At 64.7% G+C, this 95046-nt stretch carries 76 protein-coding genes, 2 tRNA genes, 2 pseudogenes and 1 riboswitch; of the genes and pseudogenes, 32 read left to right on the top strand and 48 right to left on the bottom strand.

Going from position 1 to position 95046, the window contains the following annotated elements:
* The first annotated feature begins 245 nt into the window (after window positions 1-245).
* The 3 genes from H6844_20505 to H6844_20495 are packed head-to-tail and all read left to right on the top strand — an operon-like array spanning window position 246 to window position 3289.
* On the top strand, window positions 246-1133 hold the full coding sequence (locus tag H6844_20505) for a putative selenate ABC transporter substrate-binding protein (GenBank protein ID MCB9931783.1): 888 nt from the start codon (window positions 246-248) through the stop codon (window positions 1131-1133).
* A 10-nt stretch (window positions 1134-1143) separates the two neighbouring features.
* A complete protein-coding gene (locus H6844_20500; GenBank protein MCB9931782.1) occupies window positions 1144-1800 on the top strand; it encodes an ATP-binding cassette domain-containing protein in 657 nt (218 codons plus the stop codon).
* A 1-nt stretch (window position 1801) separates the two neighbouring features.
* A complete protein-coding gene (locus H6844_20495; GenBank protein MCB9931781.1) occupies window positions 1802-3289 on the top strand; it encodes an ABC transporter permease in 1488 nt (495 codons plus the stop codon).
* A gap of 39 nt (window positions 3290-3328) precedes the next feature.
* On the opposite strand, the gene H6844_20490 is transcribed toward H6844_20495, so the two are convergent.
* From H6844_20490 to cobU, 8 genes are all read right to left on the bottom strand, one after another.
* On the bottom strand, window positions 3329-4360 hold the full coding sequence (locus H6844_20490; protein MCB9931780.1) for an NADPH:quinone oxidoreductase family protein: 1032 nt from the start codon (window positions 4358-4360) through the stop codon (window positions 3329-3331).
* Window positions 4360-5208, bottom strand: a complete 849-nt coding sequence (locus H6844_20485) for a crotonase/enoyl-CoA hydratase family protein (protein ID MCB9931779.1) — start codon at window positions 5206-5208, stop codon at window positions 4360-4362. The genes H6844_20490 and H6844_20485 overlap by 1 nt, the downstream gene beginning before the upstream one ends.
* A gap of 157 nt (window positions 5209-5365) precedes the next feature.
* Window positions 5366-6679 carry a TRAP transporter large permease subunit gene (locus H6844_20480; GenBank protein MCB9931778.1) on the bottom strand — a complete coding sequence of 438 codons (1314 nt, stop codon included), beginning with the start codon at window positions 6677-6679 and terminating at the stop codon, window positions 5366-5368.
* Between the two features lie 5 nt (window positions 6680-6684).
* Complete coding sequence (locus H6844_20475) at window positions 6685-7236, bottom strand: TRAP transporter small permease subunit (protein ID MCB9931777.1); 552 nt, start codon at window positions 7234-7236, stop codon at window positions 6685-6687.
* Window positions 7237-7339: 103 nt separating this feature from the next.
* A complete protein-coding gene (dctP, locus tag H6844_20470; protein MCB9931776.1) occupies window positions 7340-8443 on the bottom strand; it encodes a TRAP transporter substrate-binding protein DctP in 1104 nt (367 codons plus the stop codon).
* Between the two features lie 657 nt (window positions 8444-9100).
* Complete coding sequence (locus tag H6844_20465) at window positions 9101-9868, bottom strand: adenosylcobinamide-GDP ribazoletransferase (protein MCB9931775.1); 768 nt, start codon at window positions 9866-9868, stop codon at window positions 9101-9103.
* On the bottom strand, window positions 9865-10965 hold the full coding sequence (gene cobT / locus H6844_20460) for a nicotinate-nucleotide--dimethylbenzimidazole phosphoribosyltransferase (GenBank protein ID MCB9931774.1): 1101 nt from the start codon (window positions 10963-10965) through the stop codon (window positions 9865-9867). The genes H6844_20465 and cobT overlap by 4 nt, the downstream gene beginning before the upstream one ends.
* Window positions 10884-11390, bottom strand: a complete 507-nt coding sequence (gene cobU, locus H6844_20455; GenBank protein ID MCB9931773.1) for a bifunctional adenosylcobinamide kinase/adenosylcobinamide-phosphate guanylyltransferase — start codon at window positions 11388-11390, stop codon at window positions 10884-10886. The genes cobT and cobU overlap by 82 nt, the downstream gene beginning before the upstream one ends.
* A 43-nt stretch (window positions 11391-11433) precedes the next feature.
* Between cobU and H6844_20450 the strand changes: the two genes are divergently transcribed.
* Window positions 11434-12021 carry a histidine phosphatase family protein gene (locus tag H6844_20450; GenBank protein ID MCB9931772.1) on the top strand — a complete coding sequence of 196 codons (588 nt, stop codon included), beginning with the start codon at window positions 11434-11436 and terminating at the stop codon, window positions 12019-12021.
* On the opposite strand, the gene cobD is transcribed toward H6844_20450, so the two are convergent.
* From cobD to cbiE, 8 genes are all read right to left on the bottom strand, one after another.
* Window positions 12018-12995 (bottom strand): cobalamin biosynthesis protein CobD, encoded by a 978-nt coding sequence (cobD, locus tag H6844_20445; protein ID MCB9931771.1) that lies wholly within the window; start codon window positions 12993-12995, stop codon window positions 12018-12020. The two genes, H6844_20450 and cobD, sit on opposite strands and share 4 nt — an antisense overlap.
* Window positions 12986-13951 (bottom strand): phosphotransferase, encoded by a 966-nt coding sequence (locus H6844_20440; protein ID MCB9931770.1) that lies wholly within the window; start codon window positions 13949-13951, stop codon window positions 12986-12988. Before H6844_20440 ends, cobD begins: the two co-directional genes overlap by 10 nt.
* A complete protein-coding gene (locus tag H6844_20435) occupies window positions 13948-14706 on the bottom strand; it encodes a precorrin-6A synthase (deacetylating) (GenBank protein ID MCB9931769.1) in 759 nt (252 codons plus the stop codon). The genes H6844_20440 and H6844_20435 overlap by 4 nt, the downstream gene beginning before the upstream one ends.
* 187 nt (window positions 14707-14893) lie before the next feature.
* Window positions 14894-15640: a uroporphyrinogen-III C-methyltransferase gene (cobA, locus tag H6844_20430; GenBank protein MCB9931768.1), complete on the bottom strand. Its 747-nt coding sequence runs from the start codon at window positions 15638-15640 to the stop codon at window positions 14894-14896.
* Between the two features lie 8 nt (window positions 15641-15648).
* The gene (locus tag H6844_20425; GenBank protein ID MCB9931767.1) at window positions 15649-16965 is read right to left on the bottom strand and encodes a cobyrinate a,c-diamide synthase; all 1317 of its coding nucleotides are present in this window, start codon (window positions 16963-16965) and stop codon (window positions 15649-15651) included.
* A complete protein-coding gene (cobM, locus tag H6844_20420; GenBank protein MCB9931766.1) occupies window positions 16962-17747 on the bottom strand; it encodes a precorrin-4 C(11)-methyltransferase in 786 nt (261 codons plus the stop codon). Before cobM ends, H6844_20425 begins: the two co-directional genes overlap by 4 nt.
* Window positions 17744-18106: a cobalamin biosynthesis protein gene (locus H6844_20415; protein ID MCB9931765.1), complete on the bottom strand. Its 363-nt coding sequence runs from the start codon at window positions 18104-18106 to the stop codon at window positions 17744-17746. The genes cobM and H6844_20415 overlap by 4 nt, the downstream gene beginning before the upstream one ends.
* Window positions 18103-19302, bottom strand: coding sequence for a precorrin-6y C5,15-methyltransferase (decarboxylating) subunit CbiE (gene cbiE, locus H6844_20410; protein ID MCB9931764.1), 1200 nt, complete (start codon window positions 19300-19302; stop codon window positions 18103-18105). The genes H6844_20415 and cbiE overlap by 4 nt, the downstream gene beginning before the upstream one ends.
* Here cbiE and H6844_20405 point away from each other — a divergent pair.
* Window positions 19301-20035: a cobalt-precorrin-6A reductase gene (locus H6844_20405; GenBank protein ID MCB9931763.1), complete on the top strand. Its 735-nt coding sequence runs from the start codon at window positions 19301-19303 to the stop codon at window positions 20033-20035. The genes cbiE and H6844_20405 overlap by 2 nt on opposite strands.
* An 11-nt stretch (window positions 20036-20046) precedes the next feature.
* Here H6844_20405 and cobJ read toward each other — a convergent pair whose 3' ends face one another.
* The 8 genes from cobJ to H6844_20365 all read right to left on the bottom strand — a co-directional run bounded on the left by cobJ (window position 20047) and on the right by H6844_20365 (window position 28646).
* Window positions 20047-20796, bottom strand: coding sequence for a precorrin-3B C(17)-methyltransferase (gene cobJ / locus H6844_20400; protein MCB9931762.1), 750 nt, complete (start codon window positions 20794-20796; stop codon window positions 20047-20049).
* Entirely contained in the window at window positions 20793-21518 is a 726-nt protein-coding gene (locus H6844_20395) for a precorrin-2 C(20)-methyltransferase (protein ID MCB9931761.1), read from the bottom strand. The genes cobJ and H6844_20395 overlap by 4 nt, the downstream gene beginning before the upstream one ends.
* Complete coding sequence (locus H6844_20390) at window positions 21515-22144, bottom strand: precorrin-8X methylmutase (protein ID MCB9931760.1); 630 nt, start codon at window positions 22142-22144, stop codon at window positions 21515-21517. Before H6844_20390 ends, H6844_20395 begins: the two co-directional genes overlap by 4 nt.
* Entirely contained in the window at window positions 22145-23299 is a 1155-nt protein-coding gene (locus tag H6844_20385) for a cobalamin biosynthesis protein CobG (protein ID MCB9931759.1), read from the bottom strand. It lies immediately after the preceding gene.
* The gene (gene cobN, locus H6844_20380) at window positions 23280-26543 is read right to left on the bottom strand and encodes a cobaltochelatase subunit CobN (protein MCB9931758.1); all 3264 of its coding nucleotides are present in this window, start codon (window positions 26541-26543) and stop codon (window positions 23280-23282) included. Before cobN ends, H6844_20385 begins: the two co-directional genes overlap by 20 nt.
* 6 nt (window positions 26544-26549) lie before the next feature.
* On the bottom strand, window positions 26550-27587 hold the full coding sequence (cobW, locus tag H6844_20375) for a cobalamin biosynthesis protein CobW (protein ID MCB9931757.1): 1038 nt from the start codon (window positions 27585-27587) through the stop codon (window positions 26550-26552).
* Window positions 27580-27954 carry a DUF1636 domain-containing protein gene (locus tag H6844_20370; GenBank protein ID MCB9931756.1) on the bottom strand — a complete coding sequence of 125 codons (375 nt, stop codon included), beginning with the start codon at window positions 27952-27954 and terminating at the stop codon, window positions 27580-27582. The genes cobW and H6844_20370 overlap by 8 nt, the downstream gene beginning before the upstream one ends.
* A 77-nt stretch (window positions 27955-28031) precedes the next feature.
* A complete protein-coding gene (locus H6844_20365; protein MCB9931755.1) occupies window positions 28032-28646 on the bottom strand; it encodes a HupE/UreJ family protein in 615 nt (204 codons plus the stop codon).
* Window positions 28647-28734: 88 nt separating this feature from the next.
* Window positions 28735-28944, bottom strand: a riboswitch (cobalamin riboswitch).
* A gap of 38 nt (window positions 28945-28982) precedes the next feature.
* Here H6844_20365 and cobO point away from each other — a divergent pair.
* Window positions 28983-29591: a cob(I)yrinic acid a,c-diamide adenosyltransferase gene (cobO, locus tag H6844_20360; GenBank protein ID MCB9931754.1), complete on the top strand. Its 609-nt coding sequence runs from the start codon at window positions 28983-28985 to the stop codon at window positions 29589-29591.
* A 13-nt stretch (window positions 29592-29604) separates the two neighbouring features.
* Here the strand turns inward: cobO and H6844_20355 are convergent, their stop codons facing one another.
* From H6844_20355 to H6844_20340, 4 genes are all read right to left on the bottom strand, one after another.
* On the bottom strand, window positions 29605-31062 hold the full coding sequence (locus tag H6844_20355; protein ID MCB9931753.1) for a cobyric acid synthase: 1458 nt from the start codon (window positions 31060-31062) through the stop codon (window positions 29605-29607).
* 357 nt (window positions 31063-31419) lie between these two features.
* Window positions 31420-31496 (bottom strand) — tRNA-Arg (locus H6844_20350).
* A gap of 48 nt (window positions 31497-31544) precedes the next feature.
* The gene (locus H6844_20345; protein MCB9931752.1) at window positions 31545-31832 is read right to left on the bottom strand and encodes an ETC complex I subunit; all 288 of its coding nucleotides are present in this window, start codon (window positions 31830-31832) and stop codon (window positions 31545-31547) included.
* A 74-nt stretch (window positions 31833-31906) separates the two neighbouring features.
* A complete protein-coding gene (locus tag H6844_20340) occupies window positions 31907-33220 on the bottom strand; it encodes a hypothetical protein (protein MCB9931751.1) in 1314 nt (437 codons plus the stop codon).
* Window positions 33221-33265: 45 nt separating this feature from the next.
* Between H6844_20340 and H6844_20335 the strand changes: the two genes are divergently transcribed.
* From H6844_20335 to H6844_20325, 3 genes are read left to right on the top strand one after another with little or no spacing between them, the layout of a single operon-like run.
* Complete coding sequence (locus H6844_20335; GenBank protein ID MCB9931750.1) at window positions 33266-33889, top strand: ribonuclease HII; 624 nt, start codon at window positions 33266-33268, stop codon at window positions 33887-33889.
* Window positions 33890-33949: 60 nt separating this feature from the next.
* Window positions 33950-35038 carry a site-specific DNA-methyltransferase gene (locus tag H6844_20330; GenBank protein ID MCB9931749.1) on the top strand — a complete coding sequence of 363 codons (1089 nt, stop codon included), beginning with the start codon at window positions 33950-33952 and terminating at the stop codon, window positions 35036-35038.
* 12 nt (window positions 35039-35050) lie between these two features.
* A complete protein-coding gene (locus H6844_20325; protein MCB9931748.1) occupies window positions 35051-36031 on the top strand; it encodes an LLM class flavin-dependent oxidoreductase in 981 nt (326 codons plus the stop codon).
* An 85-nt stretch (window positions 36032-36116) separates the two neighbouring features.
* Here H6844_20325 and H6844_20320 read toward each other — a convergent pair whose 3' ends face one another.
* The 3 genes from H6844_20320 to H6844_20310 form a co-directional block, all read right to left on the bottom strand.
* On the bottom strand, window positions 36117-37085 hold the full coding sequence (locus tag H6844_20320) for a threonine dehydratase (protein ID MCB9931747.1): 969 nt from the start codon (window positions 37083-37085) through the stop codon (window positions 36117-36119).
* Window positions 37086-37128: 43 nt separating this feature from the next.
* Window positions 37129-37205: transfer RNA gene (locus H6844_20315), tRNA-Arg, on the bottom strand.
* A 42-nt stretch (window positions 37206-37247) separates the two neighbouring features.
* On the bottom strand, window positions 37248-37529 hold the full coding sequence (locus H6844_20310; protein MCB9931746.1) for a hypothetical protein: 282 nt from the start codon (window positions 37527-37529) through the stop codon (window positions 37248-37250).
* Between the two features lie 83 nt (window positions 37530-37612).
* Here H6844_20310 and H6844_20305 point away from each other — a divergent pair, with 83 nt between their 5' ends.
* The 3 genes from H6844_20305 (at window position 37613) to mfd (ending at window position 43930) form a co-directional block, all read left to right on the top strand.
* On the top strand, window positions 37613-40069 hold the full coding sequence (locus H6844_20305; protein ID MCB9931745.1) for a ligase-associated DNA damage response DEXH box helicase: 2457 nt from the start codon (window positions 37613-37615) through the stop codon (window positions 40067-40069).
* A gap of 73 nt (window positions 40070-40142) precedes the next feature.
* The gene (locus H6844_20300; GenBank protein ID MCB9931744.1) at window positions 40143-40424 is read left to right on the top strand and encodes a succinate dehydrogenase assembly factor 2; all 282 of its coding nucleotides are present in this window, start codon (window positions 40143-40145) and stop codon (window positions 40422-40424) included.
* Window positions 40421-43930, top strand: coding sequence for a transcription-repair coupling factor (mfd, locus tag H6844_20295; GenBank protein MCB9931743.1), 3510 nt, complete (start codon window positions 40421-40423; stop codon window positions 43928-43930). Before H6844_20300 ends, mfd begins: the two co-directional genes overlap by 4 nt.
* A gap of 430 nt (window positions 43931-44360) precedes the next feature.
* On the opposite strand, the gene H6844_20290 is transcribed toward mfd, so the two are convergent.
* Genes H6844_20290 through H6844_20275 form a run of 4 tightly spaced genes read right to left on the bottom strand, consistent with a single transcriptional unit; the run spans window position 44361 to window position 48331 of the window.
* A complete protein-coding gene (locus H6844_20290; GenBank protein MCB9931742.1) occupies window positions 44361-45884 on the bottom strand; it encodes an AMP-binding protein in 1524 nt (507 codons plus the stop codon).
* Entirely contained in the window at window positions 45881-46828 is a 948-nt protein-coding gene (locus H6844_20285) for a sulfotransferase (GenBank protein ID MCB9931741.1), read from the bottom strand. Before H6844_20285 ends, H6844_20290 begins: the two co-directional genes overlap by 4 nt.
* Before the next feature lies 1 nt (window position 46829).
* Complete coding sequence (locus tag H6844_20280; protein MCB9931740.1) at window positions 46830-48086, bottom strand: type III PLP-dependent enzyme; 1257 nt, start codon at window positions 48084-48086, stop codon at window positions 46830-46832.
* On the bottom strand, window positions 48086-48331 hold the full coding sequence (locus H6844_20275; GenBank protein MCB9931739.1) for an acyl carrier protein: 246 nt from the start codon (window positions 48329-48331) through the stop codon (window positions 48086-48088). Before H6844_20275 ends, H6844_20280 begins: the two co-directional genes overlap by 1 nt.
* 869 nt (window positions 48332-49200) lie before the next feature.
* On the opposite strand from H6844_20275, the gene H6844_20270 reads away from it, so the two are divergent.
* From H6844_20270 to H6844_20225, 10 genes are all read left to right on the top strand, one after another.
* A complete protein-coding gene (locus H6844_20270) occupies window positions 49201-50304 on the top strand; it encodes an SGNH/GDSL hydrolase family protein (protein MCB9931738.1) in 1104 nt (367 codons plus the stop codon).
* A 28-nt stretch (window positions 50305-50332) separates the two neighbouring features.
* Window positions 50333-52192 (top strand): AMP-binding protein, encoded by a 1860-nt coding sequence (locus H6844_20265; GenBank protein MCB9931737.1) that lies wholly within the window; start codon window positions 50333-50335, stop codon window positions 52190-52192.
* 274 nt (window positions 52193-52466) lie between these two features.
* On the top strand, window positions 52467-53627 hold the full coding sequence (locus tag H6844_20260; GenBank protein MCB9931736.1) for an MBOAT family protein: 1161 nt from the start codon (window positions 52467-52469) through the stop codon (window positions 53625-53627).
* Window positions 53627-53773 carry a hypothetical protein gene (locus H6844_20255; GenBank protein ID MCB9931735.1) on the top strand — a complete coding sequence of 49 codons (147 nt, stop codon included), beginning with the start codon at window positions 53627-53629 and terminating at the stop codon, window positions 53771-53773. Before H6844_20260 ends, H6844_20255 begins: the two co-directional genes overlap by 1 nt.
* Before the next feature lie 166 nt (window positions 53774-53939).
* Entirely contained in the window at window positions 53940-54308 is a 369-nt protein-coding gene (locus H6844_20250) for a hypothetical protein (protein ID MCB9931734.1), read from the top strand.
* Window positions 54309-54656: 348 nt separating this feature from the next.
* Window positions 54657-56693 (top strand): methyl-accepting chemotaxis protein, encoded by a 2037-nt coding sequence (locus tag H6844_20245; GenBank protein MCB9931733.1) that lies wholly within the window; start codon window positions 54657-54659, stop codon window positions 56691-56693.
* Entirely contained in the window at window positions 56693-57721 is a 1029-nt protein-coding gene (locus tag H6844_20240) for an OmpA family protein (GenBank protein ID MCB9931732.1), read from the top strand. The genes H6844_20245 and H6844_20240 overlap by 1 nt, the downstream gene beginning before the upstream one ends.
* On the top strand, window positions 57718-59757 hold the full coding sequence (locus H6844_20235) for a hypothetical protein (protein MCB9931731.1): 2040 nt from the start codon (window positions 57718-57720) through the stop codon (window positions 59755-59757). Before H6844_20240 ends, H6844_20235 begins: the two co-directional genes overlap by 4 nt.
* Window positions 59758-59763: 6 nt before the next feature.
* The gene (locus H6844_20230) at window positions 59764-62901 is read left to right on the top strand and encodes a DEAD/DEAH box helicase (protein MCB9931730.1); all 3138 of its coding nucleotides are present in this window, start codon (window positions 59764-59766) and stop codon (window positions 62899-62901) included.
* A 348-nt stretch (window positions 62902-63249) separates the two neighbouring features.
* The gene (locus H6844_20225; GenBank protein MCB9931729.1) at window positions 63250-64383 is read left to right on the top strand and encodes a YcaO-like family protein; all 1134 of its coding nucleotides are present in this window, start codon (window positions 63250-63252) and stop codon (window positions 64381-64383) included.
* A gap of 217 nt (window positions 64384-64600) precedes the next feature.
* Here H6844_20225 and H6844_20220 read toward each other — a convergent pair whose 3' ends face one another.
* From H6844_20220 to H6844_20210, 3 genes are read right to left on the bottom strand one after another with little or no spacing between them, the layout of a single operon-like run.
* Window positions 64601-66187 carry an IS66 family transposase gene (locus H6844_20220; protein ID MCB9931728.1) on the bottom strand — a complete coding sequence of 529 codons (1587 nt, stop codon included), beginning with the start codon at window positions 66185-66187 and terminating at the stop codon, window positions 64601-64603.
* A gap of 55 nt (window positions 66188-66242) precedes the next feature.
* The gene (gene tnpB / locus H6844_20215; protein MCB9931727.1) at window positions 66243-66704 is read right to left on the bottom strand and encodes an IS66 family insertion sequence element accessory protein TnpB; all 462 of its coding nucleotides are present in this window, start codon (window positions 66702-66704) and stop codon (window positions 66243-66245) included.
* Window positions 66593-67012: a transposase gene (locus H6844_20210; protein ID MCB9931726.1), complete on the bottom strand. Its 420-nt coding sequence runs from the start codon at window positions 67010-67012 to the stop codon at window positions 66593-66595. Before H6844_20210 ends, tnpB begins: the two co-directional genes overlap by 112 nt.
* A gap of 292 nt (window positions 67013-67304) precedes the next feature.
* On the opposite strand from H6844_20210, the gene H6844_20205 reads away from it, so the two are divergent.
* Complete coding sequence (locus H6844_20205; GenBank protein MCB9931725.1) at window positions 67305-69332, top strand: hypothetical protein; 2028 nt, start codon at window positions 67305-67307, stop codon at window positions 69330-69332.
* An 80-nt stretch (window positions 69333-69412) separates the two neighbouring features.
* Here the strand turns inward: H6844_20205 and H6844_20200 are convergent, their stop codons facing one another.
* The 4 genes from H6844_20200 to H6844_20185 form a co-directional block, all read right to left on the bottom strand.
* Window positions 69413-69793 (bottom strand): hypothetical protein, encoded by a 381-nt coding sequence (locus H6844_20200; GenBank protein ID MCB9931724.1) that lies wholly within the window; start codon window positions 69791-69793, stop codon window positions 69413-69415.
* On the bottom strand, window positions 69777-71543 hold the full coding sequence (locus H6844_20195; GenBank protein ID MCB9931723.1) for a hypothetical protein: 1767 nt from the start codon (window positions 71541-71543) through the stop codon (window positions 69777-69779). Before H6844_20195 ends, H6844_20200 begins: the two co-directional genes overlap by 17 nt.
* A gap of 163 nt (window positions 71544-71706) precedes the next feature.
* Window positions 71707-73716 carry a S8 family serine peptidase gene (locus H6844_20190; GenBank protein ID MCB9931722.1) on the bottom strand — a complete coding sequence of 670 codons (2010 nt, stop codon included), beginning with the start codon at window positions 73714-73716 and terminating at the stop codon, window positions 71707-71709.
* Between the two features lie 36 nt (window positions 73717-73752).
* Entirely contained in the window at window positions 73753-75813 is a 2061-nt protein-coding gene (locus H6844_20185) for a hypothetical protein (GenBank protein ID MCB9931721.1), read from the bottom strand.
* A 104-nt stretch (window positions 75814-75917) separates the two neighbouring features.
* On the opposite strand from H6844_20185, the pseudogene H6844_20180 reads away from it, so the two are divergent.
* From H6844_20180 to H6844_20165, 4 genes and pseudogenes are all read left to right on the top strand, one after another.
* A pseudogene (locus tag H6844_20180) lies at window positions 75918-76055 on the top strand (IS3 family transposase).
* Between the two features lie 387 nt (window positions 76056-76442).
* Complete coding sequence (locus tag H6844_20175) at window positions 76443-80066, top strand: FecR domain-containing protein (protein ID MCB9931720.1); 3624 nt, start codon at window positions 76443-76445, stop codon at window positions 80064-80066.
* A gap of 103 nt (window positions 80067-80169) precedes the next feature.
* Window positions 80170-80316: pseudogene (locus H6844_20170) on the top strand (IS481 family transposase).
* Window positions 80317-80656: 340 nt separating this feature from the next.
* Window positions 80657-80968, top strand: coding sequence for an Hpt domain-containing protein (locus H6844_20165; protein MCB9931719.1), 312 nt, complete (start codon window positions 80657-80659; stop codon window positions 80966-80968).
* Window position 80969: 1 nt separating this feature from the next.
* Here the strand turns inward: H6844_20165 and H6844_20160 are convergent, their stop codons facing one another.
* The 6 genes from H6844_20160 to H6844_20135 all read right to left on the bottom strand — a co-directional run bounded on the left by H6844_20160 (window position 80970) and on the right by H6844_20135 (window position 88787).
* Window positions 80970-82403 (bottom strand): glycosyltransferase family 2 protein, encoded by a 1434-nt coding sequence (locus H6844_20160; GenBank protein ID MCB9931718.1) that lies wholly within the window; start codon window positions 82401-82403, stop codon window positions 80970-80972.
* Entirely contained in the window at window positions 82400-83440 is a 1041-nt protein-coding gene (locus tag H6844_20155) for a HEAT repeat domain-containing protein (protein MCB9931717.1), read from the bottom strand. Before H6844_20155 ends, H6844_20160 begins: the two co-directional genes overlap by 4 nt.
* Before the next feature lie 2 nt (window positions 83441-83442).
* Window positions 83443-85185 carry a YaiO family outer membrane beta-barrel protein gene (gene yaiO, locus H6844_20150; protein MCB9931716.1) on the bottom strand — a complete coding sequence of 581 codons (1743 nt, stop codon included), beginning with the start codon at window positions 85183-85185 and terminating at the stop codon, window positions 83443-83445.
* Entirely contained in the window at window positions 85182-85574 is a 393-nt protein-coding gene (locus H6844_20145; GenBank protein MCB9931715.1) for a response regulator transcription factor, read from the bottom strand. The genes yaiO and H6844_20145 overlap by 4 nt, the downstream gene beginning before the upstream one ends.
* Before the next feature lie 292 nt (window positions 85575-85866).
* On the bottom strand, window positions 85867-86253 hold the full coding sequence (locus tag H6844_20140; GenBank protein ID MCB9931714.1) for a response regulator: 387 nt from the start codon (window positions 86251-86253) through the stop codon (window positions 85867-85869).
* A complete protein-coding gene (locus H6844_20135) occupies window positions 86250-88787 on the bottom strand; it encodes a response regulator (protein MCB9931713.1) in 2538 nt (845 codons plus the stop codon). Before H6844_20135 ends, H6844_20140 begins: the two co-directional genes overlap by 4 nt.
* A gap of 467 nt (window positions 88788-89254) precedes the next feature.
* Between H6844_20135 and H6844_20130 the strand changes: the two genes are divergently transcribed.
* The 5 genes from H6844_20130 (at window position 89255) to H6844_20110 (ending at window position 94699) form a co-directional block, all read left to right on the top strand.
* Window positions 89255-90769, top strand: a complete 1515-nt coding sequence (locus H6844_20130; protein ID MCB9931712.1) for an ABC transporter substrate-binding protein — start codon at window positions 89255-89257, stop codon at window positions 90767-90769.
* Window positions 90770-90849: 80 nt separating this feature from the next.
* A complete protein-coding gene (locus H6844_20125; GenBank protein ID MCB9931711.1) occupies window positions 90850-91767 on the top strand; it encodes an ABC transporter permease in 918 nt (305 codons plus the stop codon).
* A gap of 15 nt (window positions 91768-91782) precedes the next feature.
* On the top strand, window positions 91783-92694 hold the full coding sequence (locus H6844_20120) for an ABC transporter permease (GenBank protein MCB9931710.1): 912 nt from the start codon (window positions 91783-91785) through the stop codon (window positions 92692-92694).
* Between the two features lie 17 nt (window positions 92695-92711).
* A complete protein-coding gene (locus H6844_20115) occupies window positions 92712-93728 on the top strand; it encodes an ABC transporter ATP-binding protein (GenBank protein ID MCB9931709.1) in 1017 nt (338 codons plus the stop codon).
* Window positions 93725-94699 carry an ATP-binding cassette domain-containing protein gene (locus H6844_20110; protein MCB9931708.1) on the top strand — a complete coding sequence of 325 codons (975 nt, stop codon included), beginning with the start codon at window positions 93725-93727 and terminating at the stop codon, window positions 94697-94699. The genes H6844_20115 and H6844_20110 overlap by 4 nt, the downstream gene beginning before the upstream one ends.
* The last annotated feature ends 347 nt before the right edge of the window (window positions 94700-95046 follow it).

Below are 95046 nucleotides of genomic sequence, written 5' to 3'. Positions count from 1 at the left end.
AAATACCGTGCTGTGTTAGCCCATACAGCGCATAAACTTCCCGGTGGCAGGCCCCCTGCCACCGGGCTTTTGCGTTTGGGCCGGGCGGCCGACGGGGTCTTTCTTTACCGGGCCGCCCGAGCCACGGCCGGGAGGGACGGGTTTCCCCGTGCCAGGAAGCGCTTGCAATTCCCGCTGCGCGCGTTCAGGCTTCGGCTCCCCTTGCGGAAATCAAATCACAAGGTTGTCCCATGTTCGTTGGATCCATGCGCTCCGTGCCGGGCGCGTCCATCGTTCTGGCCGTGCTGCTGGTCTGCGGCGCCGTCATGAACACGGGCGCGGTCTTGGCAGCCTCCCCCACCCTCACCTTCACGGCCATTCCCGACCAGGACGAGTCGCGCCTGCGCGAGCGGTTCGGCAAGATCGCGGTCTATCTGGAAAAGGCGCTCGGCGTTCCCGTCGCATACGTGCCGGTCAAATCCTATGCCGCCGCCGTAACCGCTTTCGTCAACGACCAGGTGCAGTTGGCGTGGTTCGGCGGCCTCTCCGGCGTGCAGGCCCGGTCGCGCGTTCCGGACGCAGAGGCCATCGCCCAGGGCTATGAGGACCAGTTCTTCGTCTCCTATTTCATCGCCAATACGGCGACGGGCCTGACGGCAGGCGACCGGCTGCCGGATGCGCTGGCGGGCAAGACCTTCACCTTCGGCTCCAAGGGCTCGACCTCCGGCCGGCTGATGCCGGAATTCTATATCCGCCAGCGGTTCGGCAAGGCGCCGGCGGACGTGTTCGCCCGCGTCGGCTTCAGCGGCGACCACTCCAAGACCATCGCCCTGGTGCAGAGCGGCGCCTATCAGACCGGCGCGGTGAACTACAAGGTGTGGGAGGACGAGCTGGCGGACGGCAGGATCGACCCCGCCAAGGTTCGCGTCATCTGGAAGACGCCGGCCTACCCCGACTATCAATGGACCATCCGCGGCGACGTGGACCGGCGCTTCGGCGAGGGCTTCCGGCAAAGGGTGCGGACGGCATTGCTCGACATGCATGACCCCGACCTGCTGGCCGCCTTCCCGCGCAAGAGCTTCGTGCCGGCCAGCAATGCCGACTACGCGCCGATCGAGACGACCGGAAAGGCCATCGGCCTGATCGAAAATTGATCGCCGCACCATGGTACTGATCCGCCTAACGGACGTGACGGCCGGCTATGGCGCCGAGCCGGTATTGCGCGGGCTGTCCCTGGACGTGCGCGAAGGGGAGCATATCGCTCTGGTCGGCACGAGCGGGGCGGGAAAATCCACCCTGCTGCGCCTCCTGTACGAGAAGGCCGGGGCCGCAGCCGCCCTCGCGCCGCAGGATTTCGGCCTGGTGCCGAGCCTGAGCGTGTTTCACAACGTCTATATGGGCCGGCTGGATCGCCAGAACTGGCTCCGCAACCTGCGCACGCTGGTCCGTCCCGCCCGCCGCGACATCGAGGACGTCGCGCGCACGCTCCGGCCGCTCGGACTGGACGACCTGTTGTTCCGGCGCGCGGGCGAGCTTTCGGGCGGGCAAATGCAGCGCGCCACGGTCGGTCGCGCCCTCTACCGCGCCGCGGACGTGCTGCTGGCGGACGAACCGGTCTCCGCGGTCGATGAGCACCAGTCCCGGGATGTGCTGGCGGCACTGCTCTCGGGTTACCGCACGACCGTGCTCGCCCTGCACGACCGCACATTGGCACTGGAATTCACCGACCGCGTCATCGGCCTGAGGCATGGGCGGATCTGGCTGGACGCACCGAGCCGGAGCCTGACGCCGGCGGACCTCGACCCCGTCTATGAACGCTGAAATGCCCGCGCGGCCCGCGCCCTGGTCGCAACCGTTCGGCCGCGTCGTCCTGGGGGCCCTGGCGGCCGCGGCGGTGGCGCTCGCCTTTGCCGATATCGAGATCGCGGCCGTCGATCCCTGGGCGGAGATGGCGCGGCTCGCGGGGGGGCTGTTCCCGCCGGACTTTTTCGGGACGGAGGATCTGTTGGGGGCGGTGGCGCTCACGGCCGCGTTTGCGCTGCTGGGAGTGGCGGCCGCAAACGCGGCCGGGTTCGGGCTGGCGCTGGTCTTTCACCTGCGCGCCGTCCGGGTGTTCGCCGCGGTCATCCGCGCGGTGCACGAACTGTTTTGGGCGCTGATCTTCCTGCAACTGTTCGGGCTGTCGCCTCTGACCGGGCTGCTGGCCATCGCCATTCCCTATGCGGGCGTGTTCGCCAAGGTCTATGCCGAAATCCTGGAGGAACAGGACCCGGGGCCGATGCGTGCGGCGCCCGCGGGCGCGGGACGGGTGTCTCTGTTCCTGTTCGTGCGCCTGCCCGAGGCCTGGCCGCATTTCAAGACCTACTCGCTCTACCGCCTGGAATGCGCCCTCAGAAGCAGCGCCATTCTGGGCTTTCTCGGCCTGCCGACCCTGGGTTTCCATCTGGAGACGGCATTCGGCGAGGGCGAGTATGCCCAGGTCTGGGCACTGCTGATCGTCTTCTACCTGCTGATCGCGAGCATCCGGGTTTGGGCGCGCGGCTGGCTGATCCCCGGCTATCTTGTCGCCGCCGCGCTGATCCTGCCCTGGGACCGGACGGCGATCGGCACGAATGCCTGGCGGTTCCTCACGCACGACATCGTCCCCTATCCGCTCCGTGCCGGCGAGGGGTTGGACGCCTTCGGCGGCTGGCTCGGCATGATGGTTCGGGACCAGGTGCTGCCCGGCGCCGTGGCGAGCCTCCAACTTTCCGTCATCGCCCTGGTGCTGACCGGGCTGCTCGCGTTTCTGTGGTTTCCGCTGGTGTCGCCGTTGTTCTTCGGCAGGCTGGGCCGCGGCGTGGGCCATGTGTTCCTGGTTCTGATCCGCTCCACGCCCGAATACGTGCTGGCCTATGTCCTGTTGCAGCTTTGGGGGCCGTCCATGTTGCCGGCGATCCTGGCGCTCAGCCTGCACAACGGGGCGATCATCGGCCATTTGATGGGCCGTTTCACAACGGGGATGCGGCTGCGTCCCGATGCGCCGCACGGCATGGACCGCTATTTCTGGGAGGCCGCCCCGCGCGTCTACCGCCAGGCGATGGCCTTCCTGCTCTACCGCTGGGAGGTGATCATGCGCGAGACGGCGATCCTGGGGTTTCTTGGCGTCGGCACGTTGGGCTTCTATGTGGACAGCGCCTTTGCCGAAATCCGCTATGACCGGGCGCTGCTCCTGATCGCAGCGACGGCCGTGCTGAATATCGGCCTGGATGCCACCTCGCGCCGGTTGCGCCGGTATCTGCGACTGACGACGCGCATTGCGGTGCAGTGAAGCGCCGGGCCGGCAAGGTCCGGGTTCGCTTGACCAGAGTCACCCGGCCCGGGCCGATGCGCCATCGCCGTCCGGAAGCAGGACGATCTTCCCGATCACGCCGCGGTCCTGGACGCGTCGCAATCCCTCGGCAAACGAGGCCAGTGGCAATTCGCGGTCGACCTCGGGCCGCAGCAGGCCCTTTTCGAACAATTGGAACATGTCCCCGAACATCCCCCGCACTTTCGCCCGCAGCGCCGGCGACGCCTGCGTCTTGCCCCAAGCCATGTAGAACCCCCAGTAGAGGCCGATTGCCGAGATGTTCTTGACCAGCAGCAGATTGGCCGGGATCGAGGGTATGCGCCCCGAAGCGTAGCCGATGGTCAGAAGCCGTCCCAGCGGGGCGATGCAGCGCAACGAGGCATCGAACAAGTCCCCGCCGACGGGGTCGAAGACCACATCCGCCCCGCGCCCTCCCGTCAGATCGAGCACGGCGGCGCGCACATCGTCCCGTCGGTGGTCGATCACATGCGTCGCGCCGTGAGCGCACGCGGCCGCGCCTTTGGCCTCGCCGCCCGCCGTGGCGATCACCGTCGCGCCGAGGGCCTTGCCGATCTCCACGGCGGCCAGACCGCTGGCGCCCGCCGCGCCGTGCACGAGCAGGGTCTCGCCGGGCGCCAGTGCCGCGCGCCAGACAAGGCCACAAAAGGCCGTGGCATAGATCGTCGGAAACAGGGTGGCGGCGGGGAAGCCCAGACGATCGGGAATGGGGAAGACATTGTCGTCGGTTGCGACGACCTCCTCGGCGAAGCCGCCGGACGGCAGCCCGGCGCAGACCCTGTCGCCGAGTTTCAGGCCCCCGCCGGCGTCGGGGGCGAGTTCGGTCACCACGCCCGCGACTTCCGTTCCGGGCGTGAAAGGAGGCTCGGCGCGGTTCTGGTGACGCCCCTCGATCACCAGCAGGTTTGCGAAGCTGACACCCGCGGCGCGGACCGCAATCCGCACGCCGCCCGGGCGCAGGACGGGGGAAGGCACGGTCTCCAGCCGAAGGCCATCAATGCCGCTCAGATCGTGAGCAATGACGGCGCGCATCAGGCGTCCGCCTTGGCGCCATGGCGCCCGGCCCCGGCGGCAAATCGCGCCGCTCCCGAACGGGCCTCCACCCGGCGTGCCTCCGCCGCCAGTTCCATTTCCTGCGCGAAGGCTTCCGGCAGCGACAGGTCCCATTGCCGCAACGTTGACAGGCGATCCGAGCGCAGGGCGATTTGCGGGAAGGCCGCAATTTCCTGGGCAAGGGCCATCGCCGCCGGCAAGGCCTGTCCTTCCGGAACGAGCCGGTCGGCAAGCCCCATGGCCAGCGCCTCGGCTCCGGTCACCTTGCGGGCGGTCAACAGCATGTCCAGCGCCCGCCCCGCGCCGACCAGCCGTGGCAGGCGGACGGTGGTTCCGTCGCTCATCGGAACGCCCCACCGGCGCGAGAGAACCGCGAAGGTCGCGGTTTCTTCCGCCACGCGCAGATCGCAGCGAAGCGCAAGGCCGAGCCCGCCCGCACAGGCGAAGCCGGCCACGGCCGCGATCACCGGTTTCGACAGCACGTCATGGCAGGGGCCGTCCGGATCGCCGGCCCAGGGCCGATAGTCCTGCCCGGCGGACAGGGCCTTCAGGTCGGCGCCGGCGCAGAAGGAGCCGCCCGAGCCGGTCAGGACGCAAACCCGCAGGGCATCGTCCGCGTCGAACGTACGGAGCGCCGCGGTCAGCGCGTCCGCCGTCTCGTTATCGAGCGCGTTGCGCACCTCCGGTCGGCAGATGGCAACGACCGCGACAGGACCGTCCACTTCGAAGGACAGTTTCGGCGTGCCGGTATCATAGGTCACGGTATCTTCTCCAAGCTCCGGCAGAGGCGGTGCGGGTTGAGCCGCCTCGGATTCCCCGGAGGGCATGCAGCTCAAAGGTCCGGCAGCTTTAGCATGGGGGTTCGGGGTGGCAAAGAAACTGTCGTCCGCCGCATCGCCCGCCGCCAACGCTCGACGAGACGATGCGGGCTGCCGGATGTTCCGGCAGCCCGCAGGGCAGTCCTCCGCTTCTGCCGGTCAGCCGTTAGCGCAGCAGCTGGTTCGGCAGCCAGGTGATGAGTTCGGGAAAAATCATCATCATGCCCAGGGCCACCGCCTGCAACAGCACGAACGGTGTGATCGACTTGTAGATGTCCGTCATCGTCACCCCGGGAGGCGCGACGCTGCGAAGATAGAACAGGTTGAAACCGAACGGCGGCGTCAGGAATGCCATCTCCATGTTGACCACGAACAGCACGCCGAACCAGACGGGGTCGAAGCCCAGGCCGACGACGATCGGGAAGAACAAGGGGGCCGTGAGGATCATGATGCCGATCGGATCGAGGAAACAGCCCATGACGATCCAGATGATCTGCATGCCGATGACGACGCCCCATTTGCCGCCCGGCAAAATCGACAGCGCTTCCTTGACCAGCGCATCGGCACCGACCGCAGCGTACAGCGAGGTGAAGATGGCCGCGGCAAAGACGATCCACATCACCATGCAGCTCAGCCGGAGCGTGATCGTGCAGGACTCGTAGACCGCCTTCCAGGTCAGCTTGCCATAGACCAACGCGCAGATCATCGAACCCAGGGCACCGAGGCCCGCGGCTTCGCTCGGCGTGGCCGCTCCGCCGATAATGCTGCCCAGCACGCCGGCAATGAGCAGGATCGGCAGAATGACCGAGCGCAGAGCCCGCAGCTTTTCCCCCCAACTGGCCCGTTCCTCAACCGGAACGGCCGGCCCGAGCGCCGGGTTCAGGGCGCAGGCGATCAGAATATAGGCGACAAAGAGCGTGACGATGACCAGGCCCGCCGTAATGCCGCCGATAAACAGCATGCCGACCGAGGTATTGGTGTAAAGGCCGAGCACGATCATCAGCACGCTTGGCGGGATCAACACGCCGAGCGCCCCGCCACCGGCAATCGAGCCCAGGCTGATGCCCTTCTGATACTTGTAGTGCAGCATGGACGGCAGCGCGACGAGGGCCATGGTGACCGTGGCAGCACCGCTGACGCCGACAAGCGCGGCAAAGATGGTGCAAACGAAGATCGTGCCCACCGCCAGGCCGCCGTTCAATCCGCCCAGCCATTTTTGCATCATGGCATAGAGGTCGGCGGCGATGCCCGAACGCTCCAGGATGTTGCCCATGAAAATGAACATGGGAATGGCCAGCAGCACAAAGCTGGTCGACGAGCTGAAGGTGCGGATGCCGATCGCATACAGCGCCTGCGGCCCCCAGAGAAAATAGGTTCCGACGACGGCCGAACTGCCCAGGGCGAACACCAGCGGCACACCGGCCACCATGAGCACCAGGAACGACCCGAACAGAAGCATAGTGATCAGTTCAATGCTCATCGTCGTTATTCCCCCATGTCGGGAGCATGCGGAATGGCGGGGTCGGGTGCGATCTCCGCCCCGGTGAATGCCATGTGCAGATCGCGAATCAGCTTCGCGATGGCCTGGAGCAGGATCAGCGCCGCGCCGATGGGCAATGACACCAGCACGGGGAACAAGGGCGGGTTCCAATCCGATGCGGCACGCTGGCCGGTCTCCAGCGCTTCGATTGCCATAATCCCCGTTTGTTGCAGCAGGACCGCACAGTAGAGAATGACGAAGCCGGCCGTCAGAATGTCGATGATGGCCTGGGCGCGCGGGCGAAGCCGCGCATAGATGATGTCCATGGCCACATGATCGCGATGCAGCAGGGTATACCCGCCGCCGAGCATGATATAGGCCGCGAAAATGAACGAAATCAGTTCATTGCCCCAAGTGGTCGGCGCGCGGAAGACGTAGCGCAACGTGACTTCGTAAACCACGAGAGCGATGAGGAGGAGCAGCGAGACGGCGACGACTCGCCCGGTGACGCCGTTCAAAGCGTCAACCGCCCGGACGACGGTGCGAAGCACGGACATGACAGATTCCCATAAGGGCCGCAGCATCACTCAATCGGGCCGCATCCTCACCGGATGCGGCCCGACCAGTGGCGTTCAGCCCCGCTTGGTGCGGCTGGAGTGGTTAGATGTTATCGGGCCGGGAAGCGAGCGTATCCCGCGTGTCGAAGATGATCTTCAGCACGCGCTGCGTATCCTCGTCCTTGCCGGCCATGCGCTCCAGCGCTTCCGCCGAGATCTTGCGGGCCGCCTGCAGGTCTTCCTGCGGCAGGGCGTTGAACTTCACGCCGGCGTCCTTCATCTGCTTCACCGCCAGGGCGCTGGCATAGGTCGAGGTCGAGGCGCGCTCGAAGGCATAGACACGGGTCGCCAGGTTCATGACCGCCTGCAGGTCCGCCGGCAGGCTGTTGAAGGCCCGCATGTTCATGAACATGTCTTCCATGTCGAAGTTGATCAGCGACGGGCCGAGATAATACTTGGCAACCTCATGCAGTTTCACCGCGACGAAGCCATAGGGCGAACCCCAGTTCGACGCGTCGATGACGCCGGTCGACATGGCCGTGTACTGTTCTTCGCCGGGGATGGTGACGATGCTGGCACCGTTGGCTTTCCAGATTTCCGCGCCAAGGCCAAAGCTGCGGATCTTGACGCCCTCGAAATCGGAGAGGCGGGTGAGTTCGTTGCGGGACATGGTGGCGCCCCACTCATCCGAGTAGATGCCGCCCAGGAAGTGCACGTTGTACTTGGCAAACGCGCCGCGGACCACGTCCAGCAGTTCGGTCTCGTTCCACAGATAATCGTAGTGGTCGAGCGTCTTGAAGGCGAACGGAATGCCCCAGGTCCAGAGCGTGAACGGAATCTTGCCGCGCCAGTAGACCTGAGCGCCATAGCCGATCTCGACCACGCCCTTGCCGACGGCGTCCAGCATTTCAAACGTCGGCACCAGCGCACCCGGCGGGAAGGCCTGGATCTGAATACGGCCATTCGACATCTCGGACACGCGCTTGATGAAGCGGGGCACGAGTTGTTCCCACTCGATGGTGCCCGGCCCGAGGAAGGACTGCATGCGGAACCGGAATTCCGGCGATTGCGCCTGGGCCTGCGCCGGCAGGCCGGCCACCGCCGCCAGGGAGGCGCCGGTCACACCGGCCTTGATCAGGTCGCGCCGGTGAATGTTGACACCGCCGACACGATGGACGATGCGGTCTTTCGGATCTTTGCGGCTCATGAGCCAAACTCCATCAATCTTCGTGAATTCGCGTAACGGTGGGCGTCACAAAGAAACTGCCAAGCGAGGGTTCGCCTGGCAGGTGCATGTATTGTGCGGACTTCGCTTAAGCCCGTCCGTCGAATGGCGTATTGTCTTGCACGAAAGTCGAGGTGGGATCAATGGGGTGTGATGGATTTCTGCCGCTTTTGTCCCCCCGCGAGGTGTCAGCGCCTGCCGGAGTGTCCGAACCGTCCGGGCAGATAGACTTGCAGCGAAACCTCCCTCGGAGACGGCGCAGGCACTCGCCGCGCGAATACATCCGCTCCCGCCAACCGGCTGAGATGCCCCGGCTATAAGGGGGCAACATCAGCAGTCGATCGTGACTGTCCCAGAGCGCTTTCGGTACGGATTGAACCCCTCTCCCGCCCCATCTCCCGCGCAAGCGGGAGCCCATGCCTGAGCGCTTCTCCCAGGACACGGGACTCTGTATTGGTCTCTCAGGCATGGGTCCCCGCATTCGCGAGGACAGGGACGGTGGCATGGTGAGCCAGCGGGAAAAGAACTCGTGCCAGTGAAAGCGCCTCACGGCCGCACCATCAAATCATAGGATCAAACACCCAAACACGCTCGGAATACGCGACTGGGTGCATCAGTTCTGATTATTGGGAGACGACGCTATTGGGAAAATATGAAAACACCAATTAATGATACATTTTCCGCAACAACTTGAATTGTTCCCAAAACATCTCCGCTCAATCCGGAGATTTTTCGTTTCGCCACAATACCAATAAAACACGCCGCGCCGATAGCCGCAGATACGATCACAATTCCATTTTCAAGAACCGTTGCGCAAATCGCCGCTGTCGCCACTCCCCCAAGAACTGCCCCCCCAGCCCCATCCCCATCAACGGCCTTATAACCGAGCCCATCCGTGCGAGCCATGGGGACGCATAGCATCATGGGTGGCAAGATCGCCCGGCTTAGCGCACCGATAAGAGCCAAAATCATGACACTATCGATCCCGGCCCCCAACTCCGCCCAAAGACCGATCCGCAATCCACAGACTGTAATGAGCGCAAGCACGCCATAGCTGCCAAGTCTGCTATCGCGCATGATTTCCAACGTTCGGGCGACGCTGTCCCCTCCACCGAAGCCGTCGGCCGTATCCGCCAAGCCGTCCTCGTGCATGGCGCCTGTCAGAAGGAGCGACACTCCCAGCGCGACCGTAGCAGCGGCCAGCGGCGGCAATCCCACGGCCAACGCCCCCCACAGCACCAGCCCCGCCGCCCCGCCAATAACCGCGCCGACCAGCGGATAAGCCCAGAAACTCTGCGCCAGTGGCGGAGCGGCGGCGACCCGGCCCATTGGCAGGCGGGAAAGCAGCATAAAGGCCAGCCGCAGCTCATCGCAACGGCAGGCGAGGAACCCGCGCCGGCCTTTCATGGCCCGGAGATGCCCGCCTCGGCAAAGGTGGCCATGCCGTTGTGTGCAGCCAGGGCTGCGCGCAGAACGGACAGCGCAACCGCAGCGCCGGAGCCTTCGCCAAGCCGCATGTCCAGGGTTACCACGGGCCGCAGCCCCAGCTTCTCCAGCAGGCGGCGGTGCCCCGGCTCGGCGCTGCAATGGCCGGCGATGCAATGGTCCAGCGCATCCTCAAAATGCGAAAGCACGCAGGCTGCGGCCGTGCAGATGAAGCCGTCCAGGATGACAGGGATCCGGGCGGTCCGCGCCGCAAGAATGGCGCCGCAAATCGCCGCCTGTTCCCGCCCCCCGAACGCCGCAAGGATTGCGAGGCCATCGGTCAAATCCGCGCCATGGCGCGCCATGCCCTGCTCGATCACCCGCGCCTTGAGCGATACACCATCGCCATCCACCCCGGTGCCGGGGCCGACCCAGTCCAGCGCGTGTCCGCCGAACAGCGCGCGGGCCAAGGCGGCGGCCACGGTGGAATTGCCGATGCCCATCTCGCCGAGCAGCAGCACGTCCGCGCGCAGGTCCACCGCGGCGGCGCCCGTGCGCAGGGCGCACAGCACTTCCGCCTCCGTCATGGCGGGGCCGACGGTAAAGTCGCACGTCGGCCGGTCGAGCGCGAGCGGCACCACTGTCAGCTCCGCTCCGGCCGCGCGACACAGCTGGTTGATTGCCGCCCCGCTCGCCTGGAAGTTGGCCACCATCCCGGCGGTGACCGCCTGCGGGTAGAGGTTCACGCCCTGCGCGCAGATGCCATGATTGCCGGCAAAGATCAGTGCCTGCGCGCGGCCGATTTCGGGACGCTCCCGCCCCTGCCAGCCGGCCAAGAATACGGCCAGCTCTTCCAGTACGCCCAGACTGCCGGGCGGCTTGGTCAGACTGTCCTGCCGCCGGCGCGCAGCCGCCGCCATCGTTGGGTCCGGACCGGGCAGACCGTGCGCCAGCGTTCGCCGCAAGGCCGCAAAGGACGAGAAATCCAGCCGATCGCTCACGATTTCACCCGGACCGGAATGCCGGCGACCACAAGCTCCACACGCGCCACCGCGCCCGCCACGATTTGGTTGAGGCATCCCTGGGCATCACGGAAATTCCGGCCGAGCCTGCTCTCCGGCACGAGCCCCAGCCCCACCTCGTTCGTCACCAGGATGACGGGGCTCTGCTGTCGTGCCAAACAGGCGACCAGATCCTTTGCGGCGGCCTGCCAATCCCGCTCCGCCGCGAACAGGTTCGAGAGCCAGAGGGTCAGGCAGTCGACCAGCCGGGGGCCGCGCCCGTCCGTCTGCTGCAAGGCAGGGCAAAGATCGAGTGGAGCGGGATGCTCGTCCCACTCCGGGCCGCGCCGGGCCTGGTGTTCCGCGACGCGGGCCGCCATCTCCGCATCCCCGATTTCGGCGGTTGCAATGTAGATCGGCCGGCCGGGCAGGCTGCGAACCAGGAATTCGGCACGCCGGCTCTTGCCCGAATGCGCGCCACCTGTGATGAGACTATGGGGCATGATGATTGCTCTCAGGCTAGAAGGATTCAGGAAGGAGGCCCGGATGCCGGACCGCACGGCGCGCTGCACCGAGTTGCTGTTGATCCGCCACGCTCCGGTGGACGATGGAACCCGGCTGCATGGCCGGGACGATGTTGCGGCCGCCCTGCCCGGCGCGACGGCGATTGCAGAGGTGCTGCGCGTGATCGGGCCGGTGGACCGGGTGGTCTCCAGCCCGGCATTGCGCTGCCGACAGACCGCGGAGGCCCTGTTTCCGGATCGGCCCACAACCGTCGACCCGCGTCTGTGGGAGCAGGATTTCGGCGCCTGGGAAGGCATGCCGCTCGGCGACCTGCCGGATATCGGGCCGCTGAACCGAGAGGACCTTGCCCGCCACGTCCCGCCCGGCGGCGAGAGCTTCGCGGCGTTGTGCGCCCGCGCTGCGCCCGCGCTGACCGAACTGGGCGGTGCCGGCGGGCGCGTCGCGGTGATTGCGCACGCCGGCATCATCCGCGCCGCGTTGGCCCTGGCCATCGGGTCGGTTGCGGCCGGCCTCGCCTTCGAGATCGCTCCCCTCTCGCTGACGGAAATCCGGTGTTTTGGCGGCGAGCACCGGGCCATCCGCCAGGTGAACCGTCCGACGCACTCTTAAAGCGCCCATTGCAGCACCGCTCCCAGGGCCAGCAGGCCGATCAGCAACGCATCGGCCCGGCGATAGAGGGCCAGCGCCCGGTGGATATCCGCCGGGACCAAATTCGCACGGCCGCCCGCGTTGATCGCTGCGTCGGAGCTTGGCACACCCCCATAGACCCTGGGGCCGGATAGCCGGATGCCCAGCGCGCCCGCCACCGCCGCTTCCGGCCAGCCCGCATTGGGGGAGCGATGCTGCCGCGCGTCCCGCATCACCGTGCGGATGGCATCCCGGCATCGCGCGCCGGGCTGTACCAGAGCCGCAAGGGCGATCAACACCGCGGCAAGACGGGATGCCGGCAGGTTGATCAGGTCGTCCAGCCGCGCGGCAGCCTTGCCGAATGCCTCGTGCCGGGCGGTGCGGTGGCCGATCATGCTGTCCGCGGTATTGACGGCCTTGTAGGCAATCGCACCGGCCGGACCGGCCACGGCCAGCCAGACCACCGGCGCCACCACCCCGTCCGAAAAGTTCTCGGCCAGGCTTTCGATGGCGGCGCGCACCACGCCGGCCCCGTCCAGCGCCTGCGTATCGCGTCCCACCACCAGCGACAGCGCCTGCCGTCCGGCTTCCAGCCCCTCCGTTTCCATCGCCTCCGCCACCGCCAGCACATGGTCGTGGAGGCTGCGCTGGGCGATCAGGGTGCCCATCGCGATGGCAATGGCCAAGAACGCGACGGTGCCGGAAGCCGATAGCGCCAGAACCATCTCGAACGCCAGGCCGATGGCAACCGACCCGGCCAGCAGCAGCACCACCAGCAGGGCGCCCGCCGCAAACCGCGCTGCCGGCGTGCGGCGTTCCCGGTTCCAGTTCCGGTCCGCGGCCGCGATGCCCGCACCGATCCAGGATACGGGATGGCCGATCCGGCGGAAGATGCGTTGTGGATAGCCGGTTGCCAGTTCGGCCAGCATTGCGGCGAGGGCCAGGATCATGTCCAACCCTCCCAGAAGCGCGAGGCGCCGCACGCAAGGAACCGCTGGCCGAGCGCCACCGTGTGTTCGGTAAAGGACGCCGCTCCGACATCGGCGGCGGTATGCGAATCCGCCCGCGTGCCCAGCCATGCGGTCAGTTGGAGCCGGCGCAGCATGACCAGGGCCGGCAGCATGGCGGCATCCCCGGGGGCGAGCGGCCGTTCGCGCCGATACCCCTCCAGCCAGCGCGCGGCCAGTTCGGGCAACCGCCGGTCGGTTTCAATGAAGGAGACCGCGGCAGCGAAATCGTACATCCACCAGCCAAAGCCGCAGTCGTCGAAATCGATCACCCACAGGCCGTCGTCGCCGATCAGCAGGTTGGCGAGCCGCAGATCGCCGTGAATCAGCCCGAAACGCTCCGGCCCCGTGCCATAGGCCGCGAGCCGCTCCCGGAGCAGCGCCTCCAGCCGGCACAGGATCGACCGGCCGTCCGCCGTCAAACCCTCGGCCGCCCGCCACTGTCCCCAGTGCGCGCACGGCCCCAGAACGGCGGCCGCATCCCAGCGCTTCCGCCGGAAGCCGGGCGGGCGCGGCCACGCGCGAGCGTGGGCATGCAAGCGCGCGGTGATCGCGCCGAGGTGCGCGAACCAGGATCCGAGATCATCCCGCAGCGTTGGTTCGCGTCCGGCGACGGGAGCGAACGCGACGACATGCCGGCCGCCGACCGTCTGGATCAGGTGCTCCTGCCGATCCGCCACCGGCCGCACGCAGTTCAACCCCGGCAGGCCCTGCAAGGCCGATAGCCAGGCCAGTTCCGAGGCGATCTCGCTCCGGCTGTGATAGCCGTCGCGGTGCAGACGCAGGAACAGCGTGCCGCCGTCCACGGACCAGGTCTCGTTCTCGGACCGGTTGACCAGCGTCAACGGCATTTCGGCCGCAAGTCCGTAGCGGGGAAGGATCGGACGCAGCAGGCGCTCGCTCATGACAGCCCGGCCCGGCTGAGAAGGTAAATGTCCATCACCCAGCCGTGCGCGGCGCGCAGCCGGGCGCGCGTCTCCCCGATACGGTCTGCAACCGCCGCCAGCGGGCCGGCGATCAACGCTTGCTGCGGCAGTCCCAGAGCGGCACCCCACCAGATATGCACGCCCTGCGGGTCGAGCACCCGATAGGCGCCGCCGGCGTCCAGCATCACGGCGACCCGGTCTGCGGCTTCGGGCCAGCCATGGCGGCGCAGCCAGCGCCCGGTGGTGATGACAACCGGCTGCCCCAGCCCGTTCAGCGGCACCGCATGCGCGGCGGTCAGCAATTGCAGGCTGGTGATTCCCGGCACAACCGAGACGCGGAGCGGCAGCCCATCGGCTTGCAGCCGCCCGGCAATCCTGAGCGTGCTGTCATAGAGGGACGGATCGCCCCAGACCAAGAGCGCGGCCCGCCCGCCATCGGGCAGTCGCTGGCTCAGGACATCGGTCCAGGCCCGCGCGATTTCCGCATGCCAGCGCTCGACCGCCATCAGATAGTCGCCCGCGTCGGCACGGACCGGCATGTCGAACTCCGCCACCGGCACCGGCCGACTTAGCACCTTGGCCAGAATGCGGTGGCGCAGATCGGCCAGATCGGCCTTTTCCGGTCCTTTCCGCGGAATCAGGATCAGGTCGGCACCGTTCAGTGCCTCGACCGCGGCCAGTGTCAGGTGCTCGGGGTTGCCGGTGCCCACGCCGATCAATCGCAGGTCGATCATGCTTGCACCCCATGCGCGCCCGACCTGGGCAGATGGTCCGACAGCGCCCCTGACACGCCATCGGAAAGAAGGCTCGCATGCCCATTGCGAGCGATCACGCACGCGCGCGTCTCGCCGACGACACGCCCTTGCCGCGCCGCGCCGGCCGGCAGGAAAACGCCCTGGCCGTTTGGGCGGAATCCCGGCCTCAGCATGGCTCCATCTCCGCCAGCGGACCGTAGAGCACCAGGGCCGGACCGCCGGAAGCCGTGCCCGACAGCAGATCGCCAAGGCCCGCCACCGTGCCAGGGATCAGGGATTGCTCCGGACAACCGACGTTTTCGGCCAAGAGAGCCGGCGTATCGGGCGGAAGCCCGGCCGCGATCAGCCGCGCCGCCAGCTTCGGAAAGGTTCGCCGCGCCATGAAGACGATGGTCGTCGCCCGCGCATCCGCCAGCGCGCCAAGGTTCAGGTCTTCCGGCAGCCTGCCGGAGACGTCATGGCCGGTCACGAACTGCACGCGACGCGCCAGCAGTCGCCGGGTGAGGGGAATGCCGGCCGCCGCCGCCGCCGCGCTGGCGGCGCTGACGCCGGGCACGATCTCGAAGCCGATCCGCGCAGCGCGCACCGCCTCCACCTCCTCTTCCAGCCTGCCGAAAATGCCGGGGTCGCCGGATTTCAGCCGCACCACCCGCGCGCCGCTGCCGGCATAATCCACCAGAAGCCGGCTGACATGGTCCTGTTTCGGCGACGCCCGACCCGCGCGCTTGCCGACCGCCACCAGATCCGCTCCGGGCCGCGCATGGCCGAGAATGGCCCCGGCGGACAGGTCATCGAACAGCACGGCGTCGGCCGCCCGAAGCCGTGCCACGGCTTTTAGGGTCAGCAGTTCGGGATCTCCCGGCCCGGAGCCGACGAAGGAAACAAAGCCGCCGGAGCGTGGCGGCACGGACATGTCCGCCATCACCCCGCCTCCGCGATCAGGTGAAAAAAGCTGCCGGTCACCGGTCCCCGCCGTGAGCCCGTCTCAGCGACGATGACGCCATCGGCATCGGTGACGTGGGCAAGCGGCGCATCCGGTTGTTCCACGATGGTGGAATAGTGGAACTCGTGCCCGCGCAACCTGCGGCCCGGCGCAAACCCCGGCATCGGCGCAAGCAACTCCGCCTGGCGGTAGCCAAGGTGCATGCGTCGCTTTTCATAGCTCGTGACCAGGCCCAGCAGGCCGGCCATTTCGTGCCGTTCGCCTTGCGCGTCGACCAGGGCCGCGCCCAGCGCCATGTAGCCGCCGCATTCGCCATGCACCGGCCGGGTTTCCGCATGGCGTGCCAGCCCGGCCCGGAACCGCGTCGCCGCGGCCAGCCGACCCGCATGCAATTCCGGATAGCCACCGGGCAGCCAGACCAGATCGGCGTTCGCATCCGGCGCCTCGTCGGCCAGGGGGGAGAAGGAGAGGAGTTCGGCCCCCGCTTGCCGCCACCCCTCGATCAAATGCGGGTAGGCAAAGGAAAAGGCGGCGTCCTGCGCCAGTGCGATGCGCTGCGCCGGTGGTTGCGGCAAGCCGCCGGGGCCGGGTGCCTGCCCGGTCGATTGCGCCGCCGTCCGGATTTCGTCCAGACTGACATGCGCACGCAGGTGGGCCGCATAGCTGGCGATCACGGCCTCCAGATCCGGGCGCTCCGCCGCCTGCACCAAACCCAGATGGCGTTGCGGCAGGATCAGGTCGGTCCGCCGGGGCAAGGCCCCCAGCACCCGGATGCCTGCGGCCTCCATCCCCAGCCGCACCAGTCGCTCGTGCCGCGGGCTGGCGACGCGGTTCAGGATCACGCCGGCAAAGGGCAGATCGCGGCGGTACCGACTGAAGCCCAGCGCCACCGCCGCGGCCGATTGCGCCTGGCCGGAGACATCCAGCACCAGCACCACCGGCCAGCCCATCCGCCGCGCAATGTCGGCGCTGGCGCCGTTGCCCGATGCGCCGGGTCGGGCGACGCCGTCATACAGCCCCATCGAGCCCTCGGCGAGCGCGATGTCGGCGCCGATCGCACTCCTGGCGATGGCGTCGAGCAGGCCGGGCCGCATCGCCCAACTGTCGAGATTGAACGAGGCTCGCCCGCATGCCGCGCGGTGAAAGGCCGGGTCGATATAGTCCGGCCCCGACTTGAAGGGCTGCACGGCGAGCCCCGCGTCTGCCAGCGCCCGCAACAGCCCCAGCATGAGGGTGGTCTTGCCCGCGCCGGAGGACGGGGCGGCGATCAGCAGTCCGGGCGGCATTGGGCTCATTCGCCCTGCTCCCGATAGGTTGCGCCCGCCCATTTTGGCCGGAACCGGCGGTCGTAGTCCGGGGAATAGAGACGGCTTTCGGCGAACCCTTCGCCCGCCAGCACCGGGCCGACCAGGATCAGCGCCGTGCGTTCCATCGTGCCGGCCACCTCTGCCTCAATGGTCGCGAGCGTCGCATGCACGATCCGCTCGTCCGGCCAGCTGGCCCGCCAGACCGCCGCGGCCGGACAGTCCGCGCCATAGGCCGGCAACAGGTCCGCGACCACTCTCGCCAGATTGTGGATCGAGAGATGGATGGCCAGGGTGGCGCCGGTGCGGGCGAAGTTGGCCAACGTCTCGCCCGCGGGCATGGCGCTCGCCCGGCCCGGCGTCCGCGTCAGCACGACCGACTGCGCGAGGCCCGGCAGCGTCAGCTCCGCGCCCAGCGCCGCGGCGGCCGCGGCGAAAGCCGGAACGCCGGGGGTGACGGTGTAGGCTATTCCCATCGCCCGCAGGCGGCGCAACTGTTCACCCATGGCCGACCAGACCGACAGGTCGCCGGAATGCAGCCGCGCCACATCCTGGCCGGCAGCATCGGCCGATGCGATTTCCGCCATGATCCGATCGAGCGACAGCGGCGCCGTGTTCACGATCCGCGCGCCGGCAGGGCAATGCTCCAGCACCGCCTCCGGCACCAGCGAGCCGGCATAGAGGCAGACCGGAGAGGCTGCGATCAGATCGCGCCCGCGCAGGGTCAGAAGGTCGGGCGCGCCGGGGCCGGCGCCGATGAAATGCACGGTCATACGGGGGCTCCTTCGGCCAGGGCGCAGGTGGCCAGACGATCCCCGGATACGAGCCGCGGCAACACGAGCCGCGCCCCCGGGCCCGCCGCCGCCAGCGCCACCGCTTCGGCGACGCTGCCGGTGGCGTGGGCATCGAGGCTCGCCTGCGACCGGCTGGGCGTGGCAAGGCCGGCGATCCGTTCCGGCGGCACCATCACCAGCGGCAATCCCAGTTCTCGCGCCAGATCGCACAGTGCGAGCGTCCTGCCGGCCAGCCCGGCGAGACCGTCGACCGCAGCGGTGCCGGCGGCCTGGCGCAGCGCGGACCGAAAGCTTCCGATCTCCGCGCGGGAGGTGCAGCCGAACCCGGCCCAAATCATCGCACGACACTCCATTGCACGATGGGATAGGCGGATTTCCAGGCGCGCTTGCGGCCGAGCGCGGCCGTCTCGGCCAGTTCCAGGCGCAGCAGGCTTCCCCCGCGCACGCTCTGGCTCGTCGCCAGCAAGGCCTCGGATTCCAACGTAACCGCATGCGCCACGAGCCGCACGCCGGGCGGCAGCAGCGCCCACAGCCGGTTCAGCAGGCCCTGCGAGAGGCCCCCGCCGACGAACACCGCATCGGGCGGCTTCCGCCCTTCCAGGCATGCCGGTGCCGTCCCCACAACGACCTCCAGCCGGTCGACCCCCAACGCCGCGGCGTTGGCCGCTGCGCGTTTCGCCCTGGCAGCATCGGCCTCGAACGCCACCGCGCGGTTGGCCGGATGCGCCAGCAGCCACTCGATCCCGATGGAACCGGAGCCGGCACCGATATCCCACAGCCGTTCGCCCGGCCGCGGCGCCAGTGCCGACAGCGCCAGCGCCCGGACCGGTCGCTTGCTGATTTGGCCATCATGCGCAAAGAAGTCGTCCGCCAGCCCGCTGACGCAGGGAAGAGCCTCGCCCGCCCCTGCAACCTCCAGCGCGACGGCAACAGGATGGGCGACATCGCCCAAGCCAAAGGCTGCCGCCGGCACCTTTCGGACACGCTCGCGCGGTCCGCCCAGCGCCTCCAGCACGTGCAGCACGGTCCGGCCGAAGCCGAGCCCTGCCAGATAGTTCGCCAAACCCGCCACGGCCGGACCATCACGCACCAGAACGATCAGGCGTTGGCCCGGCGCAAGATGCGGGCGAAGGCGCGACAGCGGGGCGGCGTGCAGGCCAAGGCAGACCGTCCGCTCCAGCGGCCAGCCGAGCCGAGCCGCCGCAAGCGAAAAGGTGGACGGGCCTGGCAGCGCCCGCCACTCGCCGGGCCGCAAATGCCGCGCCAGGACCGAGCCTGCGCCGAACCAGAACGGATCGCCGGAGGCAAGCATCACCACCTTTCGGCCGCGAGCCGCCAGCAACCGCTTGATCCCGGCGTCAAATGGCACCGGCCACTCCATGCGCTCGGCCCGCAGGTCGGGCAGAAGCGCAAGGTGCCGCGCAGCACCCGCCACAAGATCGGCATGCTCCAAAGCCGTGCGGCTTGCGGGCAAGAGGCCTTCCGCGCCATCTTCCCCCAACCCAATGATCGCGAGCCATGGAGCCTCAGCCATTCCCCGCCTCCTGATTCTCGGCGGCACCACCGAAGCCAGCGCCCTTGCCCGGGCCGTTGCGGAGCATGGGCTGGACGGAACGCTCAGCTATGCCGGCCGGGTGGAGCGCCCGCGCGCCCAGCCGATCCCCGTGCGCACGGGCGGCTTCGGCGGGCCGGACGGTCTGGCGCAATGGCTTCGGGCGCACGGCATCACCCACTTGATCGACGCAACGCATCCATTTGCCGCCCGGATGAGCCGCAACGCTCTCCTCGCGGCGGGGATCGCCGGCGTCAAACCGATCGCGCTCACCCGCCCGGCCTGGACGGCAGCGCCCGGGGACCGCTGGATTCACGTGCCGGACGTCGCGACTGCGGTCGCCGCCCTCGACGGCCCGCCACAGCGGATCATGCTGGCCATCGGGCGCATGCATCTGGCGGCATTCGCCGCCCGGCCGCAGCATCACTATCTGTTGCGGCTCGTGGACGAACCGCAAGAGCCACCGCCCGTGCCGGATCACACGGTGGTTGTCGACCGCGGCCCATTCACGGCGGCGGACGACCAGCGATTGATGCAGTCGCACCGGATCGGTCTGGTGGTCTCCAAGAATGCCGGCGGCAGCGGTGCGCGCTCGAAAATCACCGCCGCCCGAGCGCTCGGCCTGCCGGTGCTGATGATCGACCGCCCGGCGCTTCCGCCCCGCACCGAAGTCACCACGGTTCGGGAGGTTCTGGCCTGGATCGGTGTGGACTGAGCCGGCCGCCGTCATTGCGCCCACCTTGGCGTGTAGAGCCGGTTTTGGGCGCCGCATTCGATAACCCGCGTCCGCGAGGACCCGACGATCACCAATGTCCGCATATCCGCCATCTCCGGCCGCGCCTCGGCCAACGGCACGGTTTGCAGGTCTTCGGCCGGCGTACTCACGGCGCGCGCGAACAGCAGCCACCGTTCCGGCTCGCAGTGCTCTCGCAACAGCGCCAGGGTGCGGACGAAGCCATCCGGCCGCGCCTGGGAGCGCGGGTTGTAGAGCGCGATCGCGAAATCCGCCTCCACCGCCAGCCGCAGCCGCCGCTTGATCAGCGCCCAGGGCTTCAGGTTGTCGGAGAGGTTGATGGCGCAGAAATCATGGCCAAGCGGCGCACCGGCCTTGGCCGCCGCCGCCAGCATGGCGGTGATGCCCGGCAGCACCCGGATATCGAGTCCACGCCAGGCGGCGGGGCCGGTTTCCAGGGCCTCGAACAGCGCGGCAGCCATGGCGAACACGCCCGGATCGCCGGAAGAGAGCACGACAACCCGCCGCCCCTCCGCCGCCATCGCGAGCGCGTGAGCCGCACGGTCGAGTTCCGCGCGATTGTCGGAGGCATGCAGGCGCAATCCCTCGCGCGGCGCCAGCCGGCGCAAATACGGGCCGTAGCCGACGGCATCGCTCGCCCGCTCCAGCACGGCGCGCACCTCGGGCGTGACCAAGGCTTCGTCCCCCGGGCCCAGCCCGGCAACAGCCACCCAGCCGCTCATGGCCGCCGCCCCTGGCCATGCACCAGCACGATGGAGAAGTAGGGCGGTGTGTCCGCCGCCTCGGCCAGCGGCAGCACCCGCTCCTCCGCCATCGCAGCACATTCGACCAGCCAGGCCCGCCCCGCCTGCCCGGCCCGCCGCAGCGCCCGCCGGATCTTCGGAAGATTGCGCCCGACCTTCATGATCACGACCGCGTCGCTGTCCGCAATCCGCCGGGCGAGAACCTCCTCCGGCAGCGTGCCGGGCAGCACGGACAGCATGTCGTCGCCCCACGTGATCGGCTGGCCGCTCGCGGTCCAGGCCGCCGACATACCGGTGATGCCGGGCACGACCTTGATCGGCGTGCGCCCGGAAAGGCGTGTGTAGAGATGCATGAAGGAGCCGTAGAAGAACGGGTCGCCCTCGCACAACACGACCACATCGACACCGGTTTCCGTCAGCGCACGCAGTCGTGCGACGCAGTCTGCATAAAACACGGACAGGCAATCGTTGTAGCGCGGATCGCCAAGCGGGATTTCCGTGGTCACCGGATAGTCCATGGCGATTTCCGCCACGTCCGGCCGCAACATCCCCTCGACGATCCGGCGCGCCTGCCCGGCCCGCCCCGCCTTGCGGAAATAGGCCACATGGCCGGCGGCCCGCACCAGCCGGTCGGCCCGAACGCTGATCAAGTCCGGCGCGCCGGGGCCGAGACCGACGCCGTGGATGGTGCCAATGCTCATTCTTCCCGGCTCGCAATCGCGTTGACGGCGGCGACCGTCATCGCGCTGCCCCCCAATCGGCCCCCGACAATGCAGCATGGCGCCGGCTGCGCTTCCCAGAGCGCCGCCTTGCTTTCCGCCGCCCCGACGAAACCCACCGGGCAGCCGACAACCGCGGCGGGCCTGGGGCATGCGGGGTCTTCGAGCATGGTCAGCAAGTGGAACAACGCGGTCGGCGCATTGCCGATGGCCACCAGCGCGCCGGCCAGATGCGGCCGCCAGAGCTCCAACGCCGCCGCCGACCGGGTTGTGCCCATCCGCCGGGCGAGCTCCTGCACCCGCGGCTCGTGCAGGGTGCAGAGCACCGGGTTGTTCGCCGGCAGGCGGCGTCGGGTGATCCCTTCCGAGACCATGCGCGCATCGCAAAGGATCGGCGCACCCCGCGCCAGCGCGGAACGGGCGATTGCGATCATGCCCGGCGAAAAGCGGATATGCGCCTCCAGCCCGACCATGCCGGCGGCGTGGATCATGCGCACGGCAACCGGCTCTTCCTCGGGCTCGAACGCAGCCAGATCGGCCTCTGCCCGGATTGTGGCGAAGGACTGGCGGTAGATCGCCCGACCATCGGTTTCGTAGGTGTATGGCATTCAGGCCGCTCCGAAACGGTGAAGGATCGCGGCTGCGGTCAACCCCGACTGCTCCGGCGGATCGCCCGGCCGGCCGTCGCGGACCAGGTCGAAGCGCCCTTGCCGCCCCGTCAGCACCCAGTCGGCCAAGCCGGGTCGGGCACAGCCCTTGGCGCAGCCGGAAACATGCAGGCTTCCGGACACGCGCGGCGCCAATCGTCGGGCCAGCGTCCGGGTCTCGACGCTGGCCTGCGGACAAAATGGTGCACCGGCACACGCAGCCGCCCGCAGCACCGGGGCGTCCGGCTCGGTGACGAAATCCGGGGAAAGGCTCCGGGGCAGCGTGCGTGCGCCTTCCAGCACGATCAGCCGCCAGGGCGTGACGCGCAGGGCTTTAGCGCGGGTCTCGCGGATCAGTCGGGCCAGGCCGCGGCTATCCGCCTGCCCGAACGCCAGGCCCAGCACCGGATCACGGCCGTGCCGGCCCGGCTGCAGACGTACGCGCGGTGCGGCGGGCGGCTCGTTCCAAACGGCCCATGTCGGCAAGGCGGCGTCCAGGCGGGCCATGCGGCCAGCCGCGCCGCCGCCACTCTCCGCGAACCACCAGGCGAGCCGCACCAACGCGTCGGCCTCCCTGCCCATTTCCAGAGCGCAGCCCGTGGCGCGGCCGTCCGCTCGCAAAATCAAACCGCCGGCTGCCCCGCGTTCGATGCGGAAGTCCGCCGGGTCGCCCTGGAGGATGGGCGCAGCCCCCGCATCGATGGCGAAGCCGACCTTGCCCGGCAGCGGCGGCAGGTCTGCCAGCCGCGCCATCAGGTCCAGCGCAATGCGGACGGTATCGTCATCGGCGCGCCAATCCGGTGCGACCAGGATGTTGCGGCGCCCTTCCAACTCCGGCGTTGCGTCCAGAAGACCGAGCCCGGCCAGCGCCGCTTGCAGAGCCGGCAACCGATCCTCCCGCACGCCCCTCAGTTGCAGGTTGGCGCGGTTGGTCAACGCGATCCGTCCGTCACTATGCGCGGTTGCGATATCGCAAAGCGCCAGGGCCTTATCGGCCGCAAACCGCGCCAACCGGGGGCGCAGTCGCACCACAAGACCATCGCCCGATGGCATCGGTCGCAAGACGCCGGGGCATCGTCCCCGGACGGCATAACCCTCAACCCGCCGCATCGCCATCCACCGCGGCCGGAATGGAGTTGCGCTGCGTCAGCCACAGCCCAGCCGCGCGCAAGGCAGCGAACCGCGCCTGCATCGCGGCCAGCGCCTGCGGATTCTCCCGCGCCAGGAACTCGCGCACCTCCGACCGGCCGAGCGTCGCATCGTAATAGAGATCGAACAGCTGCGGCGGCACGGCCCCGGCGAGATGGGCAAACATCGCAAGATGGTCGAGCGTGGCCGCGATCTCCGCGCCGCCGCGAAACCCGTGTCGCATCATGCCGCCGACCCATTTCGGGTTCGCAGCCCGCGCGCGCACCGTCCGCGCAATCTCCTCGGTCAGCGCGCGGGCGCGCGGGCGCGCGGGCTCCCGGGAATCGAGGTGATACAGGGCCGCTTCTCCACCCGTCAGAGCCTGCGCCGCCGCAAAGCCGGCCTGGTGAGCGGCGTAATCGGCCGCCAGCAGCAGGTCTGTCTCCGGCAGGTCATGCACGTGCACGAACGCTTCCGCACCGGCAACACGGGCGCGGATGCCGGCCGGATCGGATACCTCGCCGGCGTCCATCGCATGGCTGGAGGCAGCCAGCCAAGCCTCCCCCGCCGCCATTCGCCCGGCTTCGGAATAGTCCTCGGCCAGCCCCTCCATGCCCAAGCCGTACCGCCCGGGTGCGGGACCATAGACGCGGGCCCCGGGCTCGCCGGAGACAAACGGGTTCCATTCCAGCGTCTCATAGCGGTTGCCCAACGCCCGCACGGCCTGCCCGAACAATTGCGACAGTTGCGGGAACACGTCCCGGAACAGTCCCGAGACGCGCAGCGTCACGTCAAGTCGCGGGCGGTCGAGTTCGGCCAGCGGCAGGATTTCCACACCCGAAACCCTCTCGGAGCCCGCATCCCAGACCGGGCGCGCACCCAGCAGGTGCAGCGCCATCGCGAATTCCTCGCCGGCGGTGCGCATGGTGGCGCTGCCCCACAGGTCGACCACCAGCGAGCGCGGCCAGTCGCCCTGGTCCTGCAAGTGGCGGCGGATCAGTTCCTCGGCCAATTTCACGCCCCGCGCATGGGCGGCCCGAGTCGGCACCGCCCGTGGGTCGGTCGTGTAGAGATTGCGGCCGGTCGGCAGCACGTCGGGCCTTCCCCGATGCGGCGAGCCGGAGGGACCCGGCGCCACGAACCGGCCGTCCAGGGCGGCGCGCAGGCCGGCCCGTTCCGCGGCACCTTGCGCACCCTCGCCATAGACATGCAGGCCCTCGCCGAACCGGCTTGCCTTCACGTCACAGACGAACCGGTCGATCCGGGTGACCGCCTCGGCCAGAGAGGTGGCACACGCCAACCCCAGTTCGGCCTCAAGGCCGACTGCTGCGGCCTCGCCACGGATATCGTCTTGCAGCCGATCCCTGCGGGCCGGATCCAGCCCGTCCGCATTGGAAAACTCGTCGAGCAGCGCTTCCAGTCGCGCCAGGCCGGCGCCACTTGTCGCGTCGGCCAACGGCGGCGGAAAATGACCGAGCGTTACCGCCCCGATCCGCCGCTTGGCTTGCGCCGCCTCGCCCGGATCGTTGACGATGAAAGGATAGACAACCGGCAGAGCGCCGATCAGCGCCTCCGGCCAACAGGCCTGAGACAGCGCGACAGCCTTGCCGGGCAGCCATTCCAGCGTGCCGTGCGCGCCGATATGGACCAGCGCATGCAGCCCCTGCGCCCGGAGCCAGAGATAGAAGGCGACATAGGCGTGCCGCGGGCAGCGCTGCAGGTCGTGGTAGTCGTCATCCCGCCGGTCGGGCACCCCGCGTTCCGGCTGCAGCGCGATCAGCATGTTGCCGGTGCGGAGGGCCGCGAAATGGAAGGCTCCGTCCCGGCAGGCGGGATCGTCCTCGGCCGCCCCCCATATGTCGGCGAGGGTGTCACGCAAATCCGCCGGAAGTGCCGCAAGCGCTGCGCAATAGTCCGCCAGCGGCCAGCACAGGGTCTCGGTTTGGAGGCGGCGAGGCAGGGCCGCTGCGGCGCCCGCGGATACCGCGTAGCCCGCCTGTGCCAGATCGGAGGCGATGGCGTCGACGGAGGCGAGCGGGTCCAGGCCGACCGCATGGGCCATGTTCCAGCCCTTGCCCGGATAGGTGGAAAGCACCAGCGCGAGTTGCCGCTCCGCCGCCGGCGTTTCGGCCAGCCGGACCCAGCCGGCCACGCGCTCGGCAATCGCCGCAATCCGCGCCGGCTCCGCCCGGTGTTCGGCGCGGGCGAATTGCAGGTCCGGGTCGCGCCTCCCGAACGCCTTGAAGCTCGCCACCCCCGCAAACAGCCGGCCATCCACCTCCGGCAACACGACGTGCATGGCGAGATCGGCGGGGCTGAGGCCGCGGTCCGAGCGCTGCCATTTTGACCGCTCGTTGGTGGCAAACGCGATCTGGAACACCGGCACGCCCGCCGCATCCAGGGGCGAACCGCCGGCCGTGTCGCGGGCCGAGAACGCCGTGGCGTTGACGATGGCGGCCGGCGCCAGCTTCGCCACCCAACGGGCGAGCCATCCGCGCGCCTGCGGTTCCTTCAGCGAAGGCGCGAACAGACCCAGCACATCGAAACCGCGCGCCTCGAACGCCGCGGCCAGCGCCTCCATCGGCTCCAGGTCCGCGGCCGTCAGATAGGACCGGTAGAAGGTCAGCAGAATGAGCGGCCGCGCCGAGGTCGCCGCAAACGCTGCCGGGCAGACAACGCCTTCGCCCGGCCGCCAGCCGCCGACCGCCGCCACCTCCCGCACACCGCAGACCGGCGGAGCATAGAGCCCGGCGGCCAGCGCCAATTGCTGCAATGCCGCCTGCGCCGCCACCGCTCCACCCAGATCGCACAAATGGGCAAGCCGGTTGAGCGTGCTCTCCGGTATGGTTGAGACCGCGTCGAGTTGCGGGTCCGCCCGCCCATCGCCCGGCAACACGGCCAGCGCAATGCCCTCGCGCACCGCGAGCATACGCACCTGCTCCAGCCCGTAGGCCCAATAGGAATGGCCGCCGATCAGCCGGATCAGAATGCCCTTGGCCCGGGCCAGGGTGTTCTCCAGATACGTATCGACCGAAAGCGGGTGCTTCAACACCGCCAGATTGGCGAGCCGAAGCGAGGGAAGCCCTCCCTTGGCCCGATGCCATCCGGCCGCGAATGCCCCCAGGTCGCTATCGGAAAACGACAATACCGCCAGATCGGCCGGGTCCTGGCCTGGATCGACCGGCGTGGCGACCTCTTCCAGCCCGTGGCTTTCGCGGAAGATGACGTGCATCGCGGCTCAGCCTTCCAGCACGGAGCGGATGGCGGCCTCGTCCACATGACCGTGCTCGCCGATCACCACGAGCCGGGTTTCGCGTGGCTCGCCCGCATGCCATGGCCGGTCGTATTGGTGGCGGACCCGCGCACCGACCCCTTGCACCAGACAGCGCATGGGCTTGCCCGCGACCGCGGCGAAACCCTTGACCCGCAGGATACGCTGGTCCCGCGCCAGCCGCGCAATCCGAGCCGCCAGATCGGCCGGATCGGCGATTTCGCCCATCCCGATCACCAGGGTGTCAAAATCGTCGTGCTCGTGGTCGTCCTGGCCGTCGTGCAATGAGGGGCGGGCGGCCAGATCGTCTTCCGCCGCGACCCCCAGCCCAAGCAGGATCTCGGGGTCCGCGACCCCTTCGACGACCGGGATCACAGAGATTGGGCGTGGCGCAGCCGCCAGAACCGTCGCCCGCGCCGCCTCCAGGCCCGCGGCCCCCGCGAGATCCGGTTTGGTCAGCAACACCAAGTCGGCGCAGGCGATCTGGTCCTGGAACACCTCCGAAAGCGGCGTTTCGTGGTCGATACTGCCGTCGGCCTCGCGCTGCGCCTCCACCGCCGCCACATCCGAGGCAAACCGGCCTGTCGCCACGGCCTCGGCATCGGCAAGCGCGATCACGCCGTCCACGATGATGCGGGAGCGGATTTCCGGCCAATCGAACGCCTTCAGCAGCGGTTTCGGCAGCGCCAGGCCCGAGGTTTCGATCAGGATATGATCCGGCCTCGGCTTCAGATTCAGCAGCGCCTCGACGGTCGGGATGAAATCGTCGGCCACGGTGCAGCAAATGCAACCATTGGCCAGTTCGACGATGTTCTCGGCGGGACAGTCCGGAATCGCGCAGGCTTTGAGGATATCGCCATCCACGCCGACGGAGCCGAACTCGTTGACCACCACGGCAAGCCGCCGGCCGCCGGCATTGCGGATCAGGTGGCTGATCAGCGTGGTTTTGCCCGCACCCAGGAATCCGGTGACCACGGTAACGGGCACTTTCGCAATGTCACTCATCGGGAACCTCGACAGGGGGAATCCGGGCGATGCAGTTTCGGCGGAAATGCTCGGGGCGCCGGCGCCAGGGCACGACGCCGTCCAGCGTGTCGCGGTACAGCGCCGCCGCCTCGGCAAGGACGCTGACATGGTCCGCCGGGTTCAGATTGCCGTACACATACGTCCAGCGCCCGGCACCGCGCAGCGCGACCGTGCAGCCGCGCGAGCAGTTGGAAAGGCACGGGACCGGCACGATCCGAATGCCCTTCGGCAGGCGGTTCGCCAACCTTGACGCCAGTGCCGCGCCGGGGCGAAGCGCCTCCGGGTCAGCCTGGGATTCGGCGCGCGCGGCAGGGTTGCGGCAGGTCGTACAGACCAGCAACTCGATTTCGGATGGCAATGGATGTCTCCAAGGTGGCGGCGCCTGGCTGCAACACGCGTGTCGCAGCAGGCCCGGAAGGTGGCTCAGCCAAACGCGAAGCGTTCGGCCTGCTCCACCAGGAAGACGAGCCCGATACCCAGGCAGACCGCGGCGGCGCCGCGGGCCCGGATCAGACCTTCGGCGGTGCCGACCGCCGCGGAGGCCAGCCGCGCCACACCGGCGGCGATGGCGAATTGGACGAGCGCGAACCCTATGAGATAGGCCACGATTGGCATTGGCGCCGATCCGATCACGGCGCCGCCATAGGCCCAGCCGTGAAACAGGCCGGCGAAAGCGAAGCCGGAGAGCGCCACAGCCCCCCGCACCTGCCGCCCATGGAACAGCAGCGCGCCGAGCACGACGACGGACGCCGCCACCACCACCTCGGCCAGCGGAAACGTCACGCCGGCCAGATGCACCAAAGTGCCGGCCAGTGTTGCGCCGATGAAAACGGCAGGGCCGACAATCCGGCGGTGCGTGCCGGCCGCGGCAAGCCCGACCAGCACGATGAAAGCCAGATGATCCAGTCCGATTACGGGATGGGCCAACCCACTCAGCAGGCCGTGAAACGCCGTCTGCGGCGCTACCCCGCCCGACACATGGTGGGCAAGCGCGGGCGATGCGGCCAGAACGGCCACCAGAATCAGCAATCGTGTCATTTGTCCCTCTTACGACAAGGGGACAAGGGCAAGGATGGCGGGGAAGCAGAAAACGCGCCGACCCGTCACCGGTACACCCCGTCCGGTTTACGTGCTCTCGCGCGCTGGCAGGTCTCCCGGCTTGCGGATGTCAGAGGCTGGCCTCTGGCGGTCGCTCCTCCTTCCCAGCTCTGCGGAGCCAGTGGCTTGGAGGACCTCTCCGGTCACGGTCGCGGGGGCGGCCTAGCTTCGGGGATTGACCCCTAGCTCGTTCCCTATTCACTTGTCATGGACAAGCACCAACGCATCGAAAAAATGCGCAGCACCTGAAGATAAGTCAAGGAGCAACCGGCCCCCATGCCCGAAGATCCCGACCGCCACCGTGAGAAAATGAGGAACATCAAGGCCGCACGCGACCGCATGATGAAAGGCAAGGTTGGCGAAAAGGGCCTGCTGATCGTCCACACCGGCGCCGGCAAGGGCAAATCATCCTCCGGATTCGGCATGATCCTCCGCGCCATCGCCCACGGCATGCCGTGCGCCGTCGTCCAGTTCATCAAGGGGGCATGGGATACCGGAGAGCGGCGGCTGCTGACAGAGCATTTCGGCGACATCTGCCAGTTTCATGCGATGGGGGAAGGCTTCACCTGGGAAACCCAGGACCGCGAGCGCGATATCGCCGCCGCCGCGGCGGGCTGGTCAAAGGCCAAGGAGCTGATTCGGGACCCGTCGATCCGGATGGTCCTGCTGGACGAGATCAACATCGCGTTGCGCTATGGCTATCTCGACATCGCCGCGGTTCTGGCCTTTCTGCAGGCGGAGAAGCCACCGATGACGCACGTGGTCCTGACCGGGCGCAACGCGAAGCCCGAATTGATCGAGGCGGCCGATCTCGTGACGGAGATGACCCTGGTTAAACACCCGTTCCGCGCCGGCATCAAAGGCCAACCGGGGGTGGAATTCTAGAGCCGCCCTCCGTCTAAACCCCCGCCCGCGCAATCTGCAACAACCCGTCGCAATCCAGATGGGCCTCCAGATGATCCGCGAGCGCATTCAGCGTCGCCTCGACGCCGGCCTCATAGCCGCCGGAACCGGCCTGAACGCCCAGCCCTTGCAGGAACGCCCCGCGGAAGGCATCCGCCGCAAACAGGCCATGCAGGTAACTGCCCATCACCCGCCCGTCCGGGCTGATCGCCCCTTCCGAAACCCCGTTGGCCGAGAACAACGGCCGGGTGCGATCCGGCCCTTCGGTGCGACCGATGTGGATTTCATAGCCCGTCGCTTCCGTGCCGCTGGCGCCATGCCGCGCCCGCACCCATGTGACGTGCTTGTCCGCTTGCATGGTCGTCTCCACGTTCAGCAGGCCCAACCCCTGTACGGAGCCGGGTGGCCCTTCGACACCTTCGGGATCGGCAATGCGCATGCCCAGCATCTGATAGCCGCCGCAAAGCCCCAGCACACGAGCGCCGCGGCGCATGGCGGCCAAAAGGTCGATCTCCCAGCCCTGCTCGCGGAAAAAGGCCAGATCGGCAATGGTGGATTTCGTGCCGGGCAGCAGAATCAGATCGGCCTCCACCGGCAGCGGACGGCCCGGCGGGATGATTTCGACACGCACCCCCGGCTCCTGCCCCAGCGGGTCGAGATCGTCGAAATTGGCGATCCGGGAGAACTGTGGCACGGCAACGAGAACGGAACCGGTCCCGGCCCTCTGCCGCAGGTCGGAGGCATCCTCTGCCGGCAGTCGGTGCGCATCGGAAAACCACGGCACCAAACCGAACCCGCGCCAGCCCGTGCGCTCCGCGATGAAACGGTAGCCGTTGTCGAACAGCCGCGGGTCGCCTCGGAACTTGTTGATCAGGAAGCCGCGGATCAGCGCCGCATCCTCTGCCGCGATTACCGCCTGCGTGCCGACGATCTGTGCGATCACGCCGCCGCGGTCAATATCGCCGGCCAGCACCACCGGCACCCGGGCGGCCTGCGCAAAGCCCATATTGGCGATGTCCCCTTCGCGCAAATTGATCTCGGCCGGGCTGCCCGCGCCTTCGACCAGCACCAAATCCGCTCCGGCCTTGATCCGTGCGAAGCTGTCGAGCACGGACGCGAGAAGGTCGGGCTTCAGACGTCCGTAGTCGGCCGCGCGCACCGCAGTCAGCCGACGCCCCTGTACGATGACCTGCGCCCCGGTTTCGGATTCCGGCTTCAGCAACACGGGGTTCATGTGCACCGAAGGGTCTACCCCGCATGCCCGCGCCTGGAGAATTTGCGCGCGCCCGATCTCACCGCCTTCGATCGTGACCCCGGCATTGTTCGACATGTTCTGCGACTTGAATGGCCGGACCCGCAACCCCCGTCGGGCAAACACCCGCGCCAGCCCCGCCACCAGCAGCGACTTGCCCACGTTGGAGCCCGCCCCCTGAAGCATCAAACAAGCGGTCATGGATCCTCTCTGAAACTCATTTGGGTTTCGTCGCGTCAACGCCTCTGGACCGAGAAGATGGCCTTGCCCTCGACCACCCAGGCCATGACGGTGTCTCGCCGAAAGTTGGTTGTGGCTTAAGGGGCGGCATAGCACGACGCTGCCGAAGCGCCTTCAATTCTCTGGCGAGAAAGGGATATGCCACAGGCCGGAACCAAACACCCGAGCAAGGCTGCCAACCTGTCCAAACGACCAGGACCATCGCTCTATGGCGAACGGTGCTCCGATTGGCCAGTTGCCGAAATGAAGGACTTCGAACCTCACAAATCGCCATGCCTTTCAAGGCTTTAGAGGCGCTTCAGAGCGAGGATTTCAAAATGGCGCGCCCTCCAGGATTCGAACCCGGGACCCACGGAGTAGAAATCCGTTGCTCTATCCAACTGAGCTAAGGGCGCTGAAGTAATAAATCTAACCGATTTTTCGACTGGCGTCAGCCGCCGGGTTTAGCGGTCCCACCGGAAGTTGTCAGCATAACTCTTCGGCCGTACGACCCGGGTTTTCTCCGGCTCGACCTCGTATTCGATGCCGTGCTTCTTGGCATAGGCTTCGGCCTCTTGCGCCGTTTCGAACTGCAGGCGCACCTGCCGGTTGGTGTCGCCGCCGCCGGCCCAGCCCATCAGCGGGTCGGGATGCAGGGCGCGGGCCGCCTCGAACTCGAGCAGCCAGCGGTGGGTCTTCGCGCGCCCCTGCTGCATGGCGGTGCGCGACGGGCAGTAGATTCGGGCTTTCAGCATCGATGGGGCCAACCTTCTCAAAGATCCTGCAGAAATCGTCGTAGTCTCTATAGGCACCGGATCACGCCGCATCAAGATACCCGCCGCCGCAGCGCCCGAAATCGGACGATCAACAATGTCGCCACCAGCAAGGCGACGACCAGGCCGCCCTGGATCAGGCCCAGAACCCCCTGCCCGCCCGGAATGGCCAGCGCCCAGGAAAGACCCGTCATAACGCCCAGATAGCAAACCAGATTGATCGCCGTGGTGACCCAGCCGTCATTCAGGCCGCGCATGGCGTGGTGCACCGTCACCTGGGCCCCGTCGAACAACACGAACAGTGCGAGCCAACCGATCAGCCCGGCGGCGGCCGCTGCGGTCGCCCGGTCGTCGGTGAACGCGCCCGCCACCGTGTCGGCGAAGATCCAGGCCAGCAGGCCCAGGCCGCCCATCAAAGCGACGCTCAGGGTCAGCGCCGCCCGCAGCGCCTGGAGCGGGCTGTCCCGGTCCGACTGCTCCTTGGCCCAGGCCACCTGGATGCTGGTAGCAACCCCCACCGCCAGCGCCACCATGAATATGGTCGAGAGCACGTTGAACAGAATGGTGTAGACCGCGAGTTCCTCCTGCCCCAGCCAGCCGGCGAACACCGTCAGCGAGGCAAAGGCCGCCGACTCACCGGCCAGGCTGGCGCCGCCGGCAAAGCCGATCGACCAGATCCGCCGCCAGACATCGCGGCCCGGCCAGCGCCAGCGCGACATGCCGTAGGCCGACGCCTGGCGGTCGCGGAGCAGCAGGACGACCAGGGTTGCGAGAATGCCGAACCGGATCGCGGCGGTTCCCAACACCGCGCCCACCGCACCGAGGCCCGCGGTCTCGTCATAGACCAGCAGCAGGTTCAGCCCGAAATTCGCCACCGCGCCCAGGGCGAAAACCAGGGCGCAGGCCCGGGCGCGCCCGGTCGCCTCCAGCACGTAGAGCGTTGCGAACAACGCGAACTGCAAGGGCAGACCGATGCCGAACAGTTGCAGCAGGTGTCCACCCCCATCGGCCACCGCCGGTTCCTGCCCCAGCGCGGTCAGCAACCAAGGCCCGGCCAGCAATGCCAGGCTGCCCACGACGCCCGCGCCCAGCCCGTACAGCAGGCCGGCCCGCCAAATGTCGCCGATCTCGCCGGGCGTGTTGCGCGCGCGCGCCGCGCTGGTCTGCACCAGGCAGCCGATCAGCAGGCCCGGCGCCAGCACGTACAGCACGCTGCCGATGGCCGTCGCCGCACCCAACCACGCCAGCTGGTCGACCGCATACCGGCCGACGGCCAGGCTGTCGCCGACCGCGAGCAGATGCAGGCCGACCCGGCTGACAAAGGTGGAGAGCGTCAGCGCGGCGAGAGCGCGGAGGTGCGCGAGCATGAATTTTCCTTGCATCGGCCGCCGGTCGGCGGCCTAAAGGCGCTTATGCCGGATTTCTCGATGGAACACACGCTGATCCTGCGCCATGGCGGCCCGGTCGCCGGGGTCGACGAGGTGGGGCGCGGCCCCTGGGCCGGGCCGGTGGTGACGGCCGCGGTGGTGCTGCACCCCGACTGCCCGCCGGACCTGCTGGCGATGATCCAGGACTCGAAAGCGCTGAAACCGGCGCGCCGCGAGGCTCTGGCCGGCCTGCTGTTGCGCCATGCGGCGGTCGGGCTCGGCGCGGCTTCGGTGCCGGAAATCGACCGGATCAACATCCTGGCGGCGACCATGCTGGCGATGCAGCGCGCCGTCGCCGCCCTGCCCGATGCGCCCACCGCCGTGTTGATCGACGGCAATCGCGCCCCGACCCTGCCCTGCCCTTCGGAGACCGTGGTCAAGGGGGATGCCCGCTGCCTGTCCATCGCCGCCGCCTCCATCGTCGCCAAGGTGGCGCGCGACCGGTTGATGGCCCGGCTGGCGGAGCGCTACCCCGCCTATGGCTGGGAGCGGAATGCGGGCTACGGCACCAAGGCCCACCGCGAGGGCCTGCAACAGGCCGGTGTGACGCCGCATCACCGCCGCTCGTTCGCCCCGATCCGGGCCATGCTGAGTCAACTTGGCCATTGACGGCGAATCGCTCACGAATCAGAGTGCGAATCCAGAGTCACCCCAAGGAACAAGCTGACTGTGGATTTTCCCCGCGACCGACTGCTGATCGGCGACAGTATAGAAACCCTGCGGCAGGTGCCGAGCAAGAGTATCGACCTGGTGTTCGCCGACCCGCCCTATAACCTGCAATTGCGGGGCGAATTGTATCGCCCCAACAACAGCAAGGTCGATGGCGTGACCGAGGACTGGGACAAGTTCGATTCCCTCGGCACCTACGATGCGTTTACCCGCACCTGGCTGGCCGAAGCCAAGCGGGTGCTGAAGCCCTCGGGCTCGATCTGGGTGATCGGCAGCTATCACAACATCTATCGCCTGGGCGCGGCGTTGCAGGATCTGGGCTTCTGGGTGCTGAACGAAGTGGTCTGGCGCAAGACGAACCCGATGCCGAATTTCCGTGGCACCCGCTTCACCAACGCGCACGAAACCCTGATCTGGTGCGCGGTCGGCGAGCAGGCGCGCTACACCTTCAACTACGACGCCATGAAGGCGCTGAACGACGACCTGCAAATGCGCAGCGACTGGCTGTTGCCGATTTGCAGCGGGCCGGAACGATTGAAGGACGAGGAGGGCCACAAGGCCCACCCGACCCAGAAGCCGGAGGCGCTGCTGCACCGGGTGATCCTGGCCTCCAGCAATCCCGGCGACGTGGTGCTGGACCCGTTCTTCGGCACCGGCACCACCGGCGTGGTGGCCAAGCGGCTGGGCCGGCACTGGATCGGTATCGAGCGCGACCACACCTACGCCAAAATGGCCATGCACCGCATCCGCCAGACCGCGGTGGCCGACGATCCGAGCGTGATCGAAACGCCGTCGAAACGCTCCGAACCGCGGGTGCCGTTCGGCGCCGTGGTGGAGCGCGGCCTGCTCAACCCCGGCTCGGTGCTGACGGATGCGCGCAAGCGCTGGCGGGCCAAGGTGCGCGCCGACGGCACGTTGATCGCGGCAGAGCATCGGGGCTCGATCCACCAGGTCGGGGCCGCGGTCCAGGGGGCGCCCGCCTGCAATGGCTGGACCTTCTGGCACTTCCAGCCGAGGGAGGGCAAAGACCTCGCCCCCATCGACCTGCTGCGCCAGAAGGTGCGCGCGGAACTGTCGGCGTCGGCATAAGGAAGCACCCCCATGGCCCTGCCCCTCGATACCGGCCTCAAGATCGGCATTCAGACCATCCATCGCGAGCCCGACAACCAGTCCGGCCCCTGGCTGCCGAGGATCGACGACCTGGTCAGCTTCGTCGAGACGGTGGACCGGGCCGGGTTCGACTCGCTCTGGGTCGGCGACCATCTTTCCATGCCCCTGCCCTTTTTCGACCCGCTGTTGCTGCTGGCCCAGGCGGCGGTGGTGAGCCGGCGCCTGACCTTCGGCACCGGCGTTTATCTGCTGCCGCTGCGCCATCCGGGGCCGGTGGCCAAGCAGGCGGCGACGCTCGACCATCTGAGCGAGGGACGTTTCATCTTCGGACTCGGCATCGGCGGCGAGTTCCCGAAGGAATACGAGGTCGCGGGCGTGCCGATCCACGAGCGCGGCCCGCGCCTCGGCGAGAGCATGCAGGCCATGCGCGCGCTCTGGTCCGGCCAGCCCGGCACGTTCAAGGGCCAGTATTACCGGTTCGAAGACGTGTTGATGACGCCGCCGCCGCGCCAGGCCGGCGGTCCGCCGCTCTGGGTCGGCGGGCGCAAGGACGCCGCGCTGCGGCGCATGGGGCGGCTCGCCGACGGCTATCTGAGCTATGTGGTGACACCGGACATGTATGCCGCAGCCCTTGCCAAGATCGACACGGCGGCCCAGGAGGCCGGGCGTACGGTCGCGAAATTCGGCACGGGTCACCTGTTGTTCGCCCGCGTCGACGACAGCTACGAGCAGGCGCTGGACGTGGCGACCGACAGCCTGTCGAAACGCTATGCCATGGATTTCCGCAAGGCGGCCGCGCGCTATGCCGGCCTCGGCAACCCGCAGCAGGTGGCGGAGGCGATCCTGAAATTCCACGCGGCGGGCGTGCGCCACATCTCGGTCGATCTGGTCGGCCCCTATGAGCGGCGCATGGAGCAGATCGAACGTTTCGCGGCCGAGGTCATGCCGCTGGTGCGGAAGGCGGTCGCCTGACGGCCTCGCCGCCGGGCAGGCCGCCCCCTTTGCCCCCCACGCATCGCCGGGAGGCCGGCTCGGGTCGGAGCGCGGCGGCGGTTCGTTACGCTGACGCCTCCGCCAGCACCTCGCGATAGAGGCGCATGTCGATATTGCCGCCGCTCAGCACCAGGCCCACGGCCTTGCCCTGCAGCCGCTCCCGCTCCTGCAAGGCGGCGGCGAGCGGCGCCGCGCCGGCGCCCTCGGCCAGTTGGTGGCAATCGGTGTAGTAGGCGCGGATGGCGGTTTTGATCTCCGCATCGCTCACCTGGACGATGCGGGCCGCGCCGCCATTGATGATGGCCACCGCATCGGCCACCGGCACGCGGCAGGCCATGCCGTCCGCCAGGGTGTCGGCGCTGTTGGTGGAGACGGGCTCGCCGGCGGCAAAGGACAGGGCATAGGCCGCGGCCTCGGTCGAGACGACGCCCACCACCTCCGCCTTGTGGCCGAGAGCGTTGCGGGCCGCGATCATGCCGCAAATGCCAGAGCCGAGGCCGATGGGCACATAGACCACGTCCAGGTCCGGCGCGGCCGACAGGAACTCGTAGGAATAGGTGGAAACGCCGGCGATCAGCGGCGGCGCGAATGCCGGCAACAGATGCAGCTTTTCGGCTTCGGCGCGGGCAAGGCAGGCCTCGTAGCAGGCCTGGAAGTCGTGCCCTTCCTCGACCAGTTCGGCGCCATAGGCACGCATAGCGGCGTTCTTTTCCACCGAATTACCGTGGGGGATGTAGATGGTGGCGCCCAGGCCGAATTTCGCGGCGGCGAGCGCGACGCTCTGGCCGTGATTGCCGCGGGTGGCGGTGATGACGCCCGCGACCTTCGGCTGGCTGCGGCGCAGATGGTCCATGTAGACGAGGCCGCCGCGCACCTTGAACGCGCCGATAGGGGTGTGGTTCTCGTGCTTGACGACGACCCGCGTTCCCAGACGCTCGGCCAGCAGCGGCCAGGCGATTTCGGGCGTCGGTCGCATGTGCGAATGGACCAGGGTGGCCGCGGCTTCGATGGCGGCGCGATCGGGCAGGCTCATGGGCGGGGGCCTCGGTCGGCGGAGGGGCCAGGGATCGAAACGATGGCGACCCCGACAGGATTCGAACCTGTGACCTACGGATTAGGAATCCGGCGCTCTATCCTGCTGAGCTACGGGGCCGTGGGCGGGACTATAGCGGCGGGCAATCGTCGCCGCCACCGTTTAGGCGAAGTCGGGGTTGGGCTGGCCCGGAAAGCGCGGGTCGAGAAAGTCTTCCGGCATGGTGAACTCGCCTTCGCGGATCCGCTCCGGCAAGTCCTCAAAGACATCGGCCGTCCAGTCCTCGCCCCGGTCGGCCACAAGGTCGGTCACGCCCATATAGATGAGAACTTCGCTGAGCAAATCGCAGTCGACCCCGGCCTCGACGGCCTTGTCCCACGCCTCCAGGAACACTTCGAGGGCGATTTTTTTCTGCCGATCCGGGTTCAGTTGACTTTCGGCCATGGATCGCCCCTTCGCGAGCGTGGAGGGATGAAAGTTGCTATATGGGGAACATTAGGCGGATTCGAAGGTGCGTCACAGGGAAAATGGCCGAATTCCTTCCCAAACCGGTCGAAAACTGGTTCCAAAACCGCGGCTGGCGCCCGCATGCGCACCAGATTTCCTTGCTGCGCGCCGCGGCTGTGGACGAAAGCGCGCTGCTGATCGCGCCCACCGGCGGCGGCAAGACATTGGCGGGATTCCTGCCCTCCATCGCCGACCTGATCCGCCGCGATCTGCCGGACGGGCTGCACACGCTCTACATTTCGCCGCTGAAGGCGCTGGCGGTGGATATCCACCGCAATCTGGAGGCCCCGCTGGCCGAAATGGGCCTCGCCATCACCGCCGAAACCCGCACCGGCGACACGCCGGCAAAAAAGCGCGCGCGCCAGAAAAGCCAGCCGCCGCACTTTCTGCTGACCACGCCGGAATCGCTGGCGCTGCTGCTGTCCTATCCGGAAGCGCCGGACCTGTTCGGCGGCTTGCGGGCGGTGATCGTCGACGAGTTGCACGCGCTGGCCGACAACAAGCGCGGCGACCTGCTGGCGCTCGGCCTGTCGCGCTTGCAGGCGCTGGCGCCGGGGCTCAGGCGGGTCGGCCTGTCGGCGACGGTGGCCGACCGGGCGGCACTGGCCCGCTGGCTGTCACCCAGCGCCGGCCGCGACGACGACGTGCGCCTGGTAATCGGGCGGGGCGGCGTGAAGCCGGACATCCGGATCATGACGCCGGAAGGGCGCATGCCCTGGTCCGGCCACATGGCGCTCTATGCCGTCGAGCCGATCTACCAGGCCCTGCGCGACCACCGCACCAGCATCGTCTTCGTCAACACCCGCGCCCAGGCGGAGTTGATCTTCCAGGCGCTCTGGCACATCAACGCGGACAATCTGCCCATCGCCCTGCACCACGGCTCGCTCTCGGCGGAGCAACGGCGCAAGGTCGAAGCCGCCATGGCGCGGGGTGCGCTGCGGGCGGTGGTGGCCACATCCTCACTGGACCTGGGCATCGACTGGGGCGATGTCGACCTGGTGTTGCAGGTGGGCGCGCCCAAGGGCGTCTCGCGGCTGTTGCAGCGGATCGGCCGGGCGAACCACCGGCTCGGCGAGCCGTCGAAGGCGATCCTGGTGCCGGCGAACCGGTTCGAACTGCTGGAGTGCCAGGCGGCGCTCGACGCCATCGAGGCCGGCCAGTTGGACGGGCCACCGCCGCAGCCGGGCGGGCTCGACGTGCTGGCGCAGCACGTGGTGGGGATGGCGTGCAGCGGGCCGTTTCACCCGGACGCGCTCTACGGAGAAGTCACACGCGCCGGCCCCTATGCCGGGCTCGACCGGCGGGATTTCGACGATGTGGTGGGCTTCGTCGCTACCGGCGGCTATGCGCTGGGCGAATACGAGCGCTACCGGCGGCTCAGGCCCGCCGGCGGCGGACGGCTGGGCATCGCCCACCAGCGCTTCGCCCGCGCCTATCGCATGAATATCGGCACCATCGTCGAGTCGCCGACCCTGAAAGTGCGGGTCGGCGGCCGCGTGGTCGGCGAGGTGGAGGAAATTTTCGTGCAGGGCCTGGTGCCCGGCGACACCTTCATGTTCGCGGGCCAGGTGCTGGAATTCCTGGGCGTGCGCGAAACGATGGTGGCGACACGGCGCGCCAGCGGCGAGGCGCCGAAAGTGCCGGCCTATGGCGGCGGCCGCCTGCCGCTCACCACGCATCTGGCCGACGGCGTGCGGGCGATCCTGGCCGATCCGCGGCGCTGGCAGGGCATGCCGGCGGACGTGCTGGAATGGCTGCGGGTGCAGCGCTGGAAAAGCGTGCTGCCGAAGCGGGACGGCCTGCTGGTCGAGACCTTCCCGCGCGGCGGCAAATACTACACCGTCGCCTATTGCTTCGAGGGCCGGAACGCGCACCAGACGCTGGGCATGCTGCTGACGCGGCGGATGCAGCGGGCCGGGCTGGGGCCGCTGGGCTTCGTCGCCACCGACTATGTGATCGCGGTCTGGTCCCTGGCCGAGCCGCGCGACCTGAAAGCCCTGTTCGCCGAGGACATGCTGGGCGACGACCTGGAAGAGTGGATGGCCGAAAGCTCGCTGTTGAAGCGCACCTTCCGCAATGTCGCCGTCATCGCCGGGCTGATCGAGCGCCGGCATCCGGGCCAGGAGAAAACCCGCAAGCAGGTGACCTTCAACGCCGACCTGATCTATGACGTGTTGCGCCGGCACGAGCCGGACCATCTGCTATTGCGCGCCACCCGGCGCGACGCCGCCCGCGGCCTGACCGATATCGGCCGGCTGGGCGAGTTGCTGGCCCGCGCCCGCGGCCGCATCGACTGGCGCCGGCTCGACCGGGTGTCGCCGCTGGCGGTGCCGGTGCTGCTGGAGGTCGGGCGGGAAAGCGTCTACGACCACGCCGCCCTCGACCAGTTGCTGCGCGAGGTGGAGGTGGAGGACGCCGACGCGCTGATTGCCGAGGCGATGGCGGGCGACGGCGACCAGGCCTTGCTGGCGCTGTGAGGCGCCGCCCCCTGCCCCACCGGTCAACAAGACGCCTTGCGTTCCCGGCCCGGGACGCGCACATGGTCACGCCATGACACAGACAGAGCCTGCGATGACCGACCTCGAAAAGACCCGCAAGCGCCTGCACTTCCGGGCGTGGCACCGGGGGACCAAGGAAAGCGACCTGATCCTGGGCCGCTTCGCCGACGCCTATCTGGCCGACATGTCGGCGGAAGAACTGGCACAGTTCGGGCAGATCCTGGACCGGATCGACCCGGAACTGATGGACTGGATCACCGGCCTGGAGCCGGTGCCGGCCAATCTGCGCTCGCCCGTGCTGGACCGGCTGCTGGCGTTCCGGCCGAGCGTATGAACGACGCGGCCGCCCTCGACCAGAAGCCGGCGCTGGACGCCCAGGCGTTTCGCCTGCCCGGCCGGCTGACGCTGGCGGGTGCGCCGGAAGGGGCCGATGCGCGCTGGCTGGCGCATGCCCTCGCCGACCCGCACATGCCGTGCGTGCTGGCGGTGGCGCTGGACGAGGAAAAGGCGCTGCGCCTGCTGGCGGGCGTGCGCTTCTTCGCGCCCAAGGCCGACACGCTGTTCCTGCCGGCGTGGGACTGCCTGCCCTACGACCGCTCCAGCCCCCAGGCCGACGTGCTGAGCGCCCGCATCGCGACGCTCGGCCGCCTGGTGGAGCGGCCGCCGCGGCTGCTGGTGACGACGGTCAACGCCCTGGTGCAGCGGGTGCCGCCGCGCGCCTTTTTCGAGAACGCCCGGTTTCAGGCGCAGAAGGGCGGACGGCTGGATCTGGAGGCGCTGACGGCCTTCCTCAACGCCAACGGCTACAACCGCACCGACACGGTGATGGAGCCGGGCGAGTACGCGGTGCGCGGCGGGCTGATCGACCTGTTCCCGCCGGCCGAGGACCAGCCGCTGCGGCTCGACCTGTTCGGCGACGAAATCGAGACCATCCGCCATTTCGATCCGCTGACGCAGCGCTCCACCGGCAATGTGAAGCGGTTCGCCATTGCGCCGGTGAACGAGTTACGCCTGACCCCGGACGCGATCGAGCGCTTCCGGGTCGGCTACCGGTCGGAATTCGGCATTCCGGGGCCGAACGACCGGCTCTATGAGAGCGTCAGCGCCGGCCGCAAGCATCCGGGCATGGAGCACTGGCTGCCGCTGTTCCACGACCGGCTCGCGACCGTGCTCGACTATCTGCCCACCGACGCCGCGCTGATCCTGGACGAACAGTTCGCCGAGGCCCAGCGCGCCCGGTTCGACACCATCGCCGACCACTTCACCGCCCGCCTGCAACTGGCCGAGACCATGGGCGCCGGCGAGGGCGGGGTCTATCGGCCCTTGCCGCCCGACCGGCTCTACATGACGCCGGAAGAATGGTTCGCGCTCGCCGACGAGCGGGCGGTGGCGACCTGGCACCGCTTCGCCGCCGACGACAGCCATGGCGGCGAGGTGTTCGACCTGGGCGCCCGCCGCGTGCGCGACTTCGCCGAGGCGCGGATCCAGGGCGATGCGGAGCTCTATGCCGCCGTCGCCGAGCGCATCCAGTTGGAGCAGAAACACGGCCGGCGCGTGCTGGTCGCGGCCTACTCCGCCGGCGCCGCCGCCCGCCTCGCCGACCTGATGCAGGACCGGGCGGGACTCGCCAGCCAGGCGGTCGAGACCGGCGTGAAACTGCCGCCGCTCGCCACCACGGTCTGGGAGTTGGAACACGGCTTCCAGGCCGACGGCCTCGTCGTGTTCAGTGAGCAGGACCTGCTGGGCGAACGCATCAGCCGCCGCCCGCGCCGGCGCCGCCGCGCCGACCAGTTCCTGACCGAGGTGAGCGAGATCGCCGAGGGCGACCTGGTCGTGCATCTCGACCATGGCATCGGCCGCTATGCCGGGCTGGAGACCGTCACCGCCGGCGGCGCGGCGCACGACTGCCTGAAGCTCCTCTATCATGACGACAACAAACTCTATGTTCCCGTTGAAAACATAGAGGTTCTGAGCCGTTACGGCAGCGATCACGGCACGGTGCAACTCGACCGGCTGGGCAGCGCCAACTGGCAGTCGCGCAAGGCGAAGCTCAAGGATCGCATCCGCGAAATGGCGGGCGAGTTGATCCAGACCGCCGCCGCCCGCGCCCTGCACCAGGCCGACGAACTGCACCCGCCGGAGGGCGCCTGGGCCGAATTCTGCGCCCGCTTCCCCCACGCCGAAACCGACGACCAGATCAAGGCCATCGACGACGTGCTGGACGACCTCGCCAGCGGCCGGCCGATGGACCGGCTGGTCTGCGGCGACGTCGGCTTCGGCAAGACCGAGGTGGCATTGCGTGCGGCCTTCCTGGCGGTGATGGAGGGCTATCAGGTCGCCGTCGTCGTGCCGACCACCCTGCTAGCCCGCCAGCATTACAAGACCTTCGCCGAGCGGTTCCAGGGCCTGCCGGTGCGGGTCGAGCAACTCTCGCGCCTCGTCACCGGCAAGCGCGCAACCGAGGTGAAGAAGGGCCTGGCCGAGGGGCAGGTGGACATCATCGTCGGCACGCACGCCCTGCTCGCCAAATCGATCCAATTCGGCCGGTTGGGCTTGTTGATCGTTGACGAAGAACAGCATTTCGGCGTCGCGCACAAGGAACGCCTGAAGAAGATGCGGGCCGACATCCACGTCCTCACCATGACGGCGACGCCGATCCCGCGCACGCTGCAACTGGCGCTCTCCGGCGTGCGGGAAATGAGCCTGATCGCAACGCCGCCGGTCGACCGGCTGGCCGTGCGCACCTTCGTGCAACCCTACGACCCGCTGGTGATCCGCGAGGCGATCCAGCGCGAACTGTTCCGCGGTGGCCAGGTGTTCTATGTCTGCCCGCGCGTGCGCCACCTGCGCCAGGTCGAGGATCAGGTGCGGGAACTTCTGCCGGAACTGAAGATCGCCGTGGCCCATGGCGGCCTGCCGGCCAAGGACCTGGAAGACGTGATGAACGGCTTCTACGACCGCCGGTTCGACATGCTGATCGCCACCAACATCATTGAAAGCGGCTTGGACATTCCCAACGCCAACACGTTGATCGTGCACCGTTCCGACATGTTCGGGCTTGGTCAGCTGTATCAGATCCGCGGGCGGATCGGCCGGGGCAAGGTGCGGGCCTATGCCTATCTGACCCTGCCCAACGACGTCACCATCACCAAGACCGCCCAGCGGCGCCTGGAGGTGATGCAGACCCTGGATCATCTGGGCGCCGGCTTCACCGTTGCCAGCCACGACCTCGACATTCGCGGCGCGGGCAATCTGCTGGGCGAGGAGCAGTCCGGCCAGATCCGCGAGGTCGGCATCGAACTGTACCAGCAGATGCTGGAGGAAGCCGTCGCCGAGGCGCGCGAAAGCGGCGATGCGAGCGACGCCGGCCCGCGCGAGGAGCGCTGGACGCCGACCATCAATATCGGCACTTCGGTCCTGATTCCGGAAAGTTATGTGCCGGAATTGAACATTCGCCTCAATCTCTACCGCCGCCTGTCGGTGCTGGACACACGCCAGGACATCGATGCGTTCGCGGCGGAGTTGGGCGACCGGTTCGGGCCGGTGCCGGACGAGGCCAAGAACCTGCTGGACGTGATCGCCATCAAGGCGCTTTGCCGCCAGGCGATGATCGAGAAGGTGGACGCCGGACCGAAGGGCGCCGTGCTCACCTTCCGCCACGACCGGTTCCCGAACCCGCAAGGGCTGGTGCAATTCCTGCAACGCCAGGACGGCAAGGCCAAGCTGCGGCCGGATCACAAGCTGGTGGTGGTGCGCGACTGGCCGAAGCCGCAAAGCCGCCTGAACGGCGTCGCGCGCCTGACCGAGACCCTGGCCAAGCTGGCGGCGCAGGCCGGCTGAATAGGTTTTTTTCCGGCTGGCTCAACAGCCCCGCTTCCCTGTCCTCGCGGAAGCGGGGACCCATGCCTGAGAGACAAATACAGAGTGTCCGTGTCCTGTGAGAAGCTCTCCGGCATGGGCTCCCGCTTGCGCGGGAGATGGGGCCGGAGTGTTGGGCAACCAGTACCGAAAGCGCGCTAGGTATTACACGGCGGGAAAGCCGGTCGCAGAGGCGGTCCTGGTCGTTTGGACAGGTTGGCAGCGTTGCCAAGGTGTATCCCGCTTGCCGATCAGGCTGCCAAAATCCCATGGAAAAATTTTGGGGTCTATCCGCTCAGCATCCGGAGAGCGCCGCTTCGAAATTGCCGGTTCATCTCCCGCAGGAAAAGGCCGAGGCGTTGCTCACCCGATATCAGGAGATCTTGCACGCCGCCGTTACCTGACCAGCCGCTTATCCGTTCTGAGCGGCCAATTGCGTGAGTGTTTGGTAGTCGACCTTGCCACTGGGCGTGCGCGGCAGGTTTTCGAGTTTGATATAGGCCATGGGCTGCATATACGGGCTCATGGTGGCCCGCGCATGGCGTTTCAATTGCGGTGTCGGATTGGCCGCCGGATCCTTCGACACGAAGACTGCCACCACTTGCTCGCCAACGAATTCGTGCGGGCGTGCGACGATGGCGACTTCCCTCACCAGGCCGCTCGCATCAAGCAGATGTTCGACCTCGTCCGGGCTGACGCGCACGCCCATCGACTTGATCTGGCGGTCGGCGCGTCCCTTGATGTACAGCCGTCCGCCGTCGTCCTTCCATCCCAGATCGCCGGTAAAGACCGCTGGCGGCGCCGGCACGCCGGGGAAACGCCAAAGTGGGTCCGGGCGGCGCGAGAGAGCGGTTTTCTCTGGGTCCCCCCAATAGCCGAGAAACACGCCGGCACCGCGGTGAACGATCTGACCGGTCTCGCCGGCGGGCAGTTCGTGGCCGCCTTCGTCCAGCACCGCAAGCCCGGCCCCTGGAATGGCAAAGCCGACGGAGTGCGGAAAGTCGCTCGCCATCGCAAGCGGCAGCGAGGCAGAGCGATAGGTCTCGGTCAGGCCATAGTTCAGGCTGAGGGCAGCGTCCGGGAACAGCGCGCGGATTTCGGGGAGCAGCGTATCCGGAATTTTGGAGCCCGTGTTGGTCAGCAGCCGAAGTGAGTCGCGGGACGTGTCAGCCAACGGCGAGACGCCGCGGATCAGGTTTGCCATAAGCGAAGGCACCATCGGAAGCACGGTCGGACGGTGCCTTGCCAGCGCCTCGCAGACATTGAACGCGCTCCGGCCGAGTGGCAGGATCTGGGTGATGCCGCGCATCAAAGTGGAGAGCAACTGCCCCCAGCCATAGTCGAACGCCCAGGGAATGGCGCAAAGGATGCGGTCATCGGCACGCAGTCCCAGCACATGGCCGACCGTATCGCATCCCCAAAGCAGGTTTGCGTGCGATTGCGTGACGCCTTTCGGCAGGCCGGTCGAGCCGGAAGTAAAAAGCACCGAGGCCGGCTCGCTCGCCAGCATCCGCGTTTGATGCCCGCTGCGGCTGCCCTTTGCCGAAGCATCGCTGGCGATCGCGGCGACCGCGAGACGCTTATCTGCAATCTCCGCCGCTTCGTAGCGTCTTTCGTCGGCCACGCAGAGGCGTGCCCCGGTCCGTGTCAGTGCAACAGTCAAATGCGAGGCCGGCGCCTCTGCATGCAGCAGCACAGGGACGCCGGCGGCGGCCAAAATGCCGAGGATAACGATGGCGACATCCGGACTGTTTTCAGCCCAAACCACACAACGCTCGCCCGGTGCGAAACCTTCGGCTGTCAGACGTGTGGCCGCAGCCGCTGCTTTGGCTTCCAGACTTGCAAACGTTTCCGTGCGCTCACCACAAAGAAAGGCAGGGCGGTTCGGCGCGTGGGCAGCGTTGGCGCAAAAACGGCTCCAAAGGTCCGCGGTCATTCGCCCTCGCTTCGCTCGGTCCTCTGCATGTTCTGCAACAGTTGTTTCGACATTGTGTAGCGGCGAATGGCAAGCGCGCCGGTGGCGCTCGCGCGCACCTTCGGAATGGGATAGCCGCAGCTCTGCATCACCGGCTCCAACGCCGGCATGATGCGTGCCACTGTGCCTTCCGGCAAGGCGCTGCGCCACCGCTCCACACGATCGGCAGCCACCCCGGACGTCTCATAGGTGCGCCAATCACCGAGCCCGACCCTGGCCATATCGCCAAAGGCCGCGCGCAACATCGTCTCCACCCCACCATCGATACCCATGAAGGCCAGCATGCGGGTCATGATGCCCTCCGGGTCGGCAACCAAATCCTCGTAGCGATAGGCGAAGCAATGGTCGGCATTGCGCTCGACAAATTCGGCCAGGGCTTGCGCGCGATCGATCCAAGCCTCGGCGAATGCATCGAACAGGCTGCCATGGCGGCGCACGAAAGGCAGCAATTCCGGCAGGAATTGGTCCATGCTGTCGCACAAATCCTTGACTGAGACGATCGTGTCCAGGGGGTGGCGTGTGACGCAGAGAAAGCGGCAATGGCCGGCCAAAAGCGGTTCGAGTTGGTCGAGGTAGAAGATGTCGGCGGCGGTCTTCTCAACCCAGACAGGCTTGTCGCCGGCGATGCGACGGTGAAAGCCGAACACCAACTCGCGGAGCTGTTGGCATACCTCGTCCGGCTCGATATCCGAAAACGCCAGGCCGGAGCGCACGCCGACAGACAGGCCCGCAACCATCGGCACTTCTTCCAGGAAGCGCCCGCAGCCGGCCAGGAGGTTCGTTTCGGGCGGACAACTGATTTGCGGATGCGCATCGAGAAGGCGCCGCAGCAACGTGGTGCCGGACCTGGGGAAACCCAGGACAACGAAACGCCGGGCTGCGGCCTTGTCTTTCAAGTCTGGCATGTCAATCCGCTTGCCTCGGCATTGGGCCAGTGCTCGGCCAGTGGTTCAGCAGGCTTTCGGTCACGTCGCGCACCTCGCTGCCTTCGAGCAGGACTTCCCGTGGTTCCGGATGGCTGATGAAGCGGGTCGGGCTTGCGGTCAGGCCATAGGCGCCGGAATAGTCGATGGCGATCACATCGCCGGTTTCGAGCCGGGGCAAGGCAATGGCGCTTGCCAGAACGTCGATCGTCGTGCAGAGCGGGCCGACAAGCGTGTAGACCTCCTCCTCTGCCTCGGGGCGAGAGATATTGGCGAAGCGCCAATTCCGGCGGATCACCGTCCCCATCATGCCGCAGGCGGCCAGATGATTGTTGAAGCCCGCATCGCAAATGCGAAAGGTCGTGCCGCGGCTGGTCTTGCCGCCAATGACGGCGGTAAGCAGCCATCCGGCCGGGCCGACAAGCCAGCGCCCCATCTCCAGCACCAACTCTGCCTCCCCCATCAAGGGCTCGGCCCTGAAGGCATCGATGGCCGGGATGACCTGGGCTGCGAGTGCCGCCACATCCAGGGTCTCGTCAGTCGGCAGATAGGGAAGCCCGAAGCCCGAGCCGAACACCAGCTTTTGCGGGGGGCGCCCCGTGAGGGTTGCGGCTTTGCGGAAAACCTCCAAGAAAATGGCAAAATTCTCTGCAATCGCCTCGTGGCTGAGGCTGTTGGTCCCGGAATAAATGTGGAAGCCGATCAGGTCGATGTTCGGCAACGCCAAGATGCGGGGAATCGCTGTCTCGATGTCTTCTTCGTCGACGCCGAATTGGCTGGGTTTACCGGCCATGTTGACGCCGAAGCGCCGCGGCACCGAAATGGGATTTATGCGCAGCAACGCGCCTTGCTTGCAGCCGAATTCGCCAGCGGCGGCGTTTGCGATTTCCGCTTCTTCGACCGATTCCAGCACCAACTCACCGAGGCCCGCACGGACCGCGCGGTGGATTTCCTCCACCCGCTTGCCGGGACCGGAAAACGTCACATCAGACGCGGGACAGCCAGAGGAGAGCGCACGCTCCATTTCGCCATAAGAACTGACGTCGAACGTGGTCACGCAATCGCGAATGGCGGAAAGCAAGCCGATATTCGGGTTGGATTTGACGGCATAACTAACACCGAACCGACCGCCGAACAGCGCATCAAGCTCTGCAAACCGGGCGCGAACGATGTCGACATCATACACATAGAGCGGCGTCCCGTAATCGGCCGCAGCTTGGCGGAGCAGGCTTGGCTTCATCAAGCGCTCGTCGCTCGCTCGACATACGTCAAAATTCGCTCGATGCTGTCCATATTCTCCAAATTCACGTCGGCCGGATCGACGCGAAATTTGCCCTCCTTTTCCAGGTAGGTCATGAGGGTTACGAGAGCGAAGCTATCGATAATGCCGGTGCTGAAAAGCAGGGTTTGCGGACCAATGTCGGTAACATCGATACCCATGTCGTCTTCGAGCACCGCTTTTAGCGATTCCTCGGTGATAGCCATACCCCGGTGAACCTTCCGAAAAATGGGAATTCACATGCACTGCCGACCGTGAAATCTGTAAAATTTGAAGTTTGTCCCGGCCGGTCGATAGGATGCATATACCTACAAACCGTTATGGCTGCATCAACGAACTCCATGCGTGGCACCATATGACGCAACAATTGCGGCGTCGCCCTCTTGTTTGAGAGCCCGGTTCAAAAATTCTTGAAGGGAAGCAATATGTTGCCGGCCCCCGCATCATAAGGTGGATGCTGGCGACGGTGATCCACGCGGTCGAACTTTCGATTGAACGTTCCCAGCCTCTGGCCAATCGGTGGCAGCGGCCGAGCCAGGCGAAGGCGGCTAGACGCCCCACTGCCGCGGGCTTTGCAGGCGCAATGAGAGGCGCCACAAAGGCCCATCCCGCCTCGGTTAAATCGCTTGGGTAGCGCAGTTGGTCCCGTCTGTGCCGCTGGCAGGTGATATCTTTCCAGGGCATCCGATTCCCCAACTTCCCGACAATAACGGTCGCATCATAATTTTTTGATATGACTTGATTACTTTCAAATCCGTCTCTGATATTCTTTCAAATCCGGCTCTGAGATTACGGCGAACGCGCGAACCGAAGCGTACTACACCGATCCAATCGCCCGATACGGCGCGCTGAGCCGGGGTAACGTTTTGCGAAATCGCGACTTCCGGTAGCGTGTTACCCGCTTGCACCCCTAGGTGGAAAACGATAAGGTTCGGCCGCCAGCTTAGACCACCTACCGGTTAATGCCGATGCTTACAGCAATCCTGCCGGCCGACTTTTTGAAGCATGCTCCAAATATAATTGTCTCATCCTGGAAAATATCTCTAACATAATTCCTTTTGAATTGGGGGAGATAATGAATTTAACGCTAAGACAAAAAGAAATTCTGACCGGTCTTGTAATTGCCGCGCTTGCGTTTGGATGGGTTCTTGCGGGAGAGGCCGCGCTATTCCTGCAACAATGGCGCCAATTCGGTGGCCAAGCCGATGTCGAAAAATCGGACTCGTTTTATATCGACCCGGAAACCGGATTGCGCATTCCACGCCCGAATGCTGCCCTAGGGAAGTTGCAATTCAACAGCCTTGGTTTCAGAGGCGATGAATTGGAGATGCCCAAGCCACCCGGACGCATCCGGCTGGCCTTTGTCGGTTCATCCAGCACGCTGGACCCAAATGTGACGGACGACCGCAAGACATGGGCCGCTCAGGCCATGAAGGTCGTCAGGGACCGGCTGCCCAACTGTGACTTCGATTACCTGAATGCCGGTGTGCCCGGCTTCGGCTTGGCGGAGACCACCACCTATTTCCAGCACAACGTAGCCAAGACGGAACCGGATTTGGTGGTTATTTGGGCGGGCGGGTTTAATGAAAAACTGAATGACTATGCCGCGGCCGCTCATCTGACCAACGGCACGCACTATTCGCCGTCGCTATTGGCGGAGATTTCACGCTTTTGGGCCAAACTGGAGAAGAATGCCGTGGTCATCCGCCGACAACGGGCGGCACATTCGAATGTCGGAAAACTGGATGTCAGCCGCTTCGACCTGATCACGGATTACAAGGCGGAATTGGCGCAAATGCGCCTTGCTGTGACCGGCACTGGCGCGTTGCCCGTGATCATGTCCATTCCGGGCTGGCTGCGGGAAGGTCTGGACCTGCGCCTATACGACGAAGCGGCCAAGACGGACGTCTTTTTCATGCCTTACATGTCCTATGACGCGCTGATTGATACCCGCCAGCGGTTCGACGCTGCGTTGACCGAGTTCGGGCAAGCCCAACATACTCCGATCATTCAGTGGTGGGGGTTGATGCAACCGAAACCATCCTACTTTGCGGACTCGAACCATTTTAGTCCGCAAGGCTCGGTGGCTTATGGCGCTGCCATTGGCGATCGCCTTGCGGATGTGATCGAGAGCAAGAGGGTGAAATTCGCCGCTGCTTGTGACCAATCCGATAAATAACCAATCCGATAAAGGCGACGCAATCATTATGGCTTCTTCCCCCTGGATTGCCGCGTATGAGCGGCTTGAGCAATCCGTACCGCGCCGCAAGCCGTTACTGGCGGGGCCGCGTCCGCTGACTTATGGCGACCTGTTCGCGGGCGTGCGGAAAACGGCAGCGCTTTGTGCCAATCTGGGCCTGAAGCCCGGCGACCGCGTCATCGTGATCACCGAGGATGATCGTTCGCTGATCATGCTTTTCCTGTCGTTCCTTCGCCTTGGCTTGACCACCATCGTGCTGGACCCGCATGCACCTTTGTCGGAAGCCGAATCGCTCATGCGTGCGTCGGATGCGCTGGGGTTGTTTGCGGATGCGTCCTATCTGTCTCAGCATGCGCTGGATCGGTCGGAAGGCGCGCCGCAGATTACGGTCCGCATCGACGGCGCCGCGACGGAAACGCAAGGCAAATCGAAAATCGGCCGTCTTTTCGGCCGGCAAAGCGCCCGTGCAGCGGAGACATATCCTGCCTGTCTCTCCGCACTGGAGGAAGGGCCGCTGCCCGGCGACCTGACCGACGAGGCGCTTGCCTATATCCTGTTTACCTCCGGCACGACTTCCCGCCCGAAAGGCGTTGAAATCACGCACAATAACCTGTTCGCGCAGGAGCAGACCTTTGTGCGCCAATACGGTTTTGACGAGAAGGTAAATCTGCTCAACCTGCTGCCGATGCACCACACCGATGGCCTGACGCACGGGGCGGTACTGGCATTTCATGCGGGCGCCACATTGCATCGGCCGCAGCCGCTGCGCGTCGACACGTTGGAGCCGATTTTGCGCAGCATCTATACGCTGCAAATCACCCATTTCATCACGGTGCCAACCATTTTGGGCCTGATGGGCAATCTGATCGACGACTGCGGCGATTGCCTGCGCACCGGCGATTTCAGGTTCATCATTTCCACTGCCGCCTTTCTCGACCCCGCCATTTGGACGCGGATCGAAAGTGGCTACAACGTGTCCGTTGTCAACGTCTACGGCCTGACCGAGACGGTGTGCGAGGCGCTGTATTGCGGGCCAACGCCGGATACCCGGAAGGTCGGCACGGTCGGAAAGCCGGTCGATTGCGAGGCCCGCATCGTCGATGACGAGGGCAAGGAGGTTGCGCCAGGCAGCGTCGGCGAATTGGTTCTGCGGGGCGACCACATCATGCGGGGCTATTTCCGCGCGCCGGCGGAAACGGCGGAGGTGTTGAAAGATGGCTGGTTCCACACCGGCGATCTGGCTGCCTTGGACGAGGATGGCTTCTACCGCATTGTCGGTCGCAAAAAGAACGTGATCATCGTTGGCGGCATCAATGTTTACCCCGAGGATGTGACTTCCGTCCTACGCACCATTCCGGGGGTACAGGATGCCGTGACCTTCGGCATGCCGGACCCGATCTGGGGCGAGCGCCTGACCTGTTGCCTCGAAGTGCCCGATGGCACTTTGCTGACTTCTGCAGATGTCGCCACCCATTGCGCGCAGAAGATGGCGCGGGAGAAGATCCCGGGGACGGTGCATTTCATGCCCGAATTGCCGCGCGGTCCGGCCGGCAAGGTGCTGATCGAGGCGGTCCGGGAGGAAATCCGGAACGCTCATGCCAGAGCTGCCGAGACAAACGATAATTCGGACATTCTGGGCGCCGTGGCGCAAGTGGCTGCCGAGTTTTTCAAGTGTCCGGTTGCCGATATAACGCCCCCATCCAACCCGGATACGCTTTCGGGCTGGACCTCGCTCGCGCATATCGAGTTCCTGACCGCCATCGAAGACCGCTTTTCGATCAAGTTGCGGCCGCGCGAGATCATGAATGTCGCCAAAATCGGAGACGTTATCGAATTGGTCGAACGCAAGATGAAGCCCGCCGGCTGATGCGATTGCTCCGGTCGGACGTAATGGGATGCCTGCAATGAGCAAGCCACCGGAAGCGCCACCCCTTGTCGTGTGGTTCCTCACCATAATCCTGATCGGCGGCGTGGGGGTGGCTGTTGTCGGCCTATGGCTCGCCGGCGTCAGCCTGCCGGGCTTGGCGATTTAGTGGTGGCTCAGCGTTTTATAGCCAGGGAACAGCGACGGATACGGCGCCTGCGCCCAATTCGAACCGTAGCCCAGTGCCAGGCCATGCGCTGGCGGACGGGGGGATAGCGTGCATTTTCTGTCCGCGGAATGGCTGGCCTGGATGTTCGGCGTGGCCTCGCTCTACTGGCTCTTCCCCCGGCAATGGCGGGACATCTTTCTCGGCGCGGTCACGCTGGCCTTTCTGGCAATCCATTCGCCTACGTCTGCCGTGGCGCTGGGGGGCTTAACCACAGCGGTCTATTTCCTGTGCAATGCCAATCCCTTGCCGGGATGGCGGGCCGTGGCGGCGGGCGGTTTGGTGATTGCCGTGTTGCTGGGATTCAAATGGGTATCGCCCAGCACGGATATGGAGCCTGGCGTCGTCCGAGACGTCGTCATGCCATTAGGCATGGCCTACTATACCATTCGCTTTCTATGTTACATCATCGACCAGTACAAGGGCGCGCTGGAGCCGCACCGCCTCGATCATTTCTTTCTTTACCAATTTTTTCTGCCGACCATTGTTGTCGGCCCGATCCATCGGTTCCCTGCCTTTTTCAATGATCTGAAATACAAGCGCTGGGACGCCAACAATATCTCCCTCGGGCTGCAACGCATGGTCTATGGCTATGCGAAAATCGTCATTCTCGGCAATTATCTGATCGAAGGGGTTCTCGCCTCCCACGTTGCCGCTTTGCACGAGACCAATGCCGCACTGGCCACATATCTCGACATGGTCATCCGCGGATTGAATCTGTATTTTCAGTTCTCGGGTTTCTCCGATGTGGCAATCGGCTTCGCATTGTTGCTTGGCTACAAGGTCATGGAGAATTTCAACTGGCCTTACCTTGCCACGAACATTTCCGAGTTCTGGCGCAACTGGCATATATCGCTCACCAGCTTTGCCCGGGAACACGTGTTCTCGCTGGTCTTCGCGCTATCTCGCAACCAGTATGCTGCGATTTTTGGCACCATGGTGTTCATCGGCGTCTGGCACGAAATATCCCTCCGATATCTGGTCTGGGGTGCGATTCACGGCGTCGCGACGATGATCTGGTCTGCCGTGAACAATTTTCAGGACCGTCGGGGCATTGCGATCCGTAGTCCTATACTCCGGCCGTTCCGAGATGCGTTCTGCATCCTTCTGACCGTGCATTTTGTCTGGCTGAGCTTCGTGATCGTTCGCGAGCCGACATTCGCGGATGCGCTCGATGTTTATGGCACGATCTTCGTGTACTGGTGGCTATAATGTACAATATTTTTGGCTTTCTTTCGCACCACCTGCCGCGCCCCATGGCCATCGGCGTTTGCGCGCTCTGGTATGCGGCATTGATTCTGGCGATTGTGGCGTTGTCGTTCGAACCGACGGCCGAGTTCCGTTACCTGAACCTTTAGTTGAGAAACGCGGTAGAATACAGCGCGGCGCCCGGATCGCGCTGAAGCGCTTCTTAACCGCTTCCAGCATCATGTCCCGGACTTCCGAGCCGCTCTGGGACGAGTTGTTTCCGGCAGAACAGGCGCGGCCGGCGCACGAGACCGGTATGGCCGAGAGCGCGGCCGCATGACGGACGCCCCTGCCCTCACCGTCAGCGTGCCGTTCCGGGTGTCGGAGCGCGGCGGCCGCAAGGTCATGGTCCCGTCCGGCGGCAGGGCCGAGCCGGCCCCTGCCCAACGCTGGAAGCGCCTGCTCAAAGACGGGCACTATGCCAGCCTCACCGAACTCGCCCGGGCCGAGGGCATCAACCGGCCCTGTCTCTGCCGGGTGTTCCGCCTCACCCTGCCGGCGCCCGACCTGGTCGCGGCCATCCTGGCAGGACGCCAGCCGGAGGGGTTGCCTCTGAAGTCCGCCATGCGGCCGATGCCGCCGGTGTGGGACGAGCCGGCCGACGCTCTCGGGGGCGCACAATTTTCGGATGAGGAATCCATTTAATATTTTCTCACATTATAATATCCAGCCCCTTATATTTCAAGTAATTTTTGGGTATATATTCATATTTGTATCTTTTTTATTTTAATGTCCAAACATAAATATGAATTCTTATTGGCTTTTTGAAAATCGGAACCCACCCCTAAGGGCTATATGCCCGGACGGTGTCGGCGGGTTGGCCGCTGAGAGTTGTTCACGCTTGCGTCGAAGCTGATCACGGGTTGCGATGACAACATTTGGTTATATAAAGGATTTTGGTTCCGACTTATCGACGGGGTTCAGCGCGGATATGCTGGCGGCGGGCAGAAAGCCGCTCGCGTCGAGGATGGGCGAGAGGGGGCGCCCCAATACATGATGTCATTTCTGATCAATTTGGGTGTCGGCGTTCGGGACGCGATTTTGGGCGTTGCGGGGCAACTCACGCAAGAATACTTTCCTGGACTTATTGCCTTCCTCCTTGTCCTCGTCTTGTTGGTTTGCACCGGCCGCTACCTTTGGCAAATTCACCATCGGATCAGGGCGTTGCGATGGCTGATCGGAATTATCGATAGCTACGCGACCCCGCAGTCGTTCACGGCAGGCGTGATCGATATCGATCCGCAAATCGACGCGCGCAAACACCAGAAACAGCACCGCACCCTTGTCGCCGCCTGGCAGGAATATCGGGAAACCCTTGTGCCCTATGGCGAGGGCGAGGCCCAACACTTAAGGAACTCGGTGCGTCCCTCCACCTTCTTCAACCAGGAAGATCTTGGATACGGCCCCGGGTTCTGGCGGATCGTGCCGGGCCTGTTTGTCACCGGCGGCCTGTTCCTGACCTTTCTCGGCCTCATCGCCGCCCTGAGCGTGATGGATGTCGGCAGCGGCGACCCGGACGACCTGCGGCGCAGCCTGGACAACCTGCTGACGACCGCATCCGCCAAATTCATCATGTCTCTGACCGGGTTGTTCTGTTCCATCGTCTTCACCATCGTGCTGCGGATCGGCCTCGGCTGGGTCGAACAGCAGATACACACGCTCTGTTCGCGGGTCGAGTTCCTGCTGCAATTCATCTCCGCCGAGGACATTGCCGTCGATCAGTTGAGGGCAACCCAAGAGCAGAAAGAGCATTTCCGCTCGATCGGCATGGAACTGGTCGCCGAATTGGGCCGGCCGCTGCGCGAGGAACTGCCCAAGACCATTGCCACCTCGGTCGCGAATGCCTTGCAGCCGATGGTCGAAAGGGTCACCAACGCCGGCACCGAAGGCGTCAGTACGATGGCGAGCGATCTCGCCAACAAATTCTCCACCGACGTTGCCACCGCCCTGGCGAATGCCAGCACCAGCATCGAGGGAGCGGGAATAAAGATCGGGGAACTGGCAGCGCGCATGGATCAAAGTTCGGACAGCATGAACCAGCAACTGCTGGCTTCGATAGCGTCGCTGGCGACAACCCTGGACAACATCCGCACGAACACCGAGACCAGCGCCGCCAGAACCGGCGAAGTGTTCCAGCAGGGCGCCGACAAGCTGATCGCCTCCATGACCTCCACCCTGGAGGACATCCGGGACAACACAGCCCGGGGGGCGGATGCCGTTAAAGAGGCGGCCACCGAAATGCGCGGCGCCGCGGAGGCGTTCCGCAGCGAGGTCGCCAACGCGGCCGAGGCGGGCGCTCGTCACGTCGAAGACCAGATGAAAACATCCGGCGATGCCGCCAGCGGTGCGGTTGCGGCGGCCGGCGAGCAGGTGCTTGGAACCTTCGGCGCGACCGCCGAGCGGATCACGGCTGCGTCGAACGACATGGCGGAAAGGCTCGCGAAGGACCTGCTGACGCCGCTGGACGGCATCGGGGCGAAATTCGAGACGCTCAACCGGGAATTGTCGGGCGGTGTCACGGAATTCCGCCGCCTGGCCGACGGCATCAAGACGGGAGCCGATTCCACGGTTGTCGCGGCCAACACCTTCCGCAATGCCAGCCAGGACATGGCCTCTGCCGCGGCGCCCATTCGCACGTCGGTCGAGGGGCTCGGCGGCGCGGTGCAAAGGCTTGAGACCAGCACCCGTCAAACGGCGGAGAGCATGGCAAGCACCATGCGGTCAGCGCATGACGCGCTTGAAAGCGCGAGCGCCATCCTCTCCGACAAGCGGCAGGCGATCCAGCATGCCCTTGCCGGCGTTCAGCAGTTGACGGAGGGGTTGCGGGGCCAGGGCGAACGCCTGGACGACCTCGATGAAAAGCTGGGCAAGGCCTTTGAACAGTATGAACGGCAGGTGAGCGGATCGCTGCACGCGCTGCGCGACCATGTTGGCAAATTGCAGGATACGCTGACACCGGCACTCGACAAACTGCGCGAAATCGTCGAGCAGGCCGAAACCTTTGTACCGCAATCCCGGGCCCGTCGCTGATGCGCCATCTGCGTCGCACCAGTCGAGACCAGGAAGAGGAAGAGTCCGTCTTCGTCCCGATGACGGACATGACGGTGTCCTTCCTCTTCATTTTGATGATCCTGCTGGCGTTTTTCGCCGTGCGTTTCACCGACACCGATACGGTGCCACGTCCCGAGCACGAAGCTTTGCGCCAGCGATACAAAACACTGGAGGCCGAGCGAGATGGGCTGGTAGCCGAACTCACGCGCTTGCGGCAGGAGGTCCTATCGCTGCACTCGCACATCGCCGCCCTGAACGAGCGCAATGTCAGACTGCAAGACCAAATCCGCGAGAAGGATGTCCGCATCGCCGCTTTGCTCGCCGAAATCCGGGAATTGCGGCGGCAACTGGAGGAACAGAACCCGCTGGAGCAATACATTATCACGGCCCAGGCGCGGCGGGCTGAAATCCTGCAACAGATCGAGAAGGCGCTGAAGATCGAATTCCGCGACAACATTCTGGTCGAGATCAGCCCGGAAAACGATGCCCTTCGCTTCACCGGCGAGGGCCTGTTCGCCAGCGGCTCGCGCACCCTGTTGCCGGAGAAGAAGGCGGTCATCCACCGGCTGGGCGAATTGATTACGGAGGCCATCGCCTGCTTCACGGTCAACCAGCGGCAGGTGAACTACGCGGCCTGCAACCCTCATGGTATCGTCATCGAGGCGGTGCAGATCGAGGGCCATACCGATTCGATCGGCACGAACGAGTTCAATATCGGGCTGTCGACGGACCGCGCCAACAATGCCTTCTTGACCATGTTGGCGGGCCAACCGGACCTGCTGTCGTTCCACAACATGCGAGGCCAACCGGTGATCTCGGTGGCAGGCTATGGCGAGATGCGGCCGATCGCATCCAACATTTTGGCGGCGGGACGCGCCGAGAACCGGCGCATCGACCTGCGTCTGATCATGTACACTCCCCGTGACCGCGAGCAGGTGGAGCAAATTCAGCAGCAGATCCGGGATGGGCTGCGGCTCGTCGTGGAGAAAGTGCGGGCCGGCCCGTGAGCCTTGACGATGCCCTCAAGGCGGTTCGCCATTTGCCATCGGCGCCCCCACCCGACCTCACGCGGCTCGCAGCCGCCGCGAACCGCGTGCACACCCGCTGGCCCGATGTGGTGCCCGACCCGCCGGAACGCGATCATGAGCGGATCATTGCGGAAATGCGGGAATTGTTGGAGCGCGATGACTGGCGCGACGTGAAACTGTCCTTCGTCCTCCGGGCACTCAGGGTAGCGTTCAACCCCAATTTCCGGGGCCGGCCAGATGTGACCGATATCCTGTATTTCGCTTATAACGAGTTGGCCGTCACCACCCATGCCAGCTTTTTCAATGCGATGGTCTCAATCTACATCGCAAGCTATCAACCCGGCGCGCGCCATAGCCTGGCGCTTGGACAAAGGATTGGCGCCCAGTTGCATCTGCTCAATGCCAGATGGCAGGCAATGGTACGGCACTATCCCTCGCTGTTCGACGGCCGGACCGCCCACGCCGCCATCGCCGAGGCAATGCTGGGCATGGAGAGCCCATGGCAACAATTGCGGGACCAGGGCTTTGCCGACCCGCACGCAACGGGCCTGATGGATCATGTCCACGAGACCTTTGTCGGGCGCTTGCGCCCCCACCTGAACACGGAGCAAGGGCTGAACCATCTGTTCGCCTGGCTTCATCCGAAGCCGGGCACACGCAAACAGTCGGGCTCGACCCAGGTCATCGAGGCCGTGCTCGGCCACTGGCTGAAGCGGCAACCGACCGATGCGTTCCGCGGGTCGATCACCGAGCGGATGATCGGCCAGTTCAGCGATCCGCGCACCAACCGCTCCCTGTGGCTTGGGGTGCGGGAGGATCACATGGCCGTGATCTTCCGCTGGCTGACCCGCGAGGACCTGCGATTTTTCCTGTCGGTGGTGGATGCGACTCAAAAAAATCACCAATTTCCGCCCCGCAGGGATTTTTGGCTCCTCTTGTATGACGAAGGGTTGATCGAGCAGGCCTGGGTCGCCTTCTGCCCCAGCGCCGAGCGACACGCTCGCAACCAGTTAATCCGCAATGGCGCGATGATGTATTCTGGGCGGTTTGCGCGGCAGACCGCGGGTGGCGCGCGCTCCGACACCTCGATCCTGCTCATGAAGATCGGCAGCAAAATCGTCGTCGATGGCTGCCACAACTACCGGACCCACATCTTCAACAGCGACGATCCCGCCGCGCCGCAATTGTTTCAGCCGTCCTATGACTGCGACGCCGATGTCAGGCTCCTGTCGCCCTGGTCGAGACCCCACAACTCGATCCGGGTGTGGTCCGAATGGGTCCGGGAATCCATCAACTCCAGGACGCCGATGTCCGGCAGGCCACCGCGCCGGCGTGTGCCGCAAAATGCCCGGGCCAGGGGCGCTAGCGCCCCTTCCCCCCAACCATCCCTTCCGGGAACCCTATCCCGACAGAATGAACCCCGGGGAGACATCCTCTCGCGCACGCGCGCGCCCAGTACCGGCGATCACAACCGTCCGCCCCGACCGCCGGAGCAACGGGGAACCAACACGCCACCCGCACCCGGCGCGCAGCCCAGGCAGGCGGCGGACTGGACTGCGCCGCCGCCGTTTTCGGCCCGAGCCATCAACGAAGAAGCCAAAGACCTTTGGCGGCGCATGATCCTCAACGGTGACAGGGCTGGCGCGGTTCGCGACGCACTGGAAAAGGTCCGGGCCCAAGCGTGGGTCAACCCGTCCGAACGGGCGAATATTGCCCGGGCCATTGATCGCAATCGAAACCGCGATGATGAATTCGTCAGCCTCAAGGCCTTTGTCGGGCCGATATTCAATCGCGACCTCTCCGAGGCCGAGTTGGCCTTGTGGCACCGAAAGGCTCAAGAACTCGAGCATCTGGCAAAGCAATATCGCCTGATCTCTCCGAAAGTGTCGTCCGCGCTCGACGCCCTTGGCCACCGACGCATGCTGACCTCCAGCGAAAAAAACGCCGTGGAACACTTGGGGCAAAGGCTCCGGAGCCAAGGCATCGAACTTCTCGAACTCATCCACGGGAACTAGGCCCCGATGTCATTCGATTTCGCCTATGACGACCGGGGGGTAACCCTCTCGGTGCATCAGCACTCCGGCGGTTTCCTGAAACGGCTCCTGGCCCGGCCCGTGACGCTGGATATCGACCGTCTGTCGGCGCAAGACCGAAATCTGCTATTTGCGCTCGCCGACCTGAGGTCGGCAGCAGAGAGCCATGCCGACGGACTTGAGATCGACGCCCAGCGCATCCGAATGAGCCACGATGTCGTCGCCGACCTGGACAGCCAGACGGCCGCGACCCTGGGCCTGCCACCTCTGGTGGACCTGATTTTTCAGACCGATGTCGAGGGCGTTCCGGGGCAGGCGCAGTTTCGATTGCGCCACCAGTGGCTGAGGCTCGGCGAAAAGCAGGTGGTGCGCCGCATCGGCTCGATCCTGAAGACGTCCGCCGGCGAACGCCGGCTGCCCCGCTGGCTCCTGGACGCGGTGCGGCTGGCGGAAGGCTTCGAGCCCGGCTCCGACCTGCACGCCCATTGGGAAGCCCTGGCGCGGTTCCGTCAGGCGCTGGAGCCGGGCTTCCACCAGGGCACGGCCACTGCCAGTGCGCACCTGGAGATGACCGACTTCCTGCGCGGACTCCACGTCCAACTGGCCGACAGCTTTTCACTCCAACCGACCGGCAGCGATGACGATCCCAATTTCGACGTCATCCCGTTCTCGCGCAAGACGCTGGAAGACGAAGACGTTGGGGAGGACAGCGGCGCGGTCGTGGCTGCGATGGCGGAACTGGCAGGCCAACCCTTGCAGGCATTTCAGGCCCGCGTGCGCGACCGCGGCGCGCTTTCGGCCTATCGGGTCGGAGGCGGGCGTTATCTCGTCATCGATCGGGCCGCAGCCCCCGCCCTTCGGGTTATGGCGGAAATGCAGCACGCACCGCCACAGGAACGCCGGGCCTTTATCCAGAACCCCCGCCAGAAAATCACGGCGGCGATCGAACAGGATCTGCGCGAGCGCGGGCTGTTGGAGAACCTGACCGCGGCCCAGCAGGAAGAGCTGGTTGAACAGGCCGCCGTTCCGGCCTTCGTCGAGACCAAGGAGTATTCCGCGCGGGTTACCGGCAAGACGATCTACACGGGCTCCCCCATCGTCATCGAGGAAGGCAGCGGCACCACCTGGCTGCCCGAGGTGTTCGGGGAAACGATAGCGCAGATGATCCGAGCGCTGCCGGTCGCAGAGCTGGAGCACATCGAGGAGAAGATCCAGCAGGCGATCAGCCGAAACGAGCAGAGCGTCGAGTACGACGGCGAGCATATCGCGGCCACCCCCACCACCGAACGCGCCATTCGCCGCCAGATCCAGACCCTCGTGGCGGAAACCGGCACCGGACCGGATGACCCGCCCGAGCCCCCGGAACCTCCCGAAGAGCCAGCCCCGAAGGGTCGCGTGATCCTCGACCCCAAGAACAACCTGGAGCAGGTGCAGTGGCAGGCAAAGGTGAAGCCACGCCAGGCGCTGGTTCCCGTCGTCGTTCCGGTGAATGTCGAGACGCCGCTGAAAGACCATCAGGTCGAGAGCTTCCACTGGCAGGTCGAGGCCTGGGCGGCCGGCCTTCCCGGCGTCCTGAACGCCGACGAACAAGGGCTGGGCAAGACCCTGCAAACCATCGCCTTCCTCGCATGGCTGAAGGCCCAAATGGCCGCCGAGGGAGCGCAGGAAAAAGGGCCGATCCTGGTCGTTGCCCCCACCTCGCTGCTGGAGAACTGGGAGCAGGAGGTGGACCGCCATCTGGCTTCGGGCGGGCTCGGCCACCTGGTGCGCCTCTATGGCAGCGGCATTGCAACATACCGACGGCGGGGCGCCAACGGCCCCGACACGCTGGACGGAGAGGAGCATCTCGACCTCGGCTTTCTGCGCGAGGCGGTGGCGAAGGGCCGTGGACACCAATATTGGGTGCTGACCACCTACACCACCCTGACCAACTATCAGCACTCGCTGGGGTCCATTCGGTTTTCGGCGCTGGTCTTTGACGAAATCCAGGCCCTCAAGAACCCCGGCTCCCTCAGGGCGCTCGCGGGGATGGCGATGCATGCGGACTTTCGGATCGGCCTGACCGGAACCCCGATCGAGAACTCAACCACCGACCTCTGGGCGATCCTGGAGCAACTGGAGCCCGGACGGATTCTTCCGCTGTCCGAATTTCGCCAGCGCTTCAACACGCCCAATGAAGAGGACCTGCAATCGCTTTACCGGGTCGTCTTCGAGCCAAACGAGGCGCTGCCGCCCATGGCCATGCGTCGGCTCAAGGAAGACGTCGCCCGGGACCTGCCCGCCAAGGACCGCGTGCTGTATCCGCGCCTCATGCCGGACCGGCAGGCGGCAGCCTACGAAATGGCGCGGGAGAAGTTGGCGTCGGGGACCAGGGGAGCGGCGCTGAAAATGCTGCATCACATCCGCTCCGTCTCTGTGCATCCGGCCGTGACCGCCAACGACGAGCCCGAGGCGTTCATCAGTCTGTCCGGCCGGCTCACGGCCTGCTTCGAGATCCTGGACGCCATCCGTGTCCGCGACGAGCGCGTGCTCGTCTTTATCGAGCACATTCAGATGCAATACCGGTTCATCGAACTGCTGAAAGCCCGCTATGGCTTGCGGCATGTCGATCTGATCAACGGCTCCACACCGATCCACAAGCGCCAGGACATCGTCAACCGCTTCCAGCAGCATCTGGAGCACGATCAGGGCTTCGATGTCCTGGTATTGGGACCGAAGGCTGCGGGCACGGGGCTGACGCTGACGGCCGCCACCCATGTCGTCCATCTCTCGCGTTGGTGGAACCCGGCCGTGGAGGAGCAGTGCAATGACCGTGTCCATCGCATTGGCCAGATACATCCGGTGACAATCCACATCCCGATGGCCATCCATGGAGAATTCCGGGAGCATTCCTTCGACTGCCTGCTGCATAGCCTGATGACCCGCAAGCGGAAGCTGGCCTCGTCGGCGCTCTGGCCGATGGGCGATACCGGCGACGATGCAGAACAGTTGCAGAAGATGCTGGAGGAGGAAGCGGGCTCCTCCGCAACCGGTGATCCGGTCGAAAGCGCCATTCTCAATACATTCGAGCGAGATGGATCGCCGCTGCCGGAGCCCAGTCCCAACGGTGGCTTCCGCTACGCGTAGGGCAATAGCCGGGCGGCAGGGGGCCATGGTGCGACACCGGCTATGTCCGGGAGCGCCATGGGAACGAGATACAATCACCTCAGCCTTGAGGAAGGCTGCCGCCTGCGCGGTCTGATGGAGATGGGATTGCCGAAAGCGGAGATCGCACGCCGCCTTGGCCGCCATCGTCGCCGAGCTGAGCGGGCTGGCGCCAAGGGCGCGCCGCACCATTATGCGGATGGACCAAGTGTCGGCTATATTCTAACCAATCACCTGGAGTTCTCGGATGGGGCGCCTCAACTCCAGTAACAGCATCCAAGAATAGGTGGATGAGGCGACAACCAATACAAGCGCGAAGGGCAAGCGCTAATGTTCAAGTTCATCTTGGAGGCCGACGAGATCAGGCAGCAGCTAAAAACTGTCCTTGAGGATTGCGCTAAAGACGAACATCACACCGATATGGTGTCGTCGACAGTCGATGCGCTTGTCCGACACAGTGCCCGCTTGGACCTGTTAATCGCGATCGTGCCGCCAGAAGCCCCGGGACTGCATTTTATTGGCGGCGTCGCCACGGTCGACGGACGCAAGATAAGCCTCACAGGAACGGGCGAAACCTTCTCAGGAGCGCTGACCCGCTTGAATGGAGAGTTGGCTGAGGCGATCGCTCGTGCCCTGGCGAGCCGGCATTCACGGCCTCCGCTAGTGCTGGGCGGCTGTGCTGTCGCTGCAGATACAGACGGACGAACAGTAGATTTTGGGGATTCCAATGGTTGCGCCGCGCACATTGATCTGGAAGACGCCAGCTTCTCCGCGCTATTGGAACTCATTGAGAGGGATGCCGCCATGCTTTGGTGGCGCGGTGGGCGGCCCGCAGATGTCTTGCAACTGCAGGGTCCGAGTCGTGCTCGGTTCCGCGACTTCCGCAACAGGCTTCGGGCCGATGGCGAGGCGCGAGAAGATCTGTTGTTGCTGCTTTCGGAGGATTTCGGTGTCGCGACAGTCGCAGCAGTGTCTTTTGCGCCCAATGGTTTGCGCTTTGCGTCTGGAATCGCGGCGCGACCTGACGCGTTCTCTGCGGCGTGCGCTGCCTTCCGCGAAATGTGTCAGATGGAAGTCGGCCTAAGACTGGCAGCGCTGAAGCGTGAACACAGTGGCGAACAGGGACTGTCAGACGGTGATCGGCGCCAACTCCGGCGGGCTCGGCTCATCACCCGCGCGATGTTGCCGATTTCGGATGCGGCCGCCCGGCGCGGGGATGGCGAGCCGGCGAGCACGAGGGCGGCCGGCGACCAAGTTCGGGCCCTGGCGTCTCGGCTCGCCCAAGACGGTCTGGAACCGGCATTGTTCGATCTGAGCGTTGCCGATTCACCATTCGTTGTTGCAAAGGCGATCTGTCCCAAGTTGCAGTCTCCATCCTATCAGCATGTTTCGGCGCGATTGCGTAACGTCCAACAATCCGCACATTTCGACGCAATCGTCGGGCACAATGTGCCGCTCTATTGATTGTCGTTGTGCCTGGAGACGGATTGCGGTGACCTAGATATTTAGTCCCGGAGTGTGATGGTCTGTTGTTGTGCCCGCACATGAAGGACGAGTGATGGGCCAGGTCCTCCATGGAAGCGCCGCGACGACGCACGCTCTCCGAGCGGCAATACAGCGATCGCGAGCTTCGATCACGGAACTGAGCCGACCGTAAGCGATGCGTGCGCCCACGTAGCAATCAGCTTGACGTAGGTGTCCAATTCCAGGGCAAGAGCTCGTCGAGGCGGTCGTTGGGGTGGCCGCCCGCGATGGCTTCGAGTGTCCCTTTCAGATAGGCGAACGGTTCGACACCGTTGATCTTTGCCGTTTCGATCAGGGAGGCAATCCGGCCCCAGGCCTTGGCGCCCTCGTCGTGGCCGGCGAAGAGTGCGTTCTTTCTGTTGAGGGCAATCGGGCGCACAAGGTTCTCGACGGCATTGGAGTCGATCTCGACGCGGCCGTCGGTCAGGAAGGTCTGCAGCCCGTCCCAATGGCGGTGGATGTAGCCGAGCTTTTCACCCAGGCGCGATTTTGCAGACACCCGCGCGCGGGCAGCGTTCAGCCATTCCCGGAAGTTGGCGACCAGGTGCGCCGTTCGTGCTTGACGGACGGCCAGGCGGTGGCCGGCATCGGTGCCGCGGATCTCGTCTTCGATCTCGTAGAACCCGGCGATGCGCTCGAGCCCTTCGCGGGCGATGGCCGAGCCGTCGCGTTCGAAGACCTCGCGGAGCTTGCGCCGCGCATGCGCCCAGCAGTGGGCGACAGTGAGCGGAGTGCCGCCCTTGCGCGACAGTCGAGTGAGCCGGTTGTAGCCGGCATAGCCGTCGATCTGGAGAATGCCGTCGAAGCCGTCCAGGAAGGTCTCGGCATGTCCGCCGCCGCGGCCGGGTGCGTAGAAGTAGACGACGCCCGGTGGGTCCGGGCCGCCCCAGCGGCGATCGTCGCGGGCCAGCGTCCAAAAATATCCGGTCTTGGTTCTGCCCTTGCCTGGGTCCAAGACCGGCGCCGTGGTCTCGTCCATAAAGAGTTTGGTCGACCGTTTCAGGTGCTCGGCCAGACGATCGACGACAGGGCCGAGGTGGAAGGCTGCCTTGCCGACCCATCCTGCCAGCGTTGAGCGGTCGATTTGAATGCCCGAACGCGCCAGGATTTGGGATTGGCGATAAAGCGGACAGTGGTCGGCATATTTCGAGACCAGCACGTGGGCGATCGCGCCCTCCGTGGGCAACGCGCCTTCGATCAGCCAGGGTCGCGCCGGCGCCTGTCTCACGCCGTCGGTGCAGATCCGGCAGGCGTATTTCGGCCGGATGGTCACGATCACGCGCAACTGGGCCGGCACAATGTCGAGCCGCTCCGTGCGGTCTTCGCCGATCCGGTGCATGGCCCCGCAACCGCAGGGGCATTCGAGGCTCTCCGGCTCGATGATCTCCTCGATCCGAGGCAGATGCTCTGGCAGGTTACCGATGTTGCGGTTGACAGCCGCCGGTCTTGGGCGCGACGCTGAAGGCGTCGCGTGGGCTGCTGCCGACGCGGTTTCGACCTCTGCCACCGCAGTCTCCAGATCTTCGAACGCAAGCTGACGCTCGTCTACTGTCAGCTTCTCCGATTTCCGGCCGTGCAGCGCATGACGCAATTCCTTGATCAGCGCTTCAAGACGCCGGTTCGATACCGCCAGGGCGGAATTGTCCGAGCTCAGGGCGGCAATCTGTGTCTGCAGCGTTTCAAAAGCCGCCCGGTATTCCGGCGGCAGGACGCTCAAATCGAGATCGCTTGGGGCAGCTGACATGCCATGGATTATACTGCCAGATCGCCGGCCGACGGCCTTTGAGATGCCGCCTGAATCACTCCGTCGCAACCGGCGGGCGCACCCGCCGGCCATGCACCCGGCGCCAGTCGAGCCCTTCGAACAGGGCCTCGAACTGCGCCTTCGAAAGCCGCATCACACCGTCCTTGATCGCCGGCCAGGCGAACTTCCCCGCCTCCAGCCGCTTGTAGGTCAGCACGAGCCCGTTTCCATCCCAGACCAGGACCTTGATCCGGTCGGCGCGCTTGGCACGAAAGACCACGACGATCCCGGAATGCGCCTTCAGCCCGAGTTCCTTCTCGACATAGGCGGCAAGCCCGTCATGGCCCTTGCGGAAGTCCACGGGCTTGGTTGCGATCACGATCTTGACCGCCTGGAAGGGAACGATCACCGGGCGAGGCGCAAGGCGGCGGCGATCTCGGCGATCCGATCGGCCGGCGTGTCGGCGCCGAGACGGATCGTGATGCCGTCGGCCTCGATCTCGATCGGCGTCGAACATGCCGAAGCCTCGTCGTCCAAAATCTCGAGTGCCGAGAAAGCCGGCATATCCTCTGGCCCAATGGCGACGTCGAGCTTTCCCTTGCGCGCCAGGCCCCGCCAGGTGGAGAGATGCTGGGGCGCCAGCCCATGGCGCCGCGCCACATCGCACACCCGCGCTCCAGACTCGAAACTCTCGGCCACGATCCGTGCCTTCACATCGTCCGGCCAAGACCGACGGCCCGTCGGTCCCTCCAGAACCTCCATTCGCGAAACACGGTCGCGAACGTCGTCTAACAAACCGATGTCGTTTTGGTCGAAACGTTTCATCTCACGATCCTTCTCATCAGGATCGTTCAACCGCTCAATCACACAATCAGCAACGTGGGGCGTGCGCATCGCTTACAGCCGACCCAATGGTTCCGCACATCGGCATGACCGGACAAGGCACAATCGGACAAGACAGAATCCAGTATTCCATCGAGTTGTGGGGCCGAAATCAAAATTTCCGAGCCATCGGCATGACGAAATGTGTATGGTGTTTTCTGGGTTGGGGATAGCGTCCAGTAAATGGTGGGAGGCTGTCTTGCAGGGTGATGGCAATGTCGCCGCGAGCGTAAGAATGAGTCTTATCGGTGGGTTTTCGGCACGGTTAGAAACAACGAAACAGATTGTCGATTTGCCGTCGCGCAAGTCGCGAGCGCTATTGATTGTTCTGGCCCTTTCCCCCGATTGGCGTGCAACACGGGAGCGCATCTCCGGCCTGCTTTGGCCGGAGGCGTCGCCATCGCATGCGCAAGGCAGCTTGCGGCGGGAGGTTTGGGCATTGCGCGCCCAATTCGGCTCTGTCGGGCTGATGCCGCTGGTTACAAGCCGTACGCATCTTGCCCTTGATCCGTTCGTTTGCCGCATCGATGTCAATGAGTTGTTCGATCTCGACCAATTGCGTGCCAATGACGCCTCACCGCTGTTGACCCGAAGGTACTTCATTGACGAAATCGCGTTTGGATTTGAGGATATTCTATCGGATTGGATATATGTTCGCAGACAGGACCTCCAAAACCAGTTGTTGGAGCGACTGACGCGGGCACTAGAACAGCCGGAAACAGCGAGTGACCCACGCATGTGCCTGCGGTTGGCTCGTGTCATCTTGAACATCGATCCGACCAATGAATCCGCGTGCCGCATGGTCATGCGAAATTACGCCAAACTCGGCAATCGTGCCGGCGCAATGCGGGCCTATTCGGAACTCTGGTCTGCGCTTGACGAGGCGTACGATGAAGAGCCCTCGGCACGGACCCAGGAACTGTATATCAAAATCAAAACCCAACCGAGCGGTCCGGATGCGTTGTTGGCATTGCCGGCGGAACCGGTGGCGGCGAACCGGTCGGCAGAGGCTGAGGGAATAGCGCTGACGATTTTCTGTTCCAATCAGGCTGAACCGGGCCTGCCAGCCCGGGAAAACCGGATCTCCAACGGCTTGCGCCAAGAATTCCTGGCCGGCCTCTCAAAATTTCGCGAATGGCGCATCGTCACCGGCCCGCAGGAACCATCGGAGGCGCCCCCGACCGCCTACACGCTCGACATGTCGATCACGGTCGATCAGGACGATGCTTTCATTGCGTTCAACTTGGTTGAGGGTTTCAGTTCGGAATTGATCTGGGGGGAATCGATATCTTGCAAAACAACGAATTGGTCTAATATTCAACAGAGAATTGTTCGCAAAATTGCTATTGCACTGAATTTGAATATTATTTCAGATCGTATATTTCGCGCCCGACAGAAAGAAGATTTAGATCTGGATTCTTATGATCGTTGGCTGCGCGGGGAGGAATTGTTTTTCACTTACAACGGGGCGAACTGGCAGCGTGCCGAACAGTTGTTTGAAACGATTTCGCCCGGTTCACCGATGTACGGCCGGGCCCAAAGCTCGCTGGCACAGTTGGAAAACTCGCGCCATCTGGTTTTTCCGGGGTTGCGCCGAACGCCCTATACCACGGCGCTCGCGCTGGAACGGTCGGACCGTGCCGTGCAGTTCGATCCCCTGGATTCGAGGGCGCAACTGTGCCGGGCGTGGAGTCTGGCGATGTCAGCCGCGTTTGACCGGGCGGAGATAGGCTATGAGGCAGCACTCAGCCTGAACGGCAACGATCCCTGGACGCAGGTATCGTCGGCGCTTGGCCTTGCCTTCGTCGGGCGAGAGTCCGAAGCGATGCGGTTGATCCGACGCTTCCTGGAAAACCCGGCGGCGTCGCCAGTGCATCTGGGCTATCTGGCAACCGCCTACTTCATGTGCGGCGCGTATGCGGACTGCGTTGCCGCCACCACGGCGGCGGACGACGCGATCCAGAACCTGCCGGCATGGCGCGCGGCAGCGCTTGCGCTGCTGGGCGAGACTGCGCCGGCGGCGGCTATTGCGGCCGAATATGTTCACCAGACCGCGGGGAATTGGCATGCCAATGTTGCCCCGACGTCGGAAGCGGTCGCCGATTGGCTGTTGCACTGCTTCCCGATCCGCAACCAAACGCGCTGGGCGCAGCTGCGCGACGGATTGGCGATGGCGGGCCTGCCGATTGTCGCTGACGGCTCGCTTTCCGCGCCGACCGGTGCCTCGACACCGATCGACGCGGATCGCGGCCCCACTAACTGAGCGCCGGCTCCAAATGTGGCCGGTACAATGATCCGGACGCTAAAGGTGCGATAGCATGGCGAGGTGGGACCCGCCGCTTGCTATCCGCATTGGCCGGTCGTGTAGTCAGCGATGCGCTTGGCATGCAATGCCAGCTTCTTTTGCTTGCTCATCGCCGGCGGTTCGGACTGGTAGAGGTCGTCATAGAACGGAGGCAGCGGGTAGGCACCTCCCTGCTCCAGTTCGACCTCCGTGTCGATGACCATTGACGCGACCGGAAGAACGAGGTTCACCACGTCCGCGGTTCGATGGGTCACGACCAGACCCTTGTAGTTGTTCGGCACCACCAGGCCGACATTGTGAGCCGCCGCCTGCGCCTTGAAATCGTCCAACGATTTGGGCACCGGCTCTTGGCCCTTGACCCATTTCTTGATGAGTTTGCCGAAAGCTTCATAATCGGTAACCCTAATCCGATTGTTCATCGTCGATGCTCCCTTGGGAATCTCCGCATAGGGATGGTATGTCCACTAGCGGAATGTGCTGCTCGGACGGAGGAAGGGCCCGCTGCACATAGCAGAGCATGTCGGGCATCGTCGTCGGGACCGAGCCCCCAACAACGCCAAATATTTGATCTGCAAGCTCACCTGCTGCCTGCTCCTGAGCGGCTGCATTTCTGCCTGCAATCCGTTCGTGGCGAGATAGAGCGCGAAAAATCGTTTCGGCGACGACCACCGATCCAAGCGTACCCAGGCGTTCGCCCTTTGCCTCGATGTCGGCCTCTAAAAGGATGTAGAATAACAAGGGCGGGTCGGACGCGATGCAATTTGCTTCGTCGGTGTCGAGTAACGACCCGCCTGGTGCGGCCTGCAACCAGTCGCCAATCTTTCTTTTCCGCAGCTCCTCGCATCGCAGTAAATTGGAGTTTTCGGTGATCCGACTTGGCCCGCGCTGAACGATAATATCGGCAATTGAGGCCACCGATCGCAGTTCGGCGACATTGCCGCGCATGAAGTCGAGACCCAGCAAGCTGTTCAAATAGTGCTGATAGGCACTTTTCGTCGTCTCAATACTGAGTTTGGTTGACATAACCAATGTGGCATGCGGCCGAATTTTGGCGCTGGCGTTGACTGCGGGTTTGATCTCTTTTGAAAGTGGGCACGTAAAAGGAAAAAATAAACCCCAGTCCACTAACCAATTTTTGGTGAGCGGCAGATGAAAGTGACCCCGAATTGGAGACCGCGATAATGATTCTTCCAATGTAAAAATACTATTTTGATTGTGGCGGAATTTGTACTCTGGCCGTACCATTGCATGGCCAATACGACCAGCGGCGTGGGCGAATTCGTATGTGACGGTCCCGGTATGGGCCGATTTGTCAATAAAATTATCATATTCAGAAGAATAGAAATTGTATACATTTCGGTTTAAGAGCCGATTCATTAAATCGCAGCGAATGATCCGCCTATAGACATGGGCGACTACGTGGCGAGCGAGCGTACTCACAACGGTGAGGCGATACGCTTCATCGAACTGGAACGCTGCTGTTGGCTGCGTTCCAAATTCTGGCGGGATTTTAAGCTGCCCTTGCCGATCAATTCGGGCCAGCGCTGCCAATATCATATTGTAAAACAAAGAAAATGCGACCGTTAACTGTGATAGCACCGCGTTCGTATCGTTGCGGGGGTCCACGCAAAGGCTGGCCACGGCATCCCTCGCACCCGACTGCCGTTTGGTTCGGGGCAAATCGCGCAAGGGACCGGTCAACTCAGCGCCCTCCCGGGCCGGCTCCAGCCGCAAGCAGGCGGCGGCATGGCCCGCTTCCGCTTCGGATCGCGGATGGGCGCCAAATGCTCCCCGAGCGGTACTCGGGCCGTGGGCCAGTATGGTCTCCAATCCCAGGCTCGCAGGACGGGTGTTCCAGATCGGGCGCTCCACGCCCGTGAGTTCATAGGAAGAAAGCGCGGTATTTACCAAGTCATGGCCGACCAGCTGGGCCAGATAGGTGTACCCGGCCGGTATGCTGTTGTTTGCCCAATCGGCTGCGTTATCGCTTCTGACTTGATTCGTGCCGATAACGTTAGCGAGCTTCTTGAGCATCGCTGCATTGGCATGCTCGTTGCCCAGGCCCCGATAGCGCTCGCTTGGAGCGGGGGGGCCGAACAGGTGGGTGAAACCAACCATGGGATTTGGCTGGTCGTGGCCCGCGCCGTTGCCGGAGTTGCTATCATCCATGGCTTTGCTCCCGTTCGATCCCAACGCCGCTACAGTACATTCGGCCAGAGGTGGCGCTCAATCAAAACAAGCCCGCGGTTGTGGATTGGGGGATTATCTTCCAGCGATTTCACCGGGAGATGGTATATTGACCCCACTCCAAAAGTAAATTCGAGTGACTTGGCTACGGGTTGTGCTTGACTAGCGCCTCGACATTTAGCTTGCCGTAGCCCCATGCTGCGTTCCAGCACCCGTGGGTATATTCGTCCTGGGATGCGGTCTTGATCAGCCGGCGTTTTGCCTCCGCCCAGGTCAGTTGTGGCTCCCGTTCCAACAGCAATGCGAGCGCCCCGGTGACGTGTGGCGCGGCCATACTGGTGCCCTGCATCACAGTGTACTTGCCGCCGGGCAGCACGAATTGCGCCGGCATGTGCGCCTGAGCCGACAGCGCCGAGACGACCCATTGGCCGGGCGCAGCGATCTCCGGTTTGTTATCCTGGTCGCGGGTCGGGCCGCGGCTGCTGAAGTATGAAACGTCCTTCGGATTCACCTTGTCGAACATGACCTCGCCGGCGTCCGTCGGCCACGACTTGCGGGTTGCATACGACGCGACGGTGATCGCCGAGAAGGCCGTCCCGGGCATGCCGACCGCATGTGAGCGCGTTGCGGCGGCGGTGAACTGGCCGCCACTGCCCACAAACCAAGCATGGGCCACGCCCACTTTGGCTTGACCGTTGGTGGCCGTCATGATCACGCTCCATCCGTCGCGCAGGCGCCGGGCCGGCAGAGCCTTGATCATGAATGCCGTGCGGTCGTCGCCCGAAACCGGATCGATGTCCCTGAAGGTGTCGATCGCGTAGTAGGCGCCACGCAAATGCCCCGTGTTGCTTTGTGGCGGCTTGAGGTACTCCCCCAGCGGCGTGCGCACGACGATGTCCAGTTCATCTTCCTTTAGCGTGTAGATCTGGAGCAAGGCTTCAGACAGGCTTTGCCCCGGCAAATCCGGCGGCAGCAATTCGAAATCGGCGACCCAGCGCCGGCTCCCGTCTGCCGCAACCGGCAATTCCGGAAAGCGGGCTTCGGCGTGCAAGCGCCGGTCGCCCTCGTTGCCGGCGGCGACGACCACCATACGGCCTGGCTCGTCGCACAACTCGTCGATGACGCGCTCCGTGATGGAGGAGCCATCGTGCGCGCCCCAATGCCCGCCAAGGCTCAGATTGACCACGCAGGGCTGATTGCGCTGCTTGGCAATTTCGAACAGGTGGGCGATGCCGGCGGCGATGTCGGCCGTCTGGAAGCTGGTCTTAACAACCGCAAGGTCGGCGTCCGGTGCGACGCCAATATAGGCCGGGTCTGCGATCCCGCCTCCGGCCGCGATACCGGCAACGTGCGTGCCGTGGCCATCTTCGTCGGTCGGTTCCTGCGATGGCGAACCCGTCTGGTCCCAAAACTCGACAATCCGGGATGCGCCATTCCGCTTGAAGTCCGCGTGCGTGCCGTCGATGCCGGTGTCGACAATGCCGACCAGCACGCCCTTGCCTGTCAGTGCCTCCAGGCTCGGATTCCGGCTGTTGCGGGGTGCGACTCTGACGCCCGTGGCGAGGTGAGCCTTGTCGAGCGAGGGCGTTGCGATCGCGCTCGCTTCGATCCGACGGACATCCTCGCGTGCGGCCAGGTCGAACAGCTTGTCGATCTCGACACGGCCGATCAGCTTGGTCTTGGTCAACTTGCGGACGTCTTTGACGACCGTAACCAATGCATCGGCATCATCGGCATCGATTACGACCATCAGCAGTCCGTTGTCGTCGAGCGCACCGGCGACCGCCGCGAACGCCGGTGCATCCTCGCCGCCCCACTCCAGGCCGGGGTCGCCGAAAAAGCCGAAGCGACCGGACCTCCGTTGGCTCAGGCGGTCGAACCCCTGTTGGCTCAGGCGGTCGGGCCCCCTTTGGCTCAGGCGGCCAGCCCCCCATTGGCTCAGGCGGCCGGCCCCCCATTGGCTCAGGCGGTCGGGGGCGGGTGACGGCGGGTCGCTATTCCGCTCGCGCTTGATGGCCTCAATGGTCGCGACGGTCTCCTTCGCTCGGGTTGCCGCAAACGCGGCGGCGGCGTCCATCTTCTTCAGCAGCTCGATCTGCTGTTCGTCCAAATTGCCGGTGTTGTAGCCCATCGGGCTTTCGTTGGATGTCGTCATGGTGTTGGCTTTCCATTGTCCGGTTGAAGGTTGAAGCTATTGGCCGGCGCCGGCGCGAACGTCGATCGTTACGGCGCTCGCCTGCTTGGGGGTCGCCGGCTCGATCGCTCGCAGGACGTCTTTTGGCGGCTTGCCCTCGACCGTGACCGAGGTCACATTGCCCAGGCCATCGCGGGTAATTTTCACGCCATCGGGCTTCGGTGCGGGCGGCTTGAGCGTGAAGGAAATCGCGTTTGCCAGGGTGGCGGTACCGACATCCGCATTGTTCATGGTGATGGTGATCGGGGTTACTGGCGGGTTGGCCATTTTCGGAACGGACAGTTCCGCGGTCCTGCCATCGTCCGAGACCGACTTGACCGTTACAGGGCGCCCGCCCAGGAAGAAGTCGGCCGGACAGTACCACCCGTCCTTCTGCTGGACGCCGCCGGTGCACTTCGCTGCCTGCCCCTTTTCTCTCAAGAAGCCCCGCCCGGAGACGATCACACGGGTTGCCTCGCCCGCCCAGGCTATGGCCGGTGAAACGGACGCGATTTGCGGCCCGGCCGGCACCTTCCTTGCCTTCGGCTTCGGAAGGGGCAGAAAGACATCGCTGCCAATCGTGCCGTCTAACAACGAGTTGTAGCGGGCTCTGAGGGTTCGAAGGGCATGGCCCTGTGCGTCGTAGGGAATTTCTGCGCCCCGAGTTTTGAATTTGTAGGCTGCCCAAATAAGCTCCTTCGCGCGATCCAGCCGAATGGCCCAGTCGACCGCGCGCGTCTCCGTCAGGCGATTTTGGTTGGCGCGACTGACACTGCCGGAAAATGGCACCCAACTGGAATCCCCCGCGGGATCGGGAGCGCGCAACCAACGGGTAGTCGTGCGGATGAGGATGCCGCTCGCGCACGCATAGGCCTCGTCTTTCGAATCCGAGGGCTTGGCCGCTTTTGCTGCCGGCTTGGGGCCGCCGTACTCTTCACAGAGATCTTGTTTGTCGACCACAAAGTAGACGAGTGCCGGGAAGCTTTGTTCGAACAGCTGGTTGCCCGCGCTCGGTGAGCGCGCGGCCGGGTCTGCCTGTGCCGTGAACCGGGGCGAAAACCGCCAGCCCACCGAGAACCCGGTCGAGTTGTAGCCAATGACCGTGTTCCGTGCTTCGAGCGTTCCCCGGTCATTCTCTTGCAGGTTTCGGAGTGCGGAGTGCAATTGTCCGGCGGCCTGCGGTGCGGATGCCTCGAGCTGGGCGATCAGGGAGACGATGCGCCGTTCGCTCCCCCGCAAATCAAGAACTTGGGAGTCAATAGAGGGAAAGACGCCGAATATTTGAGGCGAATGTCCAGAATCCACCTTGATGTTCCTGGCGTCCGCCTCATCCCTCCACGCGAATGTCGGCGATACCTCAATCTCGGCGATATGGTTGCGGTAGGTCTCGCGGCCGGGTCGTAGCGAGACGCTCATGATCGCCGCGTAGACAATCTTGTCGGCGCCGAACAACTCTGCGGGCGGCGCCGCCGTCAGATTTGCCACGGCCAGCGCGGCTTGATCGTCCTTGCCGAGGATGATCCGCTGGCGCCGACTTAAAGCGAGGTCCGCGGGGTCCGGCGGGTTCAACCGCGGTGAGAACTCTCCCTGCACCCGGCTGCCGTCGGCCGACGGCAGATCGGGCGGCGTCGTCAGTTCGGCGGTTTTCTGGTCGGTGTTTGGCAGAGCGGCCGGATCAGCCTTGAGGCGGGCCGAGGCCTGTAGCTGCAGCTCCCGCTGCCGGTTTGACGCCGAGAAGCCTTGCACAGACGGAGCCTGCAGGAATTCTTCCGGCGGCAGGGTCAGCGGTGCAATGGCATGGTCGCCAAGGTCGATCAACAGGCCGGGGCTGGAGACCGACACGGTGCCAAAGGCGTCCAGGTCCTGCGCAAGCGCGTCCAACTCCATCGCGACGTTGCGCAGATCTCGCTCATACGTTGTGTTCGCGGTCAGCGTTGGTCCTGTGTAGCTGCAACCGCCGATTAGCATGGCCAAGGCTGAGACCGAATACGCGCCTGTGTGTAGGAGCCGCCGCCGCTTCCGCCGCTCGCGTCGGGTCTTGGCCGGCTGGCTGGGCATCTGTTGGGTTGCTGCACGCATTTTGGGCCTCCTTCCCCCTATTGCCGAAGACCCGGATAGCCGAGCATACCCACCGTTATCTCAGCGTTATTTGATCGTTTATTGGCTGCTAGAGCAGCTTCGTGGCCGTGGAATACGCGACCCTCGAATGGGCGGACTGGTTCAACAACCGCCGTCTGTTCGAACCGATCGGAAACATCCCACCAGCAGAAGCAGAGGCCAACTTCTACGCAGATCTGGAAACTGAAGCCATCGCTGCGTAACCAAATCAAATCAGCCTCCGGCAAACCCGGGGCGGTTCATAATTGAAAACTTGCGTCAATCCTTGCGGGAGTTCCAGCGCGCCGATAGCAATTGCTGGCCGATTGAACCGGGTCCGATGCCCCATAACTGTTGACCGGTACATTGTGGTCAATAATCTGCGGTGGTTCGTTGAAGGAACTACGTTTACTAGCGGATAGCGAGGCAGTTTTGGTTTGAGGTAATCCATGACGATGCTTGATCTGATAATCCGACAGTTGGTGCGATGAGACATTGACGTTTTGGGGGTAAGCAGATGATCAAAATCCTCCGCACGGCGGAAATTCACCCAGATCCGCCGTTTCGGTCGTTGGCTTTGCGTGGCCCGGACTCGCGGGATCGGCTTCAGATTGACGGGGAACCGCACAGTTGCGTGCGACTGCCGTCGCGCACCGGCAATCTCCGCAACGATGCAGGGACAACGATGCCCGAAACCGCCATTGCGGCGCACCTGGGCAGGCTATCCATCGACGATTAACGCAGCCTGCCCTGCCTTGGCGCGCGTGAGACCAACAAGAAGGCCACGAACCATGGTGCAAAGGTTCTCATTCACGACCTCTCTCGTCGTTCTTTCGTCCGTCATCTCGCTGGCCGGTGTCACTGCATCGTCCGCTTTGGCTGAGCGAGTGGGCGTTTCGGCAGCGGTCACCCTGATCGCGACCGGCACCCCACCGGGTATCTCCACACGGGAAATCGTGATGGGTCAGGATATCGTTTATGACGAACTGATCGAAACGGATTCCCGGGGACAGACCCAGGTGCTGATGGTCGACCGAACCGCGTTGACCATCGGTCCCAATTCCTCGTTGAGGATCGACAAGTTCGTCTATGACCCGGAGAAAAAATCCGGCGATATGAGCCTGACCCTGCGGCGCGGCCTGCTGCGCTTCGTCGGCGGGCGGATCAGCAAGAAAAGCGATGTGGAGGTCAAGACGCCGGTCGGCAGCCTGGGCATTCGCGGCGGCATCGCGTTGATCAATGTCATCGACCCGGAAAGGGTCGAGGTCACGTTCCTGTTCGGCGACAATCTGTCGATCCATCTGGGAGGCCAGCAGGTTCAGCGCATGGTCCGCCCAGGCTTCAAAACCCGAATAACCCGGAACGGCGCCGAGACACCCCGGCAGGTCTCGTCCGAGGCGATCCAGGAAAATATGCGCAAGCTGGAGGGCAAGGCGGGTCACAAAGGCGATGGTGGCGGTCCGAGGGGAATCTCGGACGGAAATCTCGGAAGACTCCGGACCGAAGGCTCACTCCCGTACCGTGATCGGTCAGGTCCAACCAACGGCATCAACGGTATCCCCGGCCGCCGGCCCGGCGGTCCGGGTTCGCGCAACTGGCGGCAGGTCGCGTCCGACATTGAGCAGCAGGTAATTATCAGGGACCAGCCACCTCCACCACCCCCGCCGCCGCCGCCACCGCTGCCCACGCTGAGCGTGCTCGGCCTGGCGCGCCAAACCACCTTTTTTGGCAACCAGCTCTCCGTCAGCGAGTTCACCGACCTCAATGGTGTCGGTGAGACGATCCAACTGTCCACGGCGAACGCCCAGGTCTCCCCCATCACCACCAACGCCACCTCCGTCGGCTACGACCCGACGCAGGGTCTCTACTATGCCTCCCAGGCCGGCAGCACCGGCTACACCGCGGCCGTGTGGAGCAATAATGGCACGCTTGTTCAGGGACTTCGCCCATTAAGCATCGATGCCCGCGCCTGGAACTACAATGCCAACACGGGCGATATCGAGGTGGTGACCTTTAGCGCCAACTCGGGGTCCTCCAGCCAATACGGCCTGTTCTCGGCCGACCGCGACGGCAACGGCCAATTGCTCGGGTCCTATTCGGAACTGTTGCCGTCGCTGCCCGGCTTGCCGTCCGACCAATCCATGCCGTCCTATAATGCGGCGACGAACCAGTTCTATGCGCTCGGCATCGGGTCCAACCCCACCGTTTCGGTGATCAACGGCGGCACCGGCGCCCTGGAGTCCACGATCACCCTGGACTATACCGCCGCCGATATTTCGGGCCTCGCCAGTTACTTCATCGGCTTCGATCCCCGGCAGAACGTGTTGGTCGGGGTCAAGGGCTCGACCGCCTATCTGTTCGACCTGGCCGGAAACTTCATCCGCAGCGCGCCGCTGACATTGGCCGCACAAGACTCCTTCAATGCCGGTTATGCCAACGGTCAGCTCTTCGTCTTTTCCAACTCGATCAACGGCTATCAGGGCTTCGACCTGTTCGGCTCCTACACCGACGGCGCGGGCTTCTACCATCTGACCGACGGGACGGGCTTCCTGGAGGGAGACGCGTCGGCGCTGGTGACCGACGCCGGCGACGGGCCGGAGGCCATTTACAATCCGTTCAACCCGCAAGACGAGGCGCTGTACGACAACGCCACGGCTTTCAAGGCCAAGCTGGAAAACCTGGGCGTGTCGCCGGCGATTGCCACCCGGCTGGCGGGGCCGCAGATCGCCACCAACGGCTTCCTCTCGCAGACCTACTTCTCCCTGATCAACGAGACGGACCCCGAACTGATCGATCTGGCGAGCCAGTTCACCGTGCTTGCCGGCCAACCCTATTTCCTGTCCAGCGGCACCGCCTCGCCGAACCTGCTGGCCTATGATCTCTACACCGATCCGCACCACTTCTCCCGGCATGCGTTTTCCCAGGTCGGCCGGTTCGACGTCGCCGGAACCCTGGTGACGGACATCGATTTCGGCCTGGACGCCAGCGCCTTCCAAACCCCGCTGCTGATCGACCGGACCCGCGGCAAGCTGTTCCTGGCCAGCAAGGTCTCCCAGGGCGACTTCGCCAACTACAGCAACTATGTGTTCCAGGCCGGCGTCATCGTCGGCGACGTGAGCCTGGAAGCCCTCGACCAAATCAGTGCCGGCGGCGGCGAAGTCGTGCTGGGCAAGGTCCGCGACGAGGACTTCGGCACGACCCAGTTCTTCCAGCCGACGAATTTCGGCCTGTTCGATGAGGGCCAGTATGCCGTCATCAGGGGCGACGCCTTCGAGATCGGCGTCGACGTCGATCCCCAACCGGTGGACTATGTCCATGTCGGCGCGTCGACGGTCTCCGGCGTGACCCTCGACGACGGGTCCGGTTCCGCGACCATGGAAACCAATCAGTTGCTGGCGGCGGCTTATGTCGAGCCCGGCAGCGGATCGATGTATGGGAACTTCCTGCCCGAAGATTTTGCCATGTCCGCGACGGACGATATCGAGTTGGGCCTGGTGGCGACCCCCGGCACGCTGACCATCAACCGGACCACCGGCGACGTGGCGGCCACGATCGAGTTGCATCAAGGCGCTGCCTCGGCACTGATCGATTTCGATGGGCCCAATTTCCGCAGCGCCTATCTGAACGACCGGTTGTTCGGCATCGGCTCGACCGGCTTCACCGATCCGAGCAATGCCGGCTTCCTGGTTTCGGGCAAGGCCACGGCTCCGGACGACCCTTGCACCTGCGCCTATCTCCATTGGGGGTACTGGGCATCGGCGGAGGACGCCGCCATGGCCAACGGCAAGGCATCCGGCGTGTTCGTTGCCGGCATCCCGACGCCGAACGTCGACATGCCGCTGAGCGGCACCGCCACCTATACCGGCGTGGCCGAGGCGGCCTGGCGCGGCCCGACGGTCACTCAAGGCTTCGTGAACCCGACCACCTATGCCAGCGGCGCCTTCAGCCACACGGTGGATTTCGCAAGCGGCAACGGCAACGGAACCATGGACCTGAACGGCTCGGTGTTCACCTCGAACAGCGTGCATTCGCCCGGCGATCCCGGCCTGGCCTTCACCTTCAACCAGGGACAGACGGCGGGCGGCACCGGCGTCGGCAGCTTCACCGGACCGCACGCGGAGAACATGGGCGTGGTCTTCCAGATCTACGGCCTGAACGGCATGGCCGCCGCCGGCGCAATCCGGGCGGAACGCGGCGCGATCGCGCCGCCGGCGAGCAGCATCACGTCGCCTTGAGTCTTTGATCCAATGGTTTGATGGAGCGATGCTTTCTGCGGAATGGAAGAAAGCCCTATGGGACACGTTCGTCACGGGGGCGCCGCGATCCCGTACGCTGCCCGAGCCGAGATCCACCGTCCTGCCCGAGGTCGAGGAGGCGATGGTCGTCGCATTCCCCCGCCACACGCAGCTGGCGCTGGATGATTGTCTCTATGCCCTACAGCCGTCGATACCTCACCTGACGCGGTCAGTTCTGCGTCGGTGCCTCCCATCGAAGGAACTGCTACGGGGCCGACCTTGGGCAGGATATTCCGCTTCGGCGGTCAACAGGCTGCGACGGGCGTGTCAGCGAAAGACTGTCCGCCATAATGGATATCCTCGGCGGGCTTCACTCTCCGGGAACCCCAGGGCGGTTCAGTCCAATGCCCGGGAAGCTGGTCAGACAGAAAAGCGAAAGATGGACGACAATTACCCCGCACCCAACCGGATCATCCTGCCGTTACCATGGCCAACTGTCCTACTGTCGCTTATAGTTATCATGCCAGGGTTCGTTTCGTTGCCTTCAAATTGCGCAACCGCTGCCTTGGTCCATCATGCCGGAACGCCACATGGCGAAGGTCAGCGTGACAGAAGATATTTTTGAGAGCTTGCGGGTCCGTTTTCGCGCTCGCGTCCGAACTGATTTGGCGACGCTGGAAGCCATGACCGCGTTGCACCCGCAATCGGAGGCGGATGGCAAGCCTCTCGCCGGCATCGTCCATTCGCTTTCGGGATCGTCCGGCACGCTGGGCTTCTGTGAACTGGGAGAGCGTGCGGCCCGACTGGAGGAGCTTCTGATTGCGAGCCCTCCGGGAGATGCTGACGAGATCCGAGAGGGATTTGACGACCTGCTCGCAGAGATGCGGCGGATCGCCGGCTAGGTCACTTGCCGGTCTTCTGCGTTGAAAATCCGGTGCGGGTCATCTCTCCCCAACCGGTATCGCCGCGCCAATACTGCCAGCACCCTTTGAGGCGCCAATAGTTGTTGATCTGACGATAACCGAAATTCTCCAACACGGCCATGACGGTCAGAATGACCAGGTCCCGCGGCCGCCGGAAGCGCCGCAATCCCGTTTCTTCCAGGATCAAAGAACATATGCTGATTACGACGCCATATGTGAAAATCAGGGCCGTAAAGGCCAGAATAAAGTTGAACGAGAGAATCCCCAGGATCCAAAACGTCGGCATCAGAAAGTAGCCGAGCAATTCTGCGAACGGCCCGATCACGTCCATCACCAGCATGTTGCCAAATCCCAACACGCCCACGCGGCCGTATCGAGGGTTCAACACCATGGACCGGTAGCGAAAGAACACCTCCAATGCCCCTCGCTGCCAGCGGGACCGCTGCCGCGCCAGGAGGCCGAGTGTCGACGGGGCTTCCGTCCAGCAGACCGGTTCCGGAACGAATTCAATCCGGTACTTCCGGCCGGAATCGATCATGTAGCGGTGCAATTTAATGACCAGATCGAGATCCTCGCCTAACGACCCCTTGGTAAACCCGCCAACCGCCACCACGTCGGCCCGGCGGAACATGCCGAACGCGCCCGAGACGAGCATGAGGGTGTTGAAGCGGCTCCAGGCCAGGCGCGCCACCAGAAACACCCTCAGGTATTCAATAATCTGAAACAATGGCAGGATTTGCGTGGGCAAACGCACCTCCTTCACGCGACCGTCTTCTACGAGCGATCCGTTCGCGATGCGGATGGTGCCACCGACGGCAATCACCCGTTCGGGATCGTCGATAAAGGGTTTGGCGGCGCGCATCAGGGCATCCGGCTCCAGGATGGAATCGCCGTCGATCACGCAGAACACCGGCGCCCGGCTGATATTGATACCGGCGTTCTGCGCATCCGCTTTGCCGCCGTTCTCCTTGTCGACCACCACGAGACGCTCGTTGCGCGGAGAGGAGTAGATACCGCGGATTGGCATGTGTGCGAGCGCTTCCTCGAAGGGGCGATGGTAGGGAACGAGATCGAACCCCTCGACAAGACACTGCAACGTCTCGTCCTTGGATCCGTCGTTGACGACGATGACCTCGAAGTCCGGGTAATGCAGCGCGAGCAAAGAATGGACGCTTTCCACCGCATTCATGGCCTCGTTGTAACAAGGAACGATCACTGCAATCGGCGGCGCGACCTCGCTGTAGCGATGCCAGAGCAGATGCGACCGGGCACCGGGCGGCCGTCGGATGAAGGTGAAGCCGGAAATCAGGAGTTGGAGCAGGTAGACGGCGTTTTGCGCCACGCCGGAGCCAATGATCACCCACGCCAGGATCGTCGATACCAGGACAATGCTTTCGCTCCAACCGCCGCTCATTGGCTCGCTCCCTCTGCCAGAACGAGAGAAGCCGTGCGCTGGCTTCGAGGAGGCCCACATGTCGCCGCCTCCTGTAGCAGCCGGTCTCCTCGCGCTCCGGCCCGCCGCATGGCTTTGGCGGCCGCATAGCGCACGGCCCAGACCGGGTCGTTCAGCAGGCCGGCTAACCGGTTCAGCAGGGCGGTATCGCCAAGCCGCCCGGCTGCCTCGGCGGCGTCCGCCCGGACGTCCCAGTTCGAACTGCCCATGGCGTGCGCCAGAACCTCGGACGAGTTGGAATCGCCGACATACCCCAACGCCCGGATCGCGGCCCCGGCCACCGTTGGCGACGGCGCGGCCGCCAAGGCTTCGAACTGTTCCCGCGCATACATGCCACGGATGGGAACCAAGGCGTCGATCGCCGCGCTTCGAACGAGGTCCGGTGCATCTTCTGCCATGGCAATCCTCTCCAGCTCGTCGGCGCGTTCGGTGGGAAGGCGGCGGAACAGATCGTTGAGGCGCCAGGAATACTGTTCGCCCCTGCCGAGCCTGGCCATGATCAATGAAAGCGGAGGCAAGGCTTGTAAGTCTGCCAGGGCCATGGCGGCCGCCAACCGCACGTCCTGCGATGGATCGGCATCCAGCGCTTCTTGCAGGTGGGGAATGGCGACATGAGCCGGAAAGGCGGCGAGCAATTCTGCTGCGTGAAACCGGCGCGGCTGGCTCCCCTTTTTCAGGACCCGGGCCAGAAACTCCGGCAGCCCGAACCGATGCAGCGCCGCGATGATCGTCTCGCGGTCGTCCCCCCGAACCAGCGCCAGGAATTCGGTGATCGCATCGGCAACGATGTGCGGTGGCGCGTGTCGGAGCGCGGTCAGCAGCTTTGCCGTGTTGCCGTCATTGCTGAACCACACCAGTGCCGTGAGCAATTGCTTTCGCACGGCGTTCGTCGTCTTGGCTCGGCGATCGGTGATCATGCGCCGCAAAACGAGCGCTATGGCGGCCAGCAAAGACGCCGCGATGAGCACGAGCGAGAGGGTCCACACAGCCGTCAGCATCGCTAGAACCTGATCGTGAGGCCGACGCCGACCGAATCACGGTTGAAGGCGCGCCGCTGTTCGTGGGCGAAGCTGGCCTGCACCGTCAGGTCTTGGCTGATCTCCGCTGCGACGCCGCCAAAGACCGTCTGCACCTCCTCCAACCGACCCAAGGAGATTTCCGGCGCGTCCGCGTATCCCGCAAAACCGCGCAGCCGATCGGTTACCACCGCGTCGGCGCGGAGAAGGTAGCCGTCGGAGGTTGCGCCGCGGTCATCCTCGGAACGGATCCAGCGCATGCTGACGGCCAGACGTTGATCCAGACCATAGAGTTGGAGTCCCGGTTTCGCCGTCCAGATGTTGGAGTTTCCGTAATGCTCGAAGGCGACCTCTGCATGCAGGTATAGTGGGCCCAGCGGGCCGAAGGGTTTGGCGACGCGGATACCGACGCCGCCGCCCAGTTTAAAGCGCGGCAGAAAATCCGCGTCGGGGGTGCCGCTCGTTTCGGCGAATGCCGAGAGGTACTGCCCGTGGCGATGATCGACCCGAATCCCGGGCTCGACGTCCGTCCGGCCATACCGGGTTGCCAGGCGCGAACGTACGGATACCGTCGTTTCCGGCGCCCATTGCCAGGACAATGTCGTGACACTGTCGGTCCAACTTCCCCTGCCATTGGTTAGATTGCTGCCCTCGGTGTTGAGGCGGATTTGCCATCGACGCGGCGCGGGCTGCACCAGACGGTGTTGAATCGCTTGGGAACCGGGTGCTGCGGCCAAAGCCCGTCCATACGCCTCGCGTGCGCCGTCTTCATCCTGCCGTTGCCGTCGCGCATCGCCCAGTCCGACGAGAGCCGGCACGTTCTTTGGCCAGCGGGCGAGGATGGCGGCATACCCGGCCTCCGCCCGCACAAGGTCGCCTTCCAGAAAGGCGATACGCGCTTCGACCAAGGCGACTTCGACATTATCCGGCGCATCGGCTTTCAGTTGGTCAATCTGCTCGCGAGCCGCAGCGAGATCGTTCTGCCAGATTGCCAATCGCACCAGGCCGAGGCGGGGCGCAATCGAGCCCGGCACAACCGCCAAGGCCGCATGATAGAAATGCCGAGCGTCTTCGTATTTCTGCTGCTGCGCGCTCACCAAGCCCAGGGCGTACAGCACGTCGAAATTCTCCGGAGCCAGGGCCAGCGCTCGCCGGTATGTCGCCTCTGCTCCCGCAAGATCGCCGTCTTCCTTTTGCCGGCGCGCCTGCTCCATGCGATCGGGCAGGGCCGCGACGCGCGGCTTGACCGCCGGTGGCCGGTTGGGTTTCGAGCGGACGGCGCGCGCGTTTGCCATCGCCTTCTTGATTCCACCGAACAAGGCGGCAAAATCCCGGCGTTCGGGCGCGGCCTCGGTCAATCGCTGCATGATCGCCCGCGCCTCCGCAAAGCGACGTTGCCGGAACCTAACCAGCGCAATGCCATAATTCGCATCCAGATAGTCGGGCGCCAGTTCGAGGGCGTCCGAGAACGCATGATGCGCGGCGATCGGATCCCCGCGTCCCAACTGCGCAAAGCCGAGTTGGACGAGGACATCGGCATTTTCAGGATCCAGCGCGCGCGCCTGCTGCAAGAGGGCGACCGCCTTGGAGAAGTCCCTTGCCTGCCGCGCCTCAACGCCCTCGCGATACAATTGGCTGACGCTCTGTCCTTGGGCCGCGCCTGCGATCACCGCTGCAACGCCAAACAATATGACCGCAGCGCATGACCGAAGGAGCCGGTGGGTCATCGACCTTCGCCGTTGCGGCGTTTCAGCAGCCGGCCGATCCGGGCGATCAATTCGTCCGGGATGAAGGGCTTGATGAGATAGTCCTCGGCGCCCTTATCCAGGGCGGAAACAATATCCTTTTCGGCTTTTCGCGCCGTCAGCATCATCACCGGGATCGTTGAGAGGTTCGGGTCGGCTTTCAGTCGCGACAGCACTTCGAAGCCGTCCGCACGTGGCATCATCGCGTCCAGCACAATCAACGCCGGGTGGGCCACCTGCGCTATCTGGAGCGCTTCGATGCCGTCGGTGGCGGTAACCACGGCGTAGCCTTTGGCCCCCAGGCGCATTTCCATCAGTTCAACGAGCAGTGGGTCATCATCGCAAACCAAGACCTTGAGCCCGGACTCCATGCCAGTGCACTCCAACATCTTAAATTGTTCCGTGGTTTTCAGACCTAACGAGATAGCATGCCTCGCAATCCCTGCCTATATTTAAGAAGAATCCCTATTATATTACCGTTATTATCAGAATATTTTCGTACAATATTATTGCCGCAGAATCTATTCTCTCGATTCTGCCGATAATTCCCGTATAATATTTAATATTACTGTCTGTTTATTTAATATCAATTTTTCCAAATTGAAATTACGACCGCCAATTAATACATTACGAATGTGGCGCATTCGCTTTTCAATTATAAGTTTACTTTATATCAACGCGATCAATGTAGCCGCGAACCTCGGCCGCCAAGGTCATGGGGTCGAACGGCTTGACGATGACGCCAATCGCCCCGAGAGCCAGGAACCGACCAATCTCATGGGTTTGAGCCCGGGCGGTGATGAAAATCACCGGTATGTCGGCGGTCCTTTCATTGGCGCGCAATAGCGAAAGGGTCCTGGGGCCGTCCATTTCCGGCATCATCACATCTAGCAAGATGATTCGCGGCTGCCATTCGGCCGCGACGACCAGCGCATCGGCACCGCAGGCGCAGGTTTGGACTACGATGTCCTGGTCCAGTGACAACGAAAGGGAGGCGACCTCGCGGATATCCGGATCGTCGTCAACGTATAGCAGACGCAGTTCGCTCATTGGTGTGCGCCTTCCGCGTTTTGGTCGGCATTGATCGCGTTTCGATTCAAGGCCACGAGCCCACGCACCATAGACGCAATCGATAGTTCGGAGGTTCGGGTTTTTGTCATGGCTGCCTGAACCTTTCGGGCCAGTTTTTCGTCCACATCCATTGCCGAGAAAATGATGACGGCCGTCTCGGGGGGGACACAATCCAGCAGCGATTCGCCCGGTTCGTCCGGCAAGTCCAGATCCAGGATAATGACATCGAAATACGCATTGGAAAGCTTGGTTCTGGCTTCGGAAACAGTCCGCGCGCACGAGAATGCAAGATCGTCGCCCAGGCTCGCCGCAACGACATCGAGGACATCTTCGTTGTCTTCGACATGCAGAACCGATGGTTTGCGCTGATAGTTGCCTTCCCGCATACGCTTCACCGTCTCCTTCAGCCGATGAAGATCGATCGGCTTTTCTAACCAGTCTACGATTCCGATCGCCGAGCCGTTGATCTGTTGCCGTGCCTCGTCCGCGATGACGGAAATGACGATGACGGGCAAGTTTGCCCCGGATTTGAGGCGTCTGACGTCATTGAGCAATGTGATGCCCGATTCCCCCGCCAAGCGAACATCCAAGGTCATGGCATCGTAGTCGGTCTCTGAAAGGAAGGCCTTTGCAGCCTCCATGTTGAGAGCGATGTCACTGGCGAACCCGTATTCTTGGAGTGACAGGGAAATGATCTGGGCGATATCCATTTCATCTTCGCAAATCAGGACGCGCGGTCGCCCGGGCGCAGCGTCTATGGTTTGCCGGTCCGACGAGCCAATCGCAGGGAGATCCACGTAGAAACTGGTGCCGACCCCGACTTCCGTTTCGAACGAGACATCACCGTTCATCCCTTCCACGAGTGCCTTGACAATGCTGAGGCCGAGGCCCGTGCCGCCCTTTTCGCGGGAATCGGAAGCATCCGCCTGTTCAAACTTCTTGAAGACCCTGTCCCTGAACGTCTCGTCGATACCGGGGCCGTTGTCGCTGACGACGATCCGTATGCAATCCCCCTTGCGTTCGAGGCGGATTTCCACGGTTCCGGTCTTCGGCGAAAATTTGATGGCATTCGACATCAGGTTGACCAGCACCTGGTGCATCCGGCGACCGTCCACCGTGGCTTCCATCCCCCCTTCGTGATCGGCGAATGCGATTGTGACGCCGTAGTCGACCAAATAGCCCTTGCAGGCTTCAATGGCCTGTTCGATCAACGGGGTAATGGGCTGCCGCTCCAGGTCGAAGGTCATGCGACCGGCTTCGATCTTTTCAATGTCGAGGATGTCGTTGATCAAGCCGACCAGCCGCTCGCTGTTGGAAAGGGCGATTTTGATCAGAGCGGCTGCCTTGTCCGGCAATTCACCGGCCGTCCCGGCGGCAACCAGCCCCAATGAACCTCGGATGGACGTCAATGGGGTGCGCAACTCATGATTGACGGTCGAGATGAACTCATTCTTCATCTGCTCGTTGCGCTTTTCCTGGGTGATGTCGAACATGGAGCCGTCCCAAACCAGACGGTCGTCCGAGTCATATCGCGGTTCGGCGGCAATGCGGAGCCAAAGGGATCGCCCGTCGTGCAGCACGAACTCCGCTTCGTTGGTCCAGGGCGTGAAATCGGCGGCCGAATCCCGGATCGATTCCAGGATTTTCCGCAACGCTTCGGGAGACACCAAGGTGGATATGATATCCGCTCTTTCGACCAGCTTCTCCGGCGAGATCCCCAGCAACCGGTTGGCCCCTTTGGAGACATAGCGAAATCGCGGGCTTGCTTTCTCATCCAGGTAGAGTTGGAACAGGATGCCCGGCACGTTGTTGGCCAAAGCCTGGAGTTGGGTCGCCAGGGCATGGACCAGATGATCCAAACCCCGCGGCGCATCGGAGACGTAGTTGGCTACGGACCGGAGTTGTTCCTCCCGTTTGCCAAAGGCGGCGAGGACCCATCTCCGTTCGGCGTCCCGCGCCATCACCACGCCCCAAAGCATCGTCCCGGCAAAATTTGTCGGCACGGACAGTTTGAGCACGGAGAAATCCGGCGCTTCCAGCGCGAAGGCGGACACAATTAGGGAGGCGATAACGGGAGAGGCGGCAGTGATGCTGGCTAGAACCAGAATGTCCTTGAGAAAAAGCCGTTTTTCCCGGTGTTTTTGCGCGTTGGTCCAGAACACCGCGGAACCGACTGCAACCAGACAAAGGGTGAAAATTCCCTCCAGCATTCCAGCACCGCCGAGATAAAAGCGTGATAGAGACAGAATAGCCGCAGTAATGGCAACGCCGACTGTGCCTCCAACCGGCACTGAAAGGGCGACGGCCACGTCGCGGGCATCGATGCGGTATCCCGCCCCGACTTCCACCGCCGTCAACAGGCTGACAATGCCGATTGCGCCAAAGATGACCCCAACCACGATGCCGTTTCGAATGGCCGATGTCTGAAACCGTTGGCCAACGAGCGTCAGGAATATCCCGGCGACAACGACAACAGCACAGCTCTCGATAAGCTTAGCGATAATTTCCATCATTATGTATGCATATGCGTATGTTATGGAGATGTATCAATTCTAACAAATTAAATAAAATTTAACATAAGTTTTTCAGGACATTCTGGGAATTTCTCTTTCTTTTTAGGCATCATGGGACCGGTGCGTTTGGCGAAGCGGTCGCCGTATGGGGTGTGGGGCGGATCCGGCGGAGGATCGGCAGTATTGGCGTTGCCGAAGTCGTAATATCCTTACGCACTTTTGACGCTGTTCGGGGGGACCGTGCATGCGAAATGGGCCCTGGTGCCCAATGGCGCAGCGGCGGCGGCCGCCATGAGAGAGGGGCGGCCGTCGGAATCCCGGAATACACTGTTTGGTATGCCGGTTGCATAGTGGGCGAGGCGGTTTGGCGGTTGGCATTGTACCGGCTGCCGGGTACGGTTTTGCCGTATCAACAGCCACGGGTGCCCATCGTCACGGCACCCCAAACCACTGGGAGTTCGAGAGGCATGCGAATGAGGCTATGGAAGACGGCAATGCTGGCAGTGGCCGGCATCGGAGTGGCTGGGGCGGCCCAGGCCGGCAAGGACGACGACACGCTCACCTGGGTCACGACCTACGAGCCGCCGACCTACAATTACTATGACCAGACCCTGCGCGAGGGGACTATTCTCTCCCGGCATATCTGGGACAGCCTCTACTGGCGCGATCTGGATACCGGGGAATATGTGCCGCATCTGGCCACCAAGATCGAATATGCCGACCCCAAGACCATCGATATCACGCTGCGCCAGGGGGTGACCTTCCACAACGGCGAGAAGTTCGACGCCGATGACGTGGTCTTCACCATCAACATGGTGAACGATCCCGACAACAAGATGGCGAACCGCAACCCGGTGCGATGGATTTCCAGCGTCGAAAAGACCGGCGAATACAGCGTCCGCCTGCATCTGGACAAGGTGTTTGCGCCGGCGATCGAATATCTCTCGACCTCCATCGTGATGTATCCGGACCAGTATTACCAGAAGGTCGGCAAGGACGGCTACGGCCGCGCGCCGGTCGGCACCGGCCCCTACAAGGCCGCTTCCGTTGAGCCGGGCAAGCGGCTGGTGCTGGAGAAGAACGAGAAGTATTTCGGCGGTGGCAAGGGCCAGCCGCATATCGGCACCGTGGTGATGCGGTTCATCCCGGAAACCAACACCCAGATCGCCGAGCTTCTGGCCGGCAACGCCGACCTGATCTGGCGCCTGTCCAAGGAGCAGGGTGAGAAACTGGGCCGTATGCCGAACGTGGATGTGGTCGCGGGCGAGACCATGCGCGTCGGCTATCTGCAATTCGACGCCGCCGGCAAATCCGGCGACACGCCGGTGACGAACCAGAAGGTGCGGCAGGCGATCAGCTATGCCATCGACCGCGAGGCCATCGTCAAGAATCTGATGGGTGCCGGCACCGTGCAGGACCTGGCCTGCTATCCGAGCCAGTTCGGCTGCGAGTCGCCGGATGCGCCGCGCTACGCCTATGACCCGGCCAAGGCCAAGGCATTGCTGACGGAAGCGGGCTATCCCGACGGTTTCAGCATCGACTTCTACGGTTATCGTGACCGGCCGGTGGCCGAGGCGATGATGGGCTTCCTCAGCAAGGTCGGCATCAAGGCGAACCTGCAATGGATGAAGTACTCGGCTCTGCGCGACAAGGTGCGCAATGACGAGGTGCCGTTCGACTTCATGACCTGGGGTTCCGGCTCGGTCAACGATATCGCCAACATCACCGCCTACTTCTTCGACGGTCGGTCCGACGACACCGCGCTGGACCCGCAGGTCAAGGCGTTGTTGGACGCCGGCGGCGCCACCATCGACCCGGCCGAGCGCAAGAAGAATTATGCGGAAGCGCTGCGGATCATCGCCGAGCAGGCTTATTGGCTGCCGCTGTGGAGCTATGCCTATTTTTATGGCATGAACCCGGAACTTGACTTCCAGCCGACCCCGGACGAGATCGTCCATCTCTACCGGGCGAAGTGGAAATAGGGGCGTTTGGCGTTCGGCCGCCCTCTTCCCCGGAGGGAGCGGTCGGACGCCGCCGTGCATGTTAAAAGGAACGGCCGACCTTGCTGAGGTTTACCCTGCGTCGCCTGCTGATGGCGATCCTCGTGGCGATCACCGTCTCCGTCATCGCCTTCTTCCTGGTGCGCGTTTCCGGCGATGTCGCCATCGCGCTGGCGGGTGAGGAGGCCAGTGCGGAAGACATTGCGGAAATCCGCAAGGCCTACGGCCTGGACCGGCCGATCATCGTGCAATACGCGGACTGGCTCGGCAAGGCGGTGCAGGGGGATTTCGGCCAGTCGCTGTTCTTCCCGGAAACGGTGTGGGAGTTGGTGGCCACGCGCCTGCCGACCACCTTGCGGCTGGCCGCCTCCGGCCTGGTGCTCTCGTTGCTGATCGGCATTCCGTTCGGGGTGCTGGCGGCGTTGCGGCCGAATTCCTGGATCGACCGGCTGTCGATGACCATCGCCGTTGCCGGCCAGGCCATCCCGACGTTCTGGATGGGCCTCATGCTGATGGTGGTGTTCGGCCTGACGCTGGGCTGGACGCCGATCAGCGGCGACGATTCCTGGCAGAATTTCATCCTGCCGGCGGTGACGCTCGGCTATTATTCGACGCCGCCGATCATGCGGCTCACGCGCTCCGGCATGCTGGAAGTGCTGTCGGCGGACTATATCCGCACCGCCTATGCCAAGGGGCTCGGCCCGATGCGGGTGCTGTTCAAGCATGCGCTGCGCAACGCGGTCATCCCGGTGGTGGCGCTGGCCTCGGTGCAGTTCGGACACATGCTCTCGGGCGCCATCGTCATCGAGTCGGTGTTCGCGATGCAGGGCATCGGGTATCTGGCCTGGGAGTCGATCCTGCGCAAGGACATCGCCGTGATCCAGACCATCCTGCTGGTGGTGTGCATGTTCTACGTGTTCCTGACCGTCATTTCCGACCTGCTGAACGCGTGGCTCGACCCGCGCATTCGCGTATCCTGAGGAGGGCGCGCAATCATGGCTGACGTCGTCGCCCCCGGGTCGGCTCTCGACCCCGCCCGCGCGCTGGGTCCGAGCCCAACCGCGCGCCTGTTCCGCCGCATGCGCGGCCACACCTCCGTCTGGGTCGGCGGCGGCATCCTGCTCGCCATCCTGCTGATGGCGGTGTTCGCGCCGCTGCTCGCCCCCCACGACCCGTTCGAGCAAGACCTGTTCGCGCGCCTGCGCCCGCCCTTCTGGATGGAGGGCGCCGACCCGGCGCATCTGCTGGGTACCGACAATCTGGGCCGCGATTATCTCAGCCGGCTGATCTATGGCGCGCAGATCTCGCTGTTGATCGGCATCTGCACGGCCCTTCTCTCCGGCATTATCGGCTCTGCCCTGGGCGTGACCGCCGGCTATTTCGGCGGCCGGGTCGACGCGGTGATCTCGTTCGTCATCACGACGCGGCTCTCCATGCCGATCGTGCTGGTAGCGCTCGCCATCGTCGCCCTGGTGGGCGGCTCGCTGGAGGCGGTGATCCTGGTGCTGGGCTTGCTGCTCTGGGACCGGTATGCCGTGGTCATGCGCAGCGCCACGCAGCAGGCGCGCAACATGGATTATGTGGCCGCGGCGCGGGCCATCGGCTGCCCGACCTGGCGCATCGTGCTGTCGGAAATCCTGCCGAACGTGGTCAACAACCTGATCATCATTGCCACCTTCGAGGTGGCACACGCGATCCTGCTGGAGGCCTCGCTCTCGTTCCTCGGGCTGGGCGTGCAGCCGCCGGCGCCGAGCTGGGGCCTGATGATCGCCGAGGGCAAGGAATTCCTGCTGTTCGACCCCTGGGTCATCACCATTCCGGGCATCGCGCTCTCGGTTCTGGTGCTGGCCGTCAACATGCTGGGCGATGGCATTCGCGATGTCAGCGCACCGGAAAACCGCAGCTAGGGAAAGGGGTCGGTTCGATGAGCAGCGCCCTGCTGGAGGTCCAGGACCTCACCGTCGATATTCCACTGAGCGAGGGTGTGCTGCACCCGGTGCGCGGCATCTCGTTCTCCATCGACCGCGGCGAGACGCTTTGCCTGGTGGGCGAGAGCGGTTGCGGCAAGTCGCTGACGTCGCTGGCGATCATGGGCCTGCTGCCGAAACGGGCCGACCGCCGGGCGCGGGTGCTGCGGGTTGGCGACCTCGACATTGCGCGGGCGAGCCAGCGGGAGATGGCCGCGGTGCGCGGCAACCGCATGGCGATGATCTTCCAGGAGCCGATGACCAGCCTGAACCCCGCCTACACGATCGGCAACCAGCTCGAAGAGGCGATGCTGCGCCACCGGCGGGTGCCGCGGCAGGAGGCGCGCGACCGGGCCGTCTATCTGCTGGAGAAGGTGGGTATCACCGGCGCGGCCGGGCGGCTGAAGCAGTATCCGCACCAGCTCTCCGGCGGCCTGCGGCAGCGGGTGATGATCGCCATGGCGCTGATGTGCGGGCCGGGCCTTATCATCGCGGATGAGCCGACCACGGCGCTGGACGTCACCATCCAGGCGCAGATCCTGCTGTTGCTGGCAGAATTGCAGCGCGAGTTCGAGATGGGCCTGCTGCTGATCACCCACGACCTGGGCGTGGTCGCCCGCGTCGCCGACCGGGTGGCGGTGATGTATGCGGGCCAGATCGTCGAGCAGGGCACGGCCGCCGAGGTGTTCGAGCGGCCGCTGCACCCCTACACCCGCGGCCTGATGGGCTGCATCCCGATCCCCGGCAAGACCGAGCGCGGCGGCCATCTGGGCTCGATCCCGGGGCTGGTGCCGTCGCTGATCGGCGACCTCACCGGCTGCGCTTTCCGCGACCGCTGCGGCCACGCCCGGCCCGAATGCGCCGGCTACGACGCCATGCGCGACCTGGGCGGCGTGGGCGGCGGTCGGTCCTATCGCTGTATCATGACGCCGGAGGAGGCGGAGAGCGCCGGCCGGCAGGAGCAGGCCGCATGAGCATGATCCTCGAAACCCGCGATGTTTCCTGTGTCTTCCAGGTCGGCGGCGGCCTGATGGCGAGGAAGCGGCCGCTGCACGCGGTGAACGGTGTCTCGCTGAAGGTCGAAAAGGGCTCGGTGCTGGGCCTGGTGGGCGAAAGCGGCTGCGGCAAGAGCACGATGGCGAAAATGCTGTTGGGCCTGCAGGAGCCGACCGGTGGCGAGGTGCTGTTCGACGGCGAGCCCTTGTCGGCCATGGACCGGCTGGCGCGGGCGCGGCGGGTGCAGCCGATCTTCCAGGACCCGTATTCCTCGCTGAATCCGCGCAAGACCATCGAGGACATCGTCACCCTGCCGCTGCGCGTGCACAAGGTCGGCGGGCCGGCCGACTGGCGGGCGCGGGCGGCGGAGATGATGGACCTGGTCGGCCTGTCGCGGCGCTATCTGGGCAGCTATCCGAGCCAGCTTTCCGGTGGCCAGCGCCAGCGTGTCGCCATCGCCCGGGCGCTGGCGATGAAGCCGGAGGTGGTGATCTGCGACGAGCCGACCTCGGCGCTGGACGTCTCGGTCCAGTCGCAAATCCTGAACCTGCTGCTGGACCTGCGCAAGGAACTGGGCCTCACCTATGTCCTGATCAGCCACAATCTGGCGGTGGTGGAACACATCGCCAGCCGGGTGGCCGTGATGTATCTGGGCCGGATCGTAGAGGAAAAGGAGACCGGGGCGCTGTTCGGCAATCCGGAACATCCCTACACCCAGGCCCTGCTGGCCAGCGTGCTGACGCCGGAGCCGGGCCGGGGCGTACCGGACACGCAACTGGGCGCGGTGTTCCCCAACCCGCTCGATCCGCCGCCCGGCTGCATGTTCCACCCGCGCTGCGTCCGTGCCATGCCGCAATGCTCGCAGGTGCCGCCGCGGCCGGTGCCGTCGGCCGGCGACGGCTTCGTTGAGTGCCACCTCTCCGGCGATGCGGGCGAGCAGGCGGCGTAGCGGCCGGGCCGGCGATGTCGTACCAGCAACACCCCGAATAAGGCCTGAACCCGAATAAGGCCTGAAGGGGAAAATGCCGACGCCCCTCTCGGATTTGTCCCCGCTTGTGGGGGGAGACGCCTATCCGCACCAGCGCAGCCCGCAGGTCCGAGGTTCATCCCCGTTCGTGCGGGGAAAGCACATCTTGGCGTGATGTTGCCCCCTATAGGCCGGACACCTCAGCAGGTTGGAGAGAGCGGATTTACTCGCGCGGCGAGCGCATGCTGGATCATGTCCCGATTGATGGTGTAGGAGCAGCTGCGCATTACACTCCGAGGCCGGTTGGGCCGGGTGATCTCACGCAGCCG

This window comes from Alphaproteobacteria bacterium (assembly GCA_020638555.1).
Taxonomy (GTDB): domain Bacteria; phylum Pseudomonadota; class Alphaproteobacteria; order Bin95; family Bin95; genus JACKII01.
This window is presented reverse-complemented; position numbering and strand designations above follow the sequence as displayed.

What these genes read in the sequence shown, in the direction of transcription:
- H6844_20240 (MCB9931732.1), top strand. Translation starts at nt 56,693, where the DNA reads ATGCGCCATCTGCGTCGCACCAGTCGAGACCAGGAAGAGGAAGAGTCC.
- H6844_20415 (MCB9931765.1), bottom strand. Translation starts at nt 18,106, where the DNA reads ATGATTTGGGCCGGGTTCGGCTGCACCTCCCGCGCGGAGATCGGAAGC.
- H6844_20220 (MCB9931728.1), bottom strand. Translation starts at nt 66,187, where the DNA reads ATGTCAGCTGCCCCAAGCGATCTCGATTTGAGCGTCCTGCCGCCGGAA.
- H6844_20305 (MCB9931745.1), top strand. Translation starts at nt 37,613, where the DNA reads ATGGCCGAATTCCTTCCCAAACCGGTCGAAAACTGGTTCCAAAACCGC.
- H6844_20145 (MCB9931715.1), bottom strand. Translation starts at nt 85,574, where the DNA reads ATGGAGTCCGGGCTCAAGGTCTTGGTTTGCGATGATGACCCACTGCTC.
- H6844_20365 (MCB9931755.1), bottom strand. Translation starts at nt 28,646, where the DNA reads ATGACACGATTGCTGATTCTGGTGGCCGTTCTGGCCGCATCGCCCGCG.
- H6844_20485 (MCB9931779.1), bottom strand. Translation starts at nt 5,208, where the DNA reads ATGCCCTCCGGGGAATCCGAGGCGGCTCAACCCGCACCGCCTCTGCCG.
- yaiO (MCB9931716.1), bottom strand. Translation starts at nt 85,185, where the DNA reads ATGACCCACCGGCTCCTTCGGTCATGCGCTGCGGTCATATTGTTTGGC.
- H6844_20275 (MCB9931739.1), bottom strand. Translation starts at nt 48,331, where the DNA reads ATGGCTATCACCGAGGAATCGCTAAAAGCGGTGCTCGAAGACGACATG.
- tnpB (MCB9931727.1), bottom strand. Translation starts at nt 66,704, where the DNA reads ATGTTCGACGCCGATCGAGATCGAGGCCGACGGCATCACGATCCGTCT.
- H6844_20210 (MCB9931726.1), bottom strand. Translation starts at nt 67,012, where the DNA reads ATGAAACGTTTCGACCAAAACGACATCGGTTTGTTAGACGACGTTCGC.
- H6844_20425 (MCB9931767.1), bottom strand. Translation starts at nt 16,965, where the DNA reads ATGAGCCCAATGCCGCCCGGACTGCTGATCGCCGCCCCGTCCTCCGGC.
- H6844_20300 (MCB9931744.1), top strand. Translation starts at nt 40,143, where the DNA reads ATGACACAGACAGAGCCTGCGATGACCGACCTCGAAAAGACCCGCAAG.
- H6844_20325 (MCB9931748.1), top strand. Translation starts at nt 35,051, where the DNA reads ATGGCCCTGCCCCTCGATACCGGCCTCAAGATCGGCATTCAGACCATC.
- H6844_20320 (MCB9931747.1), bottom strand. Translation starts at nt 37,085, where the DNA reads ATGAGCCTGCCCGATCGCGCCGCCATCGAAGCCGCGGCCACCCTGGTC.
- H6844_20280 (MCB9931740.1), bottom strand. Translation starts at nt 48,086, where the DNA reads ATGAAGCCAAGCCTGCTCCGCCAAGCTGCGGCCGATTACGGGACGCCG.
- H6844_20120 (MCB9931710.1), top strand. Translation starts at nt 91,783, where the DNA reads ATGGCTGACGTCGTCGCCCCCGGGTCGGCTCTCGACCCCGCCCGCGCG.
- H6844_20450 (MCB9931772.1), top strand. Translation starts at nt 11,434, where the DNA reads ATGCCGGACCGCACGGCGCGCTGCACCGAGTTGCTGTTGATCCGCCAC.
- H6844_20230 (MCB9931730.1), top strand. Translation starts at nt 59,764, where the DNA reads ATGTCATTCGATTTCGCCTATGACGACCGGGGGGTAACCCTCTCGGTG.
- H6844_20225 (MCB9931729.1), top strand. Translation starts at nt 63,250, where the DNA reads ATGTTCAAGTTCATCTTGGAGGCCGACGAGATCAGGCAGCAGCTAAAA.
- H6844_20165 (MCB9931719.1), top strand. Translation starts at nt 80,657, where the DNA reads ATGGCGAAGGTCAGCGTGACAGAAGATATTTTTGAGAGCTTGCGGGTC.
- H6844_20490 (MCB9931780.1), bottom strand. Translation starts at nt 4,360, where the DNA reads ATGCGCGCCGTCATTGCTCACGATCTGAGCGGCATTGATGGCCTTCGG.
- H6844_20290 (MCB9931742.1), bottom strand. Translation starts at nt 45,884, where the DNA reads ATGACCGCGGACCTTTGGAGCCGTTTTTGCGCCAACGCTGCCCACGCG.
- H6844_20500 (MCB9931782.1), top strand. Translation starts at nt 1,144, where the DNA reads ATGGTACTGATCCGCCTAACGGACGTGACGGCCGGCTATGGCGCCGAG.
- H6844_20440 (MCB9931770.1), bottom strand. Translation starts at nt 13,951, where the DNA reads ATGAGCGAGCGCCTGCTGCGTCCGATCCTTCCCCGCTACGGACTTGCG.
- H6844_20190 (MCB9931722.1), bottom strand. Translation starts at nt 73,716, where the DNA reads ATGACGACATCCAACGAAAGCCCGATGGGCTACAACACCGGCAATTTG.
- cobJ (MCB9931762.1), bottom strand. Translation starts at nt 20,796, where the DNA reads ATGAGCGGCTGGGTGGCTGTTGCCGGGCTGGGCCCGGGGGACGAAGCC.
- H6844_20335 (MCB9931750.1), top strand. Translation starts at nt 33,266, where the DNA reads ATGCCGGATTTCTCGATGGAACACACGCTGATCCTGCGCCATGGCGGC.
- cobN (MCB9931758.1), bottom strand. Translation starts at nt 26,543, where the DNA reads ATGCACGTCATCTTCCGCGAAAGCCACGGGCTGGAAGAGGTCGCCACG.
- H6844_20340 (MCB9931751.1), bottom strand. Translation starts at nt 33,220, where the DNA reads ATGCTCGCGCACCTCCGCGCTCTCGCCGCGCTGACGCTCTCCACCTTT.
- mfd (MCB9931743.1), top strand. Translation starts at nt 40,421, where the DNA reads ATGAACGACGCGGCCGCCCTCGACCAGAAGCCGGCGCTGGACGCCCAG.
- H6844_20185 (MCB9931721.1), bottom strand. Translation starts at nt 75,813, where the DNA reads ATGCGTGCAGCAACCCAACAGATGCCCAGCCAGCCGGCCAAGACCCGA.
- H6844_20270 (MCB9931738.1), top strand. Translation starts at nt 49,201, where the DNA reads ATGAATTTAACGCTAAGACAAAAAGAAATTCTGACCGGTCTTGTAATT.
- cobW (MCB9931757.1), bottom strand. Translation starts at nt 27,587, where the DNA reads ATGAGTGACATTGCGAAAGTGCCCGTTACCGTGGTCACCGGATTCCTG.
- H6844_20480 (MCB9931778.1), bottom strand. Translation starts at nt 6,679, where the DNA reads ATGAGCATTGAACTGATCACTATGCTTCTGTTCGGGTCGTTCCTGGTG.
- H6844_20130 (MCB9931712.1), top strand. Translation starts at nt 89,255, where the DNA reads ATGCGAATGAGGCTATGGAAGACGGCAATGCTGGCAGTGGCCGGCATC.
- H6844_20465 (MCB9931775.1), bottom strand. Translation starts at nt 9,868, where the DNA reads ATGAAAGGCCGGCGCGGGTTCCTCGCCTGCCGTTGCGATGAGCTGCGG.
- H6844_20200 (MCB9931724.1), bottom strand. Translation starts at nt 69,793, where the DNA reads ATGAACAATCGGATTAGGGTTACCGATTATGAAGCTTTCGGCAAACTC.
- cobA (MCB9931768.1), bottom strand. Translation starts at nt 15,640, where the DNA reads ATGTCCGTGCCGCCACGCTCCGGCGGCTTTGTTTCCTTCGTCGGCTCC.
- dctP (MCB9931776.1), bottom strand. Translation starts at nt 8,443, where the DNA reads ATGAGCCGCAAAGATCCGAAAGACCGCATCGTCCATCGTGTCGGCGGT.
- H6844_20505 (MCB9931783.1), top strand. Translation starts at nt 246, where the DNA reads ATGCGCTCCGTGCCGGGCGCGTCCATCGTTCTGGCCGTGCTGCTGGTC.
- H6844_20310 (MCB9931746.1), bottom strand. Translation starts at nt 37,529, where the DNA reads ATGGCCGAAAGTCAACTGAACCCGGATCGGCAGAAAAAAATCGCCCTC.
- H6844_20115 (MCB9931709.1), top strand. Translation starts at nt 92,712, where the DNA reads ATGAGCAGCGCCCTGCTGGAGGTCCAGGACCTCACCGTCGATATTCCA.
- H6844_20255 (MCB9931735.1), top strand. Translation starts at nt 53,627, where the DNA reads ATGTACAATATTTTTGGCTTTCTTTCGCACCACCTGCCGCGCCCCATG.
- cobO (MCB9931754.1), top strand. Translation starts at nt 28,983, where the DNA reads ATGCCCGAAGATCCCGACCGCCACCGTGAGAAAATGAGGAACATCAAG.
- cobM (MCB9931766.1), bottom strand. Translation starts at nt 17,747, where the DNA reads ATGACCGTGCATTTCATCGGCGCCGGCCCCGGCGCGCCCGACCTTCTG.
- H6844_20250 (MCB9931734.1), top strand. Translation starts at nt 53,940, where the DNA reads ATGACGGACGCCCCTGCCCTCACCGTCAGCGTGCCGTTCCGGGTGTCG.
- cbiE (MCB9931764.1), bottom strand. Translation starts at nt 19,302, where the DNA reads ATGGCTGAGGCTCCATGGCTCGCGATCATTGGGTTGGGGGAAGATGGC.
- H6844_20475 (MCB9931777.1), bottom strand. Translation starts at nt 7,236, where the DNA reads ATGTCCGTGCTTCGCACCGTCGTCCGGGCGGTTGACGCTTTGAACGGC.
- H6844_20110 (MCB9931708.1), top strand. Translation starts at nt 93,725, where the DNA reads ATGAGCATGATCCTCGAAACCCGCGATGTTTCCTGTGTCTTCCAGGTC.
- H6844_20160 (MCB9931718.1), bottom strand. Translation starts at nt 82,403, where the DNA reads ATGAGCGGCGGTTGGAGCGAAAGCATTGTCCTGGTATCGACGATCCTG.
- H6844_20140 (MCB9931714.1), bottom strand. Translation starts at nt 86,253, where the DNA reads ATGAGCGAACTGCGTCTGCTATACGTTGACGACGATCCGGATATCCGC.
- H6844_20245 (MCB9931733.1), top strand. Translation starts at nt 54,657, where the DNA reads ATGATGTCATTTCTGATCAATTTGGGTGTCGGCGTTCGGGACGCGATT.
- H6844_20435 (MCB9931769.1), bottom strand. Translation starts at nt 14,706, where the DNA reads ATGATCGACCTGCGATTGATCGGCGTGGGCACCGGCAACCCCGAGCAC.
- H6844_20155 (MCB9931717.1), bottom strand. Translation starts at nt 83,440, where the DNA reads ATGCTGACGGCTGTGTGGACCCTCTCGCTCGTGCTCATCGCGGCGTCT.
- H6844_20265 (MCB9931737.1), top strand. Translation starts at nt 50,333, where the DNA reads ATGGCTTCTTCCCCCTGGATTGCCGCGTATGAGCGGCTTGAGCAATCC.
- cobT (MCB9931774.1), bottom strand. Translation starts at nt 10,965, where the DNA reads ATGCCTCAACCAAATCGTGGCGGGCGCGGTGGCGCGTGTGGAGCTTGT.
- H6844_20195 (MCB9931723.1), bottom strand. Translation starts at nt 71,543, where the DNA reads ATGGATGATAGCAACTCCGGCAACGGCGCGGGCCACGACCAGCCAAAT.
- H6844_20395 (MCB9931761.1), bottom strand. Translation starts at nt 21,518, where the DNA reads ATGAGCATTGGCACCATCCACGGCGTCGGTCTCGGCCCCGGCGCGCCG.
- H6844_20205 (MCB9931725.1), top strand. Translation starts at nt 67,305, where the DNA reads ATGAGTCTTATCGGTGGGTTTTCGGCACGGTTAGAAACAACGAAACAG.
- H6844_20495 (MCB9931781.1), top strand. Translation starts at nt 1,802, where the DNA reads ATGCCCGCGCGGCCCGCGCCCTGGTCGCAACCGTTCGGCCGCGTCGTC.
- H6844_20390 (MCB9931760.1), bottom strand. Translation starts at nt 22,144, where the DNA reads ATGCCATACACCTACGAAACCGATGGTCGGGCGATCTACCGCCAGTCC.
- H6844_20135 (MCB9931713.1), bottom strand. Translation starts at nt 88,787, where the DNA reads ATGATGGAAATTATCGCTAAGCTTATCGAGAGCTGTGCTGTTGTCGTT.
- H6844_20385 (MCB9931759.1), bottom strand. Translation starts at nt 23,299, where the DNA reads ATGGCGATGCGGCGGGTTGAGGGTTATGCCGTCCGGGGACGATGCCCC.
- H6844_20285 (MCB9931741.1), bottom strand. Translation starts at nt 46,828, where the DNA reads ATGCCAGACTTGAAAGACAAGGCCGCAGCCCGGCGTTTCGTTGTCCTG.
- H6844_20355 (MCB9931753.1), bottom strand. Translation starts at nt 31,062, where the DNA reads ATGACCGCTTGTTTGATGCTTCAGGGGGCGGGCTCCAACGTGGGCAAG.
- cobU (MCB9931773.1), bottom strand. Translation starts at nt 11,390, where the DNA reads ATGCCCCATAGTCTCATCACAGGTGGCGCGCATTCGGGCAAGAGCCGG.